The sequence below is a fragment of the Nonomuraea sp. H19 genome, assembly GCF_052068215.1.
Lineage (GTDB): Bacteria > Actinomycetota > Actinomycetes > Streptosporangiales > Streptosporangiaceae > Nonomuraea.
This window is the reverse complement of the sequence record NZ_JBQHCV010000009.1, coordinates 224,226-338,399: the sequence shown is the minus strand read 5'-3', so window position 1 is coordinate 338,399 and position 114,174 is coordinate 224,226. Positions and strand designations below refer to the sequence as shown.

The window sequence follows — 114,174 nt, the reverse complement described above, 5'->3', positions numbered from 1 at the left end:
AGCTAAGCTCGGCAGATGTTGCGGATCTACGACACGCGGACCAGGCAGGTTGAGGAGATCGCACCCGGGCGGGCGGTGCGGATGTACACCTGCGGACCGACGGTCTACCGCTACGCGCACGTCGGCAACCTGCGCACCTACCTGCTGTCGGACCTGATCAGGCGGGTGCTGGAGCGGCGGCGGGTGCGCGTGCTGGCCTGCCAGAACATCACGGACGTCGGCCACCTGGTGGACGACGACCCCGACACCGATGCCGAACCGGAGACCGGGGCCGAGCCGCAGACCGGGGCGGACCTCGCGGCTGGGGCGGACCCCGGGGCTGGGGCTGGGGCGGACAAGGTCGTGCGGCAGGCGCGGGCCGAGGGGCGCTCCGCGCGGGAGCTGGCGCGCTTCTACGAGGACGCCTTCAGACGCGACACCGCCACGCTGAACCTCCGCCCGCCGGAGCACACGCCGCGCGCGACCGAGACCATCGACCTGATGATCGAGCTGATCGCCAAGCTGATCGAGCAGGGGCACGCGTACGCGGTGCCGGACGGGTCGGTGTTCTTCGACGTACGGACATTTCCCACTTATGGCGAGATTTCCGGAAATCGCCTGGACGACCTCAGGCCCGCCCACCGCATCGACACCGTCGACCCGCGCAAGCGCTTCCACGCCGACTGGGCCCTGTGGAAACCCGCGGACGGCGAGCTGACCTGGGACTCGCCGTGGGGACGCGGGTTCCCCGGCTGGCACGTGGAGTGCTCGGCCATGTCCCTGCGCTTCCTCGGCTCGCACATCGACCTCCACATCGGCGGGATGGACCTGCGCTTCCCGCACCACGAGGACGAGCGGGCCCAGTCCGACGCGGCCGCCGGGCACGAGGTGGTGCGGCACTGGGTGCACGGGGAGCACCTGCTGTTCGAGGGCCGCAAGATGGCCAAGTCCACCGGGAACGTGGTGCTGCTTTCCGATGTGGTGGCGGCCGGTCTCGACCCGCTCGCGGTGCGGATGGCGTTCCTGGAGCACCGATACAGGCAGCAGCTCAACCTGACGTGGGACACGCTGCGGGCCGCCGACCGCACGGTGCGGCGGTGGCGGACGCGCGTGGCCGAGTGGGCGGAGTCGCCGAGCGAGCCCATGGCGGCGGACTACGTGGAGCGCGTCGAGGCGGCCTTCGACGACGACCTGGACACGCCGACGGCGCTGCGGATCCTGCGGGATCTGGAGCGGGACGAATCGGTGGCGCCGGGGGCCAAGTTCGAGTCGTTCCTGCACCTTGATCAGCTGCTGGGGCTGGACCTTTCCACGGAGATCGGCAAGGTGCGCGTGCTGCCCCCGGGCGCCGGGGAACTGCTGGAGGCGCGGGAGCGGGCGCGGGAGGCCAAGGACTGGAAGGAAGCGGACCGGCTCCGCGACGAGTTGGCCGAGCTGGGCGTCCGCGTCTCCGACACCCCAGAGGGTCAGACCTGGGCCTGACGGCGGCTCGCCAGCGGGTGGACCGCCGTCAGGGTGTTCAGGGCGTCAGTTTGAGGGTGTGAACGGCCGCCTTCTTGACCGACTCGGGCTTGGAGTACATCGGCAGCAGACCGCCCCTGGCCCACACCTCCGCCTGATCCCAATAATTGTCGTGGAAGGCGTGCCCCGAGGCGCCCGTCAGATTGATCCACTGGGATTTGTCCAGGTCGGACAGGTCGACGATCATGCGCATGGAGGGCACGGCGGTGACCGCGTAGTCCCTCTGAACATTCCAGCCGGTGGCGTTCACCGCGTCCTTGTTGCCGGGAACCGGGAACGGGCCGCGGTTGAACAACGCCTCCACCGGCGCGATGCCGGAGGTCCCCAGCGACCCGTTGACCAGCTCCAACTGGTGCAGGTCGCGCCAGCGCCAGGACGCGATGTCCGTGCCGAGCCGATCGGCGAGCTCCTGGTACGCCGAGGCCATCGCCTGGCGCAGGATGTCGTCGCGCGTCTCCGTGAGGTTCTTCGTCGTCACGTCATCCCAGAAGGGGTCGTCCGGCAGTTCGAGCAGCCGCCTGATCACCTCATACCAGCGGTCCCCTCCGCTGGCCCTGGCTCCCTCCGGGAGCTCGTCGTTGAACGTCAGCAGGAGGACCTGGCGCCAGACCGCGTTGAAGTACGCGGCCGCGGCGGAATCGAGATCCTGCGTGCCGTCCCACGTCTTCAGCAGCTGCCTGGCCTGCTCGCCGGGCCCCGCCAGATCCACCCGCATCAGCGCCGGGATCAGCGTCTCCGCGAAGCCGTTGTGGGAGTCCTGCTGGATCTTGGACATGGCGGCCGCGTCGACCTTGCCCTTCTTGATCGCCTCCTCGACGAGGTCGCGGATGCGTTCGGAGCGGTAGCCGTACGCCCAGTCCTTGGTGAGCAGCGGTTTGTAGCGTTTGGGATCGATGACGGCGTTGTTGGCCGTGACGATGAACCCGTCCGCCGGATCCTCGACCGACGGGAGCTGGTCGTACGGGATGGGCGCGGCCCTCCAGTCGTACTCGCCCGTCCAGCCGGGGACCGGCCAGGTGCCGTCGCCTTTGTCGCGCACCGGGATGCGGCCTGGGGCCTGGTAGCCGATCTTGCCCGTCGTGTCGGCGTACACCAGGTTCTGGGCGGGCACCTCGAACAACGCCGCGGCGGCCTTGAACTCCTGCCAGTCGGTCGCCCTGTTCAACGCGAAGATGGCGTCGGCGGTCCTGCCCGGTGTCAGCGCCGTCCACTGCAGCGCCACCGCGTTCGCCTCACCGCTGGGCCGGGCGCTGTCGATCACCTCGTTGATCAAAGGCCCGTGCACGGTGCTCTTGACGGTGATCGTGACGGGGGCGCCGCCGGCCACCTTGATCTGCTCCTGCCGGGTCTCGAGCTTCACCTGCTCGCCCTTGTACAGGTACGTGTCGCCGTCCACCTTCTCCAGGAACAGGTCGGCCACGTCGGGACCGAGGTTCGTGAAGCCCCACGCGATCTTGTCCGTGTGCCCGATGACCACGCCGGGAACGCCGGAGAAGGTGAATCCCGTCACGTCGTACGAGCACTCCTCCGTGATCTTCCGGCAGTGCAGCCCCGCCTGGTACCAGACGGACGGCATCTGCGCGGACAGGTGCGGGTCGTTGACCAGCAGCGGCTTGCCACCGGCCGTGTGGTCGCCGGAGATCACCCACGAGTTCGACCCGATGCCCTCGCGATCCTCCGTGCCCATCGTGCTCGGCACGGCGTCCAGCGTCTTGGCCGCCTGCGTGAGTGCCGCGGTGGCGCGCAGCCGCGGCTCGGCCCGCTGGTCGAAGCGGCCCTGGTCGATCGTGCCCTCGGTGACGATCGGGGAGTGCCGGTCGTACGGATAGCCGGGGTAGAGCTGCTCGACCCGCTCCCTGGGCAGCTTGGTCAGCGCCAGCGCGCGGTCGATCTCGTCCTCCATGTTGGAGCGCAGGTCCCACGCCATGGCCTTCAGCCAGGACAGGGAGTCCAGCGCGGTCCACGGCTCCGGTTGGTAGTCGCCGTTCTGGAGCTTGAGCACGGAGTATTCGAGGCTGCGGTCGGAGGCGTTCGGGTTGGCGCTGAGCCAGGCGTTGACGCCCTTCGCGTACGCGTTGAGGTAGTCCTGGGTCTGCTTGGCCAGCTCCGGCAGCTCCCGTTCGGCGACCCTGCGCCAGCCCATGGTCCGCAGGGCCTTGTCGGTGCCGAGCGTCGACTTCCCGAAGAGCTCGGAGAGCCGCCCCGCGGTCGTGTGGCGCCGGAAGTCCATCTCGTAGAAGCGGTCCTGAGCGTGGACGAATCCCTGGGCCATGAAGAGGTCGGCGGCACTGTCGGCATAGATGTGCGGGATTCCCGATTTATCACGATAAATCTCCACATTCCCGGTTAATCCGGGTAACCGCAGCGTGCCATCCACCTGCGGGAACGACTTCCGCACGGTGTAGACGAGGACGCCTGCCAGCACGAGTGCCAGGGCGAGAAGAACGGTCAACACCCGAGCGAACCACCGCAACGGCCACGGCATCCACGCATAGGGTCTCACCGACACCTCCATCTTGCCGAAAACTGGCACTAAGTCTGACAGCCTGCGATCACTCCTCCGGCCCCTTCGCGCCCTTCGCAGCGGACTCTGAGGCGGCCCCATCGGGGCTGCCACGCTGACTCCAGGAGTCAACCCCTGGATCTTCGCCACCACAGCGGCGCCCGCGGATAACCGCCGTCCTCCAGGTCGGCGAGGCGCTCGAAGGGGTTGTACGAAGCCAGGTTCCCGCACACCATGACCGAGACCAGCATGGCCAGCAGATAGAGCGGCAGCATGGGCAGCCCGAGGCACCAGGCCCACTGCGTGGCATGCCGCCCTTCGTGGCGAACGAGCTGGTCACTCAGCGAATCCCACTTGGTCAGGACGACGTTTCCCACGGTGAACGCCCCTGCGATGGGGAAGTTGTAGCGGTAGCCGAAGGCGAGGATGAGTCCGTCCGGGCCGGGCCGCCTGGTCGTGCCACCGATGATCGAGATCAGCAAACCGAGCGGCGTGGCGAGATTGAGGTAGTTCACCGTACGCCGGAACCAGAAGCGCCTGTCCATGCGTCTCAGTCTTGACCAATCTTGACAAGTCGGAATAATGATCAGGGTCCTGAAATCTCCTACAAGAGCAGGATTATGAGATTCTCCATCCTGGGCGCGCTGCTGGGCACCGTCGCACTGGCAGGAGCCGGCGGAATCGCGATCACCCAGACGTCAGCGACCGATCCCCTACGACTCACTGAGACTCCCCCCGACGCACGGGTGGTGTTAGCCACCGAACCCGTCCCCTCGGAAAGTCCCACGGCCGGGGAGTACACCGTCACGACGGCGGTGGTCAAGAAGAAGGGCATTTCCTATCTGAATGTCTCCGTCGAGTACGACGGAGCCGCCATCTTCGGCGTCAAGCAGAGGGTGTGCAAGCGCGGCTCGTGCAAGACGGCGAGCGTCGGCCTCCCGGTCACCACGGGAGCCGGCGAGTCCGCGACCAAGCTGGGCAGGGGCACGTACAAGAAACGCGGCCAGGCCGCCGTCACCATGACGCCCCTGCCGACCGTGACGGTCACCGAACCAGGTCCCACGGTCACGGTCACCGAGCCCGGCCCGACGGTCACGGAAACGTTCACCTGTCAGCCGAGCGCCGAGCCGACGGAAACCCTCCCGCCGACCGAGCTCCCCACAGAGACCGTGACTCCGCCGGTGCCACCGACGGACACCGCGTCGCCATCGGTGCCACCGACGGACACCGTGTCGCCATCGGTGCCACCGACGCCGACGGAAACCCCCACCCCAACCCCGACAGCCACACTGACCGAGAGTCCGACCGCGACCCCGACGGACGTTCCGACCAACGTTCCGACCGACGTCCCGACCGGCACCGTGTCGCCGACGGTACCTCCGACGGAGATCCCCGTCTGCCCGCCGCCGGAGACCCCGACCGAGGAACCCACGGCGACCCTGACGGAGACGCCGCCCCCGACGGAGACGCCGACCGGCGTGCCGACGGAGACCCCCACCACGACACCATCGGAATCAGTCAGCGCTCCCGCCCAGTAACACGGGAGTCGACGACCGGCTGATCGGGCCAGGCCACCGCGCCTGGCCCGATTCATGCCTAGAGCGTTTTGTACCGGCCCTCGTGATAAAGGAGCGGCGGCCCGTCGGACGGCGTGTCCAGCGCGGTCACGCCGCCCACCACGATCGAGTGGTCCCCGCCGTCGTGCACGGCCGTGGTGGCGCACTCCACCGTGGCGATCGCCCCGTCGAACAGCGCCACCCCCGACTCCCCGCGATGGTGCGGCCACCGGGCCAGTTGCCCGTTCAGCGGACGCCCCCGGTGGGCGAAGAACCGCGAGGCGTCCTCCATCGAGACGGGCAGCACGGAGACCCCCCACACCCCCGCCGTCATCACCGCGTCATGGAAGCGGGATACCTTCTCCGCGCAGAACAGCACGAGCAACGGGTCGAGTGAGACGGAGGTGAAGGAGTTGACCGTCATCGCGTGATCGATGTCGCCGAGCCTGGTCGTGACGATCGCGACTCCGGTGGCGAAGCGGCCGACGACCTTGCGATACGTTCCAGGGTCCGCTGGCCGCTCTGTCGAATGCACGACGCCAACTTTATGCCGTTACATGGAATTCTTTTGAGGGTACCCACGCAGAAGCCACGATTGACCCCCTGACGTGGGCGAAAGCAAGTAGGCAGCCACGAGAGCCGCCAATCCCCCGTACAGGTAGACATAGCCGGGTGCGCCCTGCGCGATCACCAGATCCCCCTGCCCCAGCTCCAGCGTGAACGGCATCGTCACCAGCAGCCACCCGACCGCCGTCGCGACGACCCCGAGCCGGGCGCGCATCAGCTTGCCCGCCCCCAGGCACACCGTGAACAACGCCAGCACCCACACGACGGCCGCGACCGGGATCGGGCCCGCCTGCCACACCGGATGCGTGAACCCGCCCACGACGCCCATGACGACCCCCAGCACGAACAGCATGCCGTAGGCCGCCCCACCCAGCGCCGACTCGGCCTGGCCGCGATGCTCCATGGGCAACGAGGTTAGTGGATGCCCGCGAAGAGATCGTTCTCCCGGTTGTGCGGTTCGCCCAGACCGCCTGCCTCGACGGGCGGTCCTGGCACCGGCGGCCCCGGCACGCCCATGGCCAGGATGTAGTGCTCGACGCCCAGGACCTCCTGGCCGATGTTGTTGGACAGCGCGAACCACGGCGCGGCCACGCTGATCTGCGTGGCGTGCGCGCGCATGGCGTCGATCTTGTTTCTGAGCCACGGGCGCGCGTCGATCTCGGTGGTGATGTCCTCGTCCCGGCTGCCGAACGGCATGTCGTCCACGTTCTCGGTGATGAAGCCGACGTCGGCCGTGCGCATCGCCTCGGCCGCGCGCTCCATGACGGACCTGGGCACGGCCGTGTGGTAGAACTTCGCGATCTGCCACGGCTCGCCCTCGCCGTAGTCCGGTTTCGCGGCCAGCTCGAACGCCCTGCGCGAAACGCGGTGGGCCTGAATGTGGTCGGGGTGGCCGTAGAAGCCGTTGTCGTCGTAGGTGACCAGCACCTGCGGCCGCACCTCGCGGATGATCTTGACCAACTCGCCCGCCGCCTCGTCGAGGTCGGCCTGCCAGAACGCCTTCGGGTGGTCGTTGGAGGCCACGCCCATCATCCCGGAGTCCCGCCAGTGCCCCGGCCCGCCGAGGAAACGGTGGTCCTCGACGCCGAGCGCCCGGCAGGCGGCCTCGAGCTCGCCGATCCGGTGGGGGCCCAGCGCGTCGTCCTGGTCGGCGGCCAGATGGGCGAGGTCCGCGGGGATGACCTCCCCCTCCTCGCCCAGCGTGCAGGTCACCAGCGTGACGTGGGCGCCCTCGGCGGCGTATTTCGCCATGGTGGCACCGGTGCCGATCGACTCGTCGTCCGGATGGGCGTGCACGAGCAGGAGCCGTCGATCAGTCATGATGCCGAGCGTAGCAATGGCAGGATTGAGGCCATGAGCGAGAGCTTCCCGCGCCTGTCTGCCCGGACCCGCCGGTTCACCCTCGGGGTGCCCAGGGGCTTCACGATCTCCCCGGACGGCGGCCGGGTGATCTTCCTGCGGACGAGGTCGGGCACCGATCCGGTGACCTGCCTATGGGAGCTGGACACGGAGACGCATGTCGAGCGCCTGGTCGTCGACCCGCGTACGCTCCACGGCGACGAGGAGGACCTGCCGCCGGAGGAGCGGGCCCGGCGCGAGCGCAGCCGGGAGGCGGCGGGCGGCGTGGTCGCGTACGCCACCGACACCGCCGTCACCAGGGCCGGCTTCGCCCTGTCCGGCAGCCTCTACGTCGTCGAGCTGCGCACCGGCGAGGCCCGCAGGCTGGAGACGCCGGGCGCGGTGATCGACCCCCGCCTGTCCCCAGATGGGCGACATGTCGCCTATGTCACCGGCGGTGCTCTGCACGTGCAGGATCTGAGTTCCGGCGCGGACCGCGCGCTGGCGACACCGGAGTCGGAGACTGTGACATACGGTCTGGCCGAGTTCATCGCCGCCGAGGAGATGGACCGGATGCGCGGCTACTGGTGGGCGCCGTCGAGCGACGCGCTGCTGGCCGAGCGCGTGGACGAGGCGCCGGTACGCGTCTGGCACATCGCCGACCCGGCCAATCCCGACCGGGCCGCCACGGCCCAGCGCTACCCCGCCGCCGGGACGCCCAACGCGAACACCGAGCTCTACGTGCTGGGCCTGGACGGATCGCGGGTCGCGGTGCCGTACGCGGAGGAATACCTGACGACGGCGGCCTGGGACTCCCACGCGCTGTCGATCGTGACGCTGACGCGCGACCAGAAGACGATGCGGCTCTTCACCGTGGACCCGGCGACCGGCGCCGGCACGCTCATACGCGAGGACGCCGACCCGGCCTGGGTCGACATCGTCACCGGCGTGCCCGCGCACCTCGACGACGGGACGCTGGTCTGGGTGGCGAACGCTGAGGGCGGTCATCGCCTCTTCGTGGGCGACCGCCCGGTCACCCCGCCGACGCTGCAGGTCAGGGCCGTCCTCGACGTCGATCACGACAGCGTGCTGTTCAGCGCGAGCGGCGACCCGACCGAGATCCAGCTGTGGACCTGGGACGGGCATTCGCTGCTGCCGGTCTCGACCCGTTCCGGGGTGTTCTCTGGGCGGATGTCCGGCGGGGTGGGCGTGCTGACCGAGCAGAGCCTGGACACCGAGGGCGTCTCGACCACGGTCGTGAAGCGCGACGGCATGGCCGTTCCGATCCCCTCATACGCCGAGCGTCCCGGCCTGGACCTGCGGGTCTCGATCGGCCGCTCGGGCCGCCGCGAGCTCGCCACCGCCGTGGTGCTGCCCTCCTGGCACGAGCAGGGCTCAGGGAAGCTGCCCGTCCTCATGGATCCGTACGGCGGCCCGCACGCGCAGCGCGTGCTCAACCGGCGCGGCGCGTTCCTGGAGAGCCAGTGGTTCGCCGAGCAGGGCTTCGCCGTCGTCGTGGCCGACGGCCGCGGCACCCCGGGCAGGGGCACCGACTTCGAGCGGGCCGTGCTCAACGACCTGGCGACCCCGGCGCTCGAGGACCAGATCGACGCCCTGCAGGGCGTGGCCGAACAGTACGGCGACGACCTCGACCTGACGAAGGTGGCCATTCGCGGCTGGTCGTTCGGCGGCTTCCTGGCCGCGCTGGCGGTGCTGCGACGTCCTGACGTGTTCCACGCGGCCGTGGCGGGGGCGCCGGTGACGGACTGGCGGCTGTACGACACGTGCTACACCGAGCGCTACCTCGGCCATCCTGACGAGCAACCGGACGTGTACGAGAACTCCTCGCTGTTCGCGGACGCGGCCAAGCTCGAACGCCCGCTGCTGCTGATCCACGGCCTGGCCGACGACAACGTCGTGGCCGCCCACACCCTCCGCCTGTCCTCGGCCCTGCTCGCGGCCGGCCGCCAGCACAGCGTGCTGCCGCTGTCCGGCGTGACCCACATGACGCCCCAGGAGGTCGTGGCGGAGAACCTGCTGCTGCTCCAGGTGGACTTCCTGAAGAAATCGCTCGGCGTGATTTCGTAAGACGCGGCGGCGCCCGGCCTGACTGCCACGCGGGCGCCGCCGCGTCGCACGGCGTGACTCCGTAAAACGCGGCGGCACCCAGCCTGACCGCCAAGCGGGCGCCGCTGTCGGACCGAGGTTTGACAACCCCTGGTACGACCTCCCGCCCCGAAAAACCAAACCCCAGTCCGACGCGATCCCACGCCCCGGTCCGCGATCGTGAAGCGCATGCTGAAACCCCTCGCCATCCTCCAAGCCGTCCTGTCCACGGCCCTCCTGACCACACCGGCGGCGGCCACCGCGGAGACTGGGACCAGGACGGGGAGCACCGCCTTGGCGTGGCAGCGCTGTCCCAACGACAAGATCGGCATGGACTGCGCGGACCTCCAGGTCCCCGCCGACTGGCAGAAGCCCGAAGCCCGCACGATCACTCTCAAACTGGGCCGCCTGAAATCCACCGGCGCCTCGGAGGGATCGGTGCTGATCGCCTACGGCGGCCCCGGCGGTCCCGGCGTCGCCCTCACCCAATCCAATCCCGCCATGTGGACCGAGCTCCGCAAACGCATGGACGTCATCACCTGGGACACCCGCGGCTACGGCGAGCAGTTCAAGGGCCTCAGCACCGGCCTGGCATGCGCCTGGACCCGCATCCCGCTGCCCGAGGTGCCGCGTGACGACGCCGACTTCGGCCGGCTGTCCGACACCAATCGCGGCTACGCCGAAGCCTGCCGCCTCAAGGACCCCGAGCTGTTCGCCAACATGAGCTCGGCGGACCACGCCAGGGACATGGAGGCGATCAGGAAGGCTCTTGGCGACGACGAGCTCAACTACTACGGCGCCTCCTACGCCGGCTTCTACGGCCAGGCCTACGCCCGCCTCTTCCCTGATCGGATCCGCACGATGGTCCTCGACGGCACGTGGAATCACAGCCCTGCCGACTGGGACAAGGAGGTGGAGGAGATGGCGAAGAGCAACGAGCAGTTCATGCGACGCTTCTTCACCTGGTGTGCCGCCAACGACTGCCGCGACGTCCCCGGCCTCTGGCGCTCCTTGATCGCCCGAGCGGACCGCACCCCGATCCCCACCAAGACGGCCAACGTGGCCTATACGACACGCGACCTGCAGTCCTTCGCCGTAAGCTTCGCCCGCCAAGGCTCCGCCGCCTGGCCCAAGCTGGCCGGGGCCATCCGCAAGGCCGCCGAAGGCGACGCCTCGGACTTCGTGCCTGCCCGCGGCGGCCGCTACCCGGATCAGGCCACGGGCGTGACGGAGTGCGCCGACTGGCCCCGCGCCGCAGACCGCAAGGAGCTCGCCGCCACGGTCAAGCGCCTGCTCCGAGTGGCTCCCAGCGTGGGCGCCGCCGGCACCATCGCCACTGGGACCCTGGCCTGCATCGGCTGGCCCGTGCCGGTCACCAACCCACCGGCCGCCCTCCCCAAGGGCTTGCCTCCCCTGCTGGGCGCAGGCGCGTGGGGCGAGTCCGACGCGGTGGAGCGCGTCCTGTCCCAGGTCCCCAGCAGCGCCACGATCCACCACGACGGCCCGGGCCACACGCTCTACGGCTTCAACGGGTGCGCCCGCGACCACATCAACCGCTACCTCGCCGACCGCACCCTGCCACCGCGGAAAACAAAGTGCTAGCGAGCCGCCGCCGGGCCGGATGGTCGTGGGAAACGCCGGGCGGCCGTGGGGTCACGTCGGGGGTCAGGGGCGGCTGGCCGTCGTCAGGGACGGCTGGCCGTCGGAGTTCCGTGCCAGCTGCCCCACAGCGCCGCGTAAGAGCCTCCCTCGGCCACCAGCTCATCATGCGATCCCAGCTCGCTGATCCGCCCGTCCTCCACGACGGCCACTCGATCGGCATCGTGCGCCGTATAGAGCCGATGGGCGATCGCGATCACCGTCCGCCCGTCGAGGACGGCGGCCAGGGAACGCTCCAGGTGCCTGGCCGCCCGGGGGTCGATGAGCGAGGTGGCCTCGTCGAGCACCAGCGTGTGCGGGTCGGCGAGCACCAGCCGGGCCAGCGCGAGCTGCTGCGCCTGCGCCGGCGAGACGGCCAGGCCGCCGGAGCCGACCGTGGTCTCCAGTCCCGAGGGCAGCCCCAGCACCCAGTCCAGCGCGTCCACGGCCTCCAGTGCCTTGCGCACCGCCGGGTCATCGGCGTCGGGCCGGGCGATCAGCAGGTTGTCGCGCACGGTGCCCTTGAACAGGTGATGTTCCTGGGTGACCAGCGCGACATGCCCCCGCAGCTCGTCCAGGGGCAGGTCCACGAGCGGGATTCCGCCCACAGTCACCGACCCCGTACGCGGCCCGTGGATGCCCGCCAGCAACCGCCCCAGCGTGGACTTGCCCGCTCCGGAGGGCCCCACCATGGCCAGTCGCTCGCCGGGCTTGACGGTCAGCGACACTCCGTGCAGCACGTCGCGACCCTCGCGGTACGCGTACCGCACGTCCGTGGCCTCCAGCAGCTCTCCGGAGGGGCGCACGGCGGAGGCCACCCGGTCGTCGGGCACGTTGGCCACGCCCAGCAACCTCGCCATGGCCGCCCCGCCCACCTGCAGCTCGTCGATCCACATCAGGAACCTGTCGAGCGGGTCGATCAGCTGCTGGGCATAGAGCGCGGCGGCGGTCACCTGGGCGAGCGTCACCCAGCCGTTGGTGTAGAACAGCCCGCCGACCAGCAGCGCGCTCACCACCGGGATGACATAGCCCAGCTCGACCGCGGGATACCACCTGACGCGGAGTCCGAGGGTGTACCTCTCGGCCGCGTACGACCGCCCGATGTCGCCGTCCGTACGCGCCCGGCGGCGCTCCTGCAATCCGAGCGCCTCCACGGCCCGGGCGCCCTCGACGGTCTCGGCCAGCCCTTCCGTCATGTCGGCGTAGGCGGCGTTCTCGCGCAGATAGCCGTCGCGCGCCCGCTTCAGATACCACCGGGTGGAGATCCAGATCACCGGCCCCGCGGTCAGCATCGGCAGGATGAGCAGCGGGCTGACCAGCACCATCGCCCCCACGGTGATCATGAAGGTCACCAGTGCGATCAGCGTCTCCGGTACGGCGTGCCGCACGGTGCGCGAGAGCGAGTCCACGTCCCGGGAGGTGCGGGTGATCAGGTCGCCGGACCCGGCCCGCTCGACCGTGGACAGCGGCAGGCCGAGCACCTGGTCCACGAACTCCTCGCGCAGCTCGGCCAGCACCTTCTCGCCGAGCCTGGCCGAGGCGAGCACGGCATACCGCATGAGGACGCCCTGCAGCAGCAGGAAGCCCCCAATGGCGGCGGCCACGACCGTGACGTTGACCTCGACGCCGTACTGGAGGTTCTCCACCAGGGCACCGAGCTGCCACGGCACGACCAGTCCGGCGACGGCGGCCACCCCGTGCAGCAGGAGGGCGCAGACGAGCTGGCGCGGATATTTCAGCGTCAGCCGCCTGGCGTACGCGCGCACCTGCTTCCGGTCGGCGATCGGCAGGATTTCCCGAGCCATGGGTCAGTCCTCTCCACGAGTGACGGTCGCCGCATACTCGGGCGAGTTGTCCAGCAGTTGCCGATGCGTGCCCTCGGCGAGCACCCGGCCGTCCTCGACGTAGATCACGTGGTCGGCGTGGTCGAGCACCAGCGGGCTGGTCGTGCAGATGAGCGTGGTCTTACCGGCCCGGCTCTTGGCCAGCCGTTCGGCGATGCGCGCTTCGCTGTGGGCGTCGACGGCGCTGGTGGGCTCGACCAGGATGAGCACCTCCGGGTCGGCCAGCAGCGCCCGGACCAGTCGCAGCCGCTGCTGCTGCCCGCCGGAGAACTCCCGCCCCGACTCGGCCACCTGCGTGTCGAGCCCGTCCGGAAGGGCCTCGACGATGTCCTCGGCGCAGGCCGCGTGCAGTGCCTGGCGCATCTCCTCGTCGGTGGCCTTGCCGCGGGCGGCCAGCTCGTCGGTGGACTCGCCGCGGACGTCCAGCTCGTCGCGGAGCCTGCCGGTGAACAGCCGGGCGCCGTTGTCGGCGACCAGGATGCGGGAGCGGACCTCGCTGATGGGCAGGGTGCTCAGGTCGGCCGCGCCGAATGTGACGTCGCCGGCGGTGTAGCGGCCGAGCCGGTCGGCGATGGCGCCCGCGTCGTCGGGCGAGGCCGCGGCGACCGCGGTGAGCACCCCGGGCTGGACGGTGACGCCGCTGTACGAGTCGCGCAGCACGCCGCCCCCGCTGGTCCCGGTGCCGCCGGTGACCTCGGGCTCGATGGACAGGATGCGGATCACGCGCCCGGCCGCGACGTGGCCTTTGGTGAGCTTGTCGGCGGCCTCGGTGAGCGTGCGCATGGGGCCGATCAGGAACACCGCGTAGAGGTAGAACGCGACGAGCTGGCCCGTGGGGATCTCGCCGGCGACGGCGAACGAGGCGCCGATGCCGGTGACGATCGCGATGAGCACGCCGGGCAGCACGATCTGGGCGCCTTCGAGCACCGATTCGACTCCGGCCACGCGCACGCCGGCCTCTCGCACGCGCTGCGACTCCGTGCGGTAGCGATCGGCGAACACCTGCTCGCCTCCGATGCCGCGCAGCACCCGCAGCCCGGCCACGATGTCAGCGGCCCTGGTGGACAGGTCGCCGGCGAGCTCGCGCTGCCTGGCCTGCCGCTTGTGCAGGGGCTTGAGCAGCGGCCCGACGGCGACGGCCATGAGCGGCACGCCGAACAACACCAGTAGCCCCAGCGGCAGCGAGGTCGAGATGAGGATCACGGTGACGGTGACGATCGCCACGATGGAGCCGACACCGCGCAGCAGGATGTCCATGGAGCCGCCGATGTGGGCGATGTCGGAGTTGCCGACGCTGACGACCTCCCCGGTCGAGAGCCGTTTGGGCAGGGTGGCGCCGAGCCTGGCGGCCTGCCTGGTGGTCAGCTGCACGGTGCGGTAGGCGGCGGCCAGCCAGTTGTAGACGGCCATCCGGTGCCGCATGACCCCGGTGAACGCCTGCATCAGCCCCAGCACGAGCAGGATCGACGCCCACGTGAGCAAGGCGCCGGTGTCCTTTGCCGTGACGGCCTCGATTCCCTTCCCCAGCACGGTCGGCATCAAGGCCTGCATCAGCCACCACAGGGTCGCGAAGCCGATGCCCCCGAGCAGGGACGGCGCTTGCCGCCGCGCGTTCCACCACAGGAAGCGGAGCGGGCTGCGTATGTCGGGCACGCCAGGATCGGCTTCAGGAAGGGAGCGCATTCTGACAAGATTGACAAGGCGCGCCCGGGCCCGGCAAACCATTTTCACGCCACCGAAGCGCGTGCCATCGACCGCGCCGGCCGCCTGGACCAGGGCGTCGGCCAGGGCGGGGCCGGTAGGAGCGATGCCAGACATGACCGGGGCCGGGACGCCAGGCACGACCCGGACCGGGACGCCAGACATGACCGGGGCCGGGACGCCAGGCACGACCCGGACCGGGACGCCAGGCATGGCCCGGGCCGGGACGAGGGTTCGCACGTGACCTTTACGCAGCTCAGGCATACACCTTGTGTAACAAACAGTCACCTTCTGTGATGAAGTGGGGGTATGAGCGCGGAGGACGTCCTGCTGAAGACCGGCCGGTTCCTGCGCAGGCGGCCGACGAGCGCGGACCTGCGCACCGTCCGCCTGACCGGCGGTGTCGAAGGCGACACCTACTACCGCGACCGATGGAACCACGACAGGGAGGTCCGATCCACGCATGGCGTGAACTGCACGGGATCATGCTCCTGGAAGGTGTTCGTCAAGGACGGCATCATCACCTGGGAGACCCAGGAGACCGACTACCCGAGCGTGGGCCCCGACCGCCCCGAGTACGAGCCGCGCGGCTGCCCCCGCGGCGCCGCCTTCTCCTGGTACACCTACTCGCCGACCCGCATCCGCTACCCGTACGCCAGGGGGGTCCTGGTCGAGATGTACGCCGAAGCGCGCCACCGCCTGGACGACCCCGTGGCCGCCTGGGCCGAAATCACGACAAATCAGGAGAAGAGACGGAAATACCAGTCCGCCCGCGGCAAAGGCGGCCTCGTCCGCGTCCCCTGGGACCTGGCCATCGAGATGATCGCCGCCGCCCACGTCCACACCATCGAGACGTACGGCCCCGACCGGATCGCCGGCTTCTCCCCCACCCCCGCGATGTCGATGGTCTCCCAAGCCATCGGCTCCAGGTTCGTCTCGCTGATCGGCGGCACCATGCTGTCCTTCTACGACTGGTACGCCGACCTGCCCATAGCGTCTCCCCAGGTGTTCGGCGACCAGACCGACGTGCCCGAGTCGGCGGACTGGTGGGACGCCGCGTACCTGATGATGTGGGGCGCGAACGTCCCCGTCACCCGCACCCCGGACGCGCACTGGATGGCCGAGGCCCGCTACCGGGGCCAGAAGGTCGTCGTGATCTCCCCCGACTACAGCGACGCCGCCACGTTCGCCGACGAGTTCCTGAGCGTACGCCCCGGCACGGACGGCGCGCTGGCCATGGCCATGGGGCACGTGCTGCTGAAGGAGTTCTTCGTCGACCGCGAGACGCCGTTCTTCGCCGATTACGTCAAGCGCTTCACGGACCTGCCCTTCCTCGTCCGGCTCGACCAGTACGAGGACGCGTACGTGCCCGGCCGGTTCCTCACCGCCAAGGATCTGGGCTCCCGGGAGGAGGCGGCCGAGTGGAAGACCGTGCTCATGTCGCGGGACGGCGAGCCCGTGGTGCCGAACGGCTCGATCGGCTTCCGCTGGACCGAGTCCGGCAAGGGCCGCTGGAACCTGGACCTCGGCACCGATCCCCTGCTCACCCTCCAAGGGGGCGAGACGGCGGAGGTCCTGCTGCCCCGCTTCGACGACGGCCACCCGCTACGCAGGGGCGTGCCGGTGTCCCGCGTAGGAGACCACCTGGTCACGACGGTGTACGACCTGCTGCTCGCCCAGTACGGGGTCCGCCGGCCAGGCCTGCCGGGCTCCTGGCCGAGCGGCTATGAGGACGCGGCGGAGCCGTACACACCGGCGTGGCAGCAACCGATCACCGGCCTCCCGGCCGAGCGCGCCGTCAAGATCGCGAGAGAGTTCGGCAGGACGGCGGAGGCCACCGAGGGCCGCTGCATGATCATTCTTGGGGCGGGCACGGCGCAGTGGTTCCACGGTGACACGATGTACCGCGCGTTCCTGTCGCTCCTGCTGCTGACCGGCTGCCAGGGCCGCAACGGCGGCGGCTGGGCGCACTACGTGGGCCAGCAGAAATGCCGCACCAACAGCGGATGGGCGCTGCTGGCCGGGGCACTCGACTGGTCGCGGCCGCCGCGCCAGACCCCCGGCACGCCGTTCTGGTATCTGCACACCGACCAGTGGCGCTACGACCGCTTCGACGCGGGCGAGCTGGCCTCGCCGCTCGCCCGTGGCGCCTTCCGGGGCAGGCACGCCGCCGACCTGGTGGCGGAGTCCGTACGCAACGGCTGGATGCCGATGTCCCCCACGTTCGACCGCAATCCCCTGCATCTCGGTGACGCGCCCGACCCCATCGAACGCACCCGCGCCGAACTGCGCGAAGGCACGCTCAGGTACGCCGCCGAGAACCCGGATGACCCGCGCAACTGGCCGCGCGTGCTCCTCCTCTGGCGCTCCAACCTGCTCGGCTCCTCGGCCAAGGGCAACGGCTATTTCCTGCACCATCTCCTGGGCGCGACCGCCGATCTGGAGCACGCGGACGAGCAGGCCCCGAAGGGGAAGCTGGACCTCCTGCTCACCCTCGACTTCAGGATGACGTCCTCGACGATCTTCTCCGACATCGTGCTGCCGGCCGCGACCTGGTACGAGAAGCACGACCTGTCGTCGACCGACCTGCACCCGTTCGTGAACGCGTTCAATCCGGCGATCCACCCGCCCTGGGAGACGAAGACCGATTTCGCCGCCTTCCACGCCATCGCCCGCGCCTTCAGCGACCTGGCCAAGGAACGCCTGGGCGTGCGCAGGGACGTGGTCGCGGTGCCCCATCTGCACGACACCCCCGGCGAGATCGCCCACGGCCGGGAGCCCCGCCTCGAAACAGTCGAGCGTGACTACGGCGCGATCGCCGAGAAGCTGGCGGCGCTCGGCCCGCTCACGGAGAAGCTGGGCCTGCCGGTCAAGGGTGTGACGTTCCGGCCCGACGAGGAGGTCGCCTGGCTGGGCGAGCGGTGCCGTCTCGTCCCCCGGGGCGTGGCCAAGGGCCGGCCGGAGCTGGACACCGAGGCCAAGGCGTGCGAGACGATCCTCGCCCTGTCGGGGGCGAGCAACGGCCGGCTGGCCGCGCAGGGCTTCCGGCAGCTCGCCGAGCGTACGGGCGCGGACCTCGACGGGCTGGCCGACGAGGGACACCGGATCGTCTTCGCCGACACCCAGGCCGGGCCGGCCGAGATCGGCACGAGCCCCGAGTGGTCCGGCAGGACCCGCCGCTACTCCCCCTTCACCATCAACGTCGAGCGCGGCAAGCCCTGGCACACGCTCACCGGCCGCATGCACTTCTTCCTCGACCACGACTGGATCCACGAGTACGGCGAGGCGCTGCCGATCTACCGCCCCCCGCTGGACCTGGCCGCGCTGCTGGGCGAGACCGGCACGCTGCGCTTCCTGACCCCGCACAGCAAGTGGTCGCTCGACTCCGAATTCATGGACAACCTGCTCATGCTGTCCCTCTCCCGGGGCGGCCCGACGATCTGGATGAGCGTGGAAGACGCCGGGAGAAGCGGGATCGCCGACAACGATTGGGTCGAGGCGGTCAACCGCAACGGCGTGGTCGTGGCCAGGGCCGTCGTCTCGCACCGCATGCCGCCCGGCACCGTCTACATGTACCACTCCCAGGACCGCCTGATCGACGTGCCCAGATCGGCGGCGACCGGCCGCAGGGGCGGCATCCACAACGCGCTGACCGCGCTCCTCATCAAGCCGACCCACCTGATCGGCGGCTACGCCCAGCTCTCCTACGGCTTCAACTACCTCGGCCCCACCGGCAACCAGCGCGACGAGCTCACCACCGTCCGGCGCAGATCCCAGGAGGTGCGCTACTGATGCGGATCATGGCCCAGGTCGCCATGGTGATGAACCTGGACAAGTGCATCGGCTGCCACACCTGCTCGGTCACCTGCAAGCAGACGTGGACCAACCGGCCCGGCGTCGAGTACGTCTGGTTCCAGAACGTCGAGACCCGCCCCGGCCAGGGCTATCCGCGACGCTACGAGGACCAGGATCGCTGGCGCGGCGGCTGGGTCCTGAACCGCAGGGGCAAGCTCAAGCTGAGGGACGGCGGCCGCCTCCGCAAGCTGCTCACCATCTTCACCAACCCCGTCATGCCGGCCATCCAGGATTACTACGAACCCTGGACCTACGACTACGAGAACCTCACGAACGCGCCGCTCTCCGGCGACGTTCCCGTCGCCCCGCCCAGATCCCTGATCAGCAATGAGCCGACGAAGATCCGCTGGAGCGCCGCCTGGGACGACGACCTCGGCGGCGACCCCTCGCCCGACCCCGTGCTGGGCAAGATGTCGGAGCAGGTCAGGCTGGCGTTCGAAGAGGCGTTCATGTTCTACCTGCCGCGCATCTGCGAGCACTGCCTCAACCCGTCGTGCGTGGCCTCCTGCCCGTCGGGCGCTCTCTACAAGCGCGAGGAGGACGGCATCGTGCTGGTCGACCAGGACCGCTGCCGCGGCTGGCGCATGTGCGTGACGGGCTGCCCGTACAAGAAGGTGTACTTCAACCACAAGACCGGCAAAGCCGAGAAGTGCAATTTCTGTTACCCCCGGGTCGAGGTGGGCCTGCCCACGGTCTGCTCGGAAACCTGCGTCGGCCGCCTGCGCTACCTCGGGGTCCTGCTGTACGACGCCGACCGCGTCGCGGAGGCGGCCTCCGCCCGGGACGAGCACGACCTGTACGAGGCCCAGCTGGACGTCTTCATCGACCCCGAGGACCCCGCCGTCGCCGCCGCCGGCCTGCCCGCGGACTGGGTGGAGGCGGCCCGCAGATCACCCGTATACGACCTGATCAAGAAATACCGGATCGCGCTCCCCCTGCACCCGGAATACCGGACCCTCCCCATGGTCTGGTACGTCCCACCGCTCTCCCCCGTCGTCGACGCGCTCGCCGGCAGCGGGCACGACGGAGAGGACGCGGTCAACCTGTTCGCCGCCATCGAATCGCTGCGCATCCCCATCGGCTATCTGGCCGAGCTGTTCACCGCGGGCGACCCGGTGCCCGTGACCGCCGCGCTGCGCAGGCTGGCCGCGATGCGCTCGTACATGCGCGCGGTCAACCTGGGCGAGAAGCCGGTCCTGGCCGACGCGGGGCTGTCCGAGGAGGGCGTACGGGAGCTGTACCGGCTGCTGGCGCTGGCCAGATACGACGAGCGCTACGTGATCCCGACCGCGTACGGCAACGTCCCCGGAGTCGTGGACGAGGCCGGCTGCATGCTCGACTACGACGCGGGGGCCGGCACGCGATCGCCGTACGGCGAGGGGTCGGGGCGCCCCGTCCCGGTCTCGATCGAGAACTTCCACGCCCTGAAAGAGCGCCAGACCGGCGACGAGGTCACCCACGACCGGGTGAACCTGCTCAACTGGGACGGCCGGGGCACCCCGGCCGGGCTGTTCCCGCCCAGGAAGCGGAAATCATGACCCAGCCCGTGCTCTGGCAGGCCGCCGCGCACCTGCTGGCCTACCCCGACGAGCGCTTCTGGCGGCGCCTGCCACTGATCAGGGAGGCGGCGGAGCCGTACTTCGGCGGGTTTCTCACCCTGGCCGCCGAGCTGGGGCCGGGCGAGCTGGCCGCGCACTACGTGGAGACGTTCGACCTCGACCGGCGCTGCTGCCTCTACCTGACCTACTACGCCGACGGCGACACCCGCCGCCGCGGCGCGTCCCTGGCCGCGCTGAAACACCGCTACCGCAACGCCGGGTGGGAGGTGATGGACGACGAGCTGCCCGACTTCCTGCCGGTCGTGCTGGAGTTCGCCGCGCTCGACCCGTCGGGCGCCGCGCTGCTCGCCGAGCACCGGGTGGGGCTGGAGCTGCTGCTGGCCGCCCTGACCGCGCGCGCGTCGCCGTACGCGCACGTGATCGGTGCCGTGTGCGCCGCGCTCCCGCCGCTCACCGCCGCGCAACGGGCGGCGGCAGGCAGGCTCGCCGCCGCCGGCCCGCCCGCCGAGACCGTGGGAGGTTATCTGTGAGTGAGCGAACCGACGGAAACGGCAGCCTCCCCGCAGGACCGCCGAAGGAGGGCCGGTGAGCTGGGGCGAGAGCATACTGTGGATGGTCACGCCGTATCTCACCATCGTGATCTTCGTTGGCGGCCTGATCTGGCGCTATCGCTACGACCGTTTCGGCTGGACCACCCGCTCCTCCCAGCTCTACGAGAGCCCGCTGCTCCGCGTGGCCAGCCCGCTGTTCCACTACGCCCTGCTCGTCGTGATCATCGGCCACATCACCGGCCTGCTCATCCCGGTGCGCTGGACCGACGCCATCGGGGTGGCCAACCACGCCTACCACGTGAACGCGCTCGTCTGGGGCGGCCTCGCCGGCCTGGCCATGCTCGCCGGGCTGGGCCTGCTGATCTACCGCCGCCGCGCCCGCGGCCCGGTGTTCGTGGCGACCACGGCCAACGACAAGACGATGTACGTCGTGCTGAGCGCGGCGATCATCTCCGGCGTGGTGACGACGGCGGCGGGATTCGTACCGAGTGAGGTCAGCTACCGGACCACGGTCGCGCCCTGGTTCCGCGGGATCTTCAAGCTCCATCCGGACGTCGCCACGATGGGACACGCGAGCGGGCTTTACAAGATGCACACGCTGATCGGGATGGCATTGGTGGCGCTTTTCCCGTTCAGCCGCCTAGTCCATGCGTTTTCTGCCCCGTTGGGCTATTTGTTCCGTCCTTACATCGTGTATCGGAGGCGGCCGAGGTAGCGCGCCGAGGGTCCCAGCAGGGGTGCGGGTGCGCCAGAATCGTCCCTTGTGAAGCACGGGTACACCAACAGCACGTTCGGCGACGGCGCCCTGGTCGTGAAGTGTTACCAGGGTCCCGAGGCAGAGTTCAGGCTGAGCACGGAGAGCAGATACCTGCGCCGCCTGCGCGGCCGCATCCCGGTGCCCCGCGTTCACCAGGTCACCTCGACAAGCCTGACCACCCGCTTCGTCTCCGGCGTCCACGGCCAGGACCTCCTGGACGAGGGCCGCGCCGTGGAGGTGCTCACGGAGTGCGGCCGGGTCCTGGGCGGCATCCACCGGCTGGGCATCGTGCACGGCGACTACGGCCCGCAGAACATGCTGTTCGACGCGGCGACCTTCAAGACCACCGCGATACTCGACTGGGAGTGGGCCCATCCGGGACGGCCGGTCGAGGACCTCGCGTGGTGCGAGTGGATCATCCGCAGCCACCACCCCGAGCACGTACCCCTGCTCCCGCACTTCTTCGCCGCCTACGACGGCCCCGTCCCCGAGTGGGCGGAGCGCCAGGCGGCCATGCTGGCGCGCTGCCGCAGCCTGCTCGACTTCTGCGCCCGATGGGAGCCGGGCGGGGGCGGCGAGAAGCTCTGGCACGAACGCCTCGACGCCACCGCCGCCTGGACGGAGTAGTCAGGCGCGGGTGGGCCCCCCGGGGACGACGTGTCGGTGATCTCGCCCAATTAGGCTGCACGGGTGCACACGCGGGCAAACCTCATCTCGGTCGTGGTGTTCGCGGCCTTCGCGAGCATCTACCTGGTGGCCGGATCGCCGCTGGCGCCGGCCGTGCTTGCGGTGCAGGTCGCCTTCGTCAGGCGGCGTTCGTGGTGGCTGGTCGTCCTCCAGGCGGCCCTGGCGTACGGGTCGGTGCTGCTGTTCGGCTCCTCGGTCGGCATCCTCGGCTTCGTCGGCGGCTCCTTGCTGCTGACGCCGCTGTGGCCGCTCGCCCTGGCGGCGGTGGCCAGCGCGGCCCTGCTGGGCCCGGCCGATCCAGCGATCAGCATGGTGTTGATCTCCCTGGTCGTCTACGGCCTGACCAGGATGACCGACCGGATCGACGAGGTGAACGCGGCCAGGCTGTCGCTGGCGATGACGGCGGCCGCCGAGGAACGACTGCGTATCGCCGCCGAACTAAACGAGGGGTTGGGAAGAGCGCTCGCCACGATCGCCGACGGCGCGCGTACCGGAACCCCGGACGTGGAGACCGCGCGCCGCTCGCTCGCCGATGCCCGAGCCGCGGCGGCGAGCTACCGAGCCATGTCCCTGGCCCCCGAGATCACCACCGCCAAGGCCATGCTGACCGCCGCGGGCGTGACCGCGGACGTGCGCGTGGGCCACGCCGAACCGCTCGGCCCGGCGGGCGCGCTCCTGGCGGCCGTGCTCCGTGAGGCCGTGACGGAGATCGTACGGCGGCGCGCGGCCACCACCTGCCTCATCGAGACCGTCACGGAAGGGTCCGCCGTCAGGTTGCGCGTCTCCAACGACGGTGCGCAGACCGCCGGCGACGAGAGCCTCGGCGACCTGCCGGCTCAGGTCGAGGCGGCAGGAGGTACGCTCACCGTCCGGCTCGCCGACGACGCCTCGATGACCGTGGAGGCGACGCTGCCCACCACGCGCCCGCCCGTCCAGCCCGCTCGCGACAGCATGCTGTCGATGGCGTTGCTGGCGGCCGTGCTGGTGGGGTTCTCAGCCAAGGCGCTGCTGCTCGCCGGCTCGCTGTGGCCGGCCGCGCTGCTGGCCGTCATCGTGTTCATGCAGCTGCGATCGGTCGAGGGGCGGCACCCGGTGGCACTGTCGATCATGGCGGTGCTGACGTTCGCGCCGATCCCGCTGTTCGGGCAGGCTTGGCTGGGCGTGGCGGGGTTCCTGGCGGGGCCGATCCTGCTGGCCTTTTCCTGGCCGGTGGCCGTGCCTCTGGTGTCGGCGATCGTGGCCGTCGTCGCGGCCGCCGCCGTGCTGCTCGGCCTGCCGCTCCCGCTGACCGTGAACTACGCGATCAGCACACTGGTGACCGGGCTGGTCGTGTACGGGCTGCTCAAGCTGGCCCAGTTGGCCAGGGAACTGCGCGAGTCGAGGGACGGCCTGGCGCGCACGGCCATCGTCGAGGAACGCCTGCGGGCCGCCCGCGACCTGCACGACCTCCTCGGCCACACCCTGGCCGCGATCCTGCTCAAATGCGAGCTCGCCCGCCGGCTCGACGCCGAGCGGGCACGCAAGGAGCTCGACGACGTCCTGACGATGACCGAACGCGCCATGAATGACCTGCGTACGGTGTCGGGCGAGCACAGGGAGCTGTCACTGACCGCGGAAGCGGAGTCGGCCCGCTCGCTGCTGGCGGCCGCGGGCATCGAGGTCGGACTCGACCTGGGCCATGACGCCCTCGGCAGGGATGTGGACACCACGCTCGGCATCGTGCTCAGGGAGGCCGTCACCAATGTCCTGCGGCACAGTGCGGCCCACCGGTGCACGATCACGACCTCCGTACGCGACGGCACCGTGCGGCTGAGCGTCCGCAACGACGGCGTACGCGCCACGCATGGACGCAGCGACTCGGCCGGGATCGGCAATCTCACCACCCGGCTGGCGGCGCTCGACGGCCGGCTGGCCGTCTCCCGCGACGACGACTGGTTCGAGCTGACAGCCACGGTCCCAACCCGCATCTGGATCCCCGCCTAGGACGCGATGCGGGCGGTCCGTATCAACCCCACCGCCGCATCGAGCACCCCGACCTCCCGCGCACTGAGCGTCGGATTGGCACCCCGCCGCTCCTTGGCCTGCTCCAGCCCGTCCCCGAAGTCCATGGCAGCACCGAGTTCGCCCAGCAACGCGACCAGCACCGCCCGCGCCACCTCGGCGGACTCGCTCGCCTCGTCCGCCGCGACCTGCGCGATGATCAGCGCCGACATGGCACAGTCCAGCCCCGGAGGCCCTTCCTGCGTGTTGCACCAATCGATCACGACCGGCCCACGCGGCGTCAGCATCACGTTGTCCGGATGCAGATCGAGATGCAGCACCCGATCACGGGGATCGCGGGAGTCCTGAGCCGGAATCGCGTGCAGCCGCTGGAGCAACCGCGCCAGCACCCGCCCCACTTCCTCGGGCGCGATCTCCCCATCGATCAGCGCCCGCAGCATGGTCGGCCCGGACAACCGTCGCATCACCAGATCGGTGGAGCCTCCCTCGCCGGGATAGACGTCGGGCACCGGAAAGCCGTGGTCCGCCACGTACGCCATGACCGCCGCCTCCCGCGTGACGTCGATCGCGAAACGGTAGCGGCGCAGCACCCGGTCGCCGTCGATCGCGTACACATCCGCGCTCCGCCCCGACCCCAGCAGCTCACCGATCTCCATGCGCCCAACCTACAGAGCCGCTATGTGGCCGCCCTGTGGCGCCGGCGATGATCGTTGATCACAAGAGGGACCGTACGCAGGACCCTTGCAGGCATCGTCGCCGCTGGAATGGCAGCCGCGCTCACCGTCATCGGCATCAGCACGCCGGCCCAGGCCGCCGCCGGTTGGACCTACATCGGCGAGTACACCAGTAAGTCGAAGTGCATCGACATGAAGCAGTCGTACCAGCGTGAAGGCTGGGACGAGTACAAGTGCACTCCGTCGTCCCGCACCTCCGGCTGGTGGTTTCTCTGGGTCAGGTAGTCCCACCACGCTGACGGCGCCCCCCGAATAGGGGCGCCGTTTCGCGTTCCGCGCCGATCAGCCCTTGATCCCGGTGGTGAGCTCCGAATCTGCGCTCGGGTCGCCCGCAACCTACCGGGGTTGTAGTTGGTCATCTCTGGGCTTCCACGCCGGACGGGGTTCTCGTAGGTTGACGACCACGCTTGCTCCCCCCTGGCTCCCCGCTGGTCGCACTGCGGGCATGCAACGGGCACGCAACATAGGTCTTCACGAGGAGTTACGTCCGGTCTCCACCCCGTAGCTCGGCGATCGCCCCCGACCCCCGTGCGGCGGCCAACCACACCCAGGCGATCATGAGAGCTGTATCTGTCCGATGGGCGTCAGGTATACCGAACGTCCTGGCAGCTCCGATCTCATGTGTTGGATGAGTCCAGGAGGAGCCTGCGAGTGCAGACGCCGACGCAGCAGGAAATGTGCACGTCAGAGCCTTGCCGATCATGCCGAACGTCGCTCATACGCTATGGGCGTCCCACTCCAGAGGTATGTTCTCGTCCTCCGAGTCGCACGCGCATTGGCAGAATGACCCCCATCACCCCAATACTTGTACTATGGGGTCGTTTTCGTCTCGGACCACGATCGCAACCGTCGTCGGCGCTACAGCGCTTGGGGCCTTGGTTGCTGGAGTGGCACTGAAGCTCAATGGGCTTGAACAGGCGAGTTGGGTAGCCGCCGTAATCACTGTGCCCCTGACGATCGTGACCGTTGTGCTCACGATCGCACGACAGACGGACGGCTCTCCCCCTCCTCAAAACGAGCCGCAAGCCCAAGAGCGTTCAATGCAGACTAAGCCGTCGGCGCAGTCCATAACCCAGACCAATGAGTCAGGGCCAAACACGATTCAGCTCGGCGACAACAACATGGTTGTCAATTGGGACAATAGAAGATCCGAGAGTCCAACTTCCAAGAGGCGCAAGTCGTGACACAAGAATCGTATCGACAAGAGAACGAAAGAGGATCCAACTCCTTCCAGCACGGAACGAATAACATCAATAATATCAGTGTCGACAATGCGGCAGCAGGCACCGGCCAGGATGCCGAAGGTACTGAAGATGCAGCGGATGATAGCGCCAAGAAACCTTCGCTTAGATTCTTTTTCGTACCACTCATAGCAATTGCCATACTTGGCGTAATTATCGAAATCGCAAATGGAGGAAGCACTCCTCCATCTCCGGCGGCGGCGCCACGCAAGCCTTGGCCTTCTGGGATTAGTCGGGAAATGCTCCTTGCCTCGGTCGCAGAGAAGCTCACCCACTGCGCAAAAGAACCCGTGCTAGAGCCTAGAAACTGCCCGCAGCACGTATATGCCCAGAGGGCCGAAAGAGTTCGCTGGTCTTTGCATGGGTACCCTGTCGATGGCGCCGATATAGGTTTTGATGGGCGCAAATTCGTGGTCACGGGGGTTGCGGTAATGAGCGTAACCTACAAGGATTCCGATGTCGAAATATTTCGTCCTGCAATCCTTCCCTACCAGGCTGTCGTATATCAGGAACGAAACCAAATTAAGCTCGGCAGCATCGTTGAACTCAAGGCGACTCCCGAGATAGTCGCCAAGCGGCAATCCGGGCGGAGTTCAGATGTGATAAACGAGGTCGTCAGAAACGCTTTCTATGCATGTGTTTCTGTCAACTACTCGCCAATGCCACAGCGCTGCCCTCAGACGGGATTGACCCCTTCGACTGAAAATACCGCATGGGAACTAGAATCCGATCCACTCCTTAATGCGAGCCACGAGTTTGACGACGATACCGGAATATTGCACATCCGCGGCAGCTATTCGGCCTTCATGGATGGTACTAATTGGTTCGGACGGCACCAACTAAGCCAAGCCGGGGACTATGACGCCTGGGTCCTAATCGATGATTCGAAAATCGAAGTCCTTGATATTCTCCACCAAGAGTGAAGTACGCGATAGAAGTACAGCCGTGAGCCGCTACAGCTCCGTAAGGACGTAGAGCAGAGCGTTCATGCTGGTTCCGCTGACGATGTCGCGCTTGTCGATCAGGCGGCGGATGTCCGTCAGAGGGACCCACTCGATGCGCTCCGCCTCCCATGCTTCGGTGGGCGGCCCGATGTGCTGGGCGCTGTCGGCGCGGAAGATGTAGTGCTCGGAGTCGGAGATGCCGTTGGTCGGCTGGGTGTAGAGCAGCGGCCGCAAAGGGCCAGGTCGCCAGCCGGTCTCTTCTTCTACCTCGCGAGCGGCGGCTGCGATCGGCTCCTCTCCTTCGTCGATCTTGCCGATCGGGATCTCCCAACCCCAGGTGTCGGTGATGAAGCGGTGCCGCCAGATGAGCAGTACGCGGTTTTGGCCGTCGGTGACGACGGCACCCGCTCCGGGCGCGGTACGGATGAGCCGGTGATCGAGATGCCTTCCGTCCGGGAGCTCTACGTCGGCCACCCGAACTTCAAGCCAGCGGTCGGTATAAAGGGGTTCTTCCGAGTGGACCTGCCAGCGCATGCGGCTGCTCCCCTGGGTGGACGCCTGGACCGGCACCACGCTACAAGGGGATGCCCGCCTGCTGTCTCGCGCGAGCAACAAACGCCTTGACCGGTTGCGTGTCGTAGGCGCTCAGGGCCGTCGCCACCGATTCGATGCGCTCGGCAAGGCGCTCGGACTCCATGCCCACGGTGCAGTCGAGCATGCTTTCCGCGGTGGAGGCGGCCTGTTCCAGCTCTCCGCGTTCGGGCAGGATCAAGGCGAGAGTCGCCTGCCTGTCTGAGTCGTACGCGCAGATACCCGCGAGCGCAACTAGCCCGCCAGCCGCTCGGAACAGTCGCCTGCCGATCTCATCGTCATGGCTACCTCTGAGCAGCGGCGTGACACTGTTGTTGAGGAAGGCCACGAGGCGCGGCCGTACCGGGACGCCGCCCACCCTTCGGTACATCTGCTCATAACGGCTACGCGCGTCCTTGAGCACCTGGACGTCGTCCATTGACACCGGGCGCGGGCCTCGCCGCGAGACGTCTATCTCGTGCGGCGGGTTCTCCCACTCGAAGACCGGTGCGATGGCGGCCGAGCCCTCGATCAACGACGCGCCCACGGGAAAGACCTTGTTCCCCAGGTCCCCATGCCATAGAGCTACAGCCTGGTCAACGGCCTTGGGCAGCTCCATCTCACAGTCGTCACTCGCCGTTCTCGCCATCCCGATGTCTGCCAAGGCGAGGACCCTCCCGACCTTAGGACCGATGACCTCGCAGATGATCTCCGGAACGTCACCCCTCGGGATGGCGTTGTCCCTGACCCATCGCGCTACGGCCGTGTGGTCGTACCGCGTAGGGCGGCGAGCGGTCGCAGTGGCCTTGTTGATCCGTGCGGCCAGTCCCGCATGCGAGACGCTCGCCTCCGCAAGCAATGCATCCAGCAGGATGTTCGGCTCACTCACTCTGCCCCTCCGTGAAGCGATGCCATATCCGCAGTGTAAGCAGGTCGTTACAGCACGACCGGACAGGTCGGCAGACGAGCACGTCACAGCTTCATCGCAATCACACGGGGTGTGAACCGACTCCCACCACCCGTCTCGATCACGCGCTTATGTCGGCGATCCCGCGCCGAGTCCACTGGCTCCATGACCGGGAATCAACCAAAGATCACAGCCCCACCGCACCCCTTGCGTGCCGCCCGCGACATAGGCCAGGCCCTTGAAGTACTCGGCGTCCCTGCCGACATCCACGATGGATACGGGCTGGCCCTGGTGTCCGTCTGGGTGGGCCTGGTGGTCTGGTGCGACGGTGACCGCTACTGGTGGCGTACCGGCTGGGACCCGCATCGCAAGCAGGTCATCTACGCCTACCATTCCGTGCTCGACCCCGAGCGAGCCGCCCGCCGTATCGCCTCCCGCTACGCCGACCTCCGCAGAAGCCATCCTGTGCCCCAGCCCGTGAGCGTCCAGACGGGATCCTCTGGGCCGATCAGTTGAGCACCGATGCGCGACAAGTAGGAAGCCGCGTCACGATCACGGAACTCCTGCACAGCCATGCAAGAACCCGTGCTCACCGCGCCGGCCTCATCGGGCGTCGCCGCACCGTGATCAGCATCCTCACCCACGGAACCAACGCCTTGGTCCGGCTTGACGGGGATCACTTCGACCTGCCCGCTGGCAAGTCCATTGGGATGACCTCACCGTCGAACCGGTCGCCGATGCGCGAACAGCACCTCCGCCTGAGTACCGGACGGGCATCTCCGGAAGTAGACGGGACGCCGTACTACACGCCGCGCTCCCCGGCACATCCATCGGCCTGTGCGCGAAGCCGGTCAACCCGCTGCCAATCTGCGGCTGGTCTCTGCCGTTCGCCCCGACTTCTCGCCGGGCCTGCTCCCGATGCGTCGCCTTGCTGGTGTCTCTATCTTGACCGCCGCACCTGGCCGCGCCCAGCCGCTGGATCAACCCAGGCCACACTGTCCCCGCCCCCGATAGCTGCCCGATTGTGTGTCCCGACCGAGGGACACGAACAATGCAGTGTCAGAGCGGGGGCACGGCCCTTAGCCCGCGCACCCGAACGACGGACCCGCACAATCGGCATAACCCACATTCGATAATGAGTGGGAATTCCTCCCGGGTCCCGCCAAACTGATCACGACCCAGTGAGGAGATTCTTTTCATGCCGAACCAGCCCGCACCGAACCTGCTGTCGTGGGCCAGCGAGATCGACGAAGGCGCGATCATGCAGGCCGCACGCACTGCCCGCCTGCCGTTCGTTTCCGGCCACGTCGCTCTCATGCCCGACGCTCACGTCGGCATCGGTGCGACGGTCGGCTCGGTGATCCCCACCGAGAATGCGATCATTCCTGCCGCCGTCGGCGTGGACATCGGCTGCGGCATGGTGGCGACCGAGACGACGCTCACGGCCTCGGACCTTCCTGACACCCTGGCCGCCCTGATGCCTATGGTGGAGCACCGCATCCCCGCCGGCGTCGGCAAGGGCCACGACGACCCGACGATCGACCACACCCTCAGCGACCTCGGACTCCCCCACACCGACCTCAACCCGAAGCAGACCAAGAAGGTAGCCGACCAGTTCGGCACCCTCGGCTCCGGAAACCACTTCGTCGAGGTCTGCCTCGACGAGCGTGACCGGGTGTGGACGGTCCTGCACTCGGGTTCACGCGGCATCGGCAACCAGCTCGCCACGATGCACATCGTGGGCGCCAAGAAGCTGATGAAGAAGCAGGAAGCCGGCCTGGAGGACCCGGACCTGGCGTACTTCGTCCAGAGCACGCCGGAGTTCACCGCGTACATCGAGGACATGCTGTGGGCCCAGCGCTACGCGATGGCCTCCCGCGCCCGGATGGACAAGGTCCTGATCAACGCCCTGTTCAAGGTCGTCGGCAAGGGCCAGCGCGTCCGCACGACGAATTGCCACCATAACTTTACCCAGCAGGAGACCCACTACGGAAAGTCCCTGTGGATCACCCGCAAGGGCGCCATCAAGGCCGACACCGGCGACGAAGGCGTGATCCCTGGATCGATGGGCACGCGTTCGTACATCGTGCGCGGCCGCGGGAACCCGGAGTCGTACAACTCCTGCTCCCACGGCGCGGGCCGGCGCATGTCACGCACCAAGGCCAGGCGGGAGCTGTCCGCGGCGTCGCTGACCGAGGCGATGAGCGGCCGTACGTGGAACGCCGACCGAGCCGCCGCCCTCGTGGACGAGCACCCCGAGGCCTACAAGTCCATCGATCAAGTGATGGCGGACCAGCAGGACCTCGTGGAGGTCCAGCACACCTTGCGCCAGATCTTCAACTACAAGGGCTGACACTGGCTCTCCTGGCGGTGTACGCCAGGAGAGCCAGACGAATGTCGTAGGCGATCAGAGATGTAGCCCTTGTCGGCGATGATCAGCAGGCCGGGCCGGTCGGTCAGCAGGCGGGGTCGTGGTCGCAGATGGCCATCAGCACCTGGCGTTCGTCGATGGCCGGGGTGGCCAGGGCCCAGGTGATCGGGAGTCCGGCGGGGGTGCAGGTCAGGTGCAGGCGCAGCCCCCAGAAGTAGCGGGAGTGGGAGCGGCAGTAGCCGTAGCCGGCCCAGCCGGCCAGCTCCGAGCGGCGGGCGGTGGGGCGCGAGCGACCGCCGCAGTCAGGATGGCTGGACTTCGTCGAAGTGGGCGAGGGCTTCGGTGGGGTCCGGGCTCACGAGGCGTTCCAGACCAGCCGTCGTGATCTTCGCCCACCTGCCGGCCCGTGCCCACATCTGTTCCTCGAAGGCGCGGACGGCCTCGTCCAGATCGCCAGGGCCAGGGGCGGCGGCGATGGACTCGGCGAGTTCGGCGCCTTCCAGCATCGCGAGGTTCGCGCCCACCCCCAATGGGGGCATCAGGTGGGCGGCGTCGCCCAGTAGCGTCACCCCGGGGACGTGGGCCCAGGTGTGGGACACGGGCAGGACGTAGAGGGGGCGGTGGACGAAAGCGGTGCCGTGGCGGAGGAGGCCGAGGACGGGAGCGGCCCAGCCGTCGAACAGGGCCAGCAGGCTTGATCGCACGGCCTCGACGTCGGCCAGGTCCAGGTTCGTGTGCCAGTCCAGCGGCGCGCGGAACTGGGCGTACACCTTGACGTGGCCGCCGCTGTTGCGTTGGGCGACGAGCTTTCGGTTCACGCCGTACACAGCCACGGAGCCGTCGCCGATCAACCGGGCGAGGTCGGGGTGGCGGGTGTCGACGTCGTCCAGGGAGGTCTCGACCGTGGTGACGCCGGTGTAGTGCGGCGTCACCGGCGAGACTGCCGGGCGGGTCCGGGACCAGGCGCCGTCCGCGCCGACTACGAGGTCGAACGTCTCCTGTCGCCCGTCCGCGAAATGGACGAGTACGCCGTCCCGGGTCCCCGGCACTATCTCCGTCACGTCCCGCCCCCACTGAACGTCCAAGGGGCCGAGCAGCAGGTCACGGAGTTGCCCGCGGTCGATCTCGGGATTGGCCCGGTCATCTGGACGGGGTCGCCAGTCGCGCAGGACGGTCCCGGCCGTGTCCAGGATGCGCATGGCCTGTCCCTCGGGACGCGAGAGCGCCTGGAATTCCGCCAGCAGCCCCGCCTTGTCCAGCGCGAGCTGGCCCAGCCCTTCGTGCAGGTCCAGCGTGCCGCCCGGGGGGCGGGCGTCGGGCGCGGGATCGCGTTCGAGGACGGTGACGGGGTAATCATGGCGGTGTAGGACGCGGGCGAAGGTAAGGCCGGCAGGGCCACTGCCGACCACGGCGATGCGATGTCTCATGTCGATACACTGTATTTTGCTGATACGGTGTATCGCAACAGTACGATGTAGCCATGACTGTGTGGGACCGGCCGGAGCCGCCGACTCGCCCCGCGCCGCTCGACCGGGAGCGGATCGTTGCCGCCGCCATCGCGCTGGCCGACGAGGGCGGGCTGGAGGCGGTGTCGTTGCGCAAGGTCGCCGCCCGGCTGGACGTCGGCCCGATGCGGCTGTACGGATACATCTCCACCAAGGAGGAGCTGTTCGACCTCATGGTGGACGAGGTCTACGCCGAGATCCTCCCCGAGGAGCAGCCCGGGGACTGGCGGGAGGTGCTGCGCATCCGCGCCGACCGCACCAGGCGGGCCACTCTCCGTCACGAATGGCTGGCCGACCTGCTCGGCGGCCGTCCGACCCTGGGCCCGAACGCCCTCGCCGTGACTGAGGCCACGCTGGCCGCCCTCGACGGCCTCGCCGACCTCGACACCGTCATGCGCGCCGTGGAGACCGTCAGCGCCTACTTCACTGGCGCGATCAGGCGCGAGATCGCGGACCTGCGGGCCGAGCGCGCCACGGGCCTGTCCAAGCGCGACTGGCAGCGCGCCTCCGGCCCGCATGTGAGGAGGATGCTGGCCACGGGGCGCTTCCCGGCGCTGGCCAAGGCCGTGCACGACGGCACGGAGGTGGACGCCGAGACGTCCTTCGCCACCGGCTTGGACTGGGTCCTCGACGCCGTGGCCGCCAAACTCGCCCGGCCGCCGGCGTGACACTCAGGATTCGCGCTCATCGACTCGCCGGTCGGCCCGCTCCCCTGGAACAACCAGGCCATGGGCGGTCTCGACGCCGAGACCCTCCTCATACTGCTCATCGGTCACGGGCCCGGCGGTATCCCGCCCAGCGGGCGCAGGCCCTTCGCCGGCGCCGAGCGGGACAAGCTCAAGGCCGCCGTCCAGCGAGGGCTGGGAGCGGCGCTGGAGATGTCCGGCACCCGGGAGCTGCCCAAGCGGATCGACGAGCTGCTGGCCCACGGCGAACGCCTGGCCGCCGAGAAAGAACCTCACTGCACACAAGACCCGCCTGGCATGATTGACGCTCTTGATCTGGACAACGGGCGGCGGCAAGCGCCTCTTCGGCCGTGATGCGATCTCGACGTTCACTCACCAGGTGCTTCCCGGCGGGATGCAGGGCTTGACGGTCACGTTTGAGGTGGAACATGTGCTGTGCATCCGCCCCGACGTCGCCGCCGTGAAGGTGCGTCAGGTCTATCGGAACCCCGACGGGACGGAGGAGGTGGGGACGCCGACCCGCACATCAAGGCCCCGTCCGGCACGTCCGGCGGGGTCTTTTCACGCGGCTGATGGACCCCTGGACCGTCCACCGGCACGGAGGTCACGGCCAAGCTAGACATCCCCGCGCTCAAGGACAAGGTGCCGTTCGTCATGGGCTCGGCGCTCACTTGGCCCGACACCCTCGGCGTGCACGGCGAGCTGCTGGCCAGGCACTTCAGCGGTATCACCCCCGGCAACGAGCTGGGCACCATAGGTCCGGCCGAGTCGCCGGCTGGGAGCGACGGTCAAAGCCCCGCCCGGACCGAGTTCGGTCCAGGACGGGGCGAGGGCTTTTTGGTGCGTTCGGGTCAGGCGTCGGGGATCAGGTTGAGGAAGCCGGCGGGGACGTTGGTAGAGGCGGGGCGGCCGAGGGCGGTCCATTCGTCGAGCGAGAGATGCCGCTTCTTGCCCGCCTCGACGACGTGGATGGCGCCGTCGGCGACGTTACGGAGGTAGCTGCCGTCGGCGGGGATCGACCCGAAGGAGCTGATCCACGCCATGGGCGCGTTGGTGGCGGGCGGGCTGCCGAGCGCCTCGTACTCCGCGGGATTCACGTGGTACTTCGCACCGCCCACGGTGACGAAGATGGCGCCGTCGGCGGGGTTGCGGAGGTAGGTGCCGGGAGCGGGGGAGTCGCTCAAGGTGTCGATGAAGCCGCCGGGGACGTTGGTCGAGGCCGGTTTGCCGAGTGCCTCCCACTGCGCCGGGTCGAGGTGGTACCCGGCGCCGCCCGCGACGAGGAAGACGGCTCCGTCGGTCGCTCTGCGCAGGTACGTGCCGTCCTCCGGCACCGCCTTGTAGGAGTCGATGACCCGGACAGGGACGTTGATCGAACCCGGTTTGCCGAGGGCCTCCCAGTCGGTGGGGCTCAGGTGGTATTTGGCGCCGCCCGCGGTCACGTAGATGGAGCCGTTCGCCGGGCTGCGCAGGTACGTGCCGTCACGTGGTTCCTGGGGCAGGTTGTTCAGCCAGCCCGCGGGGACGCCGGTCCACGCGGTGTCGCCGTAGCCGGCCGCCTCCAGTTCGGCCATGCCGGCGAACCGGACCGGGGCGCCGCCGGCGATCACGGCGATCGTCCCGTCGGGCTCGCGGTACAGGCGGCCCTCCACCGGGGTGGAGGGGGCGGAGATCAGGGGCCAGATGGTGTTGACGATGATCTGCGCGTCACCGGCCTGGGGCTGGTAACGGTCAGGGTAGGCCGACACCTGGACCTTCTGGCAGACCTCGCCGATCGGGGCGGTCATCCAGGCGTTGCCCGGATACTTGGAGATCATTTTGTTGAGGAAGGCGTTGGTGGCCCAGGTGGGGTCGAGCCGCTGCTCTCTGGAGCCCCAGCTGGCCCGCTGCTGGAACAGGCCCAGACTGTCGTGGTCGAGCTCCACGCTGATGTTGTCGATGCTGCTTTCGACGATCGTGGTGGCGATGGCGATGACCGCGGCGCGCGGGTTCAGGCCGCGGTCGTGCACGGCCTTGATCACCATGCGGGCGCACGAGACGCGGTAGGCCGACATGTAGCCGCGCATCTTGGCCTTCAAGGTGGTGTTGAGCCGGCCGGCCACCGTCGCATCCGCCGCGGAGGCGCCATGGGGATCGCAGGCGGCCACGGCTCTGGCGGCGTTCACGGCGCCTGCGCTCGGTGCGGGGGTGGGCGTGGGGTCCGCCCAGGCAGTGGCGTGGGCGGGAGAGGCGAATAAGGCGGCCGCGGCGGTGACGGCCAGCGTGCCCAGCGCGGCACGGGAGATGAGCCTGCGGTTCATGGTGACGTCTCCAGGAAGGTCAGGGGAAGGAGACCGGGGGCACGACGGCGTGCCCCCGGGTGTGCCGCTCTGATCAGGCGTTGGGGATCTGGTCGAGGAAAGCGCCGGGGACGTTGGTCGCGGCGGGCTTGCCCAGGTCCGTCCACTCCTGGAGGGACAGGTGCCGCTTCTTGCCGCCGGTGACGGCCCAGATGGCGCCGTCGCGGTGGTCGCGCAGGTAGCTGCCGTCGGCGGGCATCGATCCGTAGGTGTCGATCCACGCGGTCGGCACGGTGGCGAAGGCGGGGCTGCCGAGCGCCTCGTACTCGGCGGGGCTCAGGTGGTACTTGGCGCCGCCCACGGTGACGTAGATCGCGCCGTCGACGGGGCTGCGCAGATAGCTGCCGTCGGCGGGCCGGGTGCCGAAGGAGGCGAGCCACTCGGGCGGCACGTTGGAGAAGGTCGGGCTGCCGAGCGCCTCGTACTCGGCGGGGCTCAGGTGGTATTTGGCGCCGCCTACGATCACGTGGATCGCGCCGTCGGCGATGTTGCGCAGGTGGGTGCCGGGGCGGGGCGAGGCGCTCAGCGAGTCGATGAATCCGCCCGGAACGTTGGTCGAGGCGGGCTTGCCGAGTGCCTCCCACTGCGCCGGGCTCAGGTGATATTTGGCGCCGCCGGCGATGAGGAAGATCGCGCCATCGGACGCCCTCCGCAGGTGGGTGCCGTCCAGCGGCGCCGCGTCATACTCCTCGAGGAACCTGACTGGCACGTTGGTCGCGCCCGGCTTGCCCATCTCGTTCCACTCGGCAGGGGTCAGGTGGTATTTGGCGCCGCCAGCGATCACGTAGATGGAGCCGTCGGCGGCGCTGCGCAGGTAGGTGCCGTTCCGCGGGTCCTGGGGCAGCTTGTTCAGCCAGCCCGCGGGGACGGCCGTCAGAGCGGCGTCGCCGTAGCCGGCCGCCTCCAGTTCGGCCATGCCGGCGAACCGGACCGGCGCGCCGCCGGCGATGACCGCGATCGTCCCGCTGGGCTCGCGGTAGAGGTGGCCCTCGGCCGGGGTCACCGGCACCGTGGCGTCATCCCTGATCTTGTTGTAGCGGATGGGGCGGTAGGTGTTCATGTCCGCCCACGTGTTGAATCCCACCTGGCCGTGCGAGTTCTTGATCGGTCCCTTAGCCCAGTCGCCGTCTGTCGGCCCGTTCAGCGAGTAGACGTAGGCTCCGTCGGTGTGGTCGTTCGGGTCCTTCCACATCGCGAAAAGCTCGATGTGGCCGCTCTTCAGGATCGCGTCGCCGGGCTTGAGGTCGTGGATGCTGCCGAGCACGGTCTTCCCGCTCCAGCTGGAGAAGCCGGTGGTGTTGAGGCTGCTGCCCAGGTGCCAGGCCAGGGAGACGTACCCAGAGCAGTCGGTTCGGTAGTTCCGCCCGGCCGAGTCACCCCTCCAGCGGCTCTGGCTGTAGACGATGCGCTCGTTCACCCAGTACTGGGCCCTGGTCAGGGTCTCGCTGCGCACGATCTCGCCGTCCACGCTGGAGGCGGCCTGCGCCGGTGCGGCTGAGACGGCGGCGGCGGTGAGCGCGGCGGCGGCGGCGAGGCCGGCGGTCATGGTACGGCGGGCGCGGGCCTTCTTGAGGGCCATGGTCTCTCCTTGAGGTTGCTGAGGGCTGTCGATGCGCGGTCCGGCGGAGGGTTCCGCCGGTTTCCCGGAGGACTCCTGGGCCCGTTGACGGTCGGGCCTGCCGATGGCTGAACAGTGATCCACGGCACTCAAATCGACCTGTAATTCCGCTGCAGCAGCCTCTACAGGCGCGCGAGCTTGGCTTCGCCAAGAGCGCGGCGGAAATCCAAGAACCTGGCTCCTTGAGGATCTTTAATGTCACATGGAGGCAATGGCGGATCCTTGGGAGATCTCAATGGACTTACGGCTTCTCGGGCCGGTAGAGGCGTGGCGCGCCGACAGTGAGGTGCCACTGGGAGGAGCCAAACCACGGGCCCTGCTGGCGGCCCTGCTGCTCGATCCGGGCCGGGTGGTTCCCGCCGAGCGCCTCATGGAGGCCGTCTGGGGAGAGGACCCGCCACCCACCGCGCGGGCGGTGCTCCAGACCTACATCGCGTCCCTGCGCCGGTCGTTCGAGAACGCGGAAATGGCCGGGGTGATCGTCTCCCACCGGGCCGGATACCTCGCCGACGTACCGGCCGACGCGATCGACAGGAATGTCTTCGAGCGGCACGTCGCCGAGGGACGGCGAGCGGCCCGGGAGGAACGCCACCGTGAGGCGGCCGACTCCATGCGCACGGCCCTCGCGCTCTGGCGCGGCCCCGCCTTCGGCGGCATCGGCAACTCCTTCCTCACCGCCGAGGCCGCCAGGCTGGACGAGCTGCGGCTCACGGTCATCGAGGAGCGCGTCGCGGCGGACATGGCGGCGGGCCCCGCTGAACGGCTCATCGACGAGCTCACCCGGCTGGTCGCCCTGCACCCGACCAGGGAGCGGCTACGCCGTGCCCACATGGTGGTCCTCTACCGAGCCGGCCGGCAGGCCGACGCCCTCGCCGTCTTCCGCGAGGGCAGGCAGGCGCTGATCGAGGAGCTGGGCATCGAGCCGGGGCCCGAGCTGCGAGAGGCGCACGAGCTGATCCTGCGCTCGGACCCGTCCCTGCTGATAGCCGCTGAGCCCGAGACGACCACCGTCGCGGCCCCGCTCCGTCAGCTTCCGCCGCCACCGCCCGACTTCACGGGCCGCGACGACGAGGTCGCGACGCTGCGTGCCCACCTCACCAAGCCCGGCTCCATGCCCGTCTGTGTCATCTCGGGGCCGGGAGGGGCGGGAAAGTCCGCGCTCGCCCTCCACACCGCCCATGAGATCGCCGAGCTCTACCCTGACGGGCAGCTCCACGTCGAGCTGCGCGGCACGTCGGAGGCACCGGCCACGCCCGAGGAGGTGCTCGGCCGGCTGCTGCGCGATCTCGACCCCTCGGCGACGCCGCTCCCGCCCACGCTGGAGGAACGCGCCGCCCGTTATCGCTCCCTCCTCGCCGCCCGCCGCAAGCTGGTCGTCCTCGAGGACGCCGGCTCCGAGGGACAGGTACGGCCGCTCCTGCCGGGGACGGCCGGGTGCGGTGTGATCGTCACCTCGCGCAGCCGGCTCGCCGGCCTTGCCGGTGCCACGTTCATCGATCTCGGTGTGCTTCACTTGGCCGCCGCCGTCGAGCTGCTCTCCCGGATCGCCGGACCGGACAGGGTCGCCGCGGGTTCCGACGCGGCCCGCCGGATCGTACGGCAGTGCGGCGGCCTGCCCCTCGCCCTGCGGATCGCGGGGGCGCGCCTCGCTTCCCGCCGCCACTGGTCGGCGGAACGCCTCGCCGAGCGGTTGGCCGACGAGCAGCGGAGGCTCGACGAGCTGGCCGTGGGCGACCAGGAAGTGCGTGCGAGCATCGGCCTCAGCTACGAGCTGTTGCCTCTGCCCGCCAAGACCGTGTTACGCCGCCTGGGCCTGCTCGGCCTGCCGTACTTCTCCGCGTGGGTCGCGGCCGCGGCCATCGAGAGCGGCCAGGACGAAGCCGAGGACCTGCTGGAGCAGCTCGTGGACGCCTCGCTCGCCGGAGTGCAGGGGGTGGACGCCACCGGTCAGATCCGTTACCGGCTGCACGATCTCATCCGGCTGTTCGCCAGGGAGCGGGCCGAGGCGGAGGAGACCGAGGCGGCGCGCGTCGCCACGGTGACCAGGGTGCTGGGTGGCTGGTTATGGCTGATCGAACGGCTCAGCAAGGCCGCGCCCACGGGGTGGATTCCCCTGCGCTCCAGCTACCGGTTGACCCATCCCGTCGACGCGGAGGTGGAGCACGCCGTGCTGGCCGACCCGCACGGCTGGTTCAGGACCGAGGAGGAGCCGCTGATCGTGGCCATCGAGCTGGCGGCGGCGCTCGACCTCCACGAGATCGCCGTCGAGCTGGCCTCCGCGCTGTCGTACTCCTTCGAGGGCAGCCAGCACGTCTTCGACAACCCGTTCGCGGGCTTGCACCGCGTCCACGAGGCCGCGCTGGCCGCCGCTCGGCGGGGCGACAACGCCATCGGCCAGGCCACCCTGCTGGCCGGGCTCGGTCAGCTCCTCTACGAACGCGACCGCTACGCCGAAGCGCGCGAGCATCTCGGCCAGGCACTGTCGATGTTCCGCTCGGCGAAGGACGTCCGCGGCGAGGCGGCCACCCTCACCGCGCTCGGCGCCGCCTGCCGCGAGCAGGGCTACTTGCCGGAGGCGCTGCACTTCCTCCACCGGGCCGAGGAGTTGTGGGCCGGGCAGCCGGACCAGGCGGCGATGGCGCACGTCAAGCGGCTCATGGGCACCGTACATCTCGAACAGGGCGACTACCGGTCGTCATGGACCGAACTCAACACCGCTCTGTCGCTCTACCGGGAGGAGGGCGTCCGGCGCGGTGAAGGGCTGACACTGCGCAGCATCTCCCTGTATCACCGGGCGAAGGGCGAGCTCGGCCAAGCGGAGCAGACGGCCCTGCAGGCACTGGACATCTGCGACTCGATCGGCGACCGGTTGCTCGTCGCGTACTGCCAGCGCGCGCTCGCCAAGGTGCGCCTCCGCCGCGGCAAGCACGACGAGGCCAGGACGCCGCTCCAGGAGGCGCTCTCCGTGGCGCGCGAATTGGGCGACCGCTTCGGCGAGGCGTGCGCGCTGCGTAACCTCGGCGAGCTCGACCTGGCGGAGGGCCGTCTCTACCAGGCCAAGAACAACCTGGAGGAGTCGCTCCGAGTGTGGGACGCCGTGTCCTCCGCGGTGTTCCGCGCCCGCGTCCTGCGCGACCTCGCCAACGTGCACCATGCCCTCGGCGATCAGGCCACGGCGGAGCTGACCAGGGCCGAGGCGCTGGAGATCTTCCGGCTGCACGGCTCCCGCGAGTACGGCGAGCTCCTGCGGTAGCGGCCTTCCTCTGTAGAACCGATTACAGCGTTCTTGTAGCAGCCGGGCGCATCATGAGCGTCGGCGTCTCCGCAAGGGGCCGCTGCACGTTCGATCCCGGAGGCTCGCATGACCGACCTGGTGCTCCTGTCAGACCCGCGGATAGCCGCGCTGGTGGTGAAGGAGTGCGACGAACCGCTGGTCGACCTCCGCGAAGTGCCGGCCATCCGGGTCGACCCCCGCCTCGCCGACGCGGAGGGAATCTTCGCTCATGTACGGCTGACCGTGGCCGATCGCCTGGTGGCGGCGCAGACCCAGTTGCCGCGCGGGCTGCGGCTCCTGGTGGTGGAGGGCCTGCGCCCGTACACGTTGCAGGAGCGATACTTCGCGGAATCGTGCGCCGGGCTGCACGCCGCGCATCCGGAGTGGGACGAGGATCGCGCCTGGCGTGAAGCGGCCAAATACGTCTCGCCTCCCGAGGTCGCGCCACATGTCACCGGCGGCGCAGTGGACCTGACCCTGTGCACGGACGACGGAGTCGAGATCCCCATGGGCACGCAGGTCAACGCCACCCCTCCGGAGAGCGACGAGGCCTGCTACACCGCCTTCGCCGGCACCTCCGAGGAGGCCCGGCGCAACCGTCGCGCGCTGGGCAGCGCCATGACGTCCGGGGGGTTCGTCAACTACCCGACGGAGTGGTGGCACTGGTCCTACGGGGACCGCTACTGGGCATTCACCACCGGCGCCCGCTACGCGATCTACGGCCCGGCCGTAGGCCTCCGTACGTGATCCGCATCCGCCACTCACGTACGGTGGACGGCCCCACCTCTCGCCGGGAAGCCGCAACCCCGACCCATCCCAATTGTCGACCCGACCTTCTCCGGCCCGTCGCGGCGTACCCGCGCTATACCGGCGCTCCCTAGGGTCTGGCGAGACAAGGAGTCGTCAGAAGGAGAAGAGCATACGCATGCGGAAGATCGTGGGGCGCATCGCGTCTATCGGCACCGTGGGCTTGGTGGCGGCGGCCACGCTGGCCATGAGCACCTCCAGCGCCCAGGCGGCGAACTACTGGTCGTCCAGCGCACCGAAGTACGCCACCAACGTGGGCACGGTGACGTCGCAGACGGTCACGGTCACGCCTGACAAGTACACGCTGCAGATCCGGTCGGGCAAGTGGGGCGGCAACTACTACCTGTGGGCTCGGGTCCCCAACCCCGCCGGCAATATGGGCAGCAACGACAATCTCTGGCTGGAGGTTTACAACCCCTCGACGAAGAAGTGGGAATCCAGCGGCTCTACACCGATCAACAGCAAGACCACCTACTCCAAGGCGCACCGCAGCAAGGCCGGCTGGGGTTACAAGGCCTGCGCGAAGGACAACATCATGGGCGGCAGCCCGGCCAAGTGCATCACCTGGTGGGTGTGAGTTCCTGAACACGCGTACGGCACGCGTGCCAGGTGGTGCCTGATCTTCGTCCGGGCCGATACGCCAAAATAGCGCCGAAAGTGCCCATGGCCTGGGGGATCGATACGGGAGCTGTGGTTTCGGTCTTCATCATGCCCTCATCCAACCGGCCGAGCTGGCCCTTATACAGAGCCAATCAGTTCCGAGGTCAGCTCGTGCAGCCGTTCTGCGGCCCGCCGGTCGAAGGAGGGCAGGTCCAGGCCGAGCCGCCGCTCTCGGATGAAGGCGCTGAGCGGCTCGGCAGGCGGATCGTCGAGGCGGGCGACGATCGGCTTGATCCCCTCTTCCACCGGCATCCCGTACCTCTTGAGCGCCTCGGCGTGCGGGGCGGTCGTCGCGTCGTACTGGCCGGCGACGCCGGTGGACACGCTTCCAGGATGGATCAGCACATATCGGGTACGGCGGCCTCGCGCCGCGAAGGCCACCCCGAGCAGGTCGTTCGCCTTCCCGGCCTGGAACTGCGCCGTCACGCCGGAGTAGCCGCGCTGCAGCATGAGATCGTCCCAGTGGATGCGCCCGTCCGGCTGACCTGGCCCCGACACGTTGACGATCACGCCGGGCCGGTTGAGGCCGTGGCTGAGCAGGAACCGGCTCAGGTAGTCCAGCGCGAACGTCCCCTCCACCCCCTCCGCCGTCACGAACCGGCTCGTACGGAAATAGCGGGCGCACAACACGAGCGCGTCCACGGCTGGGTACGCGGCGTTGATCTGCTCGATCACCCGCCTGTTCTCGCTGATCAGGCTCAGGTCCGCTGGGATGAACGCGGCCCCGGGCACCGCCTTGCGCGGGTCGCGGCCGACGGTGACGACCGTGTCGCCTCGCTCCACGTACGTGCGGGCGAGCGCCTTGCCCATCCCGTCCGTCCCGCCGGTGATCACCACTGTCTTCATGAGGTCCTCGCCAGGTCTTCGGGTACGGGTCGCGCGGCCGCCTCAGGCCTGCCGGGCAGGAGCGGGATGGCGGCCAGGACGATCACGATCGCGCCGGCGGCGAGCCAGAAGACGCCGTGGAAACCGGTGATCGGGTCGCCGGCAGTTTGCAGGACGAGCGTGACGAGGGCGACGCCGAGGGCCGCGCCGAGCTGGTTGAGCATGTAGAGCACCGAGCTGCCCTGCGCCACCATGGGCCCCGGCAGGGTGCGGTAGAGCGATCCCATCGTCGGCGCGCTGAAACAGCCGCAGCCCAGGCCGAGCGCGAACGCCGCCAGCATCGGCCACACCTGCGGGGTCTCCGTACCGATGCGGGTGAAGGCCAGCGCGCTCAGCACCGCCACGACCGCGCCGCCGGTGGCCAGGCCGCGGGCGCCGAGCCGGTCCGACAGGCGCCCGGCCAGCGGCATGGCGACCGCGCCGCCGAGCCCGAGCGGGGCCATCATCAGCCCGGCGGCGAGCACGCCGGAGCCGTGCGCCTGCTGGTGGTACAGGGGCAGGGCGAACAGCGCGGCGAACAGGGCCAGCCCGCCGAGCCCCATGATCGTGACGCTCGCGCTGAACCCCCGGTTGGCGAACAGCCGCAGGTCGATCAGCGCCTCGTTGACGCTTCTCGGCCTCAGCGCGTAGCCGAGCAGCAGCGCCACTCCCGCACCCAGCGGTGTCAGCACCTGCCAGGCGGCGAATGCTCCCTGCTCGGCCGTCTGCGACAAGGCCAGCACGACGGCCGCGAAGCCGGGGCCGAGCAGCGCCAGTCCGAGTACGTCGAGCCGCGCCGCCGACGTCCCAGCCGGCTCATCGGCGGGAATGACGCGGAGGGCGAGCACGTACGCGATGGCGCCGAAAGGCACGCTGAGCAGGAACATCCACCGCCATTCGAGGCTGTCGAGCACGGCCCCGCCCGCTATCGGCCCGAGCACCGGCCCAAGGGACAGCACCACTCCCATCAGGCCCATCACCCGTCCGGCGCGGTGCGGCCCGGCCGCTCGGGCCAGCAGGATCAGTACGAGCGGATCGAGCAGCCCGGCCCCGAACCCCTGCAGCACGCGGAAGGCGATCAGGCTGCCGACGTTCCAGGCCAGTCCCGTGCCGAGCGACCCGGCCAGGAACAGCAGCAGGCCGGCCAGCCACAGCCGCTTGCCGCCGAACCGGTCGACGGCCCACGTGGTGAACGGGATGGTCGCGGTCACGGCCAGCAGGAATCCGGTGGACGTCCAGCCGATCGTACTCAGCGAGGTGCCGAAGGCCGTGGCGAGCGTGTCGGTGGCGACGGCGGCCATCGTGCTGTTGAGGATGCCCAGCAGCCCGCCGAGGAGCACCACGACGATCATCCACAGCAGCCGCGTGTCCAGACGATCCTCGTCCGGCGGAATTGAACTCATGGGTTCAACGTAATAGCCCTATGCGTCAACACGCAACCGGGTCGTTCATCTCGTTGAACCAGCGGGTACAATCGAGGACATGAGCAGCACCACCTCCTCGCGCGGCCGCATCGACAAGCGGGAGGCGATCCTGGAAGGCGCGTTCACTGTGTTCGCCCGCCAGGGCTACGCCCAGGCCTGCGTGCAGGAGATCGCCGATGAGGCGGGCGTGGCCAAGCCGACGGTGTACAACCACCTGACCGACAAAGCCACCCTCTTCAAGAACGCGATCGAGGCCGCCGCCCGGACGTCGCTGAACGAGCGCCTGGTGACCCTGGAGTCGCTCGCCAACCCCGGCGACGACCTGCCCACCACACTGGAGGACGTCGGCTACGCGCTGCTCCGCCTGCACACCGACGACCGCTCGTGCGCGCTACGCCGCCTGCTCCACTCGGAGATCAAGAGGTTCCCCGAGATCCTCGACATCGTGAAGGACAGCGGCCCCGACCGGCTCAACCAGGCCCTCGCCGACCGGCTGGCCCGGCTCACGCTCGCCGGCCGGCTGCGCGCCACGGACCCCGACCTGGCGGCCGAGCAGCTCATGGCCCTGCTCACAGGCCCGCTTGAGGCCCGCTCCCAGCTGGGGACCCGCACGCTGGACGACGACGAGGTGCGGGGCATGGCGCAGGCCGCGACACGGACGTTCCTTCGCGTTTGGGGACCGGACGAACCCGACACGCCATAGACAATCATGCCGACAAGAAGTCTTGTCGATGGTGAACAAGGGATATAGTCTGCCGCGTGTGGTGGAACGAGACGACTACGCGGGCATCCGCGACCGGATCATCAGGCTCTCCCACCTCCATGGCTTGCGCTGCGACTGGGCGGAAACGACAAAACGCCAGCGATTCCTCCTGCTATGGGATGCCGAGGGCCGCGTCGTGGCCCGCGCGATCGTCCCGCTGTACCCCGGGGAGACCCCGCACCTGGTGGACTCCCTCGAACAGGGGCTCGCGCACCTGTTCGGCGACGATTGGCTGGAGGCTCGATGACCGCAGACCGCGTTGACGTCCACGTCACCATGGCCGGCAACCTATGGCTGGCCAAGGTGGACGGCGTGGCCGGCGGCATGTCGGCCCGTACGCTGAAGGAACTGCACGGGGATGTCGCCGAGGGGCTTCCGTTCCTGTTCACCGATCGCGCCCGGCCGCCGAAGCCGGTCTTCCACTACGCCCTGCCCGGCCTGTCGGAGCAGGACCTCGACGACTTCGCCGCCCTCCAGCGCCAGGCCGCCGCGATCGCCGAGGACTACACGCGTACGCTTAAGAAACGCGTCAAGCACATGCACGAGCTCGGCCTGTCGGACGCCGACATCGGTGAGCTGCTCGGCCTGACCAAGCAGCGCATCCAGCAGATCCGCACCAACGCCAACGACGAGGCCCGCCAGACCGGATAGTCCAGCGGGCCCCGATGCGCGAGGTCAAGGCTTGGTGTCGGTCCAGCCCGCCTTGAGGATGGCGTAGGAGTTGAACACCGTGCCGGGCTCGAGCCCCGCCTGGAGGCCGGCGGGCTTCACCACGACGTCCTCGGTGCCGAGTGCCTGGCCGCTCGCCTCGTCGAAGATCAGCCGGTTCTCCAGGACGGCGGAGCTCTTGACGCCCTCCTCGATGGCCACGGCCGTGCCCTGGCGGCCCTGCGCGTCCGTGACATTCTCGATGACCTTGACGGTGTCGAGCTCGGCGAGCATGCGGAACGCGGCCCCGCGTACCTGCGGCGTCACCGGCATATCCGTGATCAGGCCCACGCTCACCTTGAACAGCCAGACGTCGGACCCCATCGGGACGCTGGAGGACTCCGTGTCGTGGCCCTTGTACGAGCGCAGCAGCCACTTCTTGAGCTCGTCCGGGTCGCCAGGCAAGTCGCGCAGGTCCTTCATCGTGACGTTGCGTCCCAGCCAGAACACCTTGTCCCCGTCCACCAGAGGACTGCGGCTGGTCCGCACCTTACCCGGCGAGGTCTCCAGCGCCAGCGGCATCGGCTTGCCCTTGCCGGGCACCGCGACCTCGATCTCGGCCGGGGAGCCGGCCCGCTCCCACGCCCGCCGGTCCTCCTCGGTGGCCGGCCGCGCACCCAGGGACTGGCTGCGGCTCCACTGCTCGCCGCCGGTGGCGCTGGGCGTCCACATCTCCGACCGTTCCTTCACCATGACCTGGTAGCCCTGCGCCGCGCTGAACACGGTCTGCCGCACCGACTCGGTGTGCCAGTAGTCCCCGGCGCTCTCGGTCTGCCGGTCCGCCTTCTCGGCCGCGGCCAGCAACACCTGCCGCGCCGACAGGGTGACCTTCGGCACCGCCGTGCCGTCCGGCCTTGTCGTGGAGCTGCTGCCGTCCGGCCCGGTCGTGGCGGTGGCGGCGAGCGGGCCGCCGTCGGGCGCCCGCGGAGCCGGCGCCACCCCGTTCCCGGAGATGACGACGGCCACCGCCGCCGCGGCCGCCACCGCCCCGGCGAGGCCGACGCCCCACACGGGCCTGACCGTCTTGCGCCGGCGCCGCACCGGCCGCGGCTGCGACATGGCGTGGGCCAACTCGGCGGCCCTGGTGCGCGGGTCCACCGGCCGGTCGCCGAGATGCGCGGGGCGGGCGGCCCTGAGCTCGTCGATGGGGTTCATGACCACTCCTCGCTGAGGTTCCGAACGTGGGGCAGGGCTGGTTGCGCGGGCTCCATCGTGCGGGCGAGCCGCTTGCGGGCCCGATGCAGCCGTACGCGGAACGCCGCCGACGAGCATCCGATGACGCGAGCGGCCTCCTTCGGCGACAGCCCATGCCAGGCGACCAGCATCAGGATTTCCCGGTCGTCCTCCGGCAACGCGGCCAGCGCCCGGAGCACCCCCATCCGCTCGGTCACCTGATCCGCCACATCGCCCTCGGTCCAGGCCCGCAGCTCCGCTGCCAGCGCTTCCCTGCGCGCCTCGGCCCGTACGTTGTCGCGCAGCACGTTACGGGCGACGCCGAGCAGCCACGGCAGGGCCGGCTCCGGCACGTCGTCCAGGCGCCGCCAGGCGATCGCGAACGTCTCGCTCACCACCTCGTCCGCCACCTGCCGCCCCGCGCGACTGACCACGTAGGCCCACACACGTTGTCGGCATTCGTCGTACATGCCGGTGAACCGGTGCGAATCATCCGCCACCGCCCAGCCCCTTCGTTCGGGATGCGTGCTTCTGACACCAGGAAGTGGTCCGAACGTCCTTCTTGTTACGCCTCAGCCCGAAATTTCATTTGCGCGGAACCACCACGGGCTCGCCCACACCGAACAGGGCAGACAGATCGACCAGGAGAACGTCTTCCCTGCGGCGTGCCGCACTGACGAGATCCGGCTGGAAACCCTCCATCGAGAACAGTGCCAAGACGGCCGACGCGGTGTCGTGCCCATGCTCGGTCAGCAGCTCTTTGAGACGATCGAGCCGGTCGAGATCCGCCACGCTCCGCCGGGTGACCGTGGCCTTCGCCTCGCCGATGAGGCTGATATGCGCCCTCCCTGACCGCTTGTCCAGAGCGACGACGTCGATCTCGTGCTTGGCCTGCCCCTTCCTGTCGTTGACGACGGTCCCCGTCACCAGGCCGGCATCACCTCGCAGCGCCGGGTCGGCCTGGGCCCGAAGCCACGCCCTGGCGCAACTCTCGAAGTGAGGTCCCAGGATGCGAGCGACAAAGGTGGGCCGCGAACGACGCCACGCCTCTGCCGACTGGCCCGTCTCCACGAGATCATGCTGTGGGACGGTGATCAGGTTGTGGAACCGGACGATGGGATCGGCAATGGTGATCACTGGACGTCTTTCCCACAGTGGATCGGTCTCGTACCGGAGGTATCCCGCGCTCGCCAGCGCGTCGATGGGCCGGGTCAGTGACGAGCGCGGCTGCTCCAGCAACCCACCGATCTTCGCCGGACTCGTGGCACCGTTCGCGACAGCATTGATGATCGCGTAGTGCAACGCGCTTCCGGTGAACTTCGGATCCTCACGCAGCAGATACTCCGCTTCACTTCCGGAGTAGAGCGCCTGCCGCGGGTCCAGCACGGTGGCCGGAGCCCAGGCATCCACTTCGCCGGGAGCCTGCGGCGGATCCACACAGGACTCGCGGCGGCTTCAGCATGGACGTCACTTAACCGGCTCGAACCCGAGCGGCTCGCTGGACGACGCGATCGCCTGGTGCGGCACGCTGCCTCGATCAGCGCGCCGACGTTGACCGCCCCTACGTAGACGCCCTTGCCGGCGAGCGCGGCGTTGAGTGTGTGGAAGTAGCCCCCACCCAGGCGGGCAACGGGCGGGGGCCGCAGGAGACCTACTTGGCGTTCGCCTTCAGATAATCGCTGTTCATCTGCGCGATCGTGTCCAGCGGGATGCCCTTCGGGCAGACCGCCGTGCACTCGCCCGTGTTCGTGCAGCCGCCGAACCCCTCCGCGTCCATCTGGTCCACCATGGCCTTGGCGCGCGACAGGCGCTCCGGCTGGCCCTGGGGCAGCAGGCTCAGGTGGGTGATCTTGGCGGCGGTGAACAGCGAGGCCGAGCCGTTCGGGCAGGCCGCCACGCAGGCGCCGCAGCCGATGCAGGTGGCCGCGTCGAAGGCCGCGTCCGCGTCCTCCTTGCGCACAGGCACGCTGTGGGCGTCCGGTGCCGAGCCGGCCGGGACGGAGACGAAGCCGCCCGCCTGGATGATGCGGTCGAACGCGCTGCGGTCCACGACCAGGTCCTTGACGACCGGGAACGGGGCCGCGCGCCACGGCTCGATGGTGATCGTGGCGTTGTCCTCGAAGTGGCGCATGTGGAGCTGGCAGGTCGTCGTGGCGCGCTGCTCGCCGTGGGCCACGCCGTTGATGACCATGCCGCACATGCCGCAGATGCCCTCGCGGCAGTCGTGGTCGAAGGCGATCGGGTCGTCGCCCTCGAGGATGAGGCGCTCGTTGAGGACGTCGAGCATCTCCAGGAAGGACATGTCCGGGGAGACGTCCTCAACGCGGTACGTCACCATTCGTCCCGCGTCCGAAGGGCCGCTCTGACGCCAGACCTTAAGGGTCAGGTTCACTTGTAGCTCCGCTGGGTCATCTTGACGTACTCGTACTCGAGCGGTTCCTTGTGCAGGATCGGGCCGTCGGCTCCCCACTCCCACGCCGAGACGTGCGCGAAGTTGTCGTCGTCGCGCAGGGCCTCGCCGTCGGAGTCCTGGGACTCGGCGCGGAAGTGGCCGCCGCAGGACTCGCTGCGGACCAGGGCGTCCAGGCACATGAGCTCGGCCAGGTCGAAGAAGTCCGCGACCCGCCCGGCCCGCTCCAACACCTGGTTGAGCTCCTCGGAGGTGCCGGTCACCTTGACGTTCTGCCAGAACTCCGCGCGCAGCTCGGGGATGCGCTCCAGCGCCTTGCGCAGCGACTCCTCGGTGCGCTCCATGCCGCAGTAGTCCCACATGAGCTTGCCGAGCTCGCGGTGGAAGGAGTCGGGGGTGCGGGTGCCGTTCACGGACAGGAGACGCTCGATCTTGTTCCGGACCTTGATCTCGGCCTCGGCCACGGCCGACTCGTCGACCTCGCCGAACGGGCCCGCGGCCAGGTAGTCACCGATCGTGGTCGGAAGGACGAAATATCCGTCGGCCAGCCCCTGCATCAGCGCGGAGGCGCCCAGACGGTTCGCGCCGTGGTCGGAGAAGTTCGCCTCGCCGATGACGAACAGGCCCGGGATCGTCGACTGCAGGTCGTAGTCCACCCACAGGCCGCCCATCGTGTAGTGGACTGCCGGGTAGATCCGCATCGGCACGTCGTACGGGTTCTCGCCGGTGATGCGCTCGTACATCTCGAAGAGGTTGCCGTACTTCTTCTCCACCGCGTCGCGCCCGAGCCGGTTGATGGCGTCGCGGAAGTCCAGGTAGACGCCCAGCCCGCCGGGGCCGACGCCGCGGCCCTCGTCGCAGACGTTCTTGGCGGCCCGCGAGGCGATGTCCCGGGGGACGAGGTTGCCGAAGGCCGGGTAGATGCGCTCCAGGTAGTAGTCGCGCTCGTCCTCCGGGATGTCCCCGGGGGCGCGGGTGTCGTTCTTGCGCAGCGGCACCCACACGCGGCCGTCGTTGCGCAGCGACTCCGACATCAGCGTCAGCTTCGACTGGTACTCGCCCGACACCGGGATGCAGGTCGGGTGGATCTGCGTGTAGCAGGGGTTGGCGAAGTACGCGCCGCGCTCGTGCGCCCGCCAGATCGCCGTCGTGTTGCAGCCCTTGGCGTTCGTGGACAGGAAGAAGACGTTGCCGTAGCCGCCGGTGGCCAGCACCACGGCGTCGGCCAGGTGGCGCTCGATCTCACCGGTCACCATGTCGCGCACGATGATGCCGCGCGCCCGCCCGTCGGCGACGATCACGTCGAGCATCTCGTGCCGGGTGTGCATGGTCACGGTCCCGGCCGCGATCTGCCGCTCCAGCGCCTGGTACGCCCCCAGCAGCAACTGCTGGCCCGTCTGGCCGCGCGCGTAGAAGGTGCGGGAGACCTGGGCGCCACCGAACGAGCGGGTGTCCAGCAGGCCACCGTACTCGCGGGCGAACGGCACGCCCTGCGCGACGGCCTGGTCGATGATGTTCACCGAAACCTGGGCGAGGCGGTAGACGTTCGACTCGCGGGCGCGGAAGTCGCCGCCCTTGACGGTGTCGTAGAAGAGCCGATAAATGCTGTCGCCGTCGCCGCGGTAGTTCTTGGCGGCGTTGATCCCGCCCTGCGCGGCGATCGAGTGCGCGCGGCGCGGGGTGTCCTGGTAGCAGAAGGACGTGACGTTGTAGCCCAGCTCGCCGAGCGTCGCCGCGGCCGAGCCGCCGGCCAGGCCGGTGCCGACCACGATCACGTGGAGCTTGCGCTTGTTGGCCGGGTTGACCAGCTTGGCGCCGAACTTCCGCTTCTCCCACCGCTCCTCGATGGGACCAGCGGGGGCCTTGGCGTCGCGGATCTCCGGACCTTCGGTGTACTTCACTTCACAACTCCGAACATGATCGCGAGGGGCGGGGCCACGAAACCGAGCACCAGCACCGCGGAGATCAGTCCCGCACTCATGCGAAGGACGCGGTTGCGGGCCTGGTTGGCCCAGCCGAGCGTCTGGAAGGCGCTCCAGACGCCGTGCCGCAGGTGCAGGCCGACCAAGACGACGGCGACGACGTAGACCAGCGTCATCCACCACCGGGACGGCTGGAAGTCGGCGATCATGCGGTCGGCCGGGGCGGAGTCGTAACCCTTGGGGTTGACGACGCCGAAGGTCAGGTCGAGCAGGTGCCAGACGACGAAGAGCGCGATCGTCAGCCCGCCGAACCGCATGATGTGCGTGGTGTAGCCGCCGGCCTGCGACTTCTTGGAGACGTACTTGACCGGCCTGGCCTTGCCGGCGCGGCGGGCGAGCGAGATCGCGGCCCACATGTGCAGGACGACCGAGGCGACCAGGACGAGCTCGATGACCGTCAGCAGCGTCCGGTACGGCAGCAGCGGCTCCCCCAGCGTGCGCAGCGCGTGGGCGTAGTCGTTGAAGGAGTCCTCGCCCAAGAAGATCTTGAGGTTCCCCAGCATGTGGCCGATCAGGAAGAGCACCATGATGGCGCCCGTGACGGCCATGACGACCTTCTTGCCGTTCGACGAGCCGAGGAACCCGCCGTTCTGCTTACGCTTGGGAGTGCTATCGGGAGGTGTAACAGGCGCTGTAGCGGCGCCGCGCTCAATCGTCGCAGTCACGTCTTCAGACGCTAAGTACCCAGCGATGATCCGTCCAAGTCATGGCGGGCCTGGTTTCCATAGCCGCGGGCTATGATGCTGGTATGTAGGGCCTTTTCCCGGAAAACCGGTCGGCCGGTGCGAGGAAAATCACATGCAGTTGCAACAACTGGCCTACTTCGTCGCCGTCGCGGAGACCAGGCACTTCACCCAGGCCGCCGAGCGCATGCGGGTCGCGCAGCCGTCGCTGAGCAAGCAGATCAAGGCCCTGGAGACCGATCTCGGGGCGCCGCTGTTCTCGCGGGCCCGCGGCAACGTCACCCTCACCCCGGCCGGCGAGGCGCTGCTGCCGCTCGCCCGGCGGATGCTCGCCGACGCCGACACCGCCAGGCAGGAGGTGGCCCAGCTCGCCGGGCTGCGCCGGGGGCGGGTGCGGCTGGGTGCCACGCCGTCGCTCTGCGCGGGGCTGCTGGCCGACGCGCTGGCCCGCTTCCATCACGCGTACCCGGGGATCGAGCTGCTGGTCGAGGAGGGCGGCTCGCGTGACCTGGTGCGGGCGCTGGCCAGGGGGCAGCTCGACCTGTCATTGATCATCATGCCGCTGCAGAGCGACGACCCCTCGCTGGTCACCGAGGAGATCCTGCGGGAGAACCTCGTGGTCGTCTCGCCGTCGCATGAGCACACGCGAAGCCCGTACATGGAGATCGAGGACCTGCGCGGGCGCCAGATGGTGATGTTCCGGCGCGGCTACGACCTTCGGGAGGCGACGCTGGCGGCGTGCCGGCAGGCGGGCTTCGAGCCCGCGTTCGCGGTGCAGGGCGGCGAGATGGACGCGGTGCTGCGGTTCGTGGAGGCGGGGCTGGGTGTGGCCGTGGTGCCCTCCATGGTGCTCGACGGGCGCCCTGGGCTGTCGGGCACGCCGCTCGCGCCGCCGGGGCTCAGCCGTACGATCGCGCTGGCCCACCGCAAGGATGTCGAGCCGACCACGGCCGCGCAGGCGTTCAGAGAGACCTTACTGACTTTTGTGGTGGAAGCTGGGCGAGAGGGCACGCTTCCACAAGGGGTAGAGCTCATCGCAGAATGAGCAGCAACGTGTCGGATTCTCGGTGAGGCGGTTTGTGACAGCAAATCTCTCGGAAACGCTGACGCTGCTCCTCGTCGAAGACGACGACGGCGACGCCTTCCTCGTCGAGCAGTTGCTCGAGCAGGCCGTCGCGCCGCCGAAGATCTTCCGGGCGCGGAGCCTGCAGGAGGCCAAGGTCAAGCTGACCTCCAACATCCAGTGCGTGCTCGTCGACCTCTCATTGCCCGACGCGAACCGGCTGGAGGCCCTGGAGGCGGTGCTGGCGCTGGCGCCGCACGCGGCCGTGCTGGTGCTCACCGGGCTCAGGAACGTCCGGCTGGGCGTCGCCGCGGTGCAGGCCGGGGCGCAGGACTACCTGGTCAAGCAGGACGTCGACGCGCGGCTGCTGGCCAGGTCCATCAGATACGCCATGGAGCGCAAGCGGGCCGACCAGGCCCAGCTCAGGCTCATGCAGGCGGAGCTGATCGCCAAGGAGAACGCCAGGATGCAGCGTCACCTGCTGCCCGTCGCGCTGCTGCACACCGACGAGATCGAGCACACCACGCGTTACCTGCCGGGCAGCGGCGGGACGCTGGCCGGCGACTTCCTGGACTCGGTGCAGACCCCGGACGGCGCGGTGCACATCGTGGTGGGCGACGTGTGCGGGCACGGCCCCGACGAGGCCGCGCTCGGCGTAGCCATGCGCATCGCGTGGCGCACGCTGGTGCTGGCCGGTCAGACGGGGGACAAACTGCTGCGCACGCTCGACATGCTGCTGCGGGCCGAGCGCAAGGCCCCGGAGATCTTCACCACGCTGTGCATGGCGACGATCACCCCGGATCTGCGGCTCGCCAGGATGCGCGTGGTCGGGCACCCGCCGCCCGTGCTGGTGCGCGACGGCCACGTGGAAGTGGTCCCCGGCGCCCCGTCGGGCCCGCCGCTCGGGATCTTCCCCGACGCGGAATGGTCGGTGATCGACGTGCCGCTGGGCGAGAAGTGGTCGATGATGCTCTACACCGACGGCCTGATCGAGGCCGCCGTGGGCGAGCACAAGGAACTGCTGGGCGTGGAAGGCTTGGTCAAGCTCGTACGCGAGCACGGCGCCATCGACCTCGACCGGCTCATCCGGCACGTGGGCACGCTGAGCGACGATCTGGCCGTGGTCCTGGTGGGCAGGAGGAGAGCATGAGCATCCATCCGCTGCCTCCTCCCAGGGAGCCGATCGGGCTGGGCCGGCTGCCCGTGGCCCGCTGGTTCCTGTTCACCGGCGCGGTGGCCGGCGTGGCGTTCGTGACCGGGGTCGCGGTCACCTTGTCGATGAGCATGCGGGCCCTGGAGATCAACGAGCGGCCCGACGTGGCCGCGCAGCTCAACCGGCTGAACGCGGCATTGATCGTGCTGTTCACCGTGTTGCTGGCCTGCGGCATAGGGCTGGCGATCATCGTGCGCTATGCCGTGCTGAAGCCCATCGACCAGCTCACCGAGCAGATCCGCAAGGTCGCCGCCGGCGACTTCGACCACACCCTGCAGGTGGACCGGCCGGCGGAGCTCGCCGAGCTGTCCAGCCACGCCGACTCCATGCGCGGCCGCATCGTGTCGGCCTGGCGCGTGGCCACCGAGCAGACAGAGGAACTGCGCAGGTCGAACAGCGAGCTGGAGCAGTTCGCCTACGTGGCCAGCCACGACCTGCAGGAGCCGCTGCGCAAGGTGGCCAGCTTCACCCAGATGCTGGAACAGCGCTACGGTCCGCAGCTCGACGAGCGGGCCAGGCAGTACATCCATTACGCGGTCGACGGCGCGAAGCGCATGCAGCTGCTGATCAACGACCTGCTGGACTTCTCGCGGGTCGGCCGGGTCACCGGCGAGCGCACCGTGATCGACTCCGACGAGGCGCTGAACTCGGCGCTGGAGAACCTGTCGGCCACCATCGAGGACACCGGCACCACGGTCACCAGGGACGAGCTGCCCAAGGTCAAGGGCAACCGGCTGCAGCTCACGCAGCTGTTCCAGAACCTGATCGAGAACGCCATGAAGTTCCGCTCCGAGGAGCCGCCGCGCGTCCACATCGGGGTGCGGCGATCCGGCGACAAATGGGAGTTCACCTGCTCGGACAACGGAATCGGCATCGAGCCCAAGTACGCCGACCGCATATTCCTGATATTCCAGCGTCTCCACCCCCGCGACGTGTATCCAGGGACTGGCATCGGCCTGGCACTGTGCCGCAAGATCGTCGAGTACCACGGCGGACAGCTGTGGCTCGACCGCGGCGCGGAGGGCCAGGGCTCGACGTTCCGCTGGACGCTACCCGCGGCTGGAGACGACGATGACTGACTGGCGCCCCATCGAGGTCCTCCTGGTGGAGGACGATCAAGGGGACATCCTGCTCACCAAGGAGGCCTTCGACTTCAACAAGGTCCGCAACCGCCTCAACGTGGTCAACGACGGTGAGCAGGCCATGGCGTTCCTGCGCCGGGAGGAGGGCTTCGCGGAGGCGCCGCGCCCGGACCTCATCCTGCTCGACCTCAACCTGCCGCGGATGAGCGGCATGGAGGTGCTGCGCGAGGTCAAGGCGGACCAGGCGTTGCGCACGATCCCCGTGGTGATCTTGACGACGTCGGAGGCGGAGGAGGACATCCTGCACAGCTACCGGTTGCACGCCAACGCGTACGTCTCCAAGCCGGTGGACTTTGAGCAATTTATCCGGGTTGTCCGGCAGATAGATGATTTTTTCGTGACTGTGGTTAAGTTGCCCAGCCAGGGGCAGCGCCTCTGACGGGCCTACGTGACAGGAATCACAGCCGGTCATCGAAAAAGTGAGTGACCCCGCTCACAAAATGCGATGCGGTCGTCGTAACGTATCCCCCACCAACGCGCGCTTGAGCGGATACCGCCGTACGCGCGCCCAGCGAAACGAAACCACGGACCCCCTGCGCGAACAGGGTCCGCGGGAGGTGGAGAGGTCCGCGATGACCCAGACGACGCCCGAAGCTTCGGCCAGAAGGCAGCGTGCGCAAGTCAAAGTACGCACGCTGCGCACGGACAGATGGTGGCTGGTGCCGCTGCTGACATTCCTCGGGCTCAGCACGTTCCTTGTCTACGGCGTGTGGGCGATCTTCGATACCAGCTACTACGTGCCAGGGTCGGAGTACATCGCCCCGTTCTCGTCGCCATGTCTGGCGACCGCGTGCCCCGAGGGGGCGAGGTTCCTCGGCCTGGCACCGTTCGGCGACTGGTACGCGCTGCCGCCGGGGCTGCTGATCCTCGGCCTGCCCGGCGGCTTCCGGCTGACCTGCTATTACTACCGAAAGTCGTATTACCGGTCGTTCTGGCTGGCGCCGGCCGCCTGCGCCGTGCAGGAGCCGCATGGGAAGTACACCGGTGAGACCCGCTTCCCGCTGATCTTCCAGAACATCCACCGCTACTTCTTCTACGGCGCCCTGCTCATCGGCTCCGTCCTCACCTACGACGCGATCCTGGCGCTCGTCCACACGCCGCTCGGGCTGGGCACCTGGATCCTGCTGCTCAACGTGGTGCTCATCTGGGGCTACACGCTGGGCTGCCACTCCTGCAGGCACATCACCGCGGGACGGCTCAACCACTTCTCCCGTCACCCGCTGCGCTACCGGGCCTGGACGTTCGTCTCCAAGCTCAACGCCAAGCACCAACCCCTCGCGTGGGCCTCGATGTTCTCGGTCATGGGTGCCGACCTGTACGTCCGCCTGGTGGCCAAGGGCATCATCGCCTTCCCGTACGCGTAAGGACAGCTTTCAGTGGAAAACTCGCTTAACACAGAGCTTCACGAATATGACGTCGTCGTCATCGGCGCGGGCGGCGCCGGGCTGCGCGCCGCCATCGAGGCTCGCCAGCAGGGCAAGCGGACGGCGATCGTGTGCAAGTCGCTGTTCGGCAAGGCGCACACGGTCATGGCCGAGGGCGGCGCGGCCGCGGCCCTGGGCAACGTCAACCCCAGTGACAACTGGATGGTGCACTTCCGCGACACCATGCGCGGCGGCAAGTTCCTCAACAACTGGCGGATGGCCGAACTGCACGCCAAGGAGGCGCCGGACCGCGTCTGGGAGCTGGAGGCCTGGGGCGCGCTGTTCGACCGCACCAAGGACGGCAAGATCAGCCAGCGGAACTTCGGCGGGCACGAGTACCCACGGCTCGCACACGTGGGCGACCGTACCGGGCTGGAGCTGATCCGCACGCTGCAGCAGCGCGTGGTGGCGCTGCAGCAGGAGGACTACGAGAAGCACGGCGACTACGAGGCCTACATCAAGGTCTTCGCCGAGTGCACGGTCACCCGCCTGCTCAAGGACGGCGACCGGATCTCCGGCGCGTTCGGCTACTGGCGCGAGACCGGCAACTTCATCCTCTTCGACGCCCCGGCCGTGGTCCTGGCCACCGGCGGCATCGGCAAGTCGTACGTCGTCACCTCCAACTCCTGGGAGTACACCGGCGACGGCCACGCCCTGGCGCTCCTCGCCGGCGCGAAGCTGATCAACATGGAGTTCATCCAGTTCCACCCCACCGGGATGGTCTGGCCGCCGTCCGTGCGCGGCATCCTCGTCACCGAGTCCGTCCGCGGCGACGGCGGCGTGCTGCGCAACTCCGAGGGCCGGCGCTTCATGTTCGACTACATCCCCGAGGTGTTCAAGGACAAGTACGCCACCACCGAGGAGGAGGGCGACCGCTGGTACACCGACCAGGCCAACAACCGGCGCCCGCCGGAGCTGCTGCCGCGTGACGAGGTGGCCCGCGCGATCAACGCCGAGGTGAAGGCCGGGCGCGGTTCGCCCCAGGGCGGCGTATTCCTCGACGTGTCCACCCGGCTGCCGGCCGAGGAGATCAAGAAGCGGCTGCCGTCGATGCACCACCAGTTCAAGGAGCTGGCCGACGTCGACATCACCGCCGAGCCCATGCAGGTGGGCCCGACCTGCCACTACATCATGGGCGGCGTCGAGGTGGACGCGGACACCGGGGCGGCTGCCGTACCGGGGCTGTTCGCCGCGGGCGAGGTGTCCGGCGGCATGCACGGCTCCAACCGGCTGGGCGGCAACTCGCTGTCCGACCTGCTGGTGTTCGGGCGCCGGGCGGGCGCGGGCGCGGCGGCGTACGTGGAAGGGCTCGCCGCCCGGCCCAAGCTCGCCCCGGAGCAGGTGGACGAGGCGCGGGAGGAGGCGCTGGCGCCGCTCGGGCGCAGCGGCGAGAACCCCTACGAGGTCCACCACGAGCTGCAGCGCACGATGAACGACCTGGTCGGCATCATCCGCAAGGCCGAGGAGGTCGGCGAGGCGCTGCAGGTCGTGGAGAAGCTGAAGGAGCGCGTGCGCATGGTGGGGGCCGCCGGGTCCCGCATCTACAACCCGGGTTGGCATCTCGCGATCGACCTGCGCAACATGGTGCTGGTGTCGGAGTGCGTGGCCAGGGCCGCACTGCTGCGTGAGGAGAGCCGCGGCGGGCACACCCGCGACGACTTCCCGGGCATGGACCCGGGCTGGCGCCGCAAGCTGCTCGTCTGCTCCACCGAGGACGGCTCGGTCGTCAAGGTCGAGGAGAAGGTCCAGCCGTCCATGCGGGACGACCTGATCAGCCTTTTCGACCGGGACGAGCTGAAGAAATACCTCACCGACGAAGAGATGGCCGAGTTCGACGGGATAGCGAAGTCATGAGCTACAAGGCAAAGTTCAAGGTCTGGCGCGGTGAGGGCGGAGAGGGCAGGCTCGAGGACTTCACCGTGGAGGTCAACGAGGGCGAGGTCGTCCTCGACATCATCCACAGGCTGCAGGCCACGCAGGCGCCCGACCTGGCGGTGCGCTGGAACTGCAAGGCGGGCAAGTGCGGCTCGTGCAGCATGGAGATCAACGGCAAGCCGCGGCTGGGCTGCATGACCCGCATGTCCACCTTCGAGGAGGACGAGACCATCACGGTCACGCCGATGCGGACCTTCCCCGTCATCAAGGACCTCGTCACGGACGTCTCCTACAACTACCAGAAGGCCAGGGAAGTCCCGTCCTTCACGCCGCCGGCGGGCGTACGCCCCGGCGAATACCGCATGAAGCAGGTCGACGTCGAGCGGTCCCAGGAGTTCCGCAAGTGCATCGAGTGCTTCATGTGCAACAACATCTGCCACGTGATCCGCGACCACGAGGAGAACAAGACCAACTTCTCCGGTCCCCGCTTCCTCATGCGGATCGCCGAGCTGGACATGCACCCGTATGACGTGGCGGACCGGCAGGAGTCGGCCCAGGAGGAACACGGGCTCGGCTACTGCAACATCACCAAGTGCTGCACCGAGGTCTGCCCCGAGCACATCAAGATCACCGACAACGCGCTGATCCCGATGAAGGAGCGCGTGGTGGACCGGAAGTACGACCCGCTGGTGTGGCTCGGCAACAAGATCTTCAAACGCGCCAAGTAGCGGTTGGGGGGCCGGTTCACCGGCCCCCTTTTTACTTGGACCGGCGGAAGCGCTTGCGCGTGGAGTCCGGCATCTCCTTGGTGGGCTCCTGCTGCGGCATCGGCTGGACGGCGGTCACGTCCTCGTCCGCAGGCAGGTACGGCGGCGGCTCGTAGCCCTCAGCGGCGCTCTGGGCAGGCTCGAACAGGGACCGCCCCTCCTGCCACGGCTCGGAGTCGCCGGGTTCCGCTGCCGGGATCGGACCGAGCGGGTGCTCCTGTCCGTCCTCGTACGAACTCGCGCCGCCGGGCGGAATGTCCGCGGGCGGCTCGGCCGGCGGGACCAGGGGCTCGAACGGGTCGCGGTATTCCTTGGCCTTGGGCGGCTCGTGGTTGTAGGAGTCGAACTCGTCCGGGTGCAGCACGACGGGCGGCTCCGCCGATGGCTCCTGCGCGTATCCCTGGGGCGGGTACGGCTGGCCTGGGTCCTGGTAGACGACCGGGCCGCTCGGGTAGGTCTGCACGGGGACGAAGCTGATGATCGGCGCGTACGCCGTCCCGCCCGGATAGCCGGGTGCCGGGAAGCCCGCCGAGACGTAACCGGGGCCGGCCGGATAGCCGGGGCCGGTCGGGTAGCCGCCGCCGGGAGGCGGCATGTCCGGGCGCCCTCCCATGTGCTGCGGTCCGGCCTTGCGTACGGCCGCCGCGTGCGCCATGCGGCGCAGCCGCCCCTCGAAGATCAGCACGGCGAAGAGCGCGAGCAGGACCAGCACCAGAGCCGGGATGCTGAGCTTCTGCGTCAGCGTCCGCTGGTCGAACTCCGGCGCCGCGCCACGCAGCTCCAGCGGCACCTCCTCGGAGGAGGCGACCTCCGTCTCGGTCGGCAGCACGGGCGCGCTCGTCTCGGGCGCGACCGTCGGCATCTGGACGGACTGCTCGGGAGTGGTCTCCGCGGTGGTGGGCGGCACCTCGACGCTCTGTGAGGGCACCGGCTGCAGGTTCTGCGTAGGCGTGCTGGGCGCCTGCGTGGTCGCGGGGGCCGAGGTGGTCTTCTTCGGCGTCGGGGTCTTGGTGGCCTTCGTCGGAGTCGCGGTGACGGTCGTGGTGATCGTCGTCTCCGGCGACTCCTCGGGCGTGGGCGAGCCTAGGGTGGTCGTGACGGTGACGGTGGTCTCCGGCGTGGTCTCGCAGGTCGTGTCACCGACATCGCAGGGCTCGACGGGCGGATCGAACGCGGCCGTCACGGACGCGCTCGCGCTTTGCATGATGAAGGGCGCCGCCCCGGCGCCGGTCAAACCCAGCGCGAGGACGATAGCGGACACGGCCGTCGCTCGCCTGCGTGCCACCGGTGCCCTCCGCGCAGTCCCGAAACCTTGGTCAAGGGAATACTAGTCGGGTCAAAGTAACAGTAAAGACCATTACTCCATCACTCTACGCTCTTTGTGGCGTTGTACCGTGCCAATCAGCCACAGGGCCCCTAGTAGCGTTCCGATCCCGCCCGCGGCCAGCAAATGTCCTTGGGGCCCTTTCAACGGGCTGCCCCGTTCGGGCGCGGGCCGGACCCGTTCCGTGGCGGCCACCGTCTCCCATGGCAAGGGCGCCGCCCCGTGCTGCGGCACGCCGTCGCAGGGGCTTTCCCCCGGAGTCCGCGACATGCTGGGGCGAGGGTGCTCGGGCGTGGCGTCCGGGCCGGCGGTCACGCTCGCCCCCGACGTCATCCCGTTCAGCCGCACCCGAAATCGTTGCACGTCCCCCGTCCTGACCCACTTCCCGGCACCCTCGGGGTCATCGACCCGCTCGAGCACCAGCGACACTCCTGCCGCCGTCACGGGCACGGAGGGCACCGCCGCCAGGATGACTGCCCCAGCCAGGATCCAGCCACGACGACGCATCGACTCCCACTCCCCCGTTGTGACACTGGCGCGACAGATTGCCCCTTGCGCCAAAATAACGCCTAGTAACCATTCTGTCACAGAGAGGGAGGACTCAATCACGCAGGAGCAGACTCTCCACGCTCTTCATGATGGGCAGGTCGGCACCCAGCCAGTCGACGTCGTAATACTCGTCGGGCCCCAGCCACCGCAGCGCCAGGTGCTCTCTGGGCTCCGGCGTGCCCGAGGCCAGGGAGCACAGCCAGACGCGCAGCACGTACCCCTCGGACAGGGGCCAGTCGCCCCCGACCCGCTCGCCCACCGCGATCTCCACGCCGAGTTCCTCGCGGCACTCGCGGACCAGCGCCTCCGCCTCGCCTTCGCCCGGGTCCACCTTGCCGCCGGGGAACTCCCAGCCCCCCGCGAGCGCCGCGGGCTCCGCCCGCTGGGCGGCGAGCACCCGGCCGCCGGAGGCGACGATCACCGCAGCCACGACTGTCTTCATTGCCTCACTCCGTTCGGCGGGCTCGGTCGCCAGACGCCGCCGCCTTCCCCCGCTCTGGTCGCTTCGCTCCCGCCGCTCCTCCAGGCGACGGCACTCCCTCGCCGGCCCATGTGTCGAGATTCCTCATAGGGACGCATTCTGCAGCCTCTTGAGCTGCTCCAGCACCTCGGGGTTCTGCAGGGGGCGGGTGAAGCCCATGAGCGTGTCACGGGCCTGGTAGCTGGTGACCTTGATCGGCCCGCACAGCCGGCACCGGGCTTCCAGCATCTTGCCCTTCGACACCACCAGACCGACGTGTCCGGGGTTGTTGGGCCCGGTGCCCGGTCCCGCGTTGAAGAACACCAGGTCGCCCGGCTGCTCCTGCCCTTCTAACACCTTCACACCGAACGGCCACTGCGTGAACGTCGTCCGCGGGATCGTCAGCCCGGCCTCCTTGTAGGCCGCGTAGATCACGCCCGAGCAGTCGAACGCGTCCGGCCCCGTGCCACCCCACAGGTACGGCTTGCCGCGCTGCGCCAGCGCGAACTGCAGGATCTTGGCCACGACGTCGTTGGGCGCGGCTTCGACCAGCGGCTCGTCGCACTCGTCCGACGCCTCCGGCGGCACCTCGACGTCGCCGGACTTGGCGTATTTCCTGGCGATCTCCTCGACCTGATCGACGTACCACCAGGCGCGGTTGTAGACGAACAGCGCCTGCCGAACGTTCTCGGGGGCCCCGTTGCGCTTGAGCATCTTCGCGGCGCCGAGGATGGCGTCGGCCGGGTTGTACACGTCGCCGATGCCGTCGCCGTCGCCGTCGGAGGCGTACCCGTTGAACGTCGACGACATCGGGATCCTGGCTTTGCCGCCCCACGTGGAGATCAGGAACTGCATCGGCCCCGCGGCGCCCGCGTAGTTGGTGCCGCTCTTGACGCCGGGCAGGTTGGAGCGGCCGTGGTCGGTCTCGCGCTTGCCCACGGCGGCCAGGATGTTCCACTGAACGCCGATCTTCTTGCCGTGCTCCTTGTACAGCTCCAGGTAGTCGCCGGGGATGTCGGCGGCGGCCGAGTCCGACGCCTCCTGCACCTGCGCGGTGTCCTGGCAGTCGGGGGAGGTGCCGCCGCCGTTGTCGAGGAAGGACGGCATCGAGATCAGCAGCATCGGCGACACGACGACCAGCACCAGCAGCAGCATCCCCGCCAGTCCGATCAGCAGGGCGAGGCGCGCGCGTGAGATGCTCACTCCGCGTCACCGTCCTGTCCTTCGTTGGCCGGCAGGATGTCGAAGACCCGCCAGTCGGCGCCGGACTGGGTCACCGTGACCGCGTAATCCTCGCTGACCGCTTTGTCGCCGCTCTTCGCGTCCACCTGCCTGATCCCGATGACGACGAAGATGATCGAGGTCTTGTCGATCTGCCTGATCTCCTTCACCCGGGCCGTGGCCGTGGAGACCACTTGGTCGTCGCGGTTCTGCGCGACGGTGCCCGCCGAGGTGATCGTGCGGGTCAGGACGTTGCCGAGCTCGACCGTCGTGTACGCCTTCACCCGGGTGGCGTAGGCCGCGGGATCCTCGTCGTACCTGAACGTGCCGTACGCGGCGGTGAACCGTTCGGCCAGGTCCGCCGCCGCGGCGAGCTGCTCCTTCTTCATCGGCAGGTAGGAGTAGACGTCGAACGGGGCGGCGCTGGCGGTGGCCAGCGGCGTGCTGGAGGCGGCGGGCGCGCCGGCGGCGCGGCTCGTCACGGGCTGGGGCGCGGCCGTCTCCTCGGAGTCCGGCCCGAAGGTGAGGTAGATACCGACCGCGCCGATGACCACGACGATGGCGGCGAAGGCCACCCCCCGCCTGTCACCTGGCTGCGCCATGTTCAGTCCTTGTCCGGGTTGTTCGGCTTGAGCCAGAAGGGCACGGACGGGTTGTCGGAGCCGCCGTTACCACTGCTGCGCAGCCACAGCGGCGGCGCATCGGACGTGCGGGAGGACGGGTCGTCGGAGCCGAAGATCCGCGGGCCGCCCGACCGCGAGCCGCCGCCCGTGGACCTGCTGGGCCTGCCTCCGCCGTTGCTGGAGCCGCCGAACAGGCCGCCGCTCGAGCCGCGTGAAGGCGTGCCGCCAGAGCGGGAGCCCCCGGTGCCGCTGAACCGCGATCCGCGGGAGGAACCGTTACGCGAGCCGCCCGACGAGCCGCCGCGCGACGCCCAGCCACCGCCCGACCGGCCGCCGAACCAGCCGCCGCCACCGCCACCAGAGCTACCCGAGCCGCCGGAGCCACCCGAGCCGCCGGAAGCGCCGGAGCCCGACGTGCCGGAAACCCTGGGGCCGCCGCCGCGCGTGCGGGTCGCGCCCAGGTTGAGCGGCGGCGCGGTGCCCCTGCGCGGCTCCAGCGGCGCCCGGCCGGCCGTCTTGCCGCCCTGCTGGTCGGTGTCGAGCGGCGCCGCCGTGGCCGGGACCCGGGCGCCCGCTTGGGCGCCCTCCCCTTCCTCGGCGCGTACCCGGACCTGGCCGGTCGCGGCCGCCGTCGCCGCCGCCGCCCCCGGATGGGCCGCGCCGGCCGCCCTGATGAGGGGCTCGGCCTTGCGCAGGCCCCAGCGGCCGATCCGGTTCGAGGCGACAGGCGGCAGCACGGCCGCGGACCGTTCGAGCACGGACGAGCTCGCGGCGTCGCCGAGCATGCGGGTGGTGACCGTGTGGCCGTTGATCGAGGCGAACAGGTGCTGGAACGGCCGCCGGTAGAAGAACACCGCGATCGTCAGCAGGGCCATGAACAGCACCTGCAGCCCCCACGGCATGGCCGTGGAGATGATCAGGGCGTACCCGTACACGAGGACGCTGAGCACCAGCGTCAGGACCGCCTGTCTGAGCAGCGTGCCGACGAGCATCTCCACCCAGCGCAGGGCGATGATGCGGCCGCTGCCCGGATGGACGCCGATCAGCAGGAACACCGGCCCGAGTATCAGCAACAGCAGGAAGCCGACCTTGAGCACCAGCAGCGAGACCGCCACCAGGAAGATGAGCAGGCCGGCCACGATGGCGGCGATGAACGCGCCGACGGCCACGCCGAGCCGGTTGGACCAGTCACGGCCGGAGAAGACGGTGTAGCGGGGGTCGTTCCTGAGCTTTTCGGCCAGCGAGGCGTATTCGGACTGGCGGGCGCCCACGTCGGGGGCCGGCTGGCCGGCCACGGCCGGCGGGACCGACTGCATCTCCAGCACCTTGCGGCCCCAGTCGCGCACGATGGGCTGCTGCGGGTCGGCGGTGCCGAACAGGCCCACCAGCCACGGCTTGCAGACCAGCGTGGACCACAGCGCGTCGGCGTTCTGCTCCACGCCCGGCGTGCCGGTCTGGGCGTAGCCGCCGGCCTTGACCTGCGGGCCGGTCCCGCCGGGCGGCGGCAGGCAGGACGCCCCGCCCGCGCCCGGCAGGCCGGAGAAGGCCGAGTTGACGACCTCGCCGGTCTTGTCGGTGACGACCTTGCCGAGGCCGGTGAAGTCGCCGGGACGGCTGAAGAACCAGACCGCCACCGTGACCGCGAGCACCATCCAGATCACGCCCTCGGCGGTCGTGGTGGCGCGCTTGCGGATCAGCCCGTACCAGGCCAGCCAGATGGCGCCGAGGATCACGATCGGCTGGAGGAACTCCCAGTACATCGCGTCGGCAAGCCTCTGGACGATGTCGTCGACGACGTCCTTGATGGACTGGAGCGGTCCCTCGGTGGCCGCCGCCTGGTAGGTGGTGATCGTCAGCCGGTCGATGGCCTTGGCCGCGGTGAAGATGCCGTTGGCCCACATGTTGCCGAGCACGGCGACGTAGTCGGAGCAGCCCAGGTCGTGGGTGTGCCAGAACTGGCCGCTCATGCCGAACTGGCCGTAGTTGGTGGTCGGCGCCTGCGGGCCGCCCGCGGGCGGCGGCGCCTGGATCAGGCCGTCGGTGCCGCCGCCGACCATCTCGGGGTTGAGCGGGCCCGACAGGTCACATGGGGCCGCCGCGGCCGGCGCGGACATGCCTCCCAGGACCAGCGGAACCACGAGAATGCCGGTGACGAGCGCGAGAACCAGCGCGAGTCGTCGGGATAGCCGGATCTTCATGACCGTACCTCCTGCGCTCTGCCCACGCCCCCTTGAAGATCATCATGCCCGTCGCCGTCGGGTTTGTCGTGTGTCGGATTCGTGTCGAGCCAACGGAGCAGTTCCTCGGAGATCAGGTCTACTCCGATCCGGCCCGCCCTGCCATCCAGATCGCGGAATACGCATTCGCCGTTGCCGAGCGAGCGCAGCACGGCCTTGTGCTCTTCCGACGGCTCCACCCCGAGCAGGGACATGACGTGGTCCACCTCCACCCGTTCGGTGGACCGGAACGCGAAGACGGACGACAGGCAGTTGGTCACCTGCTCGTTCAGCAGGTCTCCCGCGTTCTGCGAGACCAGCACGAGCGCGGTGTTGCGGGAGCGGCCCATGCGGCTGACCTCGGGCACCAGCTTGGCCCCCTCGGGAGTCGAGGTGATCGCCCACGCCTCGTCCAGGAAGATCGCCTTGGGGGCGCGCCGGTCGAGGCCGTTCATGAGCCGGCGCGCGAACTGGGACACCAGGTAGAGCAGCGCCACCGACAGCCGCTGCTCGTAGGAGTAGTCCTCCCTGGTCGTGGCCACGTCGGGCAGCGTCAACCCGCCCAGCGTGAACACGGTCGTCCACCCCTCGGTGTCGATCTGGTCGCCGCCCGACGGGTCGAAGCAGAGCTTGGCCAGGCGCATCTCCGACATCGAGCGCAGCACCGCGCCCAGGTTTTTCGACGCCGGGTCGTCGGCTTGCTCCAGGTGGTCCACGACCTTGCCGAGCGACGGGTCGGGCCCGTTGGAGACCGCGGCCACCGCCTGGATCATCGCCGACTCGCGCTCCTCCGACATGCGCGGCAGCAGCAGCCGCAACGTCTCGGTGGCCATGGTCTTCTTCGCCGCGATGTCATCGCCGAACGAGAACGGGTCCAGCAGCCCCGGCGCGGCCGAGCCGAGCGGGATGATCCGGGCCTTGCGCCCGCGCTTTTCCAGGAGTCGCACGAGCGACTCGGCGTCACCCTTCGGGTCGATCACCGCGACCGTCACCCCGCGCAGCGCCATCTGGTAGATCATCAGCAGCGCGAGCGTGGTCTTGCCGCCGCCCGGCTCGCCGGTGATCGCGATGGCGGTCGGCCGGTTGCGGGTGGCCGCCACCAGCGGGTCGAAGTGCACGATGCTGCGGGCGCGGCCGACGGTCTCGCCGATGTACGGGCCCAGCCAGCCCTCGCTGCCCTCCCCCAGCCGGTCGCCGAGGTCCACGGTCGCCGTGGCCATCCCGCCCGCGATCGTGCGTAGCGGCTGGCGCTGGGCGTAGGCGTTGATGCGTACCTTCTCGCCCGGCAGCACCTCGCAGAACAGCGAGAACTGGTCGCCGGTCGAGTTGACCACGTCGATGCCCATGTCGCGGAAGTGCTCGACCACCGCCTCCACCCGCTGCACGCAGATGTCCTCGGTCGGGGCCGACACGATCAGGCGGTGCCAGCCGTACACGAAGGGCAGCCGCTCCTTCGTGATCCCGTGCTCCAGCATCCGGGCCGCGTCGATCTGCTCGGCCAGCGCCAGCGGCGCCTCAGCGCCGGCCTCGCGGATGTGGTGGTCCATGTCGCGGGCGTGCGCGAGCTTGCGCGCCACGTCCTTCGACGCCTTGACCGGCGGGATCAGCCGCATCCGCGACGAGATCTCCACCGGGAACGGAAGCTGGTCGGCGAAGTGCATCCACGGCTCGCCGTCGGGGAACGGCATGAGGTCGGGGAACCGGGCGAACGACAGATGGGCCACGTAGGAGTCGCCCTGCGGCTGCACGATGCGCAGCAGCGACCTGCCGTTGTGGATCTCGCCTTCGACCAGCGACTCGATCTCGCCCCTGCCCCAGCGCCGCTTCGGGCTGGCCGACGGCGGCGGGTCGCCGAGCGCGCCCGCGGCCGCGTGCTGGAACAACCACGCCACCTCGACGGAGGTGGCGTGACGGGCGTAGAGGGCGCTCGACGCGAGCGCTCGGCCCAGGCGTTCAGCCTGTTCGGTCCACCGGCCGATCTCGCTGTCGGGCACGTGGTCGTCCTCCATGCCGAGCGCCTTCTCCGTCTTCTGGTAGAAGCCGAAGACCTGGGCGAGCACGCCGCTGCCGAGCTGCTTGCCGCGCGGGCCGAGCCGTACGCCGAGGTAGACCTCCTTGGTCCAGAAGTCCTTCGCCCAGACGTGCCGGTACATCTCCTCCAGGTAGTCGCGCCAGCCGGGCCCCTCGTCGGACGTGGCATTGAGCGCCATGGCCCACTCCGCGGCGGGGTATGTGCGGTGCGCGACCCGAAGATGGACCTCGGCGTCGGGCATCCTGATCGCGGCCAGCGCGATCGTGATGTTGGTGGCCAGCGCCTCGCGCTCCTCGGGCGTGACGAACTCGTAGCTGACCGTGGGAAGGCGGAAGTACGCCCATGCGCAGGTGGCTGTGAGCAGGATGCGGTCGTCGAAATAGCGGACCGCGAGGCGCTGGTGCGCTCGGGACGCCCTGCTCATGCCGCCCCCTCGGCGCATGAACGGGCCAGACCTGCTCGCTTGTTCACTTATCGCTCACCGATTCTCGTGCCCGGGGGGTCACTCGCCAACTCCTCTTCGCTCGGTCGTACGGTCTGTGCCGCGAAGCCCGCGACCACGACACCGGCGAGGGCGAGGTAGGCCCGCCGCCCGGCCGCGCGCAACTGCCCCGGATCGACGACCTCCGCGCCGTCCGGCGCCAGATCGTCCTCCCAGGGGACCCTGACGATGGCCCGGCACCTGCCCCTGGCCACCGACTCCGCCTGCTCGACGTCGCTCATCGAACGCCTGCTCACGCCGTTGACCACCATCACCGCACGCCTGCGCAGCTCCGCGCAGCCGTGCCCGTCGAGCCACTCGTACGTCATCGCCACCGCCTCCGACGCTTCCTCGCTCGCGGGGACCACCAGGACGAGCTGGTCCGCGTACGGCAGGAGCCGGGCCGCCAGCGCGGCGGCCGGGTCGATGACGGCCAGCTTGTAGTGCCGGTCGAGCAGCCGCATGGACCCGCCCAGCCGGTGGTCGGAGAAGAAGGACCGGTCCGCCAGGCGCTGCTCGGCGCCCGCGTCGGTGTCCGCGCTGATCACCTCGAGCCCGGAGGCCGTCCTCGTGGTGTATCCGCGCATCGTGAGGTAGCCGCTGACCCGGTCGAGCCCGGACAGCAGTGAGGTGAGGGTCTCGGGAGTCTCGGGCTGGATCTTGCTGGTCAGGGTGCTGCCGCCGGTGTTGGCGTCGACGGCCACGACCCTGTCGTCGCGATATCGGGCGAAGGTGTGGCCGAGCATGAGCGCCGTGGTGCTCTGTCCGGCTCCGCCGGTGCAGCCCAGGACGACGACCCTCCGGCTGCCGCTGAACACCCCCCTTGCCCTGGCCTCGTCGATCTCGGACCCGTCGGTGCGCACGCCCGGCCCGCCGACGACCACCTGGGCGATCCGCCGCCACCCGCTGCCGGAGTCGCGCCCGACGACGGACTCGAGCCTGCGCACCCGGCCATCGATCGGCCCGGGCACCGGGACCGGCGCAACGAGCTCACCAGGCCGCTGGTCAACCCCACCGGCCCTGCGGCCACCGGCCGCCGGATCAGATTCGCTCGGCACGCCGGCCGCCGGAGCCGGCTTGCTCGGCACGTCATCCGCTGAACCAGGCTTGTCGGGTGCGTCACCGATCGGGCCTGGCCTGATCGGGACGTCGCCGGTCTGGGGCGGGGGCTGCGGGGCGGAGTCGCCTAGGCCCGTTGTCGCGCCGCGTGCGGCGGCGGGGTCGGCCCGGCCGGTGCGGGGCAAGGGCTTGGCGTCCGGGTTGAGCGGCGGCCAGACCCGCTGCGGGCCCGACAGCACCAGCGCCGGGCCCAGCCTGGGCGGCTGCCCCTTCCTGTGCTGGTCCCGCGCGATCTCGTCCTCGTGCCGCTCGTCTTCCCGCGACCCGCTCTCCGTAGGGCCGGGCGGGTCGGCGGGCGCGTCGGCACTGGCCGCGAGCCGCCGCAGCCGCCGCAGCGCCTCGGTGTCGATGGGCTTGCCCCCGGCGGGCTTGCGGCTCTCCGCCGTCTTGATCGGCACGACCGCCCCACGAGCGGCCCGCGCCTCAGCCTCTCCCGGCGCTTCGTGCCCGCTCCTGCCGTCCGGTACGTCCAGCTCCCGGCCCGCGAGCTCCCGGCCTGCGCCTTGCTCCTGATCCGCGAGCTCCCGACCCGCCACCGCGGCCTCGGACTCCCGGGCCGTGGCGGAAAGGGCATCCGGCCCACGCTCGGCCTCGGCCTCCGTCGCGCGCACAAGAGCGCCGCCCGGCTCGAGGGTGGCGGGCTGCGTCGCGGCGGCCTCCCGGCCCCGGACGGCGGCATCGTCCTCGATCGGGTCCCTGCCGTCCGCCGCTTGCTGCCCGGCCTCTTCGCGGGGCGCCGCTTCCCGGGCGGATGGTCGCCGAGCGCCGAACCTCTTGGCTCTGTCCCTCCAGCCGGTGTGCTCGCGCTCGGCCGACGCCGGGGCGGGCGCGGATCCCGTAGCGGACGTGGCTTCGGTGCTGGGCGGTTCGTCCCCATGGACAGCGGCCGGCGGCAGCTCCTGGCGCCGCCCAGAGCCGCCTGAGAGTCCCTCCTCGTGCCGTACCGGCCCCGTGCCGGACGCGGGTGCCGGGGACGAGGCCGTCTGGCGTACGTGAGCCTTCAGGGCGGGCGCGGCGCCACGGCGGGCGCCCCAGCCGGTGCGCGCGGTCGCCGGCTCGGCGACGGGAGCCTGGCCGGCCGCGGCGGCCGCGGCCGCGACGGCGGGGCGCACCTGCCGGGGCCCGATGATCCCCTGGTTCTCCCGCCTGCGTTGCGGGTGGCGGCTCTTGCGCGCCGCCTTCGACCTGGACCGCGCGGGAGCGATGCGCCAGACGCGCACCGAGAAGGTGATCGTCTCCGCCTCGGACGTGGGCGCGAGACGGTACCAGGCCTTGGGCTGGCCCAGGTAGCGGAGCTGGGATTCGAGGACCTCGGTGAGCCGCTTGCCCTCGATGACGGGACGGGTGGACAACCAGGTCACGATCCCGGGCGGCACCAGGAACAGCACGTGCCACGGCATCTCCACGGGCACGCCCACCAGGACCAGCAGGAGCGACCACGGTACGAACACCCCGACGAAGACGCCGATCCAGACGATGGGCAGCGGCATCGGCAGGCGTAGGTCGTAGACCTTGTAGAGCCGCTTCTCAATGCGCCAGATGTTCGTATACGTGGGCAGGTCCACCCGGTCCTCCTCTCCACCCGCTCGTACATGACCGCCACCGGACGGTCTCAACCCTTACTTGATGCCCAGTGCGCCGGCGATTGCCTTCGCCGTCACCTCGATGATGTTGGGAACGTAGAAGATCACTCCGATGGCCACGGCCAGGATGAGGAACTGCACGAATCGCGTGATCTCGCGGGTGAAGAGGAAGAAGAGCGCGACCACGGAGACGACGACGAGGAACAACGGGGCGAAGAAGGCGCGCAGAAAGTCGGCGAGCCCTCCGGTGTCGATGCCGGTCGACGTAGGCGCCGGCGTCATTTCGATCAAGGTCAGCAGTACGGTCTTCAAGGTCACTTCTTGTCCTCCCGGGGGGTACCGATCAGCAGCGCGGCCGCGCCTCTATCCAACGACCCGGCCGGCGCCGCGGATGTCGGCGACGAACCACTTGTCGCCCTGCTTCTCGACGGTCAGCCGGTAGGCCTGCTCCAACCGCGCGCCGACCGCGGCGGGGTCGGTGGCGTTGGGTGTGGGCTGGGTCTCGCCGTTCGGTACGACCCACACGACGACCGCCTGGATCTCTCTGGTGGCACCCCCCACAGGCACCACGACTTCCTTGAGCTCTGCGAAGGTGAAGGCGCCGCCGAAGTTCGGCAGGCTCTTGCCGGCGGCGACGTAGCGCTGCAGCGCGGTGGCGTCGCCGGACGCGTAGTCCTTGAAGAAGCCCTCCAGCTGGGGTTTGAGCTCCGCGGCCGCCGCGTCGTCGGTCTCCGGCGGGGCCACCTGCGGCAGCTCGGCCGGCGCGGGGGCGGGCAGGATCGCCGGACGCCCGGAGACGACGAACCGCTTTCCGGCGTCGTCGCCCGAATAGTAGATCGGGACCGACAGCATCATCCTGCGGCGGCCTGACTGGAAGGACACGCTGACCACCGCGTTGTGCGCGTCGGACGCCTCGATGTCGTACGGCTGGATCGCGACGGCCGCCAGCTTGCCGTAGCCGTCCCAGCCCATTTGCGGGTCCGTGGCGTCGGGCAGGAACGCGGTCAGCTTGCCCTGCCTGCTGGCTGCGTCTTCGGGGCTGAAATTCAGATAGACGCCGGCGAACTGCGCGGCGAAGGCCATGCCCTTGTCAGCGGGGAATCCGCTGTTCGCCACCACGGCGCCATTGGGCGTTGCCACTTCTTGCTGGGTAAACCGCTCAAATGGGGCACGCACCCCATTCACCACGATCACCAGAATAAGCGCCCAAAGAATGATGCGGCCGGTCCACACCAGCCACCGTCCACCGCCGCCGGACCAGCCGCCACGGCGCGGCCTGCGTGGTGGCGGCGCGTCGAAGTCAGCCGTCTCCAGGCGTGCGGAAAGCTCGGGCTCGCCAGCGATCCGAGGATCGTGCTGGACGGTAGACCTACGAGCCATCACGCCTCCGCTCGCGCCGATCCCCCCGGCTGGCGCGGTGTCGTCCGTTGCCGATCCCCATCATCCGCGGTGAAGTAGTCACCCTATCCGGTCCCGCCATTCTTCCAGGAAAGCCACGCCCATGCTGCAGGCACGACCGCCCTCACGGCAAACCGGGGACGTATGACAGGCCCCAGTGCCGATTCCTGTCACTTCCCGGTGGAATCGCCTTTTGACCAGGCCAAATGCCTAAAATCGCATAGCGCGGCAGCCACGGATCCCTGTCCAAAATAGGCATGGACTCTCACGCCCTGCGGGTCCGGCATGGGGTGGCGAGCGGGGCGCCGGTCAGGCGGGCTCGGCATCCTGCGCGGGGCGCTCCGGCCGCCTGCTCTGCAGGTCCACGACCGTCGTCACGCTCTTGACGGGGCGTACCGCCCGCTCCAGGGAGCCGCGCAGGTCGGCCAGCATGTCGGCGGCGTCGCGGTCACGCATGCGGCCGGCCATCTCGTTACGCTCGTCGACCTTCCTGCGCAGGTATGCCTCCCGGTTGACGCGCAGGCCGTACATGAGCTCGACCCTGATCAGGGCGAGCTCCTCCTCAAGGCTGATGCCCGTCAGGGCGGGCGCGGAGCGTCGTTTCCGGATCATGCGACGGATCATGAGGGGCCTCCCGAGTCAGCGTGAACGCCGTGACGATTCGACGCGCGGGGGCCCGGAGCGGTTGACACAGCAGTCATGACGCCTGACCGGCGCGGCGGTCAGGCGTCAGGCCGAGCTCGGTTCGGCGGCCTGTTTCGGCTGGAAGCCCCGCGCGAGCGCGATGATCGCGGCGGTCAGCACCAGCGGGGCGACGAACGCCACCCGCAGGTCCGCGGCGTCCGCGATGGCGCCCACCAGGGCCGTCCCCACGACGAAGCCGACGTAGTTGAAGAGGTTCACCCTGGCGATGGCCACCCCGGTCCCGGCCGGGTCGAGCTTGCCCGCCGCCGAGAACGACTGCGGCGCGACCACCGACAGCCCCACCCCTGTCAGGGCGAACGCGACGACGCCCAGCGGCTGGTTGGGCGCGAGCACCACGCCCAGGAACCCGAGCGTGGCGATCACGCCGCCGATCCTCACGATGGCGGCGGAGCCGTACCGCCTGACCGCGAAGTCGCCGCCGAGCCTGACGGCCAGCGTGGTCGCCTGGTAGGCGGCGTAGGCCAGCGGGAGCACCCTCGGGCCCGCCTCCAGCACGTCCTTCATGAACACCGTGTTGAAGTTGGACACCGCGGCGTCGCCGACGTACAGGAAGCCCATGGCGAGGCAGAGCGGGATGATGGGCCGCCACGGGAACCGGCCCGCGACCGCCGCGGCGGCGCCGTCGGCCTTCTCCTCCTCGGCCGTGCACAGGTCCCGCCCCGCGTAGAGGGAGCCGGCCACGGCGAAGACCATGGGGATCGCCATGACGAGCGGCAGCGGCAGATCGGCGGCGGCCGACGCCCACAGCGCCCCGGCCATGCTGAAGGCGCTCCACACGCAGTGGAAGCCGTTCAGCACCTGGATGCCGTACCTGCGCTCGACCGCGACTCCCTGCATGTTCATGCCGGCGTCCACCGCGCCCACCGCCACCCCGAACAGCAGCAGCACCGGCACCAGCAGCGGCACGTTCGGCGCGAGGCCCGTCAGCACCACGGCGGCGGCGACCACCGGCTGAGCGATGCGCAGCAGCAGCTTGCTGCCCAGCCGGGCGGCGAACGTGCCCGCCGCCACACTGCCGACCCCCGCGAACACGGGCACGATCAGCAGCAGGAGCGTCAGCGTGCCTTCGTCCAGCCCGTGCTTGGCCTGCAGGTTCGCGACCTGGATGAGCAGCGAGGCGAAGGACAGGCCCTGTACGGCGTACACGAGGTACGTGGCCACACGGGCCTGGCGATCACGTGGGGACGGCACGGCGGCCTCCTGCTGATTGGGGGGTGAGCAAACGTGAGGCGGGGTCAGGTTAGCGGCAGGTCCAGGCGTCGCGCCAGCACAAGATCCAGCAGGAGATAAGGTGCCGGGGTGAAACGCGGCTACGCGTCGGGCGAGGCGCGCAGGGAGCGCATCCTCGCCACCGCGCTCCTGGAGTTCGCCGAGAGCGGCTACCGGGGGGCCTCGCTGGCGCGCATCGCCGAGCGCGCCGAGCTCTCCCAGGCCGGGCTGCTCCACCACTTCAAGAGCAAAGAACGGCTGCTCGTCGCGGTGCTGGACTATCGGGACGCGCTCGACCTACGCAGGTTCGACCTGCGGGCGGCGGGCGGCGTCGACGCGCTGCGGGCACTGGTCGGCGTGGTGGAGCACAACTCGCGGGTGCCAGGGCTGGTGCAGTTGTTCTCGGTGATCAGCGGCGAGGCCGTGACCGCGGACCACCCCGGGCACGAGTGGGCCAGGCGGCGTTACCGGCGGCTACGCGCGGACATGGCGGCGGCGCTGCGCAAGGGGGCCGAGCGCGGCGAGTTCCGCGCCGATCTCGACGCCGAGGCGCACGCCGACCGGCTGATCGCGATGATGGACGGCCTGCAGACGCAGTGGCTGATCGACCCGGAGCAGGTCGACATGGTGGCCGTCTTCAGAGGCTACGTGGACGACCTCATCACCCTGCTGCGACCTGCTTAGCGCCCGCCGAGACCTGTTCAGCGGCAGGCGAGACGACCTCGCCGCCGTCCAGTCGCCTGGCCGCGCCCCACACGCCGAGGGCGAGCAACGCGGCCACCTCCGTGATCGCCATGCCGCGCTCCACCAGACCGAGCGGCATGACCCGCCACCACGCCAACCCGTTGCCGGCCCCGATCAGCATCACCGCGCCGATCCCCACGACCCACAGCACGGAGCAGATCCCGAGCCCGAACGCCACCAGCGCGGACCTCCGGAGCTCGGATCGTTCGCGATGCCGCCACGGCCGGGCGATGATCACCGCCGCCAGCGGCAGGCTCAGGAAGGCCACGAAGCTGCCCACCCGGTGGATGCTGCCGCTCATGCTCGGCCCGACCGACCAGTCGTGCTTCTCGAACCAGGCCGTCAGGAACAGGCCCACGCTCCACGCCAGGAGCGCGACCGTGCCGAAGGCTCCGGCCAGCCTCTTGCGTGCGAGCGACACCGCGATGGCGACCGACCCGGCCGCCAGCAGGCCCACTCCCCATCCGAAGATCCAGCCGTCGGGGCCGAGGCCGTGCTCGCTGATCGTACGCCTGATCGGGTTCATCTCGTCGAGGCTCGTCAGCTCCAGGCCCACGATCACCGTGATGCCCGCGCCCACGGCGGCGAGTCCCCATCGTGCCGGTTGATGCACGCACACACCTCCCCTTTGTCTGGATCAACAGAGACAAGTGCGCGGAGATTCCGGGTTTCTCAGGCCGGCGCGCGCCGGACGAGCTCGTCGCTCAGCTCGCGCAGCCGTTTCCTGGCCTCGAGGTCGTACGCCTGTGCGTGGGCCCGGCTCTCGCGCCGCTGGTCGAAGTAACGCCCGGTGACGCCGTCCAGCTCGTCGATCAGCCGGAGGGTGGCGTCGGCCCCCTGGCCCACGCTGCTGATCGGCGGCACCAGGGCCTCGCGGACCATGGCGGTGTTCATGAACGTGGCCGGGTGCAGCGCGTTGACCGTCACGCCCGTGCCGGCCAGCTCTTCGGCGAGGTCGAACGTGAACATGATCTGCGCCAGCTTGCTCTGGGCGTAGGCGCGCTGGCGGCCGTACCCCTCGGTCAGCATCGGGTCGGCGAAGTCGATGGCCTGCTGGCCCACTGAGGCCACGTTCACCACGCGCGCCGGCGCCGAGGCCACCAGAAGGGGGACCAGCCGCCGGGTCAGGTGGTATCCGGCCAGGTAGTTCACGGCGAAGCGGAGTTCGATGCCGTCGGCGCTCTCCTGGCGCCCGGAGAACGGCTTGCCGCCCCCGATCCCGGCGTTGCCGACCAGCACGTCGAGCCGGTCGAACCGGTCGAGCACCTCGGCCGCCATCCGCTCGACCTGGGCCAGCTCGGCCAGGTCGGCCACGACTCCCTCGGTCCGGCCCCCGATCCGCTCGCGGACCTCGCGCACCCGGTCGGGGTCCCGGCCGTGCACGACCACCAGGTCGCCCGCCGCCGCCAGCCTGCGGGCGAGCTCCCCGCCGAGGCCGCCGGTGGCCCCGGTGATCAGAATCGTCCTCATTTCTTCAGCCTGCCGCCGCCGTCCACCGTCAGCACGGTGCCGGTGACGAACGTGTTGCGCACCGCGTACTCGATCGCCGCGGCCACGTCGTCGGGCGTGCCGACGCGGCCGGCCGGCGAGCTCGCGGCGGCGGCCTCGAAGAACGCGGCCCGCGCCGCGTCGCCGGCCTCCGACCACCATTCGGTGTCGATGACGCCGGGCGAGACCGCGTTCACCCTGATGGGCGCCAGCTCCACCGCCAGCCCGGGGACGGCGGCCTCGATGGCGCCGTTCACCGCGGCCAGCGCGGCGATGCCCGGGAAGGGCGCGCCCGCCGACGCGGCCGTCACGAACGTGATCGAGCCCTCGGGGGCCAGCACGTCCAGCGCGGCCTGCGCGGTCAGCAGGTGCGGGGCCAGCTTGCCCTCCACGGCGTCGAGCAGCCCGTCACGGGTCAGTGTGCTCAGCGGCCCGCCGCCGCCCCGCCGCGTCACCGTGACGACCAGGTGGTCGATCGCGCCCAGCCCGGCGAACAGGGCCCGCATCGCGTCTGTGTCGCACGCGTCGACCGCCTGCCCCGACGCCTGGTCGCCGAGCTGCTTCAGCGCCGCCTGGACCCGTTCGCGCGACCTGCCGGTGACGACCACCTCCGCACCGCCCGCGGCCAGTCGCACCGCCGTGGCCAGGCCGATGCCCGACGTGCCGCCCACGATGACGACTCTCATCGTCTTCCTCCTAATACGAGACATCTTGCCTCGAATATAAACGAGGCACGATGTCTTGTAAAGTGGGCGGCATGGTAGGCAGACCACGCAGCGAAGTTGCCAGGAAAGCGATCCTCCGGGCGGCGCTCGATCTGTGCTCCCGGGACGGATACCAGGGCGTGACCATGAAGGGCATCGCCGAGGCCGCCGGCAGCGGGCGGCAGACCGTCTATCGCTGGTGGCAGACCAAGGCCCAGGTGCTGCTGGAGGGCCTGACCGAGATCGTGACCGAGGAGATCGAGCCGACGCCCGCCGGCGGTGACGCGGAGGCCGATCTCGTGGCGTTCCTGCGGCAGACGTTCGCGTTCGCGAACGGCGTCGCGGGGCAGGTCGTCGTGGGGCTGATGGCCGACGCCCAGTCCGACCCCGAGCTGGCCGCCGACCTACGTGAAAAGATCATCGGGCCGCGCCGCCGCGCCCTGCGCTCCGTGCTCGAACGCGGCGCCCTGCCCGCCGGCGTGAATCCGGAGCTGGCCGTCGATCTCATCTTCGGCGCCATGTGGTACCGGCTGCTCAACCGCCACGCCGCGGTGAACGAGGAGCTTGCTGACGAGATCGCCGGGCTGCTGGCGCGAATGCGCTGAGGAGCCGCCGTTCGGGACGAGCGAATCGCGTGAGCGCCAGATATCGTCAGAAGTGTGAACGAACGCGCGGGATCCTGGTTGCCGAAGCTGCAGGAAGTCGGAGAGAGGCTGGCCGAGGAGTGGGCGTCGGCCCGCCGCCCGCCCGCCACAGGCGACGTGCCGGCGCCGCACGAACTGCGCGCCTCCGACGCCGACCGCGAGCGCATCGCCCAGGTGCTCCAGGACGCGCACGCCGATGGCCGGCTCACGCTGGACGAGCTGGAGGAGCGGCTCGGCGTCCTCTACTCCGCGCGCACGCTGGGCGAGCTGGCCCAGCTCACCACCGACCTGCTGCCTGCCGATCAGCAGCCGCTCAACCTCGACGGCAAGCCCGTGTCGGCCATCTTCAAGAAGGAGCAGCGCGGCGGGCGCTGGGTCGTGCCCGCCGAGCTGACGGTGACGGCCATGTTCGGCACCACCAAGCTGGACCTCCGCGACGCGATCCTGCAGAACCGGCGGGTCGTCATCAACGCCACGCTGGTCTTCGGCGGGCTGGAGATCCACGTGCCCGAGGACCTCGAGGTGATCAGGGTCGCCAAGGACAAGACGGTCCGCCTGACCAAGCAGCCGACCGAGCCGGGCGCACCGGTGGTCGAGGTGCGCACCACCAACTTCGCCGGTGAGGTCAAGGTCAAGGAGCCGCCCCGCCGCAAGCGCCGCCGCTGATCACCCCGCGGTGTCGAAGTTGATCGCGCTGTAGGCGCGCAGCTTCCACAGCTGGTGCTCACTCTGGATCTTGCGGATGGTCCCGGAACGGCCGCGCATCACCAGTGACTCCGTCACCGCCGAGCCGGCGCGGAAGCGTACGCCCTGCATGAGCTCGCCGTGCGTGATGCCGGTGGCCGCGAAGAACACGTCGTCGGAGCGGACCAGGTCGTTCGTGGTGAGCACCTGGCTCAGGTCGTGGCCCGCGTCGATGGCGCGGCCGCGCTCGGCGTCGTCGCGCGGCCAGAGCTTGCCCTGGATCACGCCGCCCAGGCACTTGAGCGCGCACGCGGCCACGATGCCCTCGGGCGTGCCGCCGATGCCCAGCATGAGGTCGATGCCGGTGCCCGTGCGGGCCGCCATGATCGCGCCGGCCACGTCGCCGTCGGTGATGAACTTGATGCGCGCGCCCGTCTCCCTGATCTCCTTGACCAGCCGCTCGTGCCTGGGCCGGTCGAGCACCACCACCGTCACGTCGGAGGCCGAGCAGTGCTTGGCCCTGGCCACGGCGTTGATGTTGGCGGACACGGGAGCCTCGATGTCCACCACGTCGGCCGCCTCCGGGCCGGTGACCAGCTTCTCCATGTAGAACACGGCCGACGGGTCGTACATCGAGCCGCGCTCGCTCACCGCGATCACCGACACCGCGTCGGGCATGCCGAGCGCGGTCAGCCTGGTGCCGTCGATGGGGTCCACGGCCACGTCGCAGTCCGGGCCGCTGCCGTCGCCCACGTGCTCGCCGTTGTAGAGCATCGGGGCGTGGTCCTTCTCGCCCTCGCCGATGACCACCACGCCGTTCATGGAGACCGTGTTGATCAGCTGGCGCATGGCGTTGACCGCCGCGCCGTCGGCGCCGTTCTTGTCGCCTCGGCCCACCCACCGCGCCGCGGCCATCGCGGCCGCCTCCGTGACCCGGACGAGCTCCATCGCCAGGTTGCGATCAGGGGCGTGCTCACCAGTGGCGAGCGCCGCCGGTACCGAATCGGACATGATAGGCCTCCTCGTCGACAACTTCCTCGATCGTAGTTGCCCTCCTATTCCCGCCTAGAGGCGGATCATCTCCCTCGGCGGGAACGCGCGCCCAGAGCGTGTCTGGCGGATCGGCGCCCGATGTCCTGCAATCATCGATGGAGTGGACGTCGTCGCGCTTGTCATCGGTCTCGCCGTCGGGCTGGTCATCGGGTTCCTCCTGGCCAGGACGCGGGCGGCGGTGCGGGTGGCCGAGGCCGACGCGCGCGCCAAGTCCGCCGCCGAGAAGCTGGTTTACGTCGAAGAGCAGCTCGCCGACCGTTTCCAGGCGCTGTCCACGCGCGCGCTCGACGTCAACAACGTCCGATTCCTCGAGCTGGCCGAGACCCGGCTCGCCGCCGGCCGCGCGGCGGCCGCGGGCGACCTCGACCAGCGCAAGCAGGCCGTCGAGCACCTGGTGGAGCCGCTGAAGGACGCCCTGACGCGGGTCGAGGCGCAGCTGCGCGACACCGAGTCGGGCCAGCGCGTGGCGCGGGCGGAGCTGGCCAAGCAGATGGAGTTCGTCCGCCAGAGCAACGAGCAGCTGCGTTCCCAGACCACCGCCCTGGTCAGGGCACTGCAACGGCCGGAGGCCCGCGGCCGGTGGGGCGAGCTCCAGCTGCGCAGGGTCGCCGAGATCGCTGGGATGCAGCGTTACTGCGACTTCGACGAGCAGGTCACGGAGGGCTCCATGCGGCCCGACATGGTCGTGCGGCTGGCGGGCGGCAAGAACATCGTGGTCGACTCCAAAGTCTCGCTGGCGGCCTATCTGGAGGCCGCCGAGGCCTCGGACGAGTCACTGGCCACGGTCCGGCTCGACGCGCACGCCAGGCACGTGCGCGAGCACGTCGACCGGCTGGCCGCCAAGGCCTACTGGCAGGGCTTCAACCCGTCGCCGGAGTTCGTGGTGCTGTTCATCCCGGGCGAGGCCTTCCTGGCCCCGGCCCTCGAACGCGATCCCAGCCTGTTGGAATACGCCATGACGCGGCGGGTGCACATCGCCACGCCCACAACGCTGATCACGATGCTGCGCACCGCGCACTACGCCTGGCAGCAGGCCGCGCTGAGCGAGAACGCGCGGGCGGTGTTCGAGCTGGGCAAGGAGCTGTACGAGCGGCTGTCGTCCCTCGGCAAGAACGTGGAGTCGCTGGGCAGGGCGCTGACGCGGGCCGTGGAGGCGTACAACAAGTCGATCGGATCGCTCGAAAGCCGCGTTCTGGTCACAGCGCGCAAGCTGCACGATCTGGGCGTAGTGGATGGCGACCTGGACGCGCCGGCGATGCTGGACGGCCTCCCGAGACCCCTGGCCTCCCCCGAACTGCTCGAAACCACCTCACTGCTTCCCCATTCGAACGGTAAGTTGGCCAACGGGTCGCAGTAAAAGGGGGGTGGGCCAGTGGGTGAGAAGGGCAGGCGCCCGGCTGTCAGGCTGACCGCTCGCGGCGCCATCGCGCTCGCCCTGGTCGCCACTCTGGTGGGCTACGTGCTGACGGCCTTGCTCGACATCCAGCAGATCGTGGGCGCGGCGTTCGTGCTGGCGAGCCTGCTCGGCGTGCTCCTGGTCAACCGGCGCGAGCTGCTGTCGCTGGTGGTGACGCCGCCGCTGGTGTTCTTCTGCGCCACGCTGTTCGTCGAGCTCGGGCGGGCGTTCGGCTCGGTGTCGATCGTCCAGTCGCTGGCGCTCGGCCTCTACACGTCGCTGACGGGGGGCGCGCCGTGGCTGTTCGCCGGCTCGGCCATCGTCCTGGGCGTGGCGTGGCGGCGCGGGCTGCGCGACAACGTACGCGACCTGCGCGAGGAGCTGAAGGCGGGCGCGGAGGTGCCGCGCCCGCGCCAGCCGTTCGTGCCCGAGCCTGAGGGCTATTTCGAGCCCAAGGTGTATGGGACGCCGCGCGGTGAGGACTAGGAGCCGACCCTGAGGTCCTTGCGCAGCTCGTGGGGCAGCGCGAAGCGCACGCTCTCGTGCACCGGCTCGACCTCGCTCACCTCGCCGAACCCGCGCTCGGCCAGATGCGCGAGCACCTCGTCGACCAGCTCTTCGGGGACCGACGCGCCGCTGGTCAGGCCGACCGTGGTGACGCCGTCGAGCCATTCGTCGCGGATGAAGGAGGCGTTGTCGACGAGGTAGGAGGCGTCGGCACCGTAGTCCTTGGCCACCTCGACCAGGCGCTTGGAGTTGGAGGAGTTTTCCGAGCCGACCACGATCACCAGCTGGGACTCGGCGGCGATCTCCTTGACCGCGATCTGCCGGTTTTGCGTGGCGTAGCAGATGTCGTCGCTGGGCGGGTCGAGCAGGTTGGGGAAGCGCTCCTTCAGCTTGGTCACCGTCTCGGTGGTCTCGTCGACCGACAGCGTGGTCTGCGACAGCCACACCAGCCTGCTGGGGTCCTTGACCTCGACCTTGTCGACCGCGTCGAGGCCGTCGACGAGCTGGATGTGCTCGGGGGCCTCGCCCGAGGTGCCCTCGACCTCCTCGTGGCCCTCGTGCCCGATCAGGAGGATGTCGAAGTCCTGGCCGGCGAACCTCTTCGCCTCATTGTGCACCTTCGTGACCAGCGGGCAGGTAGCGTCGATCGTGCGCAACCCGCGCTGCTTCGCCTCGCCGTGCACGGCGGGCGAGACGCCGTGGGCGGAGAAGACCACGATCTCCCCCTCGGGCACCTCCTCGGTCTCCTCGACGAAGATGGCGCCCCTGGCCTCGAGCGTCTTGACGACGTGGGTGTTGTGGACGATCTGCTTGCGTACGTAGATCGGGGCGCCGTACTGCTCCAGAGCCTTCTCGACCGCGACCACGGCTCGATCGACTCCGGCACAGTAGCCACGAGGCTTGGCTACGAGGACTCGGCGGGAAGAAGGGGTTTGGGGCTCCATACTTTCTATGCTACGTGGAGCGGCCATCAGGCCCGCCCAAGCGTGGTCGCCCGCGGTTTGCCAGACTGGCCGTCCAAAACTGACCTCCCAGGGAGACGTCATGTCCCTTAGCGACGTGATACGCAACATCGCCAAGACCGTTACCAACAAGGACGAGCTGAAGGAGAAGGCCAAGGACCTGCCGCTCCTCGTCATCCAGACCACGCTCAGCGCCGCAGGACAGGCGCTGCTGCTGGTGGACCGGGTGAAGAACTCGATCAAGGGCCGTGGCGGCAAGGAGGAGCGCGAGGAGGAGCTGTACGACTCCCGTTCCTCTGCCGCCGACCAGGTCGCCGCACCGCCGGCGGAGGAGGAGAAGACGGCTCGCAAGGAGCCGGTCATCTTCGCGCCCCGGCCCAGCGCGGCCGAGCCCAACGGCGTCGCCAAGACCAAGCCCGACCCGGTCATCTTCGCCCCGGCAGGCAAGAGCGAGTCGGCCGCCACCGCCGAGCCCGAGGTGGCGCCCAAGGCCGCCGAACCCGCTCCCAAGACTGAGGCCCCTGCTGCCGCGGCTCCGGTCGCCGAGCCGAAGCCCGCCGAGGCCCCTGCTGCCGCGGCTCCGGTGACCGAGCCGAAGCCCGCCGAGGCCGTTGAGGCCAAGGCTGCCGAGCCGGTTGCCGAGCCGGTTGCCGCCGCCGAGCCGGCGCCCGTTGTCGCGGAAGAGCCCGCCGCCGAGCCGGCGCCCGTCGTCGCGGAAGAGCCCGTCGCTGCTCCCGAGGCGGCCGCTGCCGCGAAGCCGAAGGCCAAGCCCGCTGCCGCCAAGGCCCCCAAGGCCGACAAGGCCGACAAGGCCGCCGAGCCCACCAAGGCTGCCGCGCCCGCCGCGGCGGCGGAGCTGGTCGAGCCGCTGCCCGGCTACTCCGAGCTGACCGTCGCCTCGCTGCGCGCCAGGATGCGCGGCAAGACCGCCGAGCAGATCGGCGACTTCCTGGCCTACGAGCACGCGACGCAGGCAAGGCCCGAGGTCGTGCGGATGTTCGAGAACCGCCTCGCCAAGCTGCAGACCGGAGAGTAGTCCCACGGGGGCGAGCCCCCGCGAGCCCCCCAACAACCGACGAAGAAGCTTCCTTCGGGGAAACGAGCTTCCCCGCGTAGTCTTTCCGCCATGACCTCGACCTCGAAGACCTCGCCAGAGTCACCGCTGCCGATCCGCACGGTCCTGCAGATGGTGGGCGGCTGGATCGGCAGGCTCGGCACGGTCTGGGTCGAGGGCCAGATCACCGATCTGAGCGCGCGTGGCGGCACGGTGTTCCTGACCCTGCGCGACCCGGTCGCCAACGTGTCCGCCAGAGTCACCGCGCCGCGCGGCGTCTACGAGGCGGCCGTGCCGCGCCCGGCGGACGGCGCCAGGGTCGTGATGCACGTCAAGCCGGACTTCTGGGTCAACAAGGGCTCGTTCGCCTTCACCGCGATGGAGATCCGCCCGGTCGGCGTGGGCGAGCTGCTGGCCAGGCTGGAGCGGCTCAGGCAGTTGCTGGCCGCCGAGGGATTGTTCAACGCCGACAGGAAGCGGCGGCTGCCGTTCCTGCCGGGCACGATCGGGCTCATCTGCGGCCGCGACTCCGCGGCGGAGCGCGACGTGCTGGAAAACTCCCGCCGCCGCTGGCCCGCCGTGCGGTTCCAGGTCGAGGAGGTGGCCGTCCAGGGGCCCTACGCGGTGGGCGAGGTGACCGAGGCCCTGCGCAAGCTCGACGCGGACTCTTCCGTCGAGGTGATCGTCATCGCCCGCGGCGGCGGCTCCCTGGAGGACCTCCTGCCCTTCTCCGACGAGACCCTCGTGCGCGCGGTGGCCTCCTGCCGCACCCCTGTCGTGAGCGCGATCGGCCACGAGCAGGACAGCCCGCTGCTCGACATGGTGGCCGACGTGCGCGCGTCCACCCCGACCGACGCGGCCAAGAAGGTCGTGCCGGACGTGGGCGAGCAGCTGACGCTGGTGCGCCAGCTCCGCGACCGGGGACGCAGGGTGGTCAGCGGCTGGCTCGACCGCGAGATGTCCTGGCTGACGTCCGTACGCTCGCGGCCGTCGCTGGCCGATCCAGTCCGCGAGCTGGAGCGCAGGGCCGAGCAGGTGGACGCGCTGCGCGAGCGGACCAGACGGTCGCTGTCCGGGTCCCTCGACCGGGCCGCCGACGACCTCGTCCACCTGCGGGCCCGGCTGATCGCGCTGTCCCCGGCGGCCACGCTGGAGCGCGGCTACGCCATCGTCCAGCATCCGTCCGGCGAGGTGGTACGCCTGGCCAAGGACATCTCACCCGGCGCCCTGCTGACGATCCGCCTGTCCGACGACCGCGTGACCGTACGCGCCGAGGACCGCGGCAAGACCGGAGACGCCTGACCGACCCCGCCGAACGGCCGGCGGCCTACGCGCCCGTGACGGCCGCGACGAGCGCGGCCAGGCCGGACTTGATCTCGCCGATCGTCATGCCGCGCTCCTCGCGCTGGAACGCGATCAGGCACGCGTTGACCGGGGCGAGCAGCGCGTCGGCCAGGTAGGCGGCGTCGGCGTGCGGGCAGGCCTGGGCGAGCAGGGTGGCCAGGTGGATGTGGTGCACCCGGTAGGGCCCGCCGCCGTACACGTTGCCCTTCCCGCCCTTCTCCAGCAGCACGAACAGCGCTTGCTGGGCCACGATGCGATCGACCAGCGCGTGCAGGAAGGCCGTGATCCTCTCGGTGGCCGCGGCGCCGGGCCCGAGCGGCGGCGGGCCGGTGAGGAACGCCGACTGGAACTGCCGCTCGCGCTCGTCGATCAGCGCGTAGACCAGCCCGGAACGGTCGCCGAAACGCCGGTAAACGGTGCCCACGCCGACGCCGGCCACGCGGGCGACCTCGTCGAGCGAGAGCTCGTCGGCGCCACGCTCGGCGATCATCCGGGCCGCGACCTCAATGATCTTCTGCCGGTTGCGTGCGGCATCGGCCCGCTCCGGCTGAGGCTGCCCGACGACGGGCAACGATCGATGTCCGCGCACGCCTGGAGCATACAACTGGCAATCGGAGAACTCTCCGGTTAGGCTACGAACCGGAGATTTCTCCGGATAATAGGGAGCTGACGATGCCCAACGAGTTCAACCAGCAGATCATCGACGAGTTCCGGGCCAACGAGGGCCGGGTCGGCGGCATGTTCGAGGGCGCACCGCTGGTGCTGCTCACGACCACGGGAGCCAAGAGCGGCAAGCCGACCACGACCCCGGTGATGTATCTGGCGGACGGCGATCGCTACGTGATCATCGCCTCGAACGCCGGTGCGGACAACCACCCGGCCTGGTATCACAACCTGCGGGCCGCGCAGGAGGCGACGGCGGAGATCGGGACGGACGCGTTCGCCGTCAAGGCGGTCTTCGTCGAGGGCGAGGAGCGCGACCGGCTCTATGCCCGGATGGTGGCTCAGGCGCCGGGCTTCGCCGAGTATGAGGCCAAAACGAGCCGCCGCATCCCCGTGGTGGCGCTGCTCCCCCAGGACGCCTGACGTAGGGGATGACGGGCCCTCAGAAGGGGGCGTCTTCGGCGTGGCCCGAAGTGGGCTCGGCTCGTCTGGCCATGGCGGCGGCGAGCTTGACCCGGGCGCCCTGGAGCCACTCCTCGCAGACGGCCGCCAGCTTCTCGCCGCGCTCCCAGAGCTCGATCGACTGCTCCAGGGTGAGCCCGCCCGTCTCCAGGCGGCGCACCACCTCGGTCAGCTCCTCGCGGGCCTGCTCGTATGAGGGTGTCTTCTCGTCTGCTGCCACAGCAACCACCCTAGACGTGCCCGGCTAGCCCTGGGGCCGCTGCCGCAGCGTGCCGGCCAGCTCGGCCAACTCGGGCCAGTCGGCCGTACCGGTGATCACCAGCGTCACGTCGGGCAGGACGCGGACCAGCGAGCGCTGGTTCTTGTCCTCGCGGTAGCGCTGCTCCCACGTGACCCCGCCGACCTGCTGCGTGCCGACGGCCTTGTCGGTGTTGGCCATCCGGTTGGCGAACTCGGCGGCCGGCTGCTCGTTGCTCTGCGCGAACATCGCGTGCTGCTGCTTGGCCGTGGCGAAGCCGAGGTAGAGGACCTGGGCGCCGTTCTCGCCCTTGGCGATCCTGTTGCTGTTGGGCACCCAGCCCGCCGGGTCCCGCTGCGGGGCCCACACCCCGTACGGGACCGCGTGGCCGAAGTTCGCGACCGTGATCGAATAGTCGAGACGCGGGATGTGCTGCTCCCGGCTCTGCGGCGTGACCAGCAGGAACAGCCCTACCCCGGCGAGGCAGACGAAGAGGGCTACCGCGTAGCCGTAGAAACCTTGAGTGAACCGTTGCACACCTGGCGAGGTTACCCGCTGGAGGGGGCGGTCGCCGAAGCGGCCGGGCGGATCTGGCCGATGATGGCGAGAGCCTCCTCGGCCAGGCCGCGATCGCCGGAGAGCACCACCTCGGAGACGGCGGCGGCCAGCGCGCCGGTGATCACCACGACGAGCGCCGGCTGATTCTCGAACAGCGCCGCGTTGCGCTGCGCCCACTTGCGCAGCCGGTCGCGCATGACCACGTCGAAACCGGGCGGGCCGTCGCCGCGCAGGAACAGCGCGGCGAGCTCACGCTCCTCCAGGCACCCCTCCAAGTAGGCACGGGCGGCGCTGATGAACACGCCCATCGGGTCGCTCTCGCCGGCGGCGCGGGCGGCGCGGGCGGCCTGCTTGGTCCGCTGCGACTGCCTGCCCTGCCACTCCTCGAACAAAGTGAGGTAGAGGTCGGCCTTGCCGGAGAAATGGTGGTAGAGGCTGCCCACGCTCGCGTCGGCCCTGGCCACCACGTCGGTCACGCCCGCCTCGGCGAAGCCCTTGGAGACGAAGACCTCCCTGGCGGCGGCGAGGAGCGAACTGCGCGTGGCAGCACCCCGCTCGGACGTGCGCGGCTGAGCCACCGCGGCTTCCACATCGCTCATTCGATCTCCTCCACGGAGCGGCGCCATGCTCCATGGTGAGGCACGACGCCACGCAGGCGCACGTCGAAGCTTACCGACGTCCGGCCCTCCAGGACCCCGGCAAATGTGTACGGGCCGAGGTCCGCCGCCCACCTTCGATAAACTCGCTGTACGTGCGCGAGCGAAGCGAGCGAACCCACAGACACAGCAGCTTGCTCACAGCATCGAGCGAGCGAAGCGAGGAAGCCATCAGAAACAGCAGTCACAGACTCCTACGACCGGCGGGGTCCGTCGCATGAGCCTGTCCATCGGAATCGTCGGCCTGCCCAACGTGGGCAAGTCCACGCTGTTCAACGCGCTGACCAAGACCGGCAATGCGCTCGCCGCGAACTACCCGTTCGCCACCATCGAGCCCAACGTGGGCATCGTCGGCGTGCCCGACGACCGTCTGCCCAAGCTGGCCGAGATCTTCGGCTCGGCGCGCATCCTGCCCGCCAAGGTCGAGTTCGTCGACATCGCGGGCCTGGTCAAGGGTGCGTCGGAGGGACAGGGCAGGGGCAACCAGTTCCTGTCCAACATCCGCAACACCGACGCGATCTGCCAGGTCATCCGCGTCTTCACCGACCCGGACGTCACCCACGTGGACGGCGAGATCTCCCCCAAGCGCGACATCGAGACGATCAACACCGAGTTGATCATGGCCGATCTCCAGACGGTCGAGAAGGCCATCCCGCGCCTGCAGAAGGAGGCGCGCCACAACAAGGACAAGAAGTCCGCGCTGGAGGCCGCCGAAGCCGCGCTGGCGGTCCTGGAGACCGGCAAGACCGTCTTCGAGAGCGGCCTGGACGGCGAGGATCTGCGCGAGCTGCACTTGCTGACGGCCAAGCCGTTCCTCTACGTGTTCAACCTCGACGCCGACGAGCTGGGTGACACCGCACTCAGGGAGCAGTTGTCCACGCTGGTCGCCCCGGCCGAGGCGGTCTTCCTCGACGCCAAGATCGAGTCGGAGCTGGTCGAGCTCGACGAGGAGGAGGCTCTGGAGCTGCTGCAGTCGGTCGGCCAGGAGGAGTCGGGCCTGCGCCAGCTCGCCAGGGTCGGTTTCGAGACGCTCGGCCTGCAGACCTATCTGACGGCCGGGCCGAAGGAGAGCAGGGCCTGGACGATCCGCAAGGGAGCCACCGCGCCCGAGGCGGCCGGCGTGATCCACACCGACTTCCAGCGCGGCTTCATCAAGGCCGAGGTGGTCTCCTTCGAGGATCTGGTCGACGTGGGGTCCATCGCCGCCGCCCGCTCCGCGGGCAAGGCCCGCATCGAGGGCAAGGACTACGTGATGCGCGACGGCGACGTGGTGGAGTTCCGCTTCAACGTGTGAGCGGCCGCGGCGGGATCAGGCGGGCTCCATCATGGAGACCGCCGTGTCCACCGCGGGCGCCACGTCGTCGTCCGGCGGGTGGAGCAGCGCGCCCTGCCGACCACCATCAGGTCCCGTCAGCCGACCCCCAGCAGCCCGTCCAGATAGGCGAGGCTCTGCCGGACGTTCTCGATCGGGCGGTCGCCGGGGCCGGTGAGAATGACGTCCTGCTCCATGACGTACCAGCCGTCGTAGCCGCTGCGGCCGAGCTCGGTCACGATGCCCGCGACGTCCACGTCACCCTGCCCGAGCGGGCGGTAGACGCCCTCGCGCACCGCCTGCGTGTACGTCAGCCGGCCGCTGCCGACCAGGCCCGCGATGCGGGCGTCCACGTCCTTCAGGTGCACGTGAGCGATCCTGGACGCGGCCGCCTTGACCAGCTCGGCCGGGTCCGTGCCGCCGATCAGCAGGTGCCCGGTGTCCAGGCAGAGCGGGATCGAGCTGCCGCCGAGCACCCGCTCGACCTCGTCGCGGGTTTCGATCATGGTGCCGACGTGCGGGTGCAGGCCGGCCCTGGGGCCGAGCGCGGCGGCGATCCTGTCGAGGTTGGCCAGCAACGTGGCCCAGCCGGTGGCGTCGAGCTCCGGGCGTACGTCGTAGCCGTCGGCGCCCGTGGCCGCGGCCAGCACGAGCGTCCCCTCGTCCGGCAGGCCGGGCAGCGGGTCGTGGTCCGGGTCGTGGAGCACGACGGGGACGAACGCGCCGACCAGGCGCAGGCCGTACCGGTCGATGAGGGAGGGCGTCAGGAAGCCCTGAGGGCCGAGCTCCGTGGCGGTGAGGCCGAGCTCCCGCATCTCGGACAGCACCCGCTCGGGGTCCAGCTGGTGGCCCCAGCCGGGGACCTCGCACACGCCCCAGGAGATGGGGGCTCCGGCGATCTTCATCGGCGTACCTCCGCGACCTCGACGGGGCGGCCCTCGCGCAGCGACAGGTCCGCGGCCTCGGCCACGTAGAGCGCCGCCAGCGCGTCCTCGATCGGGCACAGGCTCTTGTCACTGGTCAGGAAGGCGTCGATCTCGTTGCGGTAGGCGGTCTCGAACCGGGTGACGAAGTCCGGCCAGGGCTGCTCCCCGCTCGGCGGGCCCTCGGTCGTGTGGAGGGGGGCGCGCGGGCTCAGGCCGACGGCCTGGGTGCGCCTGGTGCCCGCCAGCTCCATGCGCACGTCGTACCCGGCGCCGTTGTAGCGGGAGCCCTGCAGGGTGACCAGCGTGCCGTCGTCCAGCGTGAGCAGCGCGGCGCTGGTGTCCACGTCGCCCGCCTCTTTGAAGAACGCCGCGCCGCGGTTGGCCCCCCGCGCGTACACCGACACGACCTCGCGACCCGTCACCCAGCGCAGGATGTCGAAGTCGTGGATGTGGCAGTCGCGGAAGATGCCGCCGGACAGCGGGATGTACTCGGCGGGCGGGGGCGCGGGGTCGGCCGTGATCATGTGGACGCGGTGCAGGTCACCCAGCTCGCCGCCGTGCACCGCGAGCGCCGCCGCCACGTAACCCGGGTCGAACCTGCGCTGGAACCCGATCTGCACCTTGCCGCCCTCGGCGGCCTCCAGCACCTTGACGGTCTCGGCGACCGTGCCCGCGACCGGCTTCTCGCAGAAGGCCGGGATGCCCCGCTCGCACGCCTTGATGATGAGCTCGGCGTGCGTGCTGGTCGGGGTGGCGATCACCACGGCGTCCGACTCGAACGGATCCCCCGGCCTGCCGTACGGCGACGTGCGCACGGGGTCGGCCACGATCAGCTCGTCCACCAGCGGATGCGCGGCCAGGGTGGCGGCGTGAAAGGCTCCGATCCGGCCCAGGCCCAGCAGTCCCACGCGCATGACGCCTCCAATCCGGGGTCCGGATTTCTTTCTAAGCGAGTCGTGCTTCCTCAGTCAATTATTTGTCCTGACATTCTGACCTTTAGCCCTCGTACGGCCTCCGCGGCCTTGTACGTGGGCAGCCGCGCGAACCCCACCACGACGGCCGGCGGCCCCGGCGACGTCCGCATCGGCCCGACCGGCTCGGCGGACACGCCGAGGCTCAGCGCGATCCGCACCACCTCCTGCTCGTCCCATCCCTCCGGCAGCTCCAGGTACGCGTGCAGCCCCGCCTCGATGCCCCTGACCTGGACCTTCGGCAGTTCCTCCGCCAGCGCGGTGACCAGTGCGTCCCGGCGGCGGCGATATTCCCTGCGCATGCGGCGCAGATGCCTGTCGTAGCCACCGGTACGCAGGAAATGGGCCAATGCGTACTGCTCGATGACCGGCGAGCCCAGGTCCAGCTCGCCCCGCGCGCGCCGGATGGCCTCGGCCAGGTCGGCGGGCGCGGCCACCCAGCCCAGGCGCAGCCCGGGGGCGAGGGCCTTGCTGACGCTGCCGGAGAGGATCACCCGGTCCGGGGCCAGGCCCTGCAGGCAGCCGACGGGATCGCGGTCGAAGCGGAACTCGGCGTCGTAGTCGTCCTCCAGGATCACGCGGTCGCCCGCGTAGGCCCATTCCATCAGGGCGGCGCGGCGGGACGGCGACAGGACCACGCCGGTCGGGTACTGGTGCGCGGGCGTGACCAGGACGGTGTCGCCGCTCAGCCGCCGCACGTCCAGGCCCTCCTCGTCCACGGGCACCGGCACCAGGTGCGCGCCCGCCCGCCTGAGCAGGGGGACCTGGCGGTGGCTCGTCGGGTCCTCCACCGCCAGCCGCAGCGGCCGGTCCTGGGACAGCACGTGCAGGACCAGGCTCAGCCCCTGGGCCACGCCCCCGACGATGACCAGGTTCTCCGGCCGCACGTCGGCCGCCCTGACCCTCCTGAGATAGCCGGCCAGTTCCTCGCGCAGCTCGGAAACCCCGCCGGGGTCGCCGTAGTCGAGAGCGTCCGAGGGCATGGTGGTCAGCACGTGGCGTACCGCCGCGAGCCAGCGCTCCCTGGGGAAGTGGCCGAGGTCGGGCGAGGTGGGGCGGTATCCGTAGTAGGGGGCGCTCGGCGCGCGGCGCACCGGCCGGGCGCGGACCGGCGCGGCGGCTTTCGGCCGCCGGGTGGCCCCCGCCGTGTTCTTGGGCGTCACCTGGGTGCCCACGCCCACCCGGGAGACCAGGAAGCCCTCGGCGACGAGCTGCTCGTACGCCTCCACCACCACGCCTCTGGAGACCTGCAGGTCGAGGGCGAGGTCGCGGGTGGCGGGCAGGCGGGTGCCGGGCGCGAGGCGGCCGCCGCGGATGGAGTCGCGCAGCTTGGAAGCGATCTGCCCAGCTATGCCCCCCTCCTCGCGATTTATCTGGATATGGAGATCAGCCATATTGGCCCTGTCTTCCGGCGGGACATTGGACTGTTTGTCCGGACCATTCTCTCCTTAGCCTTCTTCGCATGAGAAACGGCATCATCGGCGCCGCCTCGGCCATGTTCCTGGTGGGGACGCTGGCCGGGGTGTCGGGACTCGTCGGCGCGTACCCCATATACGGCGGACAGGCCGTGCGGTATCTCGTCGCGGCGGTCATTTTGCTGCTCATAACGAGGGTTCTGCGCCTGCGGTTCGTCAGGCTGACGCTGCGCGAGGGCCTGTGCCTCGGCGGGCTCACCCTGCTCGGCCTGGTCATCTTCAACGTGTGCGTGGTCGAGTCCACCCGGGCCTCGGGTCCCGCGCTGGTCGGGACGGTGCTGGGCACCGTGCCGCTGGCGCTCGCGCTGGCCGGCGGTCGCCCCGCGCCCCGGGTTCTGATGGGGGCGAGCGTGGTCGTGGCGGGGGCGACGCTCGCCACGGGGCTCGGCAGCGGCAACCTGACCGGCCTGCTGTGGGCGCTCGGCGCTCTGGTGGGCGAGGTCAGCTTCTCCCTGCTGGCCATGCCGTTGCTGCCGAAGCTGGGGGCGATCAGGGTGTCGGCGTACTCGACGGTGCTGGCCGTGCCCATGCTGGTCGTGGTCGGGCTGGCCGACGAGGGGACGAGCATGTTCCGGGTGCCGACGGGGGCGGAGGTGCTCGGGTTCGGCTATCTGGCGATCGTCGTCACGGTCGTGGCGTTCTTCCTCTGGTACAGCTCGTTGCCCAAGCTCGGACCCGGGCCGGCCGGGCTGTTCGCGGGACTCATCCCCGTGGGCGCGATCATCACGGGCATGGTGCTCGGGATCGCCATGCCGTCCGCGTACGACCTGCTGGGGGCGGGGCTGGTGATCGCGGGCATCCTCGTGGGCCTCACCGCCCGGCGGCGCGCCGGCGATCACGATCATGATGCTCGCCCGGCGAAGGAACCTGTCCCTGCGACGAACCGAGGTGGGGCGATACGGGCGGAGGGAGGAGCGTAATCTCTAGGGGACCTCGAAAGGATGGACATGGGTGAGTTCGACTACACCGACCTGCTGCCGCTGGGAGCCGATGAGACCGAATATCGGCTGGTCACGACGGAGGGGGTGCGGAAGGTCGAGGCGGCTGGGCGAACGTTCCTCGAGGTAGCGCCCGAGGCGTTGCGGCTGCTGACCGAGACGGCCGTCCATGACATCTCCCACTACCTGCGCTCCTCCCACCTGGCCCAGCTCAGGAAGATCGTCGACGACCCGGAGTCCAGCGGAAACGACCGCTTCGTGGCACTCGACCTGCTGAAGAACGCCTCCATCTCGGCCGGCGGCGTGCTGCCCATGTGCCAGGACACCGGCACCGCGATCGTCATGGGCAAGCGCGGCCGCCACGTGCTGACCGACGGGCGCGACTCCGAGCACATCGCTCAAGGCGTGTACGACGCCTACACCCGCCTCAACCTGCGCTACTCCCAGATGGCCCCGCTGACCATGTGGGAGGAGAAGAACACCGGCAACAACCTGCCCGCGCAGATCGAGCTGTACGCCGAGGACCCGCACGGTCACCCGGACGAGTACAAACTGCTGTTCATGGCCAAGGGCGGCGGCTCGGCCAACAAGTCGTTCCTCTACCAGGAGACCAAGGCGGTACTCAACGAGAAGCGCATGATGGCCTTCCTGGAGGAGAAGATCCGCTCGCTGGGCACCGCGGCCTGCCCGCCGTACCACCTGGCGATCGTCGTGGGCGGCACCTCCGCCGAATACGCGCTCAAGACCGCGAAATACGCCAGCGCCCGCTACCTCGACTCGATCCCCACCGAGGGATCGGCGTCCGGGCACGGATTCAGGGACCTGGAGATGGAGGCCAAGGTCTTCGAGCTGACACAGAAACTGGGCATCGGCGCGCAGTTCGGCGGCAAATACTTCTGCCACGACGTCCGCGTCATCCGCCTGCCCAGGCACGGAGCGTCCTGCCCGGTGGCCATCGCCGTGTCGTGCTCGGCCGACCGCCAGGCGCTGGCCAAGATCACGCCGGAGGGCGTGTTCCTGGAGCAGTTGGAGACCGACCCGGCGCGCTTCCTGCCGGAGACGACCGACGAGCATCTGTCGGACGACGTCGTACAGGTGGACCTCAACCGCCCCATGCAGGAGATCCTCGCCGAGCTGACGAAATACCCGGTCAAGACGCGGCTGTCCCTCACCGGCCCGCTCGTGGTCGCGCGCGACATCGCGCACGCGAAGATCGCCGAGCTGCTGGACGACGGCGGCGAGATGCCGCAGTACCTGAAGGACCACGCGGTCTACTACGCGGGACCGGCCAAGACGCCCGAGGGCTACGCCTCTGGCTCGTTCGGGCCCACGACGGCCGGGCGGATGGACTCCTACGTCGAGCGCTTCCAGGCGGCGGGCGGCTCGATGGTGATGCTGGCCAAGGGCAACAGGTCCAAGCAGGTCACGGAGGCCTGCCAGAAGTACGGCGGCTTCTACCTGGGCTCCATCGGCGGTCCGGCGGCCAGGCTGGCACAGGACTGCATCAAGAAGGTGGAGGTGCTCGAATATCCCGAGCTCGGGATGGAGGCGGTCTGGAAGATCGAGGTGGTGGATTTCCCGGCCTTCATCGTCGTGGACGACAAGGGCGACGACTTCTTCACCGATCGGACGGGGCCGGTCCTGGCGATCGGGCGCCGCTGAGCGGCGGGTGCCGCGGAAGGTGCCGGGCACCGCTCGGCACCTGCGTCAATGGGCCTTTACGCGGCCAGTTGCATCGGCTCCCGGTGCGGGGCCACGACGGTGCCGTCGGGCAACAGCAGGCCGGTGTCCTCGAACAGCACGACACCGTTGCACAACAGGCTCCAGCCCTGGTCGGGGTGGGCCGAGATCACATGTGACGCCTCACGGTCCGGAGCGTCGGCACTAGGGCAAGCGGGGTAGTGACTGCACATCGCGCACCTCTCAGATTGCGCTGTGGAATGGGGGTCAAAAGGGCAGGTGGCGCCCCGACGGCGTGCGAAGGTCCAGCGCGGCTCCTGCCGGCCTCTTCGGCCGGCGGCGAAGCTGTGTCTGGCGCATCTTCATCACGTCCTTCTCTGGTCTGCCGTTACTTGTGAAGCCTTGGCGTTACACCCAGTGTGACGATTCGCTCTGACATTTTCCGGTCGTCTCCGGGAGTCGCCTTCTCTTGTGGTTTCACCATGCTCCCGCCCCCTTTCGGCGCCCTTACAACTCACTGACGGCGCTCAAGCTCCCCTGAAAGTGCCCCATCTCGACATCATGCACATTTCCGCACGGCGCGGATGTGTTCGCCGACACACCACCGCCCATGAGCTGCGGGAACGCGTACGCGCGGGCCGCGGGATCGTGCACACCCCCGAACCGGCCAAGGGCCGGGCCCACGCCGCCGCCCAGGGAACCCGCCGACAGCACGGGATCCCGTACACTTCGGGACGTCTCCAACATGGTCGGACCACCGCGACGACGTCCCAGAGCCCCTGCGGGCTCGTCGTCGGGCAGATCACGGGCCGCCACGACAATGTGAGGACGAACACCATGCCGCCGCTCGTGTCCGGCGCCTGATACCGCGCGCTACCTTCGGTGTCACCACGTCGTGCCCCCGACTACGTCGAGAAACTCCGGACCTCCTCAACTGGACGGATGTGACCTGGAGGTTTGCTGACGTGATGAGTCAGACTCGCTGACTCAAGTTCGCAACAATTTATCGGCCACGCCTCTACTGGTCGGTTTACACAAATAGGTAAGCTGCCAGGCATGCGTGCGCCCTCCGGTTACCTACTCGCCGCGCGCTATCGGCTTGTGGAGCCGGTCGGTCGCGGCGGCATGGGCACCGTTTGGCGGGCGCATGACGAGCTGCTCAACCGGGAGGTGGCGGTCAAGGAGGTGCGGCTGCCCACCGTGCTCGACGAGGAGCTGCGTGCCGAGCTGTGCGCGCGCACCGAGCGCGAGGGGCGGGCGACCGCGATGGTCGCGCATCCGTCGGTCATCACTGTCTTCGACGTCGTCACCGAGGACGACCGCCCGTGGATCGTGATGGAGCTGCTCCGGGCCAAGTCCCTGGAGCAGCTCATCCAGGAGGCGGGCCCACTCGAGCCGCGCAGGGTCGCCGAGATCGGCCGGCAGATCCTCGGCGCGCTGCGGGCCGTGCACGCCAAGGGGATCCTGCACCGCGACGTCAAGCCGAGCAACGTGCTGGTGACGGAGGACCGCGCGGTGCTCACCGACTTCGGCCTGGCCGCGCTGGAAGGTGACGTTTCCATCACCCAGGCGGGGATCGTCCTGGGGTCCGCGGGTTACATCGCCCCGGAGCGGGTGCTCGGCTCGAAGGCCAGCCCCGCGGGGGATCTGTGGTCGCTCGGCGCGACCCTCTACACCGCCGTCGAGGGCAGGGGCCTGCATGGCCGCCGTACGGCCGCGGCCGCGCTCGCGGCGCTGACCAGTGGCGAGCCCATCCCGATGACCAAGGCGGGGCCGCTGGCCCCCGTGCTGGACGCGTTGCTCAGGATCGACCCGCAGACCAGGCTGGATTCCGTACGCGCCTCGCTCATGCTGGCCAGGGTGGCCGCGGGCGGCACGGCCGAGGAACCGCTGACCCCGCGCAAAACCGCACGTCCGGGGCCCGCGCCCGCACCGCCCTCTTTCACCCGCAGGCCCGGGCACCGCGGGATGCACCGGGCGGACATCACGACAGCGCTGCCCGTGCCCGCGCCGCGGCTCGAACGCAAACCCGGTGAGGGCGTGCACAGGAGGCGCGTGGAACCACGGCCTACGCCGTCGGCTTATGCCCGTTTCAAAGCGACGGTGATAAAGTTGTGCCTTCCTCGACGGTTCTGGCCAAGAGAACTTCGCAAGCGAGGGTAAAGCACTTCCCAAGCGAGAATCGATATCTTCTTCTCATGCCGGAACAGCAGACACGCCTGCTCGCGGATCGCTACGAGCTCATCGCCCCCCTCGGCCGGGGCACCATGGGCACCGTGTGGCGTGCCCGCGACCGCGCGCTCGGGCGTGAGGTGGCGGTCAAGGAAATCCGCCAGGACCCGGGACTCACCGAGGAACAGCGGGCCGAACTGCGCGAACGCATGGTCCGCGAGGGACGCATCGCCGCGCGGATCAACCATCCGTCCGTCGCCTCCATCCACGACGTGCTGATCCAGGAAGACAGCCCGTGGATCATCATGGAGCTCATCGAAGCCCGTTCGCTTGAGCAGGTGATCGAGGAGGAAGGCCCGCTGCCACCGCGGCTCGTGGCCGAGATCGGCGTCGACCTGCTCGGCGCCCTGCGGGCGGCGCACGCCCAGGGCATCACCCATCGTGACGTCAAGCCGGGCAACGTGCTCATCACCGAGAGCGGCCGCGTGGTGCTGACCGACTTCGGCATCGCCAAGGCGGAGGGCGACTCCAGGCTGACGAAGACCGGCATGGTGATCGGATCGCCCGGCTACACGGCCCCGGAACGTGCCAGAGGCGAATACACCGGTCCCGAGTCGGACATCTGGTCGCTCGGCGCGACGCTCTACTTCGCCGTCGAGGGGCGGCCGGCGTACGAGCGGTCCACCATCGCCGAGACCCTGGCGGCACTGCTCACCGAGAGCGCCGACCCGCCGACGCAGGCCGGGCAGTTGCGCCCCGTGCTGAACGGGCTGCTCAACAAGGACTACCGGCAGCGGCTCGGCGCTGCAAAGGCGGAGACCCTGCTGCGCATGGTCGCCGACACCCCGACGAGCGAGATGCCGGTGCTCACGGCCGAGGCTCTGATAGCGCAGGAGGCCGCTTTGCCCGATCCGTTCGGCACCTCGAACAACCCCGCCGGCCCGGCCCATGCCGGGCCTGGCGCACCGGGCGGTCAGGGCCCGGGCGGGCCCGGCGGCCACGACCGGGGCATGCAGGGCCCCGGCGGGGCGGGCATGGGCGGGCCGGGAGCGGGCGGACCGGGCGTGGGTGGACCAGGAGCGGGCGGACCGGGGCAGCGGCCGGTGGGAGCGCCGAGTGGGCAGCGACCCACGTCCGGGCCACACGGGCCGGTATCGGGGCCGCAAGGGCCTCACGGGCCCGGGCCGGGGCCACGGGGGCCGGTGCGCGGCCCGTACGCGCCGACGGGGCCGCAGGGCGCCGGCGGCTCGGGGCATCCGCCGCAGGGGCAGCAGCAGGCTTCTCAGATGCCCGCAGCCGCTTCCCGCGGCCCCGCCACGCCGGGCGGCGGCCCGGCGCAGAATGCGGGACCGGCGGGTACGGGCACCGGAGCGGGGCAAGGCGCGGCGCACGGCCAGGCGGGGCCGGGCACCGCGCCGATGTCGCAGGCCGGCGGACCCGGCAACCCGCACGGCGCGCCGCCCGCCGAGGGGGATTTCGACCCCGAGCGTACGGTCAGCGTCATGCGTCCGAAGGGGCCGTTCCCGGGGAATCCGGCGCCGCCGAAGCGGCCGGGAGGCGACGAGGGCGCCATCGTCACCACGCGCATCCAGACGCCGCAGAGCGGATCGCCGGGCCACCAGGTCTACCCGCCGATGCAACAGCCGCAACACCAGGCGATGCCCCAGCAGCACGCGATGCCGCAGCAGCCGATGCCGCACAACCCCCAGCAGGGCGCGCCCCACCAAGGACAGGGGCCGCACCAGAGCAAGGGCCTCGGCACGGATCTGTTCGCGATCGCCGGGCAGCCGGAGCAGGCCCCAACGGGCAACCGCAACGGCATGCTGGTGCTCATGGCGGTGGCCGCCGCGGCCGCCGTGGTGATCGCCGTGCTCATCGTGGCACTCTTCTCCAGCTGATCGCGGAGTCCGTGGTCCAGACTGGAAGTCATGAGCGAGTTCCGGATCGAACATGACTCGATGGGCGAGGTGCGCGTGCCCGCAGGCGCCAGGTGGCGCGCGCAGACCCAGCGGGCAGTGGAGAATTTCCCGATCTCGGGCCGGCCGCTGGAGCCGTCCCACATCGCCGCGCTGGGCCTGATCAAGGCGGTCGCCGCCGAGGTCAACGGCGAGCTGGGCGTGATCGACAAGGATATGGCCGAGGCGATCGCGCAGGCCGCCGCCGACGTGGCCGACAACGAGCACGACGACCAGTTCCCCATCGACGTGTTCCAGACCGGCTCGGGCACCTCGTCCAACATGAACGCCAACGAGGTCATCGCCTCGCTGGCCGAAGAGCGGCTCGGCCGGCCCGTCCATCCCAACGACCACGTCAACGCCTCGCAGTCGTCCAACGACGTGTTCCCCACCTCGATTCACGTCGCCGCCGCCACCGAGGTCATCTACCACCTGGTGCCGTCACTGCAGCACCTGGCGACCGCGCTGCGGGCCAAGGCGATGGAGTTCGACGAGGTCGTCAAGTCAGGACGCACCCACCTGATGGACGCCACACCCATCACGCTCGGGCAGGAGTTCGGCGGCTACGCCTCGCAGATCGAGCACGGCGTCAACCGCGTCAAGGGCGCGCTCGTCCATGTGGTCGAGCTGCCGCTCGGCGGCACCGCCGTCGGCACCGGCATCAACACGCCATCCGGCTTCGCCGAGAAGGCCATCGCCAAGCTCAGCGAGGCGACCGGCATCAAGTTCGTCGAGGCGCCCGACCACTTCGAGGCCCAGAGCGCACAGGACTCCATCGTCGAGCTGTCCGGCCAGCTCAAGGTGGTCGCGGTGGCACTGAACAAGATCGCCAACGATCTCCGCTGGATGGGGTCCGGTCCGCGGGCGGGGCTGGGCGAGATCAACCTGCCGGACCTGCAGCCCGGCTCGTCGATCATGCCCGGCAAGGTCAACCCCGTGCTCCCCGAGGCCACGGCCATGGTCGCGGCCCAGGTCATCGGCAACGACACGGCGATCACGTTCGCCGGCGCGTCCGGCAACTTCGAGCTGAACGTGCAACTGCCGGTCATCGCGCGCAACATCCTGGAGTCGATCAGGCTGCTGGCCGGCGTCTCCCGGTTGCTCGCCGACCGCTGCGTGGCCGGCATCACGGCGAACGTGGCGCGCCTGCGCGAGTACGCCGAGTCGTCCCCGTCCATCGTCACGCCGCTGAACAGGTACGTCGGGTACGAGGAGGCGGCCAGGATCGCCAAGCAGGCCCTCGCGGAACGCAAGACGATCCGCGAGGTCGTCATCGAGCGCGGCCACGTGGCCTCCGGCATCCTGACCGAGGACCAGCTCGACGCCGCGCTCGACGTGCTCTCGATGACCCGGCCGTAGGTCAGGCCGTCCGCGTGGCGTGTCCCCAGCGGGTGAGCAGGGACGCGGCGGCTCCGGAGTCCACCGCGTCGGCGGCGCGCTTGCATGCCCCCGCGAGGGCCGCCGTGAGCTCGCCCACCGGCGGCGCGCCCTCGGCGGCCACCACGGCGGCGGCCGCGTTGAGCAGCACGATGTCCCGGATCGGGCCCCGCTCGCCGGCGAGGACCGCCCGCGCCACGGCCGCGTTGTGCCGCGCGTCGCCGCCGGTCAGGTCCTCGGGGCGGGCCCGCGGGATCGACAGGTCGGCGGGATCGAAGATGGTACGCGTCACGGCGCCGCGCCGTACGACCCAGATCGTCGAAGAGCCGCAGGTGGTCAGCTCGTCGAGCCCGTCGTCGCCCCTGAAGACCAGCGCGGAGCCGCCGCGCCTGGCCAGCACGCCCGCGATGACGGGAGCCATCGCGGCGTGGAACACTCCGACCGCCTGTGCGGGGGGCAGGGCGGGGTTGGTGAGCGGGGCCAGGAAGTTGAAGACCGTGGGTACGCCCAGCTCGCGGCGCGGCGCCGCGGTATGCCGCAGCGCCGGGTTGAAGGCGGGCGCGAAGCAGAACGTGATGCCGATCTCGTTCGCGATCCTGACCACGTCGGCGGGCGACAGCTCGATGACCACGCCCAGTTCCTCCAGCACGTCCGCGGCGCCTGACTTGGACGAGGCGGCCCGGCCGCCGTGCTTGACCACCTTCACGCCCGCGGCGGCGGCCACGATGGCGGCCATGGTGGAGACGTTGACGGTGTTGGCGCGGTCGCCGCCGGTGCCGACGAGGTCCACCGGGTCGCCGGAGACCCTGATCGCGGCCGATCGGGAGAGCATGCCGTCGGCCAGCCCGGACACCTCCGCCACGCTCTCGCCCTTGGCCCGGAGGGCGATGGCGAACGCGGCGATCTGGGCGTTCGTCGCCGCGCCCGACATGATCTGTTCCATGGCCCAGGCGGCCTGGCGCGAGGTGAGCGAGGTGCCGTCGAGCAGCAGGCTGAGGAGTTCGGGCCAGGTGGTTTTGGTGCTGGTCATCGTGGAGCGCCCCTTTCGTCAGAGCTCGACGGGGGCGCGCACGGAATGCGAACGGCCGCCTCGTCGAGGCGGCCGGAATGCGTATGCGCTGCGGGTCCGCCTAGGAGGCGGGCCACCACTGGAGCGAATACGCGATCATGCGTCCAAAGATAGCAGATCGGGTGATCCACATAGCGGATCACCGATCTATGTCGTCCGCACCCATGCGTCCCGATGTGGCGAGCGCCTAGGGTGCCGGGTATGGCGAAGGAGCTGACTGGGCGGACCGCGCTGGTGACGGGGGCAGGAGGCGGCATCGGGGCGGCCTGCGCCCGGCGGCTGGCCGCGGCCGGAGCCAGGGTGCTGGTCGTCGACCTGCGGGCCGAGCCCGCCGAGAAGGTGGCCGCGGAGCTGGGCGGCACGGCCGTGGTGGCCGATCTGGCCGACCCCGGCTTCGTGGAGTCGCTGCCGGACGAACCGGTCGATATCGTGGTGAACAACGCGGGGTTCCAGCATGTGGCGCCGATCGAGGAGTTCCCGCCCGAGGTGTTCGCGACGATGCTGCGGGTCATGGTCGAGGCGCCGTTCCTGATCGCGCGGCGGGTGCTGCCCGGCATGTACGCCCGAGGCTGGGGGAGGTTCGTGAACATCTCGTCCGTGCACGGGCTGCGTGCCTCGCCGTACAAGTCGGCGTACACGACGGCCAAGCACGCGCTGGAGGGCTTCTCCAAGGTCGTGGCGCTCGAAGGGGCGCCCCATGGGGTGAACTCGACCTGCATCTCCCCCGCGTACGTGCGTACCGGGCTGGTCGAGGCGCAGATCGCCGACCAGGCCAGGATGCACGGCATCGAACCGGACGAGGTCGTCGAGACCATCATGCTGCAGCCGGCCGCGATCAAGCGGCTGATCGAGCCGGAGGAGGTCGCCGAGCTGGTGACTTATCTTTGCGGCCCCGGCGGAGCGTCCATCACCGGCGTGTCACTGCCGGTGGACGGCGGCTGGACTGCGCGGTAGTGGTGCGAGTGAGCCTATGAGTACCCGCTTCCTCGAACTGCTGGCCAGGGAGGCGTCGGCGGTCGAGTTCGAGGGGCCGATCATCGAGGCCAGGGCGCGGGGTGCGGACCCGGCCGCGATCGAGGAGCTGGAGCAGGCCAAGGTCGCGGCGCTGGCGGTGCGCGCGCTGCTCAAAAGACGGGCCAGGCGCGAGGCCGAGCTGTCGGCGCTGTACGACACCGCCGGCGACCTGGCGGCCCTGCGCGACCTCGACGCCGTGCTCGAGGCCATCGTGCACCGGGCCCGGCAGCTGCTGGCGACCGACATCGCGTACATGACGCTGCACGACCCCGCGCAGGGCGACACGTACATGCGGGTCACCGACGGGTCGATCTCGGCCAAGTTCCGCGCGCTGCGGCTGGCCATGGGGGCGGGGCTCGGCGGGCTGGTGGCGCAGACGGCGGTGCCGTACTCGACGGCCGACTACTTCGCCGACGCCCGCTTCCAGCACAAGGACCACATCGACGAGGCCGTCAAAGAGGAGGGCCTGGTCGCGATCCTGGGCGTGCCGCTGCGGCTGGGCAAGCGGGTGATCGGCGTGCTGATGGCGGCCAACCGCAGCGCGCGGCCGTTCCACCAGGAGGAGGTGTCGCTGCTGGCCAGCCTGGCCGCGCACGCCGCCGTCGCGATCGACAACGCCAGGCTGCTGCAGGAGACCAGGAACGCGCTGGAGGAGCTGTCCCAGGCCCACAAGACGGCCAGGGAGCACGGCGCGGCGGTGGAGCGGGCGGCGCTGGCCCACGACCGGATGACCTCGCTGGTGCTGCGCGGCGGCGGGATCGAGGACGTGGCCGCCGTGGTGACCGACGTGCTCGGCGGGTCGCTGGCGGTGCTCGACGACCTGGGCAGGCCGATCACGGGCGACGTGGGCGAGCTCGACTCCGGGGTGTTCGAGGCGGCGCAGGCGTCCAGGGCGCTTGGACGTACCGTGCGCAGGGGCGATCTGCTGATCGCGTCCGTGGACGTCGGCGGGGAGCCGTTGTGCACGCTCATCCTGCGTAGTGACGACGCCGACGAGCGGATCCTGGAGCGGGCGGCGCTGGTGTGCGCGTTGCTGCTGCTGTTCCGCAGGAGCGTGGCCGAGGCCGAGGGGCGGGTCAGGGGCGAGCTGCTGGACGACCTGATCTCGCGGCCCGATTCCCCCGGCCTGGCCGATCGGGCGCGGCGGCTCGGGGTGGATCTGGGCGCGCCGCACGTCGTGGTGGTGGTCAAGCACGGCGGGCAGCGGGAGCGGGCCGCGTTCTGGGCGTCGTCGCAGGCCACGATGCGCCATGGGCTGGCCGCTGGGCGGGGTGACGAGGTGGTGCTGCTGGTGCCCGGCTCGGACGCGGGCGCCATCGCCCGGCGCGCGGCCGCCGAGCTGAGCACGTCGCTGCACAGTCCGGCCACCGCGGGCGCGTCCCCGATCGGCTCCCCGAGCCCGGGGCCGTCCCTCCCCCGCCGCGGCCCTGCGACGGCCGCTCCCAAAGGCGCGGAAGGCCCAGGAGCCGGTGACCGGCGGAGGCCGGCTGATGGGCCGCGGGCCGGTGACGTGGCCGGGGCGTGGGTGGGAGACGTCGCGGGCGCGTATCAGGAGGCGCGGCGGTGCGCGGAGGCGCTGATCGCGCTCGGGCGGGCCGGGGACGGCGCGAGCGCGGCCGAGCTGGGCTTCGTGGGCCTGCTCATCGGCGACGGCCGCGACGTGCACGGCTTCGTCGACCGGGTGCTCGGCGCCGTGATCGACTACGACGCCCGCAGAGGCACCGCACTGGCCGACACGCTCGCCGCGTACTTCGGCACCGGCGGTTCGCCCTCCCGTACGGCCGAGGCCATGCACATCCACGTCAACACCGTCACACAACGGCTGGACCGGGTCGGCAGCCTGCTCGGCGACGGTTGGCTGGAGCCGGAGCGGGCGCTGGAGATCCAGCTCGCGCTCCGCCTGCACCGCCTCGGCCACACATCCGTCACACAGACTGTGGTCCCGGACTCCATATGAGTGATGCCGGTCACTCTTTAGCGTGACCGGCATGGCCACTTCCATCAAGAAGATCGTCGCCGCGAGCCTGATCGGCACCACCATCGAGTGGTACGACTTCTTCCTGTACGGCTCGGCAGCCGCGCTCGTGTTCAACAAGCTCTTCTTCCCCGACTCCGATCCGCTGACCGGCACGCTGCTGTCGTTCCTCACCTACGCCGTCGGCTTCGTCGCCCGCCCGCTCGGCGGCCTGGTCTTCGGCCACTTCGGCGACCGCTTGGGGCGCAAGACGCTGCTGGTCGTCAGCCTGCTGCTGATGGGCGCGGCGACGTTCCTGATCGGCTGCCTGCCGACGTACGAGAGCCTGGGCCCGGCCGCGGCACTGCTGCTGACGGCGCTGCGGCTGGTGCAGGGCTTCGCGCTCGGCGGCGAGTGGGGCGGCGCGGTGCTGATCGTCTCCGAGCACGGCGACAACGCCCGGCGCGGCTTCTGGGCGTCCTGGCCGCAGGCCGGTGCCCCCGGCGGCAACCTGCTGGCCACCGGCGTGCTGGCGGCGCTGGCCGCCTGGCAGTCCGACGAGGCGTTCCTGTCGTGGGGCTGGCGGGTGCCGTTCCTGCTGTCGGGCGTCCTGGTGCTGATCGGCCTGTGGATCCGGCTGTCGATCAGCGAGTCGCCGGTGTTCCAGCAGGCCCCTCCCGAGGAGCGGGCGCCGATCGTCGGCGTGCTGAAGCACCACGGGAAGGACGTGATCACCGCGATCGGCGCGCGCATGGCCGAGAACATCTCCTTCTACCTGCTCACGGTCTTCGTCATCACCTACGCCAAGGCCAATCAGATCCCGAACTCCACGGTGCTGAACGCGGTGCTGATCGCCTCGGCCATCCACTTCGTCACGATCCCGATGTGGGGCGCGCTGTCCGACCGCGTCGGCCGCCGCCCGATCTACATGGCGGGCGCCGCCGGCATCGGAATATGGATCTTCGCGTTCTTCCCGCTCGTCGACACGGGCAACTTCTTGGCGATCACCCTCGCCGTCACCGTCGGCCTGCTCTTCCACGGCATGATGTACGGCCCGCAGGCGGCGTTCTTCTCTGAGCTGTTCGGCACGAGGATGCGCTACACCGGCGTGTCGATCGGCGCGCAGCTGTCAGCGATCCTGGCCGGGGCACTGGCCCCGATCATCGCGGTGGCCCTGCTGCAGGCGTACTCGAGCAGCCTGCCCATCTCGCTCTACCTCGGTCTGGCGGCGGTGGTCACCTTGACCGCGATCATCACCTCCCGCGAGACCCAGGGCCGCGACCTGGCAGAAGGGGTCCGCACGCGATGAAGGTCCCTACGCCGAGGCTCACCCAGCACGTCCTGACCGTCGAGGGCAGGACGGCCGGCGAGCCCGTGCTGTTCGTGCACGGCAACGTCTCCTCCGCCGCGTTCTGGCGGGACAGCATGGCCGCGCTGCCGGACGGCTACCGCCCGCTCGCGGTGGACCTGCGCGGGTTCGGCGAGAGTGATCCCGCGCCCGTCGACGCCACGCGGGGCCTGCGGGACTACTCCGACGACGTGATCGAGCTGATCGACGCGCTGGGCCTGGACGGAGTGCACCTGGTGGGCTGGAGCATGGGCGGCGGCGTGGCGCTGCAGGCCCTGCACGACCGGCCGGCCGCCGTCCGGAGCCTCACCCTGGTCAACCCGGTCTCGCCGTACGGCTACGGCGGCACAGAGGGCCCGGACGGCCGCCTCACGCACGCGGACGGCACGGGCGCGGGCGCCGGAGGCGCCAACCCGGACTTCGTGGCCCGGCTCAAGGCCGGCGACATGTCGGATGACTCTCCCGTGTCGCCCCGGAATGTCTTCCGCTCCGCCTACGTCAAGCACCCGGTCCCCGACGAGGACTTCTACGTGAGCGCGATGCTCACCACCCGCGTCGGCGAGGACCACTACCCGGGCGACGCGGCCACCTCCACCGCATGGCCGGGCGTGGCCCCCGGCAAGCGCGGCGTGCTCAACGCCCTGGCCCCCACCTACTTCCGCTTGGACGACCTCGACGCGATCGACCCCAAGCCGCCCATCCTGTGGATCAGGGGCGCCGACGATGTGATCGTCTCGGACGCGTCCCTGTTCGACCTGGCCCACCTGGGCGCGCTCGGCGTGGTCCCCGGCTCCCCCGGCACACCGGCCCAGCCGATGGTGACCCAGACCAGGGCGGTGCTGGAGCGCTACGGGCCGTACCGCGAGGTCGTGTTCGACGACTGCGGCCACAGCCCGCATCTGGAGCACCCCGCCGCGTTCCAGCGCGTGCTGGCCGACCACCTCAGGGGGATTTGATGCTGATCCCGCTCGCTCTGGTGGCGAGCCTGCTCACGTCGACCCCGGAGCTCACGGTGCCCGGTGCCGAGCACCAGGTCGTCGCCAGGCTCGATGACCTGACCACCGCGGGGACGGCCAGGACCGGGCACACCGATCCCGCCGACTGGGCCGGCTTGCACTCGGCCGCCACCGTCAATCCGACCGGCGTGCCCGGCATCCAGATCGACGGCTACTTCCCCGACACCTCCACCACCAACGCCACGCACGGCTGGAACCACGACGCCCAGTTCGTGATCAGGCTTCCCGACGACTGGAACGGCGGCCTCGTCGTCAGCGGCACCCCGGGCAACAGGGAGCAGTACGCCAACGACTACACGATCTCCGACTGGGTCCTGTCGAAGGGCTACGCGTTCGCCGCCACCGACAAGGGCAACGTCGGTGTGAACTTCCACGAGGACGGCCGCCGCCCCGGCGACGCCATCGCCGAGTGGAACGACCGCGTCACCCAGCTGACGGTGGCCGCCAAGGCCGTGGTCAGGCAGCGGTACGGCGCCAAGCCGCGGCGTACGTTCGCGGCCGGCATCTCCAACGGCGGCTACCTGGTCAGGTGGCAGCTGGAGAACCGCGGGTGGCTCTACGACGGCGGCGTGGACTGGGAGGGCACGCTCTGGCGGGTCAAGGGCGACAACCTGCTGAGCTTCCTGCCGCCGGCGCTGAAGGCGTATCCGGACGAGGCCGGCGTGCGGGCGGCAGGATTCGCGGCGGGCTCGGAGTTCCTGTGGCCGTTCCACCGGCAGTACTACTGGGAGCTCACCCAGCAGCTCTACCAGAAGGAGCTGGACCCGTCCTACCGGGGCACGGCGGCCGACTACGACTACGCCGAGCGCCGGCCCTACGAAGCGGTGGCGAAGATCGCGCTGACCGGCAGGATCACCAAGCCGCTGATCACCATCCATGGGACCCTCGACACGCTGCTGCCGATCTCCCGCGACTCCGACGTGTACGCGGACATGGTCGGACCGCACCGGCCGTTCCGCTATTACCGCGTCGAGGGCGGCAACCACCTGGACAGCCTGGTGGACGTCTACCCCGACCGGCTGAAGCCGATGCTGCCCGTCTTCGGGAACGCCTTCGAGGAGCTGGAGGGCTGGGTCAGCTGAGGTAGCGACGCCTCCCCGCGCGGGCCAGGCGCGTCACGAGCCGCGAGCCGGGCAGCCGCCGGCCGATCCTGCGCGGCGCGGTGTCCCTGTCCAGGGACGAGCGCCGCTGGGGGTCGACAGCGGCGGCGGGGCGTACCTCGGCCTTGCCTCTGCGCACCTCCAGGGCGAAGCGCAGGTCGGTCTCCTCCTCCGCCGAGCGCAACGACGACAGCCAGCCGCCGGGGCCGAGGTGGTCCGCCCCCGGCAGCAGCCGCTTGACCGGCACCCTGGCCACGAGCTGTCCGGCGACCTTGCCCGGCACCCCGGCCTCGACCAGCGCCGGAACGCACACCTCGCGGGCGCGCCGCCCGGTGCTGCGCAGCACCAGCTCCAGCGGCGGGCCGCCGCTCGGCGGCACGTAGGGCACCGGCAGCACGATGTAGGCGTGCCCGTCGAGTTGTTTGACCTCCACCCCCGGCGACACCAGCGCGATCGACTCGGCGAACGAGCGGGGCTCGACGACCAGGCCCAGCTCGCCCTGGTCGCTCCAGCACGGCACCACCAGCCGCGTCCTGGGCTGCCGCGCCAGCACGCCCAGGCAGTTGAGCGGCCCGTCCGGGCAGCTCACCCGGCTCCTGGCGTGATTGGCGCCGTCGAACATGCGCACGTGCACCTCCCACTGGCCCGGACCGAGCGGCTCGCCGAGCGCCGCGGTGGTCACGTCGAGCCGGGGCTCGCCCTTGATGTGCACCCGGGCGCGGCGGTTGCCGTCCTGGACAACCTCAATGCGCTGGGCCAGCGGCAGAAAGTGCACAACACCGGTCTCGGCGTGGCGGACGTAGACCTCGATATTGGCCCGCTCGACGGCCGTCGTCACGTCGGTGACGCTCTCGTCCAGCAGCTTGGCGTCGAGTACGCGTGGCGGGATCCAGTGCAGGCGATCACCGTCGGTGCGGTACGTGCTGGGCCGGCCGTCGTCCTCCAGGACTTCCACGGTCAGCCCGAGCACCAGGACGTGGGCGTCCCAGCGCATCTCGGTCAGGTCGGCGTGCAGCGCGGCGCGCTTGGAGGACTTGGCCAGTGACACGATCTGGTCCAGGCGCCCCTTGCGGACGAACGCGGCCACCGCGCGGAGCTGGACCGGCAGGTAGCGGTCGAGCCGCTCGGGGAAGCGCTCGGCCACGAGCTCCTGCGCGAGGCGGAAGTAGGCGTCCCTGTCAACGTGGGCGTCGGTGAACTTGCCGGTCAGCAGCGGTCGCAGGACGGCGTAGCGGAACCAGTGGCCGTAGATGCGCTCGCGCTGGCGGCCCTCGCCGACGTCGGTGTCGACGTCGGCGAGCAGCGCGTTCAGCTCCTTGACCAGCGCGTCCGGATCTTCCTCGGCCTTCGGGCGCTCGCCGAGGTGGCAGCACACCTGCTCGGCGAGCACGGCGATCACCTTGGCGTGCAGGTACGCCCGCATCACGAACGCCTGCTCGGCCAGCCGGCCGCCGGACACGTTGAAGGTGAGTCCGTGATCTTCCAGGAAGGCGCGGCGGAAGAGCTGCTGCGGGACGAGCAGAGTGAGCAGGCGGTCACGCAGGATGTCGGCGCGCGCCGTGCTGCGCGCGAAGGCCATCATCGGCGATCCGCAGTCGCGTACCAGGCGGCCGATCAGCACGTCCGCGTCGGTCTCCTCGGCGCGCTCGTGCATGCGGGCGAGCGCGTCGCGTTCGAGCCGGTCGCTCTGGTCGAGGAAGAAGACGTAGTCGCCGCTCGCCGCCACCAGGGCGACGTTGCGGCCGGGCAGCGGCGAGCCCGCGCGCGGCAGATGCAACACCCGGACGTTGTCGCGGGCCGCCGCGATGGTGTCGAGGCGTTCCGCGATCCCGTCCGTGCACCCGTCGTCTACGAAGATGACCTCGTAGGCGTCCGCGGGCATCGTCTGCTCCAGCGCGGAGCGGATGCACTCGTCGGCGGTGCCACCCGGATTGTGGACATTGACGATCACACTGACCTTCACACCCATGGCGTCAGCCTGCGCCCGTACGGACGATTCGGGCACGGCGGCTTGCCGATTACAGAAGGAAAGTTGACCGGTGCCTGTGCCCCTTTAGCCAGAGGCCCCGTCAGCCTCCGCGGCTAGTACCAGCCCACCCGCTGCGAGTGAGCCCAGGCCGAGCACGGCGTGCCGTAGCGGCCCTTGATGTAGCCGAGGCCCCACTTGATCTGGGTGGCCGCGTTGGTCTGCCAGTCGGCGCCCGCGCTGGCCATCTTGGTACCGGGCAGGGACTGCGGGATGCCGTACGCGCCGGAGTAGCGGTTCATCGCCCGCTCGTTCCAGCCGCTCTCCTTGTGCCAGAGCCGCTCCAGGCAGCCCCACTGGTCGGCGCCGAACCCGAACTGGGCCATCATGGCCTTGGCGGTGGCCTTGTTGCTGCCCGGCGAGGGGTCGCTGCCCGGCGGGAAGTTCACCGGCGGGAAGCCGTCGCCGGCGGGCGCCTGCTTGGGGATGACCCAGTCGAAGTCGCCGGTCTTGCCCGCGCCCCCACGGCCTTCCTTGAGCTTGGCGGCCCGGTAGGCCTGCTCGGCCGCGGCCTTGAGTGCGTCGCTCTCGGGGTCGGGGGCGTACAGGTTGCCGCTGGCCAGCTTGCCGAGGTCCTGGACGTTGAAGGGCTCGACGGGCGGCTCGTTGGCGTTCTCGATGGCACGGTAGGCGACGAAACCGCCGCCGCCGAAGACGATCACCAGCGACAGGACGGTGATGGCGATGCGCTTCGGCGTGAAGCGCGAAGGCCGGCGCGCCGAGGGGACATCTTCCTTCGGGGGGCGCTCACTCACACGCGGACCAGGGCTCACGATCCATGAGCTTGCCCTGTCATGGGGGGTGGTTCGCAACCGAAACGCGGTAATCGCTTGGCTTCCCCTTGGCCAACCAGTGCTTAAGCATGGTGTTTCGGAATACTGTGATATTCATCACACCATATCGGCCCCCCTTCGGGCGCCCGTGCCGAAGGGAAGCTGTTTTCAGCGTGACTGGTGTTCTTCGTGGTCCCATGCACGACATGTCACGGTTTGATGACACAAGCCGGGTATTGGGGACATGGAATAATAATGTGCGCGTGGCTGGCATCCTCCTTGTAGAAGACGATCCCTCCGTCCGTACGGCTCTCGAGCTGGCGTTGACCCGGCAGGGACATTCGGTGACGTCCTACGCGACGGGCGAGGAGGCTCTCGACCACATCAGGGCCCGCCGCCCCGAGATCGCGATCCTCGACGTCATGCTCCCGGGAATCGACGGGGTCGAGGTGTGCCGCCGGGTGCGCAAGCTCGACCAGCTCCCCGTCATCCTGCTCACGGCCAGGGGGGACGACCTCGACGTGGTGGTCGGCCTGGAGGCCGGCGCCGACGACTACGTGGTCAAGCCGGTCGAGCCGCGGGTGCTGGACGCGCGCATCCGCGCCATCCTGCGCAGGGCCGAGTCCGCCGCCTCCGATCGCATCACGTTCGGCGACCTCGTGATCGACCGGGGCGCTCTCAAGGTCATGCTGGCCGGCAAGGAGATCCATCTGACGCCCACCGAGCTGCGGCTGCTGCTGGAGCTCGTACGCCATCCCGGCCAGGTGCTCAACCGCCGCTACCTGCTGCGCGAGGTCTGGGACCACACCCACATCGCCGACTCGCGGCTGGTGGACGCCTGCGTGCAGCGCGTCCGCGCCAAGATCGAGCCGAAGCCCGCCGAGCCCGTGTTCATCCACACGGTGCGGGGGTTCGGCTACCGGTTCAGCCCTCCGTGATCCCGCTGCCGACCGGGCTGCGCGCCCGCCTGGTCATCACGTTCACCCTGGTCGCCGTCACCGCCTCCATGCTGGTCGCCACCATCGGGTTCGAGCTGGCCAAGGCGGCGCTGGTCACCCGGGCCGAGACCACCTCGCTCGACCTGGTGACCAGGGAGCTCAGCGGCATCGACTTCCCCGTCGGCAGGCTCAGTCCGGGCGAGGCCGCGCCGACGACCAACGAGCTGGCCCGCGTGGCCCAGGCGCTGAGCGGCCCCGGGCGCGGCGTCCTGGTCGAGTACGGCGACCTGGTCGCCCGCAACGGCCCCATGACCATGAGCGACGTCCCCAACGAGCTGTACGGCCGGGCCAAGCAGAGCCTCGTCACGCAGCGCATGGTGATCCGCAACGAGCTGTGGCTCATCGTCGGCGCCGAGGTCTATCGCGAGGTCGCCGGGAAGTCCGAGGCCACCGGCCTGCGGGCGTTCGTCTTCTTCCCCATGCGCGACGACGTCGACCAGCTCGCCACGCTCAGGACCACGCTCTTCCAGGGCGGCATCGCCATCGTGCTGATCGCTTTGGTCGTCGCGCTGCTGTCGGCCCGGCAGGTGCTGCTGCCGGTCAGGCGGCTGAGCGCGGCCGCGCAGGCGCTCGGCCAGGGCCGGCTGGACACCCGGCTGCCCGTGCACGGGCAGGACGAGCTGGCCGGGCTGACCGCCAGGTTCAACGACGCCGCGGCGGCGCTGGAGCTGAGCGTGTCCGAGCTGCGCTCTCTGGAGGCCATGTCGCGCAGGTTCGTGGCGGACGTCTCGCACGAGCTGCGTACGCCGCTGACCGCCATGACGGCCGTGGCCGACGTGCTGTCCGAGGAGGCGGACCGGCTGCCCGAGGCGCCCGCGGAGGCCGTACGGCTGGTGCTCAGCGAGATCGAGCGGCTGCGGGAGCTGGTCGAGCACCTCATCGAGATCAGCCGCTTCGACGCGGGCACGGCCACGCTCAACCTCGAGCCCGTCAACGTGGCCGACGCCATCGCGGACTGCCTGGAGGTACGCGGCTGGAGCGACCAGGTGAAGGTGAACGCCTCGCGGGGTCTGACCGTCAACCTCGACCCGAGGAGGTTCGACGTCATCGTGGCCAACCTCGTCGGCAACGCGCTCAAGCACGGCCTGCCCCCGGTGGTGATCAATGCCAGGAGCACGGAGAACGGGCTGGAGGTGAAGGTACGCGACCACGGCAAGGGCATCCCGAGGGAGGCGCTGCCCCATGTCTTCGACCGCTTCTTCAAGGCGGGCGCGGGCCGGGCCCGCAGTCAGGGCAGCGGCCTCGGCCTGGCCATCGCCAGGGCCAACGTGCACCTGCACCGCGGCACGATCTCGGTACGCACGCAAGATCCCGGCACCTTGTTCACGGTCTGGCTGCCACACGTATGAAGGCCTTCCGCGTTCTGCTGATCGCCGCGCTCATGGCCGTGACGGCCTGCGGCATCTCGCCCACCGACGTCCAGGAGCGGGGCAACGCGCCCGTCATCAGGATTCCGCCGCCGTCCAAGACGATCTTCCTGATCAGGAACGGCGAGCTCGCCCTGGAGCCCGCCGACGTCGAGGACGACACCGTCGAGAGCCTGCTCGGCGCGCTCTTCCAGGCCTCCACGAAGCCGCTCGACGACGGCCAGGACACCGCCTTACGCGGCTTCACGTACCTGGGGATCAAGGACTCGCTCAACCCTGTCCAGCGCGATGAGGTGCAGCTTCCGCGTACCTCGACGTTGACCGTCTTCATCAGGGGCGAGGGCACGCTGAGCAAGCTCGGCAGGGCTCAGATCGTCTGCACGGCGCAGCAGGACGCGGCGTTCGAGCAGGTCAAGATCGTCCGCGACAACGAGAACCGCCCCCCGAAGGTCGAGGGACGGTTCGACTGCGGCGATCTGAAGTGATCATGGTGGGCCGGGTTCACCGGCCCACCGCGGGAGATCACATGGTGATGTCCTCGAGCATCTCCGTCACCAGCGCGGCGATCGGAGAGCGCTCGGACCTGTTCAGCGTGACGTGCGCGAACAGCGGGTGGCCCTTCAGCTTCTCCACCACCGCGACCACGCCGTCGTGCCGGCCCACCCGCAGATTGTCGCGCTGGGCGACGTCATGGGTGAGTACGACGCGCGAGTTGGCGCCGATCCGGCTCAGCACGGTCAACAGCACCCCGCGCTCCAGCGACTGGGCCTCGTCCACGATCACGAACGCGTCGTGCAGCGAGCGGCCGCGGATGTGCGTCAGCGGGAGCACCTCCAGCATGCCCCGGTCCAGCACCTCCTCGATCACCTCGGGGGAGGTGACGGCGCCCAGCGTGTCGTAGACCGCCTGCGCCCACGGCCCCATCTTCTCGCCCTCGCCGCCCGGCAGGTAGCCGAGCTCCTGGCCGCCCACGGCGTAGATGGGCCGGAAGACGACGACCTTGCGGTGCTGGCGGCGCTCCAGGACCGCCTCCAGGCCCGCGCAGAGCGCCAGCGCCGACTTGCCGGTGCCGGCCCTGCCACCGAGCGAGACGATGCCGATCTCGGGGTCCATCAGCAGGTCGAGCGCGATGCGCTGCTCGGCGGAGCGGCCGTGCAGGCCGAACACCTCGCGGTCGCCGCGTACGAGCCGCACCGACTTGTCGGGCAGCACCCTGCCGAGCGCTGAGCCCTTGGCCGACAGCAGCCGCAGGCCTGTGTGCGTGGGCAGTTCTCTGGCCTCGTCCAGGTCGGCGGTGCCCTGTTCGAAGAGCCCCT

General features: G+C 69.9%; 101 protein-coding genes and 1 pseudogene (1 of these 102 cut by a window edge). 52 read left to right on the top strand and 50 right to left on the bottom strand.

Going from position 1 to position 114,174, the window contains the following annotated elements:
- Positions 1-15 precede the first annotated feature (15 nt).
- Positions 16-1,461, top strand: coding sequence for a cysteine--tRNA ligase (gene cysS, locus ACTMTI_RS22445; RefSeq protein WP_441122413.1), 1,446 nt, complete (start codon positions 16-18; stop codon positions 1,459-1,461).
- 37 nt (positions 1,462-1,498) lie between these two features.
- On the opposite strand, the gene ACTMTI_RS22440 is transcribed toward cysS, so the two are convergent.
- Complete coding sequence (locus ACTMTI_RS22440) at positions 1,499-3,985, bottom strand: penicillin acylase family protein (RefSeq protein WP_441122480.1); 2,487 nt, start codon at positions 3,983-3,985, stop codon at positions 1,499-1,501.
- 146 nt (positions 3,986-4,131) lie between these two features.
- Positions 4,132-4,548, bottom strand: a complete 417-nt coding sequence (locus ACTMTI_RS22435; RefSeq protein WP_441122412.1) for a hypothetical protein — start codon at positions 4,546-4,548, stop codon at positions 4,132-4,134.
- A gap of 75 nt (positions 4,549-4,623) precedes the next feature.
- On the opposite strand from ACTMTI_RS22435, the gene ACTMTI_RS22430 reads away from it, so the two are divergent.
- On the top strand, positions 4,624-5,541 hold the full coding sequence (locus tag ACTMTI_RS22430; RefSeq protein ID WP_441122411.1) for a hypothetical protein: 918 nt from the start codon (positions 4,624-4,626) through the stop codon (positions 5,539-5,541).
- A 58-nt stretch (positions 5,542-5,599) separates the two neighbouring features.
- Here the strand turns inward: ACTMTI_RS22430 and ACTMTI_RS22425 are convergent, their stop codons facing one another.
- The 3 genes from ACTMTI_RS22425 to mshB are packed head-to-tail and all read right to left on the bottom strand — an operon-like array spanning position 5,600 to position 7,446.
- Positions 5,600-6,094 (bottom strand): flavin reductase family protein, encoded by a 495-nt coding sequence (locus ACTMTI_RS22425; protein ID WP_441122410.1) that lies wholly within the window; start codon positions 6,092-6,094, stop codon positions 5,600-5,602.
- A gap of 18 nt (positions 6,095-6,112) precedes the next feature.
- Entirely contained in the window at positions 6,113-6,529 is a 417-nt protein-coding gene (locus ACTMTI_RS22420) for a DUF6113 family protein (protein WP_441122409.1), read from the bottom strand.
- Positions 6,530-6,540: 11 nt separating this feature from the next.
- Positions 6,541-7,446: an N-acetyl-1-D-myo-inositol-2-amino-2-deoxy-alpha-D-glucopyranoside deacetylase gene (mshB, locus tag ACTMTI_RS22415; protein WP_441122408.1), complete on the bottom strand. Its 906-nt coding sequence runs from the start codon at positions 7,444-7,446 to the stop codon at positions 6,541-6,543.
- Between the two features lie 33 nt (positions 7,447-7,479).
- On the opposite strand from mshB, the gene ACTMTI_RS22410 reads away from it, so the two are divergent.
- Complete coding sequence (locus tag ACTMTI_RS22410; RefSeq protein ID WP_441122407.1) at positions 7,480-9,552, top strand: prolyl oligopeptidase family serine peptidase; 2,073 nt, start codon at positions 7,480-7,482, stop codon at positions 9,550-9,552.
- A 207-nt stretch (positions 9,553-9,759) separates the two neighbouring features.
- Positions 9,760-11,172, top strand: a complete 1,413-nt coding sequence (locus ACTMTI_RS22405) for an alpha/beta fold hydrolase (protein ID WP_441122406.1) — start codon at positions 9,760-9,762, stop codon at positions 11,170-11,172.
- A gap of 83 nt (positions 11,173-11,255) precedes the next feature.
- Here ACTMTI_RS22405 and ACTMTI_RS22400 read toward each other — a convergent pair whose 3' ends face one another.
- Positions 11,256-13,013, bottom strand: coding sequence for an ABC transporter ATP-binding protein (locus ACTMTI_RS22400; RefSeq protein WP_441122405.1), 1,758 nt, complete (start codon positions 13,011-13,013; stop codon positions 11,256-11,258).
- 3 nt (positions 13,014-13,016) lie between these two features.
- Entirely contained in the window at positions 13,017-14,735 is a 1,719-nt protein-coding gene (locus ACTMTI_RS22395) for an ABC transporter ATP-binding protein (RefSeq protein WP_441122404.1), read from the bottom strand.
- A gap of 327 nt (positions 14,736-15,062) precedes the next feature.
- Here ACTMTI_RS22395 and ACTMTI_RS22390 point away from each other — a divergent pair, with 327 nt between their 5' ends.
- The 6 genes from ACTMTI_RS22390 (at position 15,063) to ACTMTI_RS22365 (ending at position 24,145) form a co-directional block, all read left to right on the top strand.
- Complete coding sequence (locus ACTMTI_RS22390; protein ID WP_441122403.1) at positions 15,063-18,545, top strand: nitrate reductase subunit alpha; 3,483 nt, start codon at positions 15,063-15,065, stop codon at positions 18,543-18,545.
- Positions 18,545-20,146 carry a nitrate reductase subunit beta gene (gene narH, locus ACTMTI_RS22385; RefSeq protein ID WP_441122402.1) on the top strand — a complete coding sequence of 534 codons (1,602 nt, stop codon included), beginning with the start codon at positions 18,545-18,547 and terminating at the stop codon, positions 20,144-20,146. The genes ACTMTI_RS22390 and narH overlap by 1 nt, the downstream gene beginning before the upstream one ends.
- On the top strand, positions 20,143-20,697 hold the full coding sequence (gene narJ / locus ACTMTI_RS22380; RefSeq protein ID WP_441122401.1) for a nitrate reductase molybdenum cofactor assembly chaperone: 555 nt from the start codon (positions 20,143-20,145) through the stop codon (positions 20,695-20,697). Before narH ends, narJ begins: the two co-directional genes overlap by 4 nt.
- A 55-nt stretch (positions 20,698-20,752) precedes the next feature.
- Positions 20,753-21,433 (top strand): respiratory nitrate reductase subunit gamma, encoded by a 681-nt coding sequence (gene narI / locus ACTMTI_RS22375; RefSeq protein WP_441122400.1) that lies wholly within the window; start codon positions 20,753-20,755, stop codon positions 21,431-21,433.
- 48 nt (positions 21,434-21,481) lie between these two features.
- A complete protein-coding gene (locus tag ACTMTI_RS22370; RefSeq protein WP_441122399.1) occupies positions 21,482-22,102 on the top strand; it encodes a phosphotransferase in 621 nt (206 codons plus the stop codon).
- A gap of 63 nt (positions 22,103-22,165) precedes the next feature.
- Positions 22,166-24,145, top strand: a complete 1,980-nt coding sequence (locus ACTMTI_RS22365) for a histidine kinase (protein WP_441122398.1) — start codon at positions 22,166-22,168, stop codon at positions 24,143-24,145.
- Here the strand turns inward: ACTMTI_RS22365 and ACTMTI_RS22360 are convergent.
- Positions 24,142-24,819 carry a phosphotransferase gene (locus tag ACTMTI_RS22360; protein WP_441122397.1) on the bottom strand — a complete coding sequence of 226 codons (678 nt, stop codon included), beginning with the start codon at positions 24,817-24,819 and terminating at the stop codon, positions 24,142-24,144. The two genes, ACTMTI_RS22365 and ACTMTI_RS22360, sit on opposite strands and share 4 nt — an antisense overlap.
- Before the next feature lie 108 nt (positions 24,820-24,927).
- Here ACTMTI_RS22360 and ACTMTI_RS22355 point away from each other — a divergent pair, with 108 nt between their 5' ends.
- A complete protein-coding gene (locus ACTMTI_RS22355) occupies positions 24,928-25,122 on the top strand; it encodes a hypothetical protein (RefSeq protein ID WP_441122396.1) in 195 nt (64 codons plus the stop codon).
- A 955-nt stretch (positions 25,123-26,077) separates the two neighbouring features.
- Complete coding sequence (locus ACTMTI_RS22350) at positions 26,078-27,061, top strand: hypothetical protein (protein WP_441122395.1); 984 nt, start codon at positions 26,078-26,080, stop codon at positions 27,059-27,061.
- 30 nt (positions 27,062-27,091) lie between these two features.
- On the opposite strand, the gene ACTMTI_RS22345 is transcribed toward ACTMTI_RS22350, so the two are convergent.
- Together ACTMTI_RS22345 and ACTMTI_RS22340 are read right to left on the bottom strand one after the other, a co-directional pair.
- Positions 27,092-27,616 (bottom strand): NUDIX domain-containing protein, encoded by a 525-nt coding sequence (locus tag ACTMTI_RS22345; RefSeq protein ID WP_441122394.1) that lies wholly within the window; start codon positions 27,614-27,616, stop codon positions 27,092-27,094.
- Positions 27,617-27,656: 40 nt separating this feature from the next.
- Entirely contained in the window at positions 27,657-28,541 is an 885-nt protein-coding gene (locus tag ACTMTI_RS22340) for a hypothetical protein (protein ID WP_441122393.1), read from the bottom strand.
- A 183-nt stretch (positions 28,542-28,724) separates the two neighbouring features.
- On the opposite strand from ACTMTI_RS22340, the gene ACTMTI_RS22335 reads away from it, so the two are divergent.
- The gene (locus ACTMTI_RS22335) at positions 28,725-29,075 is read left to right on the top strand and encodes a hypothetical protein (protein WP_441122392.1); all 351 of its coding nucleotides are present in this window, start codon (positions 28,725-28,727) and stop codon (positions 29,073-29,075) included.
- Between the two features lie 682 nt (positions 29,076-29,757).
- Complete coding sequence (locus tag ACTMTI_RS22330) at positions 29,758-30,912, top strand: RtcB family protein (protein WP_441122391.1); 1,155 nt, start codon at positions 29,758-29,760, stop codon at positions 30,910-30,912.
- 47 nt (positions 30,913-30,959) lie between these two features.
- Here the strand turns inward: ACTMTI_RS22330 and ACTMTI_RS22325 are convergent.
- Positions 30,960-31,225, bottom strand: a pseudogene (locus ACTMTI_RS22325) (IS982 family transposase); the annotation flags it as partial.
- A gap of 7 nt (positions 31,226-31,232) precedes the next feature.
- Positions 31,233-32,357, bottom strand: coding sequence for an FAD-dependent oxidoreductase (locus ACTMTI_RS22320; protein ID WP_441122390.1), 1,125 nt, complete (start codon positions 32,355-32,357; stop codon positions 31,233-31,235).
- Between the two features lie 53 nt (positions 32,358-32,410).
- Here ACTMTI_RS22320 and ACTMTI_RS22315 point away from each other — a divergent pair, with 53 nt between their 5' ends.
- The 3 genes from ACTMTI_RS22315 to ACTMTI_RS22305 are packed head-to-tail and all read left to right on the top strand — an operon-like array spanning position 32,411 to position 33,740.
- The gene (locus ACTMTI_RS22315) at positions 32,411-33,103 is read left to right on the top strand and encodes a TetR/AcrR family transcriptional regulator (protein WP_441122389.1); all 693 of its coding nucleotides are present in this window, start codon (positions 32,411-32,413) and stop codon (positions 33,101-33,103) included.
- A gap of 60 nt (positions 33,104-33,163) precedes the next feature.
- A complete protein-coding gene (locus ACTMTI_RS22310) occupies positions 33,164-33,475 on the top strand; it encodes a hypothetical protein (RefSeq protein ID WP_441122388.1) in 312 nt (103 codons plus the stop codon).
- Complete coding sequence (locus ACTMTI_RS22305; protein WP_441122387.1) at positions 33,423-33,740, top strand: SgcJ/EcaC family oxidoreductase; 318 nt, start codon at positions 33,423-33,425, stop codon at positions 33,738-33,740. The genes ACTMTI_RS22310 and ACTMTI_RS22305 overlap by 53 nt, the downstream gene beginning before the upstream one ends.
- A gap of 232 nt (positions 33,741-33,972) precedes the next feature.
- Here the strand turns inward: ACTMTI_RS22305 and ACTMTI_RS22300 are convergent, their stop codons facing one another.
- Both ACTMTI_RS22300 and ACTMTI_RS22295 read right to left on the bottom strand, forming a co-directional pair.
- Positions 33,973-35,421 carry a hypothetical protein gene (locus ACTMTI_RS22300; RefSeq protein WP_441122386.1) on the bottom strand — a complete coding sequence of 483 codons (1,449 nt, stop codon included), beginning with the start codon at positions 35,419-35,421 and terminating at the stop codon, positions 33,973-33,975.
- A 73-nt stretch (positions 35,422-35,494) separates the two neighbouring features.
- Positions 35,495-37,039, bottom strand: coding sequence for a hypothetical protein (locus tag ACTMTI_RS22295; protein WP_441122385.1), 1,545 nt, complete (start codon positions 37,037-37,039; stop codon positions 35,495-35,497).
- Between the two features lie 274 nt (positions 37,040-37,313).
- Between ACTMTI_RS22295 and ACTMTI_RS22290 the strand changes: the two genes are divergently transcribed.
- The 3 genes from ACTMTI_RS22290 to ACTMTI_RS22280 all read left to right on the top strand — a co-directional run bounded on the left by ACTMTI_RS22290 (position 37,314) and on the right by ACTMTI_RS22280 (position 41,736).
- Positions 37,314-40,331 (top strand): AfsR/SARP family transcriptional regulator, encoded by a 3,018-nt coding sequence (locus ACTMTI_RS22290; RefSeq protein ID WP_441122384.1) that lies wholly within the window; start codon positions 37,314-37,316, stop codon positions 40,329-40,331.
- A gap of 108 nt (positions 40,332-40,439) precedes the next feature.
- Positions 40,440-41,099 carry a M15 family metallopeptidase gene (locus tag ACTMTI_RS22285; RefSeq protein WP_441122383.1) on the top strand — a complete coding sequence of 220 codons (660 nt, stop codon included), beginning with the start codon at positions 40,440-40,442 and terminating at the stop codon, positions 41,097-41,099.
- Positions 41,100-41,277: 178 nt separating this feature from the next.
- The gene (locus ACTMTI_RS22280) at positions 41,278-41,736 is read left to right on the top strand and encodes a hypothetical protein (protein WP_441122382.1); all 459 of its coding nucleotides are present in this window, start codon (positions 41,278-41,280) and stop codon (positions 41,734-41,736) included.
- A 161-nt stretch (positions 41,737-41,897) separates the two neighbouring features.
- Here ACTMTI_RS22280 and ACTMTI_RS22275 read toward each other — a convergent pair whose 3' ends face one another.
- A complete protein-coding gene (locus ACTMTI_RS22275) occupies positions 41,898-42,665 on the bottom strand; it encodes an SDR family NAD(P)-dependent oxidoreductase (protein WP_441122381.1) in 768 nt (255 codons plus the stop codon).
- Positions 42,662-44,086 carry a DHA2 family efflux MFS transporter permease subunit gene (locus ACTMTI_RS22270; RefSeq protein WP_441122380.1) on the bottom strand — a complete coding sequence of 475 codons (1,425 nt, stop codon included), beginning with the start codon at positions 44,084-44,086 and terminating at the stop codon, positions 42,662-42,664. Before ACTMTI_RS22270 ends, ACTMTI_RS22275 begins: the two co-directional genes overlap by 4 nt.
- Positions 44,087-44,165: 79 nt before the next feature.
- Here ACTMTI_RS22270 and ACTMTI_RS22265 point away from each other — a divergent pair, with 79 nt between their 5' ends.
- Genes ACTMTI_RS22265 through ACTMTI_RS22255 form a run of 3 tightly spaced genes read left to right on the top strand, consistent with a single transcriptional unit; the run spans position 44,166 to position 45,521 of the window.
- Positions 44,166-44,810, top strand: a complete 645-nt coding sequence (locus ACTMTI_RS22265; RefSeq protein ID WP_441122379.1) for a TetR/AcrR family transcriptional regulator — start codon at positions 44,166-44,168, stop codon at positions 44,808-44,810.
- A 58-nt stretch (positions 44,811-44,868) separates the two neighbouring features.
- Positions 44,869-45,117: a hypothetical protein gene (locus ACTMTI_RS22260; protein WP_441122378.1), complete on the top strand. Its 249-nt coding sequence runs from the start codon at positions 44,869-44,871 to the stop codon at positions 45,115-45,117.
- Entirely contained in the window at positions 45,114-45,521 is a 408-nt protein-coding gene (locus tag ACTMTI_RS22255; RefSeq protein ID WP_441122377.1) for a hypothetical protein, read from the top strand. Before ACTMTI_RS22260 ends, ACTMTI_RS22255 begins: the two co-directional genes overlap by 4 nt.
- Before the next feature lie 24 nt (positions 45,522-45,545).
- Here the strand turns inward: ACTMTI_RS22255 and ACTMTI_RS22250 are convergent, their stop codons facing one another.
- The 6 genes from ACTMTI_RS22250 to ACTMTI_RS22225 form a co-directional block, all read right to left on the bottom strand.
- Complete coding sequence (locus tag ACTMTI_RS22250) at positions 45,546-46,733, bottom strand: CU044_5270 family protein (RefSeq protein ID WP_441122376.1); 1,188 nt, start codon at positions 46,731-46,733, stop codon at positions 45,546-45,548.
- A complete protein-coding gene (locus ACTMTI_RS22245) occupies positions 46,730-47,251 on the bottom strand; it encodes an RNA polymerase sigma factor (RefSeq protein WP_441122375.1) in 522 nt (173 codons plus the stop codon). The genes ACTMTI_RS22250 and ACTMTI_RS22245 overlap by 4 nt, the downstream gene beginning before the upstream one ends.
- A gap of 85 nt (positions 47,252-47,336) precedes the next feature.
- Entirely contained in the window at positions 47,337-48,188 is an 852-nt protein-coding gene (locus tag ACTMTI_RS22240) for a hypothetical protein (RefSeq protein ID WP_441122374.1), read from the bottom strand.
- 214 nt (positions 48,189-48,402) lie between these two features.
- Positions 48,403-49,143 (bottom strand): succinate dehydrogenase/fumarate reductase iron-sulfur subunit, encoded by a 741-nt coding sequence (locus tag ACTMTI_RS22235; protein ID WP_441122373.1) that lies wholly within the window; start codon positions 49,141-49,143, stop codon positions 48,403-48,405.
- Positions 49,140-51,062, bottom strand: a complete 1,923-nt coding sequence (locus ACTMTI_RS22230) for a fumarate reductase/succinate dehydrogenase flavoprotein subunit (RefSeq protein ID WP_441122372.1) — start codon at positions 51,060-51,062, stop codon at positions 49,140-49,142. The genes ACTMTI_RS22235 and ACTMTI_RS22230 overlap by 4 nt, the downstream gene beginning before the upstream one ends.
- Entirely contained in the window at positions 51,059-51,808 is a 750-nt protein-coding gene (locus ACTMTI_RS22225) for a succinate dehydrogenase cytochrome b subunit (RefSeq protein ID WP_441122371.1), read from the bottom strand. The genes ACTMTI_RS22230 and ACTMTI_RS22225 overlap by 4 nt, the downstream gene beginning before the upstream one ends.
- Before the next feature lie 133 nt (positions 51,809-51,941).
- Here ACTMTI_RS22225 and ACTMTI_RS22220 point away from each other — a divergent pair, with 133 nt between their 5' ends.
- From ACTMTI_RS22220 to ACTMTI_RS22190, 7 genes are all read left to right on the top strand, one after another.
- Positions 51,942-52,871: a LysR family transcriptional regulator gene (locus ACTMTI_RS22220; protein WP_441122370.1), complete on the top strand. Its 930-nt coding sequence runs from the start codon at positions 51,942-51,944 to the stop codon at positions 52,869-52,871.
- A gap of 34 nt (positions 52,872-52,905) precedes the next feature.
- A complete protein-coding gene (locus ACTMTI_RS22215) occupies positions 52,906-54,039 on the top strand; it encodes a PP2C family protein-serine/threonine phosphatase (protein WP_441122369.1) in 1,134 nt (377 codons plus the stop codon).
- Positions 54,036-55,181, top strand: a complete 1,146-nt coding sequence (locus ACTMTI_RS22210) for a sensor histidine kinase (protein WP_441122368.1) — start codon at positions 54,036-54,038, stop codon at positions 55,179-55,181. The genes ACTMTI_RS22215 and ACTMTI_RS22210 overlap by 4 nt, the downstream gene beginning before the upstream one ends.
- Positions 55,174-55,623, top strand: coding sequence for a response regulator (locus tag ACTMTI_RS22205; protein ID WP_441122367.1), 450 nt, complete (start codon positions 55,174-55,176; stop codon positions 55,621-55,623). The genes ACTMTI_RS22210 and ACTMTI_RS22205 overlap by 8 nt, the downstream gene beginning before the upstream one ends.
- 193 nt (positions 55,624-55,816) lie before the next feature.
- Positions 55,817-56,608, top strand: coding sequence for a hypothetical protein (locus tag ACTMTI_RS22200; RefSeq protein ID WP_441122366.1), 792 nt, complete (start codon positions 55,817-55,819; stop codon positions 56,606-56,608).
- Between the two features lie 12 nt (positions 56,609-56,620).
- Positions 56,621-58,522, top strand: coding sequence for a fumarate reductase/succinate dehydrogenase flavoprotein subunit (locus tag ACTMTI_RS22195; protein WP_441122365.1), 1,902 nt, complete (start codon positions 56,621-56,623; stop codon positions 58,520-58,522).
- A complete protein-coding gene (locus tag ACTMTI_RS22190; RefSeq protein WP_441122364.1) occupies positions 58,519-59,271 on the top strand; it encodes a succinate dehydrogenase/fumarate reductase iron-sulfur subunit in 753 nt (250 codons plus the stop codon). Before ACTMTI_RS22195 ends, ACTMTI_RS22190 begins: the two co-directional genes overlap by 4 nt.
- 31 nt (positions 59,272-59,302) lie before the next feature.
- Here ACTMTI_RS22190 and ACTMTI_RS22185 read toward each other — a convergent pair whose 3' ends face one another.
- From ACTMTI_RS22185 to ACTMTI_RS22135, 11 genes are all read right to left on the bottom strand, one after another.
- Positions 59,303-60,571, bottom strand: coding sequence for a hypothetical protein (locus ACTMTI_RS22185; protein WP_441122363.1), 1,269 nt, complete (start codon positions 60,569-60,571; stop codon positions 59,303-59,305).
- Positions 60,572-61,235: 664 nt separating this feature from the next.
- The gene (locus ACTMTI_RS22180; RefSeq protein ID WP_441122362.1) at positions 61,236-61,625 is read right to left on the bottom strand and encodes a (deoxy)nucleoside triphosphate pyrophosphohydrolase; all 390 of its coding nucleotides are present in this window, start codon (positions 61,623-61,625) and stop codon (positions 61,236-61,238) included.
- Positions 61,626-61,748: 123 nt separating this feature from the next.
- Entirely contained in the window at positions 61,749-62,846 is a 1,098-nt protein-coding gene (locus ACTMTI_RS22175; RefSeq protein ID WP_441122361.1) for a C40 family peptidase, read from the bottom strand.
- Entirely contained in the window at positions 62,843-63,466 is a 624-nt protein-coding gene (locus ACTMTI_RS22170) for a hypothetical protein (RefSeq protein WP_441122360.1), read from the bottom strand. The genes ACTMTI_RS22175 and ACTMTI_RS22170 overlap by 4 nt, the downstream gene beginning before the upstream one ends.
- 2 nt (positions 63,467-63,468) lie before the next feature.
- Entirely contained in the window at positions 63,469-65,685 is a 2,217-nt protein-coding gene (locus ACTMTI_RS22165) for a type IV secretion system protein (protein WP_441122359.1), read from the bottom strand.
- Positions 65,682-68,159, bottom strand: coding sequence for an ATP-binding protein (locus ACTMTI_RS22160; protein ID WP_441122358.1), 2,478 nt, complete (start codon positions 68,157-68,159; stop codon positions 65,682-65,684). Before ACTMTI_RS22160 ends, ACTMTI_RS22165 begins: the two co-directional genes overlap by 4 nt.
- A gap of 47 nt (positions 68,160-68,206) precedes the next feature.
- Positions 68,207-70,900 (bottom strand): TcpE family conjugal transfer membrane protein, encoded by a 2,694-nt coding sequence (locus ACTMTI_RS22155; protein WP_441122357.1) that lies wholly within the window; start codon positions 70,898-70,900, stop codon positions 68,207-68,209.
- A gap of 54 nt (positions 70,901-70,954) precedes the next feature.
- Positions 70,955-71,200, bottom strand: coding sequence for a hypothetical protein (locus ACTMTI_RS22150; RefSeq protein WP_240778098.1), 246 nt, complete (start codon positions 71,198-71,200; stop codon positions 70,955-70,957).
- An 81-nt stretch (positions 71,201-71,281) separates the two neighbouring features.
- A complete protein-coding gene (locus ACTMTI_RS22145) occupies positions 71,282-72,058 on the bottom strand; it encodes a conjugal transfer protein (RefSeq protein ID WP_441122356.1) in 777 nt (258 codons plus the stop codon).
- Between the two features lie 567 nt (positions 72,059-72,625).
- Positions 72,626-72,928 carry a hypothetical protein gene (locus tag ACTMTI_RS22140; protein WP_441122355.1) on the bottom strand — a complete coding sequence of 101 codons (303 nt, stop codon included), beginning with the start codon at positions 72,926-72,928 and terminating at the stop codon, positions 72,626-72,628.
- Positions 72,929-73,045: 117 nt separating this feature from the next.
- Positions 73,046-74,212 (bottom strand): MFS transporter, encoded by a 1,167-nt coding sequence (locus ACTMTI_RS22135; protein ID WP_441122354.1) that lies wholly within the window; start codon positions 74,210-74,212, stop codon positions 73,046-73,048.
- A 108-nt stretch (positions 74,213-74,320) separates the two neighbouring features.
- Here ACTMTI_RS22135 and ACTMTI_RS22130 point away from each other — a divergent pair, with 108 nt between their 5' ends.
- Positions 74,321-74,914 carry a TetR/AcrR family transcriptional regulator gene (locus ACTMTI_RS22130; protein WP_441122353.1) on the top strand — a complete coding sequence of 198 codons (594 nt, stop codon included), beginning with the start codon at positions 74,321-74,323 and terminating at the stop codon, positions 74,912-74,914.
- Here the strand turns inward: ACTMTI_RS22130 and ACTMTI_RS22125 are convergent.
- Genes ACTMTI_RS22125 through ACTMTI_RS22115 form a run of 3 tightly spaced genes read right to left on the bottom strand, consistent with a single transcriptional unit; the run spans position 74,892 to position 77,148 of the window.
- Positions 74,892-75,587, bottom strand: coding sequence for a DUF998 domain-containing protein (locus ACTMTI_RS22125; protein WP_441122352.1), 696 nt, complete (start codon positions 75,585-75,587; stop codon positions 74,892-74,894). The two genes, ACTMTI_RS22130 and ACTMTI_RS22125, sit on opposite strands and share 23 nt — an antisense overlap.
- A gap of 59 nt (positions 75,588-75,646) precedes the next feature.
- The gene (locus tag ACTMTI_RS22120) at positions 75,647-76,444 is read right to left on the bottom strand and encodes an SDR family NAD(P)-dependent oxidoreductase (RefSeq protein ID WP_441122351.1); all 798 of its coding nucleotides are present in this window, start codon (positions 76,442-76,444) and stop codon (positions 75,647-75,649) included.
- Entirely contained in the window at positions 76,441-77,148 is a 708-nt protein-coding gene (locus ACTMTI_RS22115; protein WP_441122350.1) for an SDR family oxidoreductase, read from the bottom strand. The genes ACTMTI_RS22120 and ACTMTI_RS22115 overlap by 4 nt, the downstream gene beginning before the upstream one ends.
- 71 nt (positions 77,149-77,219) lie before the next feature.
- On the opposite strand from ACTMTI_RS22115, the gene ACTMTI_RS22110 reads away from it, so the two are divergent.
- Positions 77,220-77,771 carry a TetR/AcrR family transcriptional regulator gene (locus ACTMTI_RS22110; protein ID WP_441122349.1) on the top strand — a complete coding sequence of 184 codons (552 nt, stop codon included), beginning with the start codon at positions 77,220-77,222 and terminating at the stop codon, positions 77,769-77,771.
- A 54-nt stretch (positions 77,772-77,825) separates the two neighbouring features.
- On the top strand, positions 77,826-78,476 hold the full coding sequence (locus tag ACTMTI_RS22105; protein WP_441122348.1) for a DUF1707 SHOCT-like domain-containing protein: 651 nt from the start codon (positions 77,826-77,828) through the stop codon (positions 78,474-78,476).
- Here the strand turns inward: ACTMTI_RS22105 and glpX are convergent, their stop codons facing one another.
- The gene (gene glpX / locus ACTMTI_RS22100; RefSeq protein WP_441122347.1) at positions 78,477-79,505 is read right to left on the bottom strand and encodes a class II fructose-bisphosphatase; all 1,029 of its coding nucleotides are present in this window, start codon (positions 79,503-79,505) and stop codon (positions 78,477-78,479) included.
- 133 nt (positions 79,506-79,638) lie between these two features.
- On the opposite strand from glpX, the gene rmuC reads away from it, so the two are divergent.
- On the top strand, positions 79,639-80,904 hold the full coding sequence (rmuC, locus tag ACTMTI_RS22095; RefSeq protein ID WP_441122479.1) for a DNA recombination protein RmuC: 1,266 nt from the start codon (positions 79,639-79,641) through the stop codon (positions 80,902-80,904).
- A 15-nt stretch (positions 80,905-80,919) separates the two neighbouring features.
- Entirely contained in the window at positions 80,920-81,429 is a 510-nt protein-coding gene (locus ACTMTI_RS22090) for a DUF6542 domain-containing protein (protein ID WP_441122346.1), read from the top strand.
- On the opposite strand, the gene ACTMTI_RS22085 is transcribed toward ACTMTI_RS22090, so the two are convergent.
- Entirely contained in the window at positions 81,426-82,394 is a 969-nt protein-coding gene (locus tag ACTMTI_RS22085; protein ID WP_441122345.1) for a 4-hydroxy-3-methylbut-2-enyl diphosphate reductase, read from the bottom strand. The genes ACTMTI_RS22090 and ACTMTI_RS22085 overlap by 4 nt on opposite strands.
- Positions 82,395-82,494: 100 nt before the next feature.
- On the opposite strand from ACTMTI_RS22085, the gene ACTMTI_RS22080 reads away from it, so the two are divergent.
- Together ACTMTI_RS22080 and xseA are read left to right on the top strand one after the other, a co-directional pair.
- Positions 82,495-83,448, top strand: coding sequence for a hypothetical protein (locus ACTMTI_RS22080; protein ID WP_441122344.1), 954 nt, complete (start codon positions 82,495-82,497; stop codon positions 83,446-83,448).
- Between the two features lie 90 nt (positions 83,449-83,538).
- Complete coding sequence (gene xseA, locus ACTMTI_RS22075; RefSeq protein ID WP_441122343.1) at positions 83,539-84,768, top strand: exodeoxyribonuclease VII large subunit; 1,230 nt, start codon at positions 83,539-83,541, stop codon at positions 84,766-84,768.
- A gap of 25 nt (positions 84,769-84,793) precedes the next feature.
- On the opposite strand, the gene ACTMTI_RS22070 is transcribed toward xseA, so the two are convergent.
- Positions 84,794-85,399: a TetR/AcrR family transcriptional regulator gene (locus tag ACTMTI_RS22070; RefSeq protein ID WP_441122342.1), complete on the bottom strand. Its 606-nt coding sequence runs from the start codon at positions 85,397-85,399 to the stop codon at positions 84,794-84,796.
- Positions 85,400-85,482: 83 nt separating this feature from the next.
- Here ACTMTI_RS22070 and ACTMTI_RS22065 point away from each other — a divergent pair, with 83 nt between their 5' ends.
- Positions 85,483-85,896, top strand: a complete 414-nt coding sequence (locus ACTMTI_RS22065; protein ID WP_441122341.1) for a nitroreductase family deazaflavin-dependent oxidoreductase — start codon at positions 85,483-85,485, stop codon at positions 85,894-85,896.
- Between the two features lie 19 nt (positions 85,897-85,915).
- Here the strand turns inward: ACTMTI_RS22065 and ACTMTI_RS22060 are convergent, their stop codons facing one another.
- Genes ACTMTI_RS22060 through ACTMTI_RS22050 form a run of 3 tightly spaced genes read right to left on the bottom strand, consistent with a single transcriptional unit; the run spans position 85,916 to position 87,330 of the window.
- On the bottom strand, positions 85,916-86,155 hold the full coding sequence (locus tag ACTMTI_RS22060; protein WP_441122340.1) for an exodeoxyribonuclease VII small subunit: 240 nt from the start codon (positions 86,153-86,155) through the stop codon (positions 85,916-85,918).
- Between the two features lie 24 nt (positions 86,156-86,179).
- Positions 86,180-86,710, bottom strand: coding sequence for a DUF4245 domain-containing protein (locus ACTMTI_RS22055; RefSeq protein ID WP_441122339.1), 531 nt, complete (start codon positions 86,708-86,710; stop codon positions 86,180-86,182).
- Between the two features lie 11 nt (positions 86,711-86,721).
- Positions 86,722-87,330: a TetR/AcrR family transcriptional regulator gene (locus ACTMTI_RS22050; RefSeq protein ID WP_441122338.1), complete on the bottom strand. Its 609-nt coding sequence runs from the start codon at positions 87,328-87,330 to the stop codon at positions 86,722-86,724.
- Between the two features lie 274 nt (positions 87,331-87,604).
- On the opposite strand from ACTMTI_RS22050, the gene ychF reads away from it, so the two are divergent.
- Entirely contained in the window at positions 87,605-88,681 is a 1,077-nt protein-coding gene (gene ychF, locus ACTMTI_RS22045; RefSeq protein ID WP_441122337.1) for a redox-regulated ATPase YchF, read from the top strand.
- 116 nt (positions 88,682-88,797) lie between these two features.
- Here the strand turns inward: ychF and ACTMTI_RS22040 are convergent, their stop codons facing one another.
- The 3 genes from ACTMTI_RS22040 to pdxR are packed head-to-tail and all read right to left on the bottom strand — an operon-like array spanning position 88,798 to position 91,990.
- On the bottom strand, positions 88,798-89,604 hold the full coding sequence (locus ACTMTI_RS22040) for a TIM barrel protein (protein WP_441122336.1): 807 nt from the start codon (positions 89,602-89,604) through the stop codon (positions 88,798-88,800).
- Positions 89,601-90,539: a Gfo/Idh/MocA family protein gene (locus ACTMTI_RS22035; protein WP_441122335.1), complete on the bottom strand. Its 939-nt coding sequence runs from the start codon at positions 90,537-90,539 to the stop codon at positions 89,601-89,603. The genes ACTMTI_RS22040 and ACTMTI_RS22035 overlap by 4 nt, the downstream gene beginning before the upstream one ends.
- Before the next feature lie 50 nt (positions 90,540-90,589).
- The gene (pdxR, locus tag ACTMTI_RS22030) at positions 90,590-91,990 is read right to left on the bottom strand and encodes a MocR-like pyridoxine biosynthesis transcription factor PdxR (RefSeq protein ID WP_441122334.1); all 1,401 of its coding nucleotides are present in this window, start codon (positions 91,988-91,990) and stop codon (positions 90,590-90,592) included.
- 68 nt (positions 91,991-92,058) lie between these two features.
- Between pdxR and ACTMTI_RS22025 the strand changes: the two genes are divergently transcribed.
- Together ACTMTI_RS22025 and ACTMTI_RS22020 are read left to right on the top strand one after the other, a co-directional pair.
- Positions 92,059-92,991 carry a DMT family transporter gene (locus ACTMTI_RS22025; protein WP_441122333.1) on the top strand — a complete coding sequence of 311 codons (933 nt, stop codon included), beginning with the start codon at positions 92,059-92,061 and terminating at the stop codon, positions 92,989-92,991.
- Positions 92,992-93,018: 27 nt separating this feature from the next.
- Positions 93,019-94,671, top strand: coding sequence for a fumarate hydratase (locus ACTMTI_RS22020; protein WP_441122332.1), 1,653 nt, complete (start codon positions 93,019-93,021; stop codon positions 94,669-94,671).
- Between the two features lie 56 nt (positions 94,672-94,727).
- Here the strand turns inward: ACTMTI_RS22020 and ACTMTI_RS22015 are convergent, their stop codons facing one another.
- Entirely contained in the window at positions 94,728-94,922 is a 195-nt protein-coding gene (locus ACTMTI_RS22015) for a DUF5999 family protein (RefSeq protein WP_441122331.1), read from the bottom strand.
- An 823-nt stretch (positions 94,923-95,745) separates the two neighbouring features.
- Here ACTMTI_RS22015 and ACTMTI_RS22010 point away from each other — a divergent pair.
- The 3 genes from ACTMTI_RS22010 to ACTMTI_RS22000 are packed head-to-tail and all read left to right on the top strand — an operon-like array spanning position 95,746 to position 100,175.
- Positions 95,746-96,852: a serine/threonine-protein kinase gene (locus tag ACTMTI_RS22010; RefSeq protein WP_441122330.1), complete on the top strand. Its 1,107-nt coding sequence runs from the start codon at positions 95,746-95,748 to the stop codon at positions 96,850-96,852.
- Between the two features lie 35 nt (positions 96,853-96,887).
- Positions 96,888-98,759 (top strand): protein kinase domain-containing protein, encoded by a 1,872-nt coding sequence (locus tag ACTMTI_RS22005; protein ID WP_441122329.1) that lies wholly within the window; start codon positions 96,888-96,890, stop codon positions 98,757-98,759.
- A gap of 30 nt (positions 98,760-98,789) precedes the next feature.
- On the top strand, positions 98,790-100,175 hold the full coding sequence (locus ACTMTI_RS22000; RefSeq protein ID WP_441122328.1) for a class II fumarate hydratase: 1,386 nt from the start codon (positions 98,790-98,792) through the stop codon (positions 100,173-100,175).
- Between the two features lies 1 nt (position 100,176).
- Here the strand turns inward: ACTMTI_RS22000 and trpD are convergent, their stop codons facing one another.
- Positions 100,177-101,223, bottom strand: coding sequence for an anthranilate phosphoribosyltransferase (gene trpD, locus ACTMTI_RS21995; protein WP_441122327.1), 1,047 nt, complete (start codon positions 101,221-101,223; stop codon positions 100,177-100,179).
- Positions 101,224-101,463: 240 nt separating this feature from the next.
- Between trpD and ACTMTI_RS21990 the strand changes: the two genes are divergently transcribed.
- From ACTMTI_RS21990 to ACTMTI_RS21970, 5 genes are read left to right on the top strand one after another with little or no spacing between them, the layout of a single operon-like run.
- Entirely contained in the window at positions 101,464-102,216 is a 753-nt protein-coding gene (locus ACTMTI_RS21990) for an SDR family NAD(P)-dependent oxidoreductase (RefSeq protein ID WP_441122326.1), read from the top strand.
- A gap of 16 nt (positions 102,217-102,232) precedes the next feature.
- Complete coding sequence (locus ACTMTI_RS21985) at positions 102,233-104,233, top strand: helix-turn-helix domain-containing protein (protein WP_441122325.1); 2,001 nt, start codon at positions 102,233-102,235, stop codon at positions 104,231-104,233.
- A gap of 31 nt (positions 104,234-104,264) precedes the next feature.
- A complete protein-coding gene (locus tag ACTMTI_RS21980) occupies positions 104,265-105,539 on the top strand; it encodes an MFS transporter (protein ID WP_441122324.1) in 1,275 nt (424 codons plus the stop codon).
- Positions 105,536-106,534 carry an alpha/beta fold hydrolase gene (locus tag ACTMTI_RS21975; RefSeq protein WP_441122323.1) on the top strand — a complete coding sequence of 333 codons (999 nt, stop codon included), beginning with the start codon at positions 105,536-105,538 and terminating at the stop codon, positions 106,532-106,534. The genes ACTMTI_RS21980 and ACTMTI_RS21975 overlap by 4 nt, the downstream gene beginning before the upstream one ends.
- Positions 106,534-107,676: an alpha/beta hydrolase family protein gene (locus ACTMTI_RS21970; RefSeq protein WP_441122322.1), complete on the top strand. Its 1,143-nt coding sequence runs from the start codon at positions 106,534-106,536 to the stop codon at positions 107,674-107,676. Before ACTMTI_RS21975 ends, ACTMTI_RS21970 begins: the two co-directional genes overlap by 1 nt.
- On the opposite strand, the gene ACTMTI_RS21965 is transcribed toward ACTMTI_RS21970, so the two are convergent.
- Positions 107,669-109,663 (bottom strand): glycosyltransferase family 2 protein, encoded by a 1,995-nt coding sequence (locus tag ACTMTI_RS21965; RefSeq protein ID WP_441122321.1) that lies wholly within the window; start codon positions 109,661-109,663, stop codon positions 107,669-107,671. The genes ACTMTI_RS21970 and ACTMTI_RS21965 overlap by 8 nt on opposite strands.
- 113 nt (positions 109,664-109,776) lie before the next feature.
- Complete coding sequence (locus ACTMTI_RS21960; protein WP_441122320.1) at positions 109,777-110,475, bottom strand: lytic transglycosylase domain-containing protein; 699 nt, start codon at positions 110,473-110,475, stop codon at positions 109,777-109,779.
- A 281-nt stretch (positions 110,476-110,756) separates the two neighbouring features.
- Between ACTMTI_RS21960 and ACTMTI_RS21955 the strand changes: the two genes are divergently transcribed.
- The 3 genes from ACTMTI_RS21955 to ACTMTI_RS21945 are packed head-to-tail and all read left to right on the top strand — an operon-like array spanning position 110,757 to position 113,343.
- Entirely contained in the window at positions 110,757-111,431 is a 675-nt protein-coding gene (locus ACTMTI_RS21955; RefSeq protein WP_441122319.1) for a response regulator, read from the top strand.
- Positions 111,428-112,840, top strand: coding sequence for an ATP-binding protein (locus ACTMTI_RS21950; RefSeq protein ID WP_441122318.1), 1,413 nt, complete (start codon positions 111,428-111,430; stop codon positions 112,838-112,840). The genes ACTMTI_RS21955 and ACTMTI_RS21950 overlap by 4 nt, the downstream gene beginning before the upstream one ends.
- Positions 112,837-113,343, top strand: a complete 507-nt coding sequence (locus tag ACTMTI_RS21945; RefSeq protein WP_441122317.1) for a hypothetical protein — start codon at positions 112,837-112,839, stop codon at positions 113,341-113,343. The genes ACTMTI_RS21950 and ACTMTI_RS21945 overlap by 4 nt, the downstream gene beginning before the upstream one ends.
- A gap of 37 nt (positions 113,344-113,380) precedes the next feature.
- On the opposite strand, the gene ACTMTI_RS21940 is transcribed toward ACTMTI_RS21945, so the two are convergent.
- Positions 113,381-114,174, bottom strand: partial view of a PhoH family protein gene (locus ACTMTI_RS21940; RefSeq protein WP_441122316.1) — the 3' portion only. The gene runs 523 nt beyond the window's last position; only the last 794 of its 1,317 coding nucleotides appear in the window; the start codon falls outside the window, past its right edge — the gene reads right to left on this strand; its stop codon occupies positions 113,381-113,383.

Excerpts from the sequence above, each read along its gene's own strand:
- cysS (WP_441122413.1), top strand. The coding sequence starts at position 16 with ATGTTGCGGATCTACGACACGCGGACCAGGCAGGTTGAGGAGATCGCA.
- ACTMTI_RS22440 (WP_441122480.1), bottom strand. The coding sequence starts at position 3,985 with ATGCCGTGGCCGTTGCGGTGGTTCGCTCGGGTGTTGACCGTTCTTCTC.
- ACTMTI_RS22435 (WP_441122412.1), bottom strand. The coding sequence starts at position 4,548 with ATGGACAGGCGCTTCTGGTTCCGGCGTACGGTGAACTACCTCAATCTC.
- ACTMTI_RS22430 (WP_441122411.1), top strand. The coding sequence starts at position 4,624 with ATGAGATTCTCCATCCTGGGCGCGCTGCTGGGCACCGTCGCACTGGCA.
- ACTMTI_RS22420 (WP_441122409.1), bottom strand. The coding sequence starts at position 6,529 with ATGGAGCATCGCGGCCAGGCCGAGTCGGCGCTGGGTGGGGCGGCCTAC.
- mshB (WP_441122408.1), bottom strand. The coding sequence starts at position 7,446 with ATGACTGATCGACGGCTCCTGCTCGTGCACGCCCATCCGGACGACGAG.
- ACTMTI_RS22410 (WP_441122407.1), top strand. The coding sequence starts at position 7,480 with ATGAGCGAGAGCTTCCCGCGCCTGTCTGCCCGGACCCGCCGGTTCACC.
- ACTMTI_RS22405 (WP_441122406.1), top strand. The coding sequence starts at position 9,760 with ATGCTGAAACCCCTCGCCATCCTCCAAGCCGTCCTGTCCACGGCCCTC.
- ACTMTI_RS22400 (WP_441122405.1), bottom strand. The coding sequence starts at position 13,013 with ATGGCTCGGGAAATCCTGCCGATCGCCGACCGGAAGCAGGTGCGCGCG.
- ACTMTI_RS22395 (WP_441122404.1), bottom strand. The coding sequence starts at position 14,735 with ATGCGCTCCCTTCCTGAAGCCGATCCTGGCGTGCCCGACATACGCAGC.
- ACTMTI_RS22390 (WP_441122403.1), top strand. The coding sequence starts at position 15,063 with ATGAGCGCGGAGGACGTCCTGCTGAAGACCGGCCGGTTCCTGCGCAGG.
- narH (WP_441122402.1), top strand. The coding sequence starts at position 18,545 with ATGCGGATCATGGCCCAGGTCGCCATGGTGATGAACCTGGACAAGTGC.
- narJ (WP_441122401.1), top strand. The coding sequence starts at position 20,143 with ATGACCCAGCCCGTGCTCTGGCAGGCCGCCGCGCACCTGCTGGCCTAC.
- ACTMTI_RS22360 (WP_441122397.1), bottom strand. The coding sequence starts at position 24,819 with ATGGAGATCGGTGAGCTGCTGGGGTCGGGGCGGAGCGCGGATGTGTAC.
- ACTMTI_RS22355 (WP_441122396.1), top strand. The coding sequence starts at position 24,928 with ATGGCAGCCGCGCTCACCGTCATCGGCATCAGCACGCCGGCCCAGGCC.
- ACTMTI_RS22345 (WP_441122394.1), bottom strand. The coding sequence starts at position 27,616 with ATGCGCTGGCAGGTCCACTCGGAAGAACCCCTTTATACCGACCGCTGG.
- ACTMTI_RS22335 (WP_441122392.1), top strand. The coding sequence starts at position 28,725 with ATGACCGGGAATCAACCAAAGATCACAGCCCCACCGCACCCCTTGCGT.
- ACTMTI_RS22330 (WP_441122391.1), top strand. The coding sequence starts at position 29,758 with ATGCCGAACCAGCCCGCACCGAACCTGCTGTCGTGGGCCAGCGAGATC.
- ACTMTI_RS22320 (WP_441122390.1), bottom strand. The coding sequence starts at position 32,357 with ATGAGACATCGCATCGCCGTGGTCGGCAGTGGCCCTGCCGGCCTTACC.
- ACTMTI_RS22315 (WP_441122389.1), top strand. The coding sequence starts at position 32,411 with ATGACTGTGTGGGACCGGCCGGAGCCGCCGACTCGCCCCGCGCCGCTC.
- ACTMTI_RS22310 (WP_441122388.1), top strand. The coding sequence starts at position 33,164 with ATGGGCGGTCTCGACGCCGAGACCCTCCTCATACTGCTCATCGGTCAC.
- ACTMTI_RS22300 (WP_441122386.1), bottom strand. The coding sequence starts at position 35,421 with ATGAACCGCAGGCTCATCTCCCGTGCCGCGCTGGGCACGCTGGCCGTC.
- ACTMTI_RS22295 (WP_441122385.1), bottom strand. The coding sequence starts at position 37,039 with ATGGCCCTCAAGAAGGCCCGCGCCCGCCGTACCATGACCGCCGGCCTC.
- ACTMTI_RS22290 (WP_441122384.1), top strand. The coding sequence starts at position 37,314 with ATGGACTTACGGCTTCTCGGGCCGGTAGAGGCGTGGCGCGCCGACAGT.
- ACTMTI_RS22285 (WP_441122383.1), top strand. The coding sequence starts at position 40,440 with ATGACCGACCTGGTGCTCCTGTCAGACCCGCGGATAGCCGCGCTGGTG.
- ACTMTI_RS22280 (WP_441122382.1), top strand. The coding sequence starts at position 41,278 with ATGCGGAAGATCGTGGGGCGCATCGCGTCTATCGGCACCGTGGGCTTG.
- ACTMTI_RS22275 (WP_441122381.1), bottom strand. The coding sequence starts at position 42,665 with ATGAAGACAGTGGTGATCACCGGCGGGACGGACGGGATGGGCAAGGCG.
- ACTMTI_RS22270 (WP_441122380.1), bottom strand. The coding sequence starts at position 44,086 with ATGAGTTCAATTCCGCCGGACGAGGATCGTCTGGACACGCGGCTGCTG.
- ACTMTI_RS22265 (WP_441122379.1), top strand. The coding sequence starts at position 44,166 with ATGAGCAGCACCACCTCCTCGCGCGGCCGCATCGACAAGCGGGAGGCG.
- ACTMTI_RS22255 (WP_441122377.1), top strand. The coding sequence starts at position 45,114 with ATGACCGCAGACCGCGTTGACGTCCACGTCACCATGGCCGGCAACCTA.
- ACTMTI_RS22250 (WP_441122376.1), bottom strand. The coding sequence starts at position 46,733 with ATGAACCCCATCGACGAGCTCAGGGCCGCCCGCCCCGCGCATCTCGGC.
- ACTMTI_RS22220 (WP_441122370.1), top strand. The coding sequence starts at position 51,942 with ATGCAGTTGCAACAACTGGCCTACTTCGTCGCCGTCGCGGAGACCAGG.
- ACTMTI_RS22210 (WP_441122368.1), top strand. The coding sequence starts at position 54,036 with ATGAGCATCCATCCGCTGCCTCCTCCCAGGGAGCCGATCGGGCTGGGC.
- ACTMTI_RS22205 (WP_441122367.1), top strand. The coding sequence starts at position 55,174 with ATGACTGACTGGCGCCCCATCGAGGTCCTCCTGGTGGAGGACGATCAA.
- ACTMTI_RS22200 (WP_441122366.1), top strand. The coding sequence starts at position 55,817 with ATGACCCAGACGACGCCCGAAGCTTCGGCCAGAAGGCAGCGTGCGCAA.
- ACTMTI_RS22190 (WP_441122364.1), top strand. The coding sequence starts at position 58,519 with ATGAGCTACAAGGCAAAGTTCAAGGTCTGGCGCGGTGAGGGCGGAGAG.
- ACTMTI_RS22180 (WP_441122362.1), bottom strand. The coding sequence starts at position 61,625 with ATGAAGACAGTCGTGGCTGCGGTGATCGTCGCCTCCGGCGGCCGGGTG.
- ACTMTI_RS22170 (WP_441122360.1), bottom strand. The coding sequence starts at position 63,466 with ATGGCGCAGCCAGGTGACAGGCGGGGGGTGGCCTTCGCCGCCATCGTC.
- ACTMTI_RS22165 (WP_441122359.1), bottom strand. The coding sequence starts at position 65,685 with ATGAAGATCCGGCTATCCCGACGACTCGCGCTGGTTCTCGCGCTCGTC.
- ACTMTI_RS22160 (WP_441122358.1), bottom strand. The coding sequence starts at position 68,159 with ATGAGCAGGGCGTCCCGAGCGCACCAGCGCCTCGCGGTCCGCTATTTC.
- ACTMTI_RS22150 (WP_240778098.1), bottom strand. The coding sequence starts at position 71,200 with ATGACGCCGGCGCCTACGTCGACCGGCATCGACACCGGAGGGCTCGCC.
- ACTMTI_RS22140 (WP_441122355.1), bottom strand. The coding sequence starts at position 72,928 with ATGATCCGGAAACGACGCTCCGCGCCCGCCCTGACGGGCATCAGCCTT.
- ACTMTI_RS22120 (WP_441122351.1), bottom strand. The coding sequence starts at position 76,444 with ATGAGGACGATTCTGATCACCGGGGCCACCGGCGGCCTCGGCGGGGAG.
- ACTMTI_RS22115 (WP_441122350.1), bottom strand. The coding sequence starts at position 77,148 with ATGAGAGTCGTCATCGTGGGCGGCACGTCGGGCATCGGCCTGGCCACG.
- ACTMTI_RS22110 (WP_441122349.1), top strand. The coding sequence starts at position 77,220 with ATGGTAGGCAGACCACGCAGCGAAGTTGCCAGGAAAGCGATCCTCCGG.
- glpX (WP_441122347.1), bottom strand. The coding sequence starts at position 79,505 with ATGTCCGATTCGGTACCGGCGGCGCTCGCCACTGGTGAGCACGCCCCT.
- ACTMTI_RS22085 (WP_441122345.1), bottom strand. The coding sequence starts at position 82,394 with ATGGAGCCCCAAACCCCTTCTTCCCGCCGAGTCCTCGTAGCCAAGCCT.
- ACTMTI_RS22080 (WP_441122344.1), top strand. The coding sequence starts at position 82,495 with ATGTCCCTTAGCGACGTGATACGCAACATCGCCAAGACCGTTACCAAC.
- xseA (WP_441122343.1), top strand. The coding sequence starts at position 83,539 with ATGACCTCGACCTCGAAGACCTCGCCAGAGTCACCGCTGCCGATCCGC.
- ACTMTI_RS22065 (WP_441122341.1), top strand. The coding sequence starts at position 85,483 with ATGCCCAACGAGTTCAACCAGCAGATCATCGACGAGTTCCGGGCCAAC.
- ACTMTI_RS22050 (WP_441122338.1), bottom strand. The coding sequence starts at position 87,330 with ATGAGCGATGTGGAAGCCGCGGTGGCTCAGCCGCGCACGTCCGAGCGG.
- ychF (WP_441122337.1), top strand. The coding sequence starts at position 87,605 with ATGAGCCTGTCCATCGGAATCGTCGGCCTGCCCAACGTGGGCAAGTCC.
- ACTMTI_RS22040 (WP_441122336.1), bottom strand. The coding sequence starts at position 89,604 with ATGAAGATCGCCGGAGCCCCCATCTCCTGGGGCGTGTGCGAGGTCCCC.
- ACTMTI_RS22035 (WP_441122335.1), bottom strand. The coding sequence starts at position 90,539 with ATGCGCGTGGGACTGCTGGGCCTGGGCCGGATCGGAGCCTTTCACGCC.
- pdxR (WP_441122334.1), bottom strand. The coding sequence starts at position 91,990 with ATGGCTGATCTCCATATCCAGATAAATCGCGAGGAGGGGGGCATAGCT.
- ACTMTI_RS22025 (WP_441122333.1), top strand. The coding sequence starts at position 92,059 with ATGAGAAACGGCATCATCGGCGCCGCCTCGGCCATGTTCCTGGTGGGG.
- ACTMTI_RS22020 (WP_441122332.1), top strand. The coding sequence starts at position 93,019 with ATGGGTGAGTTCGACTACACCGACCTGCTGCCGCTGGGAGCCGATGAG.
- ACTMTI_RS22015 (WP_441122331.1), bottom strand. The coding sequence starts at position 94,922 with ATGTGCAGTCACTACCCCGCTTGCCCTAGTGCCGACGCTCCGGACCGT.
- ACTMTI_RS22010 (WP_441122330.1), top strand. The coding sequence starts at position 95,746 with ATGCGTGCGCCCTCCGGTTACCTACTCGCCGCGCGCTATCGGCTTGTG.
- ACTMTI_RS22005 (WP_441122329.1), top strand. The coding sequence starts at position 96,888 with ATGCCGGAACAGCAGACACGCCTGCTCGCGGATCGCTACGAGCTCATC.
- ACTMTI_RS22000 (WP_441122328.1), top strand. The coding sequence starts at position 98,790 with ATGAGCGAGTTCCGGATCGAACATGACTCGATGGGCGAGGTGCGCGTG.
- trpD (WP_441122327.1), bottom strand. The coding sequence starts at position 101,223 with ATGACCAGCACCAAAACCACCTGGCCCGAACTCCTCAGCCTGCTGCTC.
- ACTMTI_RS21990 (WP_441122326.1), top strand. The coding sequence starts at position 101,464 with ATGGCGAAGGAGCTGACTGGGCGGACCGCGCTGGTGACGGGGGCAGGA.
- ACTMTI_RS21985 (WP_441122325.1), top strand. The coding sequence starts at position 102,233 with ATGAGTACCCGCTTCCTCGAACTGCTGGCCAGGGAGGCGTCGGCGGTC.
- ACTMTI_RS21980 (WP_441122324.1), top strand. The coding sequence starts at position 104,265 with ATGGCCACTTCCATCAAGAAGATCGTCGCCGCGAGCCTGATCGGCACC.
- ACTMTI_RS21975 (WP_441122323.1), top strand. The coding sequence starts at position 105,536 with ATGAAGGTCCCTACGCCGAGGCTCACCCAGCACGTCCTGACCGTCGAG.
- ACTMTI_RS21970 (WP_441122322.1), top strand. The coding sequence starts at position 106,534 with ATGCTGATCCCGCTCGCTCTGGTGGCGAGCCTGCTCACGTCGACCCCG.
- ACTMTI_RS21965 (WP_441122321.1), bottom strand. The coding sequence starts at position 109,663 with ATGGGTGTGAAGGTCAGTGTGATCGTCAATGTCCACAATCCGGGTGGC.
- ACTMTI_RS21945 (WP_441122317.1), top strand. The coding sequence starts at position 112,837 with ATGAAGGCCTTCCGCGTTCTGCTGATCGCCGCGCTCATGGCCGTGACG.